Here is a 112879-nt window from a genome sequence, read left to right on the forward strand (position 1 = left end):
CGGAGGCGCTCGCCGCGATCGGCATCGAGCCACGGGCCGGCGGCATGCTCTACGAGATCGGGCCGTACGGCTTCCGCAACGACTGGGGCCGCGTGCTGACCTGGGATCCGCCCCGGCGCCTGGTGTTCACCTGGCAGATCGGCGCGGACCGGGTGCCGGTGCCGGATCCGGCACGGGCCAGCGAGGTGGAGGTCCTGTTCCACGCCGACGGTCCGGAGCGGACCCGGGTGGAGGTCGAGCACCGCTACTTCGACCGGCACGGCAGTGCGGCCGAGGGCTACCGCGAGGCGCTCACCGCGGGCTGGCACGAACTGCTCTGCCGCTACCTGGCGACCGTCGGCAGCACCACCGCCTGACCCGCACCGAGCGGACGCGCCGCGGTCGGCAGCCCGGACACCGAGGATCAGCCGGTGATGCCGGGCGCCGCGCCGGTCCCGGCCACGCCGGTGCCGCCGAGGTCGGCCCGGCGGCCGGCGTCCGCGCCGGAACCGAAGCCACCGCCCGCCAGCCGCCGTCGCGGCGCGGTGCGCAACCGGGGGTACGCCTCGGCGACCCGGCGCTGGACGCGATCGGAGCGGTCGGCGAGCACCAGAGCGGTGGAGGGCCCACCCGACTCCGCCACCGCCTTGCTCTCGGCCGCACGCAGCCGTTCCGCGACGACGTACGCGAACCCGGCCAGCCAGGTACGCCGGAACGCCGCCGGATGCTCCCCGGCCGGTACGGCAGCACCGGCGAGCCCGTGCGCGGCCTGCACCAGCAGTGAGGTGAACAGCAGCTCGACCCGTTCCAGGTCGCTGGCGAAGCCGAACAGGTGCATGACGAAGCCGTCGCCCTCCCGGCGGCGTACGCACCGGCACCGCAGCGGTTCGGCGACCGCCGCGAGCAGGCCGGCCTTGTCCCGGGCGTACGGCGCGACCACCTCGACGGTCCGGTCACCGACCGGGTCGGCGGCCGGGTCGCGGGCGGCGAGCAGCGCCCGGTCGACGCCGTAGCGGGCGATCAGCTCGGTGGCCTTGGCCATGAACGCGGCCGACTCGGCCGACGTGCAGGCCGGGTCCTCGGCCTGGGCGAGCAGCTTGCGCACCTTGCTGAGCATCGCCTCGGACATGCACCCAGAGCTACCACAGCCGGGGCGCGGGGCCGCGCGCCGGGCTCAGTCCGACCGGCTGCGCAGCGTGGCGATGGTCGACCCGGCGAGCGTGAGCAGGCAGTCGGGCAGCAGCCCGTCGGCGGCCGCCGCCCCGAACAGCGCCTCGCCGGTGTCCGCGTCGTCGTTGGCGCACGCGCTGACGAAGCGGGCCACCCAGCGGGTGTCGTAGTCGGCCTGGTCGATGCCGGGGAAGTCGAGGGCGGCGCCGCCGCCCGGGGTGTCGTCGCCGAGCATGGTGGCGGCGAGGCACCACGCCACTCCGTACGCTCCGGCGAGGCCGGAACGGTCCACCACCGCGTCGAACGTGCCCACCACGCCGGCACCGTCACCGGCGAGGGCGGAACGGAGCACGGCGGTCGCGTCGTCGAGCGTCTGCTGTGCTTCGTCGTTCACCCGCGGAACAGTATCGCCGGGGGTCAAGCGGTGACCCGGAAACAGCCCGTCGATCACGCAGAGTGATATCCGCAGTCGGGGTGCCGACGGAGCCGCCTCCACAGTCCCGCCTGCGGCGCGAGCACGCTAAGGTGCGCAGCGGACCTTCGCCGGAGGAAGGACGACCATGCAGAGAACACGCACGTCGCGCGCGGCCCTGTCCATGGCCTGCGCGGCGCTCCTGCTCGCCACGAGCGCCTGCGGGAGCGACGAGCCGGAGGAGACGCCTGCCACCCAGGTGCGCCTCTACGGCACCGACGGCAACATGCTCAACTCGTACGCCGCGGAACTCAAGGACCGGGCGGACCTGGTGAACGGGATGAAGGGCACCACGCCCCTCACTCCGTTGGCCGAGAGCTTCAAGGAGCGACTACTCGCCGTAGACCCGAAGCTGGGTGACTTCCTCTACTCCGCCGAGTCGTACGACGCGGTGGTGATCAGCGCGCTGGCCGCCCAGCTCGCCGGCACCACCGCTCCGGCCGAGATCGCCAAGCAGATCGTCGGGGTGACCACTGGCGGTGAACGCTGCGACGAGGTGACGGCCTGCCTCCAGCTCGCCCGCGCGGGCCGGGACATCGAGTACCGGGGTGTGTCGCTGACCCGAGCCGGGTTCACCGACGCGGGTGAGCCGGCCACCGCGAGCTACGGCACCATGCACTTCGACAACCAGAAGATCGACGACAGCAAGACCGAGTTCGTCGGTGCCGGTGAGGAGTCGGGGGCGAGCACGAAGGCCCCGCCGCGTGGCCGCAAGCTGCGCGACGGGAAGGCGAAGGACGCCCCGCTGGTCCTCGGCGGGCTGCTGCCGAAGACCGGTGACCTGGCGCTGGCGAACCCGCCGCTGGCGGCCGGTGCGGCGCTCGCGATCCGTGAGGTCAACGCCGCCGGTGGTGTGCTCGGCGAGCCGGTGAAGTGGATCGAGGGTGACGACGGCACCAACCCGGAGGTCGCCAAGGCCACCGTCGCCTCGCACGTCGGCAGGGGCGTCCAGGTCATCATCGGCGCGGGTGGCTCCGGCATCTCCCGGGCCGTGCTGCCGGACGTGGTGGCCGCCGGCCGGATCCTGTTCTCCCCGTCGAACACCGACGCGGGGCTGAGCGCGGTGGAGGACAAGGGCCTCTACTTCCGTACCGCCCCGCCGGACAGCCTCCAGGGTCGGGCGCTGGCCGACGTGATGCTCCGGGACGGGCCGCGCAAGATCGCGATCCTGGCCCGTAAGGACTCGTACGGCGAGGGCCTGCAGGAGAACGTCCGCTCGGAGCTGGAGAAGGCCGGGATCGGCGCGGACCGGATCAAGCTGCTGACCTACGAGCCGCCGGCCGATCCGAAGACGCCCGTCGACTTCAGCGGCACCGCCAAGGAGATCAAGGCGTTCGGGCCGGAGGCGCTGCTGCTCATCGGCTTCGCCGAGTCCGCGCCGGCGATCACCGCGCTGGACGACGCGGGAGTCGACATCAAGCGCTGAGCCGTACCGACCCGAAGGGCCGCACCGGAACACCGGTGCGGCCCTCGTCGTCTCTCCCGGGCTCAGCGGGCCCGGCGCCGGTCCAGGAACTCGGTCATCCGTCGATGCTTCTCCTCGTCCTCGAAGAGCACCGCCTGGCTCAGCAGGTCGAGCTGCGGGTGCGCGGCGGCCGGGGCGTCCACCGCCATCTTGGTCAGCCGCAGCGCCAGCGCGGAGCCCTTCGCCATTTCGTCGAGCAGGCCGTGCGCGGTGGGCAGCAGCTCCGCCGGGTCGGTCACCACCCGGTTCACCAGCCCGATCCGCAGCGCCTCCCCGGCGTCGACCCGCCGGCCGGTGAACAGCAACTCCTTGGCCCGGGCCTCGCCGATCAGCGCCGGCAGCCGGTAGGTCGCGCCCGCGCCGGCCAGGATGCCCAGCCGCACCTCGGGCTGGCCGAACACCGCGCGGTCCGTGCACACCCGAAGGTCGCAGGCGTACGCCAGCTCGGCGCCGCCGCCCAGCGCGGGCCCGTCGACCGCGGCCACGGTGGGCATCGGCAACGCCCGGATGCGGGCGAAGACGCCCTGGTTGATGGCGGCCAGCGCGTCCAGCCGGCCACGCTCGCGGAGCTGGGCGATGTCGGCGCCCCCGGCGAAGATGCCCGCCGTCCCGCCGGTGAGCAGCAGCAGCCGGGGACGCGCCTCCAGGTCGGCGCAGACCGCGTGCAGCTCGCCCACCAGGTCGGCGTCGATGGCGTTGCGCTTCTCCGGCCGGTCCAGCGTGACCACGAGCCGGTCCGGCAGTTCCTCGATCCGCAGCCCGGTCACTGTGCCTGCCTTTCGTTCGCGACTGCGGGGCTCGCAAGCTCACTCCTCGCGCTCACCGTGCCTGCCTTTCGTTCGCGACTGCGGGGCTCGCAAGCTCACTCCTCGCGCTCACCGTGCCTGCCTTTCGTTCGCGACTGCGGGGCTCGCAAGCTCACTCCTCGCGCTCACCGTGCCTGCCTTTCGTTCGCGACTGCGGGGCTCGCAAGCTCACTCCTCGCGCTCACTGCTTCACGCCGTCCTTCCAGGTGTAGAAACCCTGACCCGACTTCTTGCCCAGTTTCCCGGCGGCCACCATCTCGACGAGCAGCGGCGGCGGCGCGAACCGGTCGCCGTACGCGGCCTGGAGCGTGCGCGCGATGTCGAGCCGCACGTCCAGCCCGACCAGGTCGGTCAGCTCCAGCGGGCCGATCGGGTGCCGGTAGCCGAGGACCATCGCCTTGTCGATGTCGGCCGGGCTCGCCACCTCGTCGGCGACCATCCGGATCGCCTCCAGGCCGAGCGTGACGCCGAGCCGGGACGTGGCGAAGCCGGGCATGTCGCGTACGACGACGGGGTCCTTGCCCAGCCGGGCGGCGAGCGCGACGGCCGCCTCGGTGGTCTGCGGGGCGGTGGCCGGGCCGACCACGACTTCGAGCAGCGCCATCGCCCACACCGGGTTGAAGAAGTGCAACCCGACGAACTCGGCGGGCCGGTCCAGCCCGGCGGCCAGGTCGGCGATCGGGATGCTGGAGGTGTTGCTGCCCAGCAGCGCCGGCCGGCGGCTCTCCGCCTCGCGCAGGACGGCGCGCTTGAGGTCGAGCCGCTCGGGCACCGCCTCCACGATCACGTCGGCGCCCTCGGCCACCTCGGTGAGCCCGGCCCGGAGCGTGACGCGCTCGCGGTTGGCGGTGGCGGCCTCCTCGGTCAGCTTGCCGCGCCGCACGCCCCGGTCCCACAGCTCGCCGAGCCGGCGCAGGGCCTCGGCGCCCCGGGCGGGGTCGACCTCGACCAGTTCGACCGCGTACCCGGCGCCGGCCGCCACGTACGCGATGCCGAGGCCCATGGTGCCGGCCCCGACGACCACAAAACGACCACTCATCGACGTCCCCTCGCCGCGGCGGGGGCGCGCGGGGTCTCCGCCGCCGGGCCCGTCCGCATCGCTCGTTCCTGGATGCGACCCTATGCATGGCCGGGCCGCGGGGATGCGTGGGGGCGGAGCGGACGGGGTAAAAACGGCCCTCGACGCCGAAGGAAGGAACGAGATGAGCCAGGCACCGGAGAGCGCGGAGAGCACCGAGACGGTCGAGACCCGCGGCGACGAGCGGGTGGACCTGCTCCGTGCGGACACCAACAACGACGGCAAGACCGACGTCTGGGTCGTGGACACCGACGGCGACGGCAAGGCCGACCTGTTCCAGTTCGACACCGACGGTGACGGCAAGGTGGACATCACCATGGTGGACATCGACGAGGACGGCACCCCGGACGAGGTGGTCGACGGCGACGGCGGGCTGCCCCCGGAGCAGACCACCCCCACCGTCCAGGTCTGAGATGTAAGGAAGGGCCCCTTCTTAACGCGTAGGCGCTTGAAAGGGGCCCTTCCTAACGCCGCAGCTCCAGCGTGGCGAGGTAGTAGGGGTGGTCGGTGTCGTCCACGTCGGCCAGTCGCCACGGTGAGCCGTGGACCAGCTCGGCGAATTCGCCGGGCGAGCAGACCAGGTAGTCGAACCACTCGGTCCCGAGCAGCCGGTAGCGCAACCGCAGCCGCAGTTGCCCGCCGAACCGGCCCCGCCGGCGGTTGCGCTCGTGGTAGGCGGTGTGCACCGGGTCGGTGGTGCCGTACGGGTCGGTGCCGTGGGCGATCACCCGGGCGCCGGGGCGGGCCAGCGCGGCGAGCGCCGCGAGCATCGCCGGGGCGCGCTCCCGCCCCTCGAACAGTCCCAGGTTGTTGCCGAGCAGCAGGAAGGTGTCGTACCGGCGGCCGTCGGCGGCGTGCTCGTCGACGGTGCCGTGCACGAGGTCGCGTACGCCCCGGTGGCGGCTGACCCGCAGCGCGCCGAGGGAGGTGTCCAGCCCGGTCACCGGCACACCGCGTTTCTGGAGTTCCAGCGCGATCCGGCCCGCGCCCACGCCGACGTCGAGTACGTGACCGCGTACCCGGTCCACGGCCCGGTGGTCGTGCGGCTGCCACCGCTGCGGCGGGTCCAGGTAGTGCCCGGCGGGCGCGCCGTTGACCAGCCCGTCGTCGCGCTCGATGATCTCGATGACCGGGCGGGGCAGGCGACCGCCGGCCATCGGGCGCGGGCCGATCCCGGTGGCGACCGCGTACGCGTCGCGGATCATCTCGCCGAACACGTCGCCGATCTCGGGTTCCCCGGTCATGTGAGCACGCTATCCGGGGGTCGGCGGTGCCGTCGCCGCCGTATCCTTGGCGGCGTGACCGACCTGGACCGCTTGGCGGCGGAGAAGTACGTCCTGCTCACCACGTTCCGTAAGGACGGCCGGGCGGTGGCGACACCGGTGTGGGCGGTACGCGACGGCGACGGGCTGGCGGTGTGGACGGTGGCCGACTCCGGCAAGGTGAAGCGCATCCGGCGCGACGGCCGGGTGACGGTGGCCCCGTGCGACGTGCGCGGGCGGCCGCACGGCGAGGCGGTGCCGGGCCACGCGACGATCGCCGACCCGGAGAGCACGAACCGGGTCCGGGGGCTGCTCAAGCAGAAGTACCGGCTGATCGGGCGGCTGAGCCTGCTGGGCAGCCGGCTGCGCCGGGGTGAGGGCGGCACGGTGGGGCTGCGGATCGTGCTGGACGGATCGGGCCCCGGACGCGATTAAGGGCGGCGCCGCGACGGCACCGCCCTTGATCGGAACGCCGGAGAACGCCGGTTCGTCAGTCTCCCTGGCGCTGCTGGGGGATCTGCCCCTGCAGCAGGGCCCGAACCTCCGACTCGCGGTAGCGGCGGTGGCCGCCGAGGGTCCGGATGGCACTGAGCTTGCCAGCCTTCGCCCACCGGGTCACCGTCTTCGGGTCGACACGGAACATCGACGCCACCTCGGCCGGTGTGAGCAGCGGCTCAGGTTCGTGCGTTCGCGATGCCATCGGGGTCACTCCTCCACATGTATAGACATCGGCCGGGGTCCCGCCGGCCGACGCGTCTCCCATGGTCCGGCTAGTCCCCGATGTCCGACATGGGCCGAACGGCTGAAGGTCCCTAGACGGACGGATGAACCATGCCCGATTTTTACGACTTTTATGCCGCAGAAAGTACCTTATTAGGACTCATGATCACGGTTCGTGACGCATCAACTACGAGACACTCTCGTGTCCAAGACCACTTAGCGGGTCAAACCGGGCGTCAGTTGCACCGCTCCAGCAGCTGCACCGCGCGCCAGCGAGCGACCAGCTTGTCGTACGCGGCGGACGCCTCCTCGGCCTCGCCCCGGCCCAGTCCGGCCAGTCCGGTGGCCACCAGCTCGGTCGAGTCGTCGGCTTCGAGCGTCTCGTCCGGCAGCAGTTGCACCAGGCCGCCGTAGTCCAGCTCGACCACCGAACGCGGGTGGAACTCCTCCAGCCACCGGGCCGCCTCCTCGACCGCCTCGGTGATCGGCGCCTCGCCGATCGACTTGCGCAGCACCGACAGCGCCCGGGACGCCCGGCGGCGCGCCTTGGAGATCTCGGTGCGGTAGCGCAACGCCCGCCGCTGCGGGTCGGTGACCAGGTGCCGCTCGCCGGCCTCGAACAGCACGAACCAGCGCAACGGCACGCCCCAGGTGGCGATCTGCTCGTGCACCCGGGGCACCCCGTGCTCCAGCACCCGCGCGCCGCTGCGCCAGTCCTCCACCACGGCCTTCGCCTGCCCGGCGAGCACCGGCGGCACGAACGCGTCGGCCAGCACCGACGGCACGCCGTCGCGGGCGCTCAGCGCCGCCTCGGCGACCCGGATACGCAGGTTCCAGGGGCAGACCAGCAGCGCGTCGTCGGACTCCAGGACGTACGCCTCGTCGGGCAGGTCGGGCAGCCGGGTCCAGCCGGCGCCGAGCGCCTCGATCACCGCCGTCCGCTGCCGCACCGGCCCTTCCAGCGGGGCGATCGCGCGGCCCTCGCTGACGTACCGGCGCCAGTACGACTGCCGGTCCCGGTCGAAGGCGGTGAGCGGCTCGTACACGCGCAGGTATGAAGCGAAGAGCGACGGCACTGCGCGATCCTCCCACGAGACGGGACCGCCCGTCGCCGCCCTCGGGCCGGTGGCGTGACATGCGCGACAGTACGGTTCGGGCCGATATTAGGCTCAACGACACCGGCAGCATCCCGCCGGCGTGCCACCCGGGTTCCGCGCCTCACAAGGGCGCACCGACACAGGAGTCAGCCATGGGCGTATTCGCCAGTACCGACGACCCCGTCTCCACGGGGCATGAGCAGGTCGTGTTCTGCCAGGACAAGCAGTCCGGCCTGAAGGCGATCATCGGGATCTACTCGACCGCGCTGGGCCCCGCCCTCGGCGGCACCCGGTTCTACCCGTACGCCAGCGAGGCCGACGCCCTCGCCGACGTGCTCGACCTCTCGCGCGGCATGGCCTACAAGAACGCTCTGGCGAACCTCGACCTCGGTGGCGGCAAGGCGGTCATCTGGGGTGACCCCGAGCAGATCAAGAGCGAGGCGCTGCTGCGCGCGTACGGCCGCTTCGTCGAGTCGCTCAACGGCCGCTACTACACCGCCTGCGACGTGGGCACGTACGTGGCGGACATGGACGTGATCGCCCGGGAGACCCGCTACGTGACCGGCCGCAGCGTGGAGCACGGGGGCGCGGGCGACTCCTCGATCCTCACCGCCTGGGGCGTGTTCCAGGGGATGCGGGCCGCCGCCGAGCACGTCTGGGGCAGCCCGACGCTGTCCGGCCGCCGGGTCGGCGTGTCAGGGCTGGGCAAGGTCGGCAAGTACTTGACCGCCCACCTGCTCGACGACGGCGCCGAGGTCGTGGCGACCGACGTCAACCCGCGCGCCCGGGAGTGGGCGCGCACCACCCACCCGCAGGTCACCCTGGTCGACGACACCGAGGCGCTGGTGGCCTCCGACATCGACGTGTACGCCCCGTGCGCGCTCGGCGGCGCGCTGAACGACGACACCGTGCCGGTGCTGCGGGCGAAGGTGGTCACCGGGGCGGCGAACAACCAGCTCGCCCACCCGGGCATCGAGAAGGTGCTCGCCGACCGGGGCATCCTCTACACGCCGGACTACGTGGTGAACGCCGGTGGCGTGATCCAGGTGGCCGACGAGATCGAGGGCTTCAACTTCGACCGCGCCAAGCTGCGCGCCACCCGGATCTTCGACACCACCCGGCAGATCCTCCGGCTCGCCGACGACGAGGGCGTGCCTCCGGCGGTCGCCGCGGACCGGCTCGCCGAGCGGCGGATGGCCGAGGTCGGCCGGCTGCGCGCCATCCACCTGCGGTGAACCTCACCTCCGGGGGCGGGGCGACGCTCCTCCCCCGGAGGCGGTACGCGTTAAGCTGAGCCTCGGGATTTTTCGTGCCGGTTTGTCCGGTGTCACGGCCAGCCCCGGGCCTCACCCCTTACCCGGTACACTTTGTGACGGCTGGACCACTACGACGCGCAGGTCCGGTCGACGGTGACCCGAGGTGCCGAACGATGGCATCCCCATGTACCGTAAGAGCCACGAGAGATGCCTGACGTCATCGGGGCCCGCCTTCGGGCTGCCCCGCATTCTGTGCGAGGGGGTCGAGCCATGGGGCGCGGCCGTGCTAAGGCCAAGCAGACGAAGGTGGCCCGGGAGTTGAAGTACCACTCCCCGAACACCGACCTAACCGCCTTGCAGCGCGAACTGGCGGGTAGTGGAAAGTCTGAGCACAACTTCGACGACGACTACAAAGAGTATGTCGACGACGATGACGAGGACCACGCGGACGACGACCCGGACACCTGGGCTCGTCCGACCCGCTGACCTCCGGTCACATCCGAGCACGCGGCAACCCCCGCGTGCTCACGCATGTGCTCTGCTGAGCCGGCTTAAGACCGACGATCAAGGGCCTGCCGCGCCGGGGCGTACGCTCCGACGCGCCGGCAGGTCCTTGATCGCGGAACCGTCCCCTCAGCGCGGCCGGTTGTTCCAGTTGTAGAACGTCGGGATGTTCTCGAAGTGGTTCCACGCGCAGACCGCGCCGGCGCCGTCGCCGCCCGACACCTCCGCCCGCAGCAGCCGCGCCGCCTCCGCCTCCCGGAGCAGAGCGGTAAGCCCCGCAGCGGCGTCCCGCACCCGGTCGGCGACCGCCTCCCGGTCGGTGTCACTGATGGTCTCGGGCATGCTCCAACACTCCCTCCAGTAGGCGGATCTTGCTGTTGCGGCAGTGCTCGGTCTCCGTACCGTCGAAACGCCCCAGCTCGAAGTAACGGTTGGCGGCGTGCCCGCCGCCGCAGAACCCGAAGTACGCGCAGGACGCCCGGCACGCCTCCACGCCGGTGAGGAACTCGTCCACCCACGGCGTACCGGCCGCACCGGCGAGAATGTCGCGTAGCGGGGTGGTCAGCACGTTCCCGCTGGCGAAGTCGCCGTACCGGGGATCGGTGAAGCCGGCCAACTCCGGCGAGAGCACCACCACCGAACCGTCGTGCCCGACCGTCGGGATCGGGTCGAGACTCCGGGGCAGCAAATCGTCGGCGGTGCCGGCCAGGACCGCTCCCGCGTACCGCAGCGACCACTCCACCTCACGCAGGTGGATCCGGGGATCCCGGCGCCACGCCGCCACCAGCTCGGCCCAGAACCGGGTGACCGCGCCCTCGTCGCGCGCGTTCGTCCGGGTGTTGACGCCCTCGGTCTCCTCGATGTTGACGCCGAGCACGTCGCAGCCAAGGTCGAGGAAGTAGCCGTACAGCTCGGTCGCCAGGCCCGGCTCCGGCCGCGACACCACCGCGAGCGCCGAGAACGGCAGGCCGTGGCGGCGCAGCGCCGCCACGCCCGCCACGATCCGGTCGTACGCGGGCCGCCCGCCCCGGGTGACCCGCTCGCCGTTGCGCGCCCGCGGCCCGTCCACGCTGACGCTGACCCGTACCCGGTGCTCGGCGAAGAACGCGCACCAGGCGTCGTCGATCAGCGTGGCGTTTGTCTGCACGTGGTGCTCGACGTCGGGACCGAACGGCGCCAGCAGCGCGGCCAGGTGTTCCCGGCCGGCCGCGAGCGGCTCCCCGCCGTGCCAGACCACGGAGAAGCGACCGCCCGCCGCCCACTGGTTCACCGACGCCGCCACCGCCTCGGCGACGGCCACCGGCATCCGCCGGTCCACCGACCGGAAGGGGAGGTAGCAGTAGGCGCAGTCGAGGTTGCACAGCGTGGTCGGCTGCATCACCACGTACGACGGGACGGCGGCGATTCCCCGCATCCCTCCGGGCGTGCGCGCAGCCATCAGCGTCTCCCCCGCCTGCCTGAAAACCGAACCTTCAGGCTAGGCCGCGGCGACCGCTCGGGTGAACCCCCGATCACGTGCCCGGCCGATCGGCGCAGGGTGATCAGCCCCGGGTGTGCTGCCCGACCATCTGCACGTTGCCGGACCCCTCGATGATCTCGCCGGCCTGCCAGGCGTCCACGCCCCGGCCGGTCAGGGTGGCCAGCGCGCGGTCGGCGTCCTCGGCGGAGACGATCGCGAACATGCCGACGCCCATGTTGAACGTCGCCTCCATCTCCGGGTCCTCGATCCGGCCCTTGGACTGGATCAGGTCGAAGATCGGCTGCGGTTTCCAGGTGGAGCGGTTCACCACGGCGTCGACGTGCTCGGGGAGCACCCGGACCAGGTTGCCGGGGATGCCGCCGCCGGTGACGTGGGCCAGCGCCCGCACCTCGGCCTCGGCGATCAGCTTCAGGCAGTCCTGCGCGTAGATCTTGGTCGGGGTGAGCAGTTCCTCGCCGAGCGTCCGCTGGCGGCCGAAGTCGTCGATCACCACGTCCAGCCGCATCCGGCCGGCGCCGAGCAGCACGTGCCGGACCAGCGAGTAGCCGTTGGAGTGCAGGCCGGAGGAGCGCATGGCGATCACCACGTCGCCCACCTCGACCCGCTCCGGGCTGAGGATCTCGCTCTCCTCCACCACGCCGACGCCGGTGGCCGAGATGTCGTACTCGTCCGGGCGCAGCACGCCCGGGTGCTCGGCGGTCTCGCCACCCAGCAGTGCGCAGCCGGCGTACCGGCAGCCGTCCGCGATGCCGGCGCCGATCTCGGCGACCTTGTCCGGCACGACCTCGCCGGTGGCAATGTAGTCGAGCAGGAACAGCGGCTCGGCACCGCAGGCCACCAGGTCGTCGACGACCATGGCGACCAGGTCGATGCCGACCGTGTCGTGGATGTCGAGCTGCTGGGCGATCACCAGCTTGGTGCCCACGCCGTCGGTCGAGGAGGCCAGGATCGGGTTCTTGTATTTCGTGGTGTCCAGCCGGAACAGGCCGGCGAAGCCGCCCAGGTCACCCATGACCTCGGGGCGCCGGGTCTCCTTGACCTTGGACTTGAGCAGCTCGACCGCGCGGTCGCCCGCCTCGATCGACACCCCGGCGTCGGCGTACGAGACCGAGCGTTTGCGCTGCGTCCGGCCGGAACCCGCCGACCAGGGCTGGCGGTCGCCGCCGGCGCCCGTCGGGCTGGATCCTGCGCCGCTGCGCTCGGACACGTGCGTCACGGTTCTCCCCTTTGTGGTTCCCGCGGGCCCGGAGCGGCCGGACCCGCGTCGGTGGTGCTACGGGTGGTGGGTCGGTGTGGCGACGAGCGGACCGGTCGGCCCGGCCGCCTCGGCGGCGACCCGGCGTCCCACTCCTTCGAGCACGTGCTTGCCGATCAGGTTTCCGGCCGGCAGGTCGATCGGGTACTCCCCATCGAAGCACGCCCGGCAGAGCCGGCTCTTCGGCTGCTCGGTCGCCGCGATGAGACCGGGCAGCGATACGTAACCGAGCGAGTCGGCGCCGATGGACCGGCGGACGCCGTCGTTGTCCAGCCCGTTCGCGAGCAGCTCGGCGCGGGTGGCGAAGTCGATGCCGTAGAAGCAGGGCCAGCTCACCGGCGGCGAGGAGATCCGGACGTGGACCTCCAGGGCGCCCGCCTCGCGCAGCAGCCGGACGATCGCCCGCTGGGTCGTGCCCCGCACGATCGAGTCGTCCACCACCACCAGGCGCTTGCCGCGTACGTTCTGCCGCAGCGGGTTCAGCTTCAGCCGGACGCCGAGCGCCCGCAGCGTCTGCGAGGGCTGGATGAACGTGCGCCCGACGTACGGGTTCTTCATCAGGCCCTGGCCGTAGGTGATGCCCGACTCCTCGGCGTAGCCGATGGCGGCCGGCGTGCCGGACTCCGGCACCGGGATCACCAGGTCGGCCTCGACCGGGTGCTCCTTGGCGAGCTGGCGGCCGATCTGCACCCGCGCGGCGTGCACGTTGCGGCCGGCGATGGTGGCGTCCGGCCGGGCGATGTACACGTACTCGAACAGGCAGCCCTTGGGCTCGGGCGAGGCGAACCGGCTGGAGCGCAGGCCGTTCTCGTCGATGGCGATCAGCTCGCCCGGCTCGACCTCGCGCACCACGCTCGCGCCGACGATGTCCAGTGCGGCGGTCTCGCTCGCCACCACCCACCCGCGTTCGAGCCGGCCGAGCACCAGCGGGCGTACGCCGTGCGCGTCGCGCGCCGCGTAGAGCGTCGACTCGTCCATGAAGACGAAGCTGAACGCGCCGCGCAGCTGCGGCAGCACCTCCAGCGCGGCCGCCTCGACCGACAGGTCGGGCCGGCTCGCCAGCAGCATGGTGACCAGCGAGGTGTCGTTCGTCGAGCCGTCGGAGTCGAGCCCTCGCACGGCCGCCTCGCGCTGCAACTCGGCGGTGTTGACCAGGTTGCCGTTGTGCGCCAGCGCGATGGTGGTGCCGGCGCTCGTGGCCCGGATGGTCGGCTGGGCGTTCTCCCAGGTCGAGCCGCCGGTGGTGGAGTAGCGCGCGTGCCCGATCGCGACGTGCCCGCGCAGGCTCGCCAGCGTCGGCTCGTCGAACACCTGGGCGACCAGGCCGAGATCCTTGTAGACCACGACACCGGAGCCGTCGCTCACCGCGATGCCCGCGGCCTCCTGACCGCGATGCTGGAGGGCGTAGAGCCCGAAGTAGGTGAGGTTGGCGACCTCTTCACCCGGAGCCCAGACACCGAAGACGCCGCACGCGTCCTGTGGGCCGGGTCGCTGGGGGTCAAGGTCGTGGCTCAGCCGGCCATCGCCTCGGGGCACCTGCCGCTCCCTCGCAGTGGGGGTCTGGACTGGCCTGGCGGAGTCGGGGGGCAGCTCCGCACGCATGGGCCGGGACCGTCGTCGGCTCTCAGTGTACGCGACCAGCAGCCGACACCGACAGTCACGAGACGCCCACACAGAGTGGGCGGAGTTTGCCCTGCTCGACGCCTAAATCGGGAGGTGCGGGGAGAGGTCAGCCCGGTTTCCGGAGACCCGGATGCGACCCTCAGTGACCGCTTCCGCCCATCCCCGACGTCCGGTGGCGACCGCCAGCCAGGTCGGCGGATCCATCTCCACCACGTTCGGCGGCGTACCACGGGTGTGTCGTGGACCACTCACGCACTGGACCGCACCGTAGGGTGGGACGCGCACCTCCACCGATCGGCCGGGGGCGCGATCCGCGAGGGCAGCCAAGAGGGTCCGGACCGCCGCCCGGAGCACCGGCCGTTCGGGCGAACGCCCCTCGTCCAGCGCCGCCAGTGCGGCGAGTACCGCTTCGGAATAAGCGTGCGGAGAGGACACGACGGGACGATACGACCCGGCAGAACGCCCCCCGACGGCGGCCCTGGGTAGAGATGATCCGGTCAGACAAGGCATAGTTGCCGACGGCGTAATTCGTACCGTGAGTGATCAACCTCGGCCGAGCGGCCGACGCGGGGATCAGACCCGGAAGGCGGTGGACGTGTCAACACACCGACGTGCCTGGAAGCAGCGGGCCGGTGTGGTCGTAGCGCTGGTCTCCGGCGCCCTGCTCACCGTCCCCGCATCTCCCGCCCTCGCCGCCGACGTCAGCGTCTCCCCGGGATCGGCAACGGTCAACGCCGGCAGCGACACCACGATCACCGTCCGGATCACTCCGCAGGACGGCGACCAGAGCGCCGACATCAGCCTGACCGGCCTGCCGTCCGGCGTCAGCTGCGCCTCGGGCTGCGGCCAGGTCAACTTCTCGCCGGGCAACCCGCAGCCCAAGACCCAGCTGCTCACCATCCGCGCCAACGACAACGCGCAGGACGCCAACACGTCGGTCACGGTGCAGGTCCGGCCCGACGACTCCGACCCGGCCACCGGCACCTTCCAGCTGGCGGTCAAGGGCGAGGCCCCGGAGCCGCAGCAGCCGCAGACCGTCAAGACGGTGTCCGGCAAGGTGGTCAACGCCGACGGCCAAGCCATCGAGGGCGCCCTCGTCATGCTCCGCGACAGCGCGGGCAAGGAACGCCGCACCAACACCAGTGGCAACGGCAACTTCAGCTTCAGCGGCTCCGAGTCCAACCCGATCGCGCCCGGCCGGATCGACCTCGGTGCCTCCACCGACGGCGCCTCGCCGGTCGCCCGGTCGATCAACGCGAACGCCGGCCAGTCGGTGACCGGCGTCCGGCTCAGCATCCAGCTGAGGGCGTCGGCGAGCCCGAGCGCCTCCCCGTCGGCGAGTGAGTCCGCCCCGCCGTCCGAGGAGCCGCTCGAGGAGGAGGCGACCGACACCCCGTCGGCCGAGGCGCCCGCCGCGCAGCAGCCGGCCGCGAACGAGGACTCCGGCGGCTTCGGCTCCTGGCTGCTCATCCTGCTCGGCGGCCTCTTCGTCGCCGTCGGCGTGGGCACCATCGTGCTGCTCTACATGCGCCGCAAGAACGAGGGCGACGACGGCGACGGCGACGGTCCGGACGGACCGACCGGTCCGGGTGGCCCCGCTGCGGCCGGTGCGATCCCGGCGGCCCGGGGCGCGTACCACGGGGCTGACGACCAGACCCGGGTGGTGAACGGCATGGGCGCCGGGCCGGCCGCGACGATGGTCGGCGGCCCGTCGATCAGCGACGCCCCCACCATGCTCCAGCGGCCGGTCGTGGACGACGTCCCGCCGGACCCGTACGGCGCCCCGCCCGGCCCGTCCTATGGTGTCGGCGGCGGCCAGGGCGGCTACGGCTACGGCGACGACGCACCGGGCCAGGGCGGCTACGGCGGCGCGGGCGGCTACGGCAACGCGCCGTCCTCGGGCGGCGGCTACGGCAACGGCCCCTCCTCCGGTGCCGGATACGGCAGCCCGGACTACGCCGCCGGTGCCGGTGCCGCGGCCGGAGCGGCCGGCTACGCGGCCCAGGGCGGCGGCTACGGCAACGAGCGCTTCGACGAGCCCACCGGCCGCTACACCGGTGACAGCACGCAGTACGCGCCCGCGGCCGACCCGTACCCGACCAGCACCTACCAGCCCGAGCAGGACCGCGGCTACGACCAGGCCGGCTCGTCCTCGTACGGCCGTGGCCCGGAGCAGGGCGACGGCTATGGCGCAGGCGGTGGCTACGGCGCCGCGTCGGGCGGTTACGACGGCGACCGTCAGCAGGGCGGGTACGGCGATCCCACCGGTGCCTACGGCAACGCAGCGGGTGGTGGCTACGGCGACAACCCGTCCGGCGGGTACGGCGACGCACCGGCATACGGCGGCCGACGTGCGGCGGGCGGCGGCTACGGCGAGGACGCGACCGGCGGCTACGACAACGCCCCTTCGGGTGGCTACCGCGATACCCCGTCCGGCGGCTACGACAGCGGCCGTCAGCAGGGCGGCTACGGCGACGCACCGACCGGCGGCTACGACAACCCCGGTGGCGGCGGCTACGACAGCCGGTCCCAGGGTGGCTACGACAGCGGCGCCGGCGGTTACGACAGTAGTGCGACCGGTGGCTACGACAGCGGCCGTCAGCAGGGCGGATACGGCGACGCACCGACCGGCGGCTACGGCAACGCGGGTGGCGGTTACGACGGCGGTCACCAGTCCGGCGGCTACGGCCAGCAGGCCGGCGGGTACGGCGACGGCTACGGTCAGGCCCCGCAGGGTGGTTACGGCCAGGGCGGTTACGGCCAGGAGCCGCCGCAGCAGCGCGGGGGCGGCTACGACAACGCCTACCCCAACGACCCGGCGCAGGCAGGCCGTGCCCGCCCGGACGGGCAGGCGGACCGTGGCGGACGGCGCCTCGACTGGCTGGACGACTGACAGGCACCGGACGTGGCTGACGACGGCCCGCCGGGATCATCAGGGGCGCGCCCTGCGGGACGGGACCGGAAGCGGTGCTCAGGCGAGGGCGAAGTAGCCCTGGCGGAGTACCGGCACCACGTCGGAGACACCGACCTCGGTCGCGACCGCGACGTCCTCGGCGAAGCCGCCCTCGGCGAGTTCCCGCCCGGAGACGCATCCCCGGACCGCCGCCGGCACGTCCGGCGTGCTCGCCAGCGCGGCGAGCGCCATCGCGGCCTCCACCGAGAGCCCACCCGGCACGTCGGCGAGCGCGTCGAGCACGCAGGCCGCACCGAGCTGGTCCTCCACGCACGGCCGGAGCGACCCGTCGGGCCAGCGCTCCCCGGCCGCCACCACGCCCACCGGGGCGTCCGTCGAGCCGTACCCCTCGGCGCGCAGCCAGCGCCCGACGGCGGGTGCGTTACGCAGGCACGCCGCGACCACCGGCACCCCGGTGGCGCTCGCGGCGGCGCTGATCGCCGAACCGTTCGGTGACGGCAACACCAGGTCGGGGACGACCGGCGCGGCCCGCAGTGCCGCCGGAGACAGCGACCACGGGTGCTCCGCAGTCATCTTCCGGCGGCCCACAGCGGCCACGGCCCCCATCCGGCGGGCGTAGTCGGCGGCCTGCTCACCCCACGGGAACGGGTGCACCCGCATGCCACGGCTCACCGCCACCTCCACGGTGGTGGTGAACGACAACACGTCCACCACCACCAGGGCGGCACAGACCCGGCCGAGTTCCGCCGCCCCGGTCAGTCCCCAGTCGAACCGGGCACCGGCGCCGGGTTGGGCGAAGACGGCCAGGGCCAGCGCCTCAGCGCTGACCCGGCGCCGGCTCACCGGGAGCCGGACGGTCGGATCCGTCGGCGGCCGCCGACTCGTCCGGGGCCGGGGTTTCGTCGACGGCCGGCGTCACGTCGGCCGGCGCGGCCTCGCCCGGCGCCGCCGCAGCGGGCGCGTCGGACTCCGCCGTGGGGGCGGGCGCGGACGCCTCGGCCTCGGCGGGCTGCGTGTCCCGGCCGGCCTTGGCGATCGGCTCGGCGTCGACAGCGGCCGGGTCCACGCCTACCGGCTGCTCCGCCGTGGCCGGAAGCACAGTGGTCGTCCCGGTACGGGTCGCCTCCACCTCCACGTGCGCCGCCTCGGCCACACCGAACAGGCGCGGGAGCGTCCCGGTGTGTACCTCGCGCAGCTCGTCCAGGCCGAACCGGAACTGACCGTGCACCTCCAGCGCACCGGAGGCCGGGTCGGTGACGCCGATGAACTCCCACGGCACGCCGCGCTCGGCGCAGAGGGCGGTGAACGCCTTCTCGTGGCCGCGCGGCACCGACACCAGCACGCGGCCGGCGGACTCGCTGAACAGGAACACGAACGGCATCGAACCACCCGCGAAGTGCTCCGGCACCACGACCCGGGCGCCCACGCCGCGGCGCAGGGCCGACTCGACCAGGCTCTGCGCCAGGCCGCCGTCGGACAGGTCGTGCGCGGAGCTGAGGTGCCCGACCCGGGCCGCCTCGGCCAGCAGCTCGGCGAGCTGCCGCTCGCGGGCCAGGTCGACCTGCGGGGGGATGCCGCCCAGGTGCTCGTGGGTCACCCAGGCCCACTCCGAGCCGGACAACTCGACGTGCGTCTCGCCCAGCAGGAACAGCTGGTCGTGGTCGCCGGCCGGACGCGGCACGAAGCCCATCTGCACCCGGTCGGCGACGTCGTCGAGCACACCGAGCACGCCGACCACCGGGGTCGGGTGGATGGCCGCGGCGCCGGTCTGGTTGTAGAAGCTGACGTTGCCGCCGGTCACCGGGATGCCCAGCTCCAGGCAGCCGTCCGCGAGGCCACGCACGGCCTCGGCGAACTGCCACATCACGCCCGGGTCCTCCGGCGAGCCGAAGTTCAGGCAGTTGGTGACCGCGATCGGCTTCGCGCCGGTCACCGCCACGTTCCGGTACGCCTCGGCCAGCGCCAGCTTCGTCCCGTGGTACGGGTCGAGGCGGGCGTACCGGCCGTTGCCGTCGACGGAGAGCGCGACACCGAGGCCGCTGCGCTCGTCGATCCGGATCACGCCGGAGTCCTCCGGCTGGGCGAGCACGGTGTTGCCGAGCACGTACCTGTCGTACTGCTCGGTGACCCAGGTCTTGTCGGCCAGGTTCGGCGACGCGATCATGCGCAGCACGGTCTCCCGGAGCGCCTCCGGGGTGCTCGGCCGGGGCAGCGTCTCGGCGCGGTCGGCCTGGAGCAGGATCAGGTCGGCCGGCTCGCGCATCGGCCGGGCGTACACCGGGCCGTCGTCGACGAGCGAGCCCGGCGGCACGTCCACCACGAGCTGGTCGCGCCAGGTGACGATCAGCCGGCCCGGCTGGCCGTCCGCCGACGGCGCGGTGACCTCGCCGATGGCAGTGGCCCAGACGCCCCACTTCTCGGCGGTCTTGAGCACCGCGTCGAGCTTGTCCGGCGAGACGACGAGCAGCATCCGCTCCTGGGACTCGCTGGCCAGGATCTCGTGCGGCTCCATCGAGGGCTCGCGCAGCGGCACGCGCTCCAGCCAGACCCGCATGCCGGTGCCGGCGGAGGCGGCGGTCTCGGTGAGGGCGCAGGTCAGGCCGGCGCCGCCGAGGTCCTGGATGCCGACGACCAGTTCGGCGTCGTACAGCTCCAGGCATGCCTCGATGAGCAGCTTCTCCATGAAGGGGTCGCCCACCTGCACGGACGGGCGGCGCTGCTCGCTGCCCTCGTCGAAGGTGGCGCTGGCGAGCACCGACACGCCGCCGATGCCGTCGCGGCCGGTCTTGGCGCCCATCAGCACCACGACGTTGCCGGGGCCGGTGGCGTCCTTCTTCTGGAGCCGGTCGACCGGCAGCACGCCCAGGCAGAGCGCGTTGACCAGCGGGTTGCCCTGGTAGCAGGGGTCGAAGACGACCTCGCCGCCGATGTTGGGCAGGCCCAGGCAGTTGCCGTAGCCGCCGACGCCGGCGACCACGCCGGGCAGTACCCGGGCGGTGTCCGGGTGGTCGGCCGCGCCGAAGCGCAGCGGGTCCATCACGGCGACCGGGCGGGCGCCCATGGCGAGGATGTCGCGGACGATGCCGCCGACGCCGGTCGCCGCGCCCTGGTACGGCTCGACGAAGCTCGGGTGGTTGTGCGACTCGACCTTGAACGTCACCGCCAGCTCGTCGGAGACCCGGACCACGCCGGCGTTCTCCCCGATGCCGGCGAGCAGCCGGTCGCTCGGCGGCGCCTTCTCGCCGAACTGGCGCAGGTGCACCTTGCTCGACTTGTAGGAGCAGTGCTCGCTCCACATGATCGAGTACATGGCCAGCTCGGCCTGGGTGGGCCGGCGGCCGAGGATGTGCCGGATCCGGTCGTACTCGTCGTCGCGGAGGCCCAGCTCGGCGTACGGCTGAAGCTCCTCCGGCGAGTCGGCGGCCCGGGACACGGTGTCCACGCCCGGCGCCCAGTCGTCGGTCGGGCCGGCCTGCGGCACCACGCCCTGTGGCTCGCGCGGGGCCGGGTCCGGATGGGTGGTCATGACGTCTCCTTGCTGCGCTCGCCGCCGGTGCGGCGGGTGGGCCGACCGATGTTCCCGGCCACCATCACGCCGGCGCTCCCACCAGATGCTTGAGCACCGAGGTGAAGAAGCCGAGGCCGTCCAGGGAGGGGCCGGTGAGCGCCTCCACCGCGTGCTCGGGGTGCGGCATGATGCCCACGACGTTGCCGGCCTCGTTGGTGATCGCCGCGATGTCGCGCTGCGATCCGTTGGGGTTGCCGCCGACGTAGCGGGCGACGACGCGGCCCTCGCCCTCCAGCCGGTCGAGCGTCGCGGGGTCGGCGACGTAGCAGCCCTCACCGTTCTTGACCGGGATCAGCACCTCCTGGCCCGGCTGGAACGCGTTCGTCCAGGCGGTGCCGGTGCTCTCGATCCGCAGGACCTGGTCCCGGTTGCGGAAGTGCAGGTGCTGGTTGCGGGTGAGCGCGCCGGGCAGCAGGTGCGCCTCGCAGAGGATCTGGAAGCCGTTGCAGATGCCGAGCACCGGCAGGCCACCGCGCGCGGCCTGGACGATCGTCTCCATCACCGGGGCGAACCGGGCGATGGCGCCGCAGCGCAGGTAGTCGCCGTAGGAGAAGCCGCCGGGCAGGACGACGGCGTCCACCCCGTGCAGGTCCGGGTCGCCGTGCCAGAGCCGGACCGCCTCGGCGCCGGCGATCCGTACGGCCCGGGCCGCGTCCCCGTCGTCGAGCGAGCCGGGGAAGGTGACCACACCGACCCGGGCGGTCACGACTGCGCGCCCGCGGTCTCGTCGGCGGTGACCACCCGGACGGTGAAGTCCTCGATGACCGGGTTGGCAAGCAGCTTGTCGGCGATCTCCCGGGCCCGGTCCAGGTCCGGTTCGCCGGTGAACTCGATCTCGATCCGCCTGCCGATCCGAACCGAGGCGACGTCACTGACGCCGAGCCGGGGCAGCGCGTTTGCGACGGCCTGGCCCTGCGGATCGAGGATCTCGGGCTTGAGCATGACGTCGACGACGACGCGAGGCACTGGGCACTCCTGACTGTGTACGCAGTTGGGTGCCGGCCCAACAATCGGGCGAGCGCAGCCAGCGTACCTGGCAGATACCGCCCGGCCCGCACCGGCCGGGGGCAGTTCCGGCACTGATCTGCCGCACCCGCGGCACCGGACGGGCACCGTTGCCCGTTCGTTGCGGCGTCGATGCGAATTCGTTGCGCTGCGTGCTTGCCGGAGCTTTCCGGCAACGCCTCCCAGCAGGCATTCTGCCGCGAAACACCCCACCTTGGACCGGTATCCGACAGCGCGTCGGCGCGCCACGCGGCGCACGTCACGCCATCGGCCTAATTCGATCCACACCTTGTGACAGAGGGCGTCGCGGCCGTAGCATGCATCGTCAGATGTCGATGACTGGGATCGACGTCCCTCGCCGGCCCACCCCATCCGGCGGGTGTCACCCCCTGCCCGGTAACCCCGGGCGTCCGCGCAGAAGGAGCCCCGACAATGCGTCTCCGTCCCCTGCTCGCCGTGCTGACCACCGCGCTGGCCGGCGTCCTGGTCACCGCCTCCGGCGCCGCCGCCGCACCGGCCGGCCCTCAGCCGATCATCGGCGGCGGCACCGTCTCGTCCGCGCCGTGGGCCGCCGCCGTCTTCAGCAACGGCTCGTTCACCTGCTCCGGCAGCGTCATCGCGCCCCAGTGGGTGCTCACCGCCCGGCACTGCGTCAGCGGCACCATGTCGGTGCGCGTCGGCAGCGTCTACCGCGCCTCGGGCGGCGTGACCCGCACCGTGAGCGCCTCGTACAGCCGCTACGACCTGGCCCTGCTGCGCCTGTCCAGCACGGTCAGCACCTCCGCCGTGTCACTGGCCACCAGCAACCCGCCGGTCGGCTCCACGAACACCATCTACGGCTGGGGCATGACCTGCTACAGCGGGTGCAGCGCGTCGTCGCAGCTCAAGACCGCCAGCGTCCGGGTGACCAGCAACAGCGCCACCGACGCGTACGGCGGCCAGGCGATCCGGAGCACCCGGATCAACGGCAACGCGTGGCGGGGCGACTCGGGCGGTCCGCAGTTCTACAACGGGCGGCAGGTCGGCGTCGCCTCCACCGCCGACGGCCAGAGCATCCAGAACTACGGCAGTGTCGCGTACAACCGGGCCTGGATCACCTCGACGGCCGGTGTCTGACGGTTGATGCCGTTGCGGCGCGGATCGGTCGGGTGCGGCCCGACCGTCCGCGCCGCGCCGTTTTGCAGCATCCGATCAGCTGAACACGGCTCGCGAACCACCCGGCCGGGGACTGACAGCATCGGAAGGGTGCTGGTCGTGACGACGGATCAACTGCCCGGCTACGAGATCCGCCAGATCCTCGGCGAAGTGGTCTCCTCGATGGCGAGGACCCGCAACCCGTACCGCGAGGGGGTCAAGAACCTGCGCGGTGGCGCCTACGACCCGATGGCGCCGGACAACCTGACCCGATGGCGTACCGACTCGGTGGCCCGCCTCGGCGAGGAGGCGCGCCGCCTGGGCGCGAACGCGGTGATCGGCATGCGCTTCGACAGCCGCGACTGCGGCGAGATGTGGATGGAGATCTGCGCGTACGGCACGGCGGTGATCGTCGCGCCGAAGATGCCGGACGTCATGCCGCCGGACCAGCCCGCGATCGCGGCCGAGACCGCCCACGACCCGGAGATCGCCTCCGCCCCCGGCGGCATCGCCGAACCCGCGTCCGCCCCCAACCTGAGTTCCGCGGCCGAAACCCCCACCGGCCCCTGACCCCCTTGCTCTGCCGCGTCGATCATGAAGTTGACGGCAGAAATGACCTCCCTGAGTGCCGCCAACTTCAGTGATCGACCAGAAAGGTCAGAGGATGGGGGGTGGGGAGTAGGCCGCCGCGTGGGGGTGGGCTTCGACGACCCTGGTGATTCTTGCGGTCACCCGGGCGACCTGGTCGGTGGCGGCGCCCACGAAGGCGTTGCGATCGGCGACCAGGGTGTCGATCTCGGGCCGGGTCAGGCCCAGGCGGCCGTCGGCGGCCAGGCGGTCGAACAGGTCGTTCTCGGCCGCGCCCTTCTCCCGCATCGCCAGCGCCACGGCGACCGCGTGCTCCTTGATCACCTCGTGCGCGACCTCCCGGCCCACACCCCGGCGTACGGCCGCCACCAGGATCTTCGTGGTGGCCAGGAACGGCAGGAAGCGCTCCAGCTCCCGGTTGATCACCGCCGGGTACGGGCCGAACTCGTCCAGCACGGTGAGGAACGTCTGGAACAGCCCGTCGGCGGCGAAGAACGCGTCGGGCAGCGCGACCCGGCGCACCACCGAGCAGGAGACGTCACCCTCGTTCCACTGGTCGCCGGCCAGCTCGCCGACCATCGACAGGTAACCCCTGATGATCACCGCGAAGCCGTTCACCCGCTCCGACGAACGCGTGTTCATCTTGTGCGGCATCGCGCTGGAACCGACCTGACCCGGCTTGAAGCCCTCGGTGACCAGCTCCTGGCCCACCATGAGCCGGATCGTGGTGGCCAGCGACGACGGCGCGGCGGCCACCTGGGCCAGCGCCGAGAGCACGTCGAAGTCCAGCGAACGCGGGTAGACCTGGCCGACGCTGTCCAGCACCCGGCTGAACCCCAGGTGCCCGGCCACCCGATGCTCCAGCTCGGCCACCTTGCCGGCGTCGCCGTCGAACAGGTCGAGCTGGTCGGCGGCGGTGCCCACCGGCCCCTTGATCCCCCGCAGCGGGTAGCGGCCGATCAGATCCTCCAGCCGCTCGTACGCGATCAGCAGCTCCTCCGCCGCCGACGCGAACCGCTTGCCGAGCGTGGTGGCCTGCGCGGCGACGTTGTGCGACCGGCCGGTCATCACCAGCGCCGAGTACTCCCCGGCGTGCCAGCCCAGCCGGGCCAGCGTGGCGACCACCCGGTCCCGGATCAGCTCCAGCGAGGCGCGGATCTGGAGCTGCTCGACGTTCTCGGTGAGGTCGCGGGAGGTCATCCCCTTGTGCACGTGCTCGTGCCCGGCGAGCGCGCTGAACTCCTCGATCCGGGCCTTCACGTCGTGCCGGGTGACCCGCTCCCGGGCCGCGATCGAGGCCAGGTCGACCTGGTCGACCACCCGCTCGTACGCCTCGACCACCCCGTCCGGCACCGGCACGCCGAGGTCACGCTGGGCCTTGAGCACCGCCAGCCAGAGCCGGCGCTCCATCCGGACCTTCTCCTCCGGCGACCAGAGGGCGACAAGTTCGGGCGAGGCGTACCGGTTGGCGAGCACGTTCGGGATCGTCGTCACGTACCTCAGTCTTTCATGAGGCCCGGGCCGGCCCCGGCGACGCCGGTACCCGGTCCAGCCGGTAGGCGGGCCGGACCGGGACGCGGCGTCAGCTCAGCCGGATCTCCGGGTCCAGCGCGACCGCGGCCATCTCCTCGGCCGTCAGCAGGTGTGCCAGTCCCGGCAGAGCAGGTACGCCGTCCGGCGCAGCGGCTCCAGCCGGGCGGTCACGTAGTCGCGGAACTCCTCGTCACGCCCGGTCACGGGGTGCCGCTCCTCGTTCGCCTCATGCCCAGGGGACGGAACGGGTTGGCGGGCGGGTTGCCCGCCCGGTGAAGAACCGGGCGGGCGTCGGCGTCAGCGCTCCAGGATCGCTGTCACGCCCTGTCCACCGGCCGCGCAGATGGAGATCAGGCCGCGCCCGCTCCCCTTGGCGTCCAGCAGCTTGGCCAGCGTGGCGACGATCCGGCCGCCGGTGGCGGCGAACGGGTGCCCGGCCGCCAGCGACGAGCCGTTGACGTTCAGCTTGTCCCGGTCGATCGAGCCGAGCGGGCCGTCCAGGCCGAGGCGCTCCTTGCAGAACTCCGGCGACTCCCAGGCGGCAAGGGTGGCCAGCACCTGCGAGGCGAACGCCTCGTGGATTTCGTAGTAGTCGAAGTCCTGCAGGCTCAGCCCGGCCCGGGCCAGCATCCGGGGCACCGCGTACGCGGGCGCCATCAGCAGGCCCTCGTCGCCGTGCACGAAGTCGACGGCGGCGGTCTCGGACCAGGAGAACCAGGCCAGCACCGGCAGGTTGTGCGCCTTGGCCCACTCCTCGGAGGCGAGCAGCACCGTCGACGCGCCGTCGGTGAGCGGCGAGGAGTTACCGGCGGTCATGGTGGCCCGCTCGGCGTCCGCGCCGGAGGCGCCGAAGACCGGCTTGAGCGAGCCGAGCTTCTCCAGGCTGGTGTCCGGCCGCAGGTTCTGGTCCCGGGTCAGCCCGAGGTAGGGGGTCATCAGGTCGTCGAAGAACCCCTTGTCGTACGCGGCGGCGAGCCGCTGGTGCGAGCGCAGTGCCAGTTCGTCCTGCGCGGTCCGGTCCACGTTCCAGCGCAGCGCGGTCCGGGCCGCGTGCTCACCCATCGAGAGCCCGGTACGCGGCTCGGCGTTGCGCGGGATGTCCGGCTTGAACGGCTGGTGCGGGCGCAGCTTCGCCGCGATCTTGAGTCGTTCGCCGAGCGTACGGGCGGAGTTGAGCTGGAGCAGCGTGCGCCGCATGTCCTCGTTGACGGCGAGCGGCGCGTCCGAGGTGGTGTCGGCGCCACCGGCGATGCCGACCTCGATCTGCCCGAGGGCGATCTTGTTGGCGACCAGGATGGCGGCCTCCAGTCCGGTGCCGCAGGCCTGCTGGATGTCGTACGCGGGGGTGTGCGGATCGAGCCGGGAGCCGAGCACCACCTCACGGGTGAGGTTGAAGTCGCGTGAGTGCTTGAGCACCGCACCGGCCACGACCTCGCCGATCCGCTCGCCGGCCAGCCCGAACCGGGCGACCAGCCCGTCGAGCGCCGCACCGAGCATGTCCGCGTTCGACGCGTGCGCGTAGCGCGAGTTGGACCGGGCGAAGGGGATGCGGTTGCCCCCGATGACCGCGACCCGCCGGACACTCTGCACGATCGGCCTCCCTCGAAACTGTTGCCCAAACCCTACTCGCCAGTAGGCTACGCCTATGACCGACAGGTACGCGAGCTTCGTCCAGACAGGGGCCGGTCGCGCGCTGGTCAAGCGCCTCGGGCTGCCCGACCCGCCCCGACTGCGCCGGCACACGCCGGGCGACCCCCTCGTTCCCGGGCCGGTCCTGCTCGGCTCCTCGGCCGGCGGCCGGATCGCCGAGCCGGCCGGGAAGATCCTGACCGCCGCCGGGGTCGAGCTGGCCGATCCGGTCGCCGCCCACGACGCCGACCGCCGCTTCGCGGCCCTGGTGTACGACGCCAGCGGCATCACCGACTCCGCCGGACTGCGTCAGCTCTACGACTTCTTCCACCCGCAGGCCCGCTCGCTGCTGCCCAGCGGCCGGGTGATCGTGCTGGGCACCCCGCCGGCCGAGTGCGGCTCTCCCCGGGAGGCTACCGCCCAGCGCGCGCTGGAGGGCCTGACCCGCAGCATCGGCAAGGAGTTCGGCCGGGGCGTGACCGCCCAGCTCGTCTACGTGACACGCGAGGGTGACGCCGGCACGCCGGTGAGTCTGGAGGCCACGCTCCGGTTCCTGCTCTCCGGCCGTTCCGCGTACGTCTCGGGCCAGGTCGTGCGCGTCGGCGCCGGCACCGCCGTCGCACCGGCCGACTGGGACCGGCCGCTTTCCGGCCAGGTGGTGCTGGTGACCGGCGCGGCCCGGGGCATCGGCGCGGCGCTCGCGAAGGTGCTGGCACGCGACGGCGCCCAGGTGGTGGCGCTGGACATCCCGGCGGCCGGGGACGAGCTGGCCGCCGTCGCCAACGACATCGGCGGCAGCGCGGTGCAGCTCGACCTGACCGCGCCGGACGCGCCGACACGGCTGGCGGAGCATCTGGCGTCCCGCCACGGCCGGGTCGACGCGGTGGTGCACAACGCGGGCATCACCCGGGACAAGACGCTGGGCCGGATGGACGCCGACCGGTGGGACTCGGTGATCGACGTGAACCTGTCCAGCCAGGAGCGCATCAACGACGTGCTGCTGGAACGCGACCTGATCCCGGCCGGTGGCCGGATCGTGTCGGTCTCGTCGATCGCCGGGATCGCCGGCAACCGGGGGCAGACCAACTATGCGACGAGCAAGGCCGGCGTGATCGGCCTCGTCGACTCGCTCTCCCCGGTGCTTCGCGAGCGCGGGATCAGCCTGAACGCGGTGGCGCCGGGCTTCATCGAGACCCGGCTGACCGCGCGTATCCCGCTGGCCATCCGCGAGGTGGGACGGCGGATGAACAGCATGGCCCAGGGCGGCCTGCCGGTGGACGTGGCCGAGACGATCGGCTGGCTCTCCTGGCCGGCGTCCGGCGCGGTGAGCGGCAACGTGGTCCGGGTCTGCGGCCAGAGCCTGCTGGGGGCGTGATGGCGAAGGACCAGAACGACGACCTGAGCCTGCACGACCTGATCGAGGGCCCCACCCGCGACCTGACCGCAGCCCGTGCCGCCGCCCTCGCCCGCACCCAGGCCCGATCCACCTCCGACGATCATGAAGTTGACGGCACTTCTGAAGATCCACGAGGCAGCCAACCTCATGATCGACGGAGTGAGGGGGCGAGTGAGGGGGCGGGGCCGGGCGCGCGGCGGCGGGTCGCGTTGGAGCGGCTGCCCGCCAGTGGGGCGCTGTACCGGCGGGCGCTGCTGGGAGTGGTGCCGGGGGTCGGGGGGCGGCGTGGCGGGGACGTGCCGGAGGTCGAACTCGCCGTCTCCGGGGTCGCCGTGGATCCGGGGCACCTGGCTGACTACGACCGAGTGTGCGGGTTCCGGCTGACCGACCGGCTGCCGGCCACGTACCTGCACGTGCTCGGGTTCCCGCTGTCGCTGCGGCTGATGACGAGCCCGGGCTTCCCGATCCCGCTCACCGGCGTGGTGCACGTGGCCAACCGGATCACCGTGCACCGCCCGGTAGAGGCCGGCGAGACGGTCGACTTCCACACGTACGCGGAGAACCTGCGCCCGCACGAGCGGGGCCGCCAACTCGACGTGGTGCTCATCGGGTCGATCGGTGGCGAGGAGGTCTGGCGCGGCGTGTCCACGTACCTCGGGAAGGAGCGCGCCGCGGGCGGCGGTCCGCGGCGCGACCGGGGTGACCGCCCGGCTCCGCCGGCCGCCTCGGCGCGGTGGCGGGTGACGCCCCGGGTGGGTACGGACTACGCCCGCGTCTCCGGCGACCACAACCCGATCCACACGTCGAAGCTGGGCGCGCGGCTGTTCGGCTTCCCGCGCCCGATCGCGCACGGCATGTGGAGCAAGGCCCGCTGCCTGGCCGCGCTGGAGCCGCGGCTGTCCGAGTCGTACACGGTGGACGTGTCGTTCAAGCTGCCGGTGCCGCTGCCGTCGACCGTGGCGTTCAGCGCCTCGGCGACCGGCGCTGGCTGGGACTTCGCGCTGCACGGCGCCCGGGACGGGAAACCGCATCTGGTCGGTTCCGTGCGCTGAGCGAAAGAGGGGACTTGCCGTCCCCTCATTTCGCGGCTAAGTTGTTCTCAGATTGAGTTGTTCTCAACCTGAGAGAGTAGGTGGCCGTGAACGAGCAGGACTTCCTGGCCGGGTACGACCCCCGGGACTACCCGGCGGTCGCGGTCACCGTCGACGTGGTCGCGCTGACCATCCGCGAGGGCGCGCTGCACCTGCTGCTGATCCGCCGCGGCGCACCGCCCTACGCGGGGCACTGGGCGCTGCCCGGCGGCTTCGTCCACCCGGACGAGGACCTGGCCGCGGGCGCCCGCCGGGAACTGGCCGAGGAGACCGGCCTCGGCGGCGAGCGCCTGCGCCGGGTGCACCTGGAACAGCTCGGCAGCTACGGCGCCCCCGACCGCGACCCCCGCATGCGGGTCGTCTCGGTCGCCCACCTGGCGTTCGCCCCCGACCTGCCCGACCCGGTCGCCGACACCGACGCCGACGAGGCGACCTGGCTGCCGGTGACCGCGCTGAACAGCCGGCAGCTCGCCTTCGACCACGGCCGGATCATCGACGACGGGCTTGAGCGCGCCCGCTCCAAGCTGGAGTACACGCCGCTGGCCACCCGGTTCCTCGCCCCCGAGTTCACAGTCACCGAGCTGCGGGAGGTCTACGAGACGGTGTGGGGCCACCCGCTGCACGCCGGCAACTTCCACCGCAAGGTGCTCTCGGTGCCCGGCTTCGTGGAGAGCACCGGCGCCAGCACCGAACGCGGCGGCGCGCGCGGCGGCCCCCGGGCCAAGCTCTACCGCGCCGGAGACGCCCGGCTGCTGCACCCGGCGCTGCTGCGCCCCGCCCGGGAGGAGACGGTGCGGTGAGTACCGAGGAGGCGATCCGGCTGGTCACGGCCGACCCGCTGGTACGCGCCGCCGCGGCCGACGCGCTCGTCACCGTCACCACCCGGTGGCGCACGCCCGCCCCCGCGTACACCGGCGACGTCGCCACCCTGCACGAACGCAAGGAAGGGCCCCTTGTTAACGCCTCCGGTAGAGGAGGGGCCCCTTCTTATCACCTGGCGAAGGTGACCCGGCACCCCGGCGACAACGACCTGATGGCCCGCGAGGCGCGCGCGTTGCGCCGAATCGCCGAGCACGGCGACGCCCGGCACCTCGCGTACGTGCCCAAGCTTGTCGACTCCTACCCGGCGCGCGACCCGTCGACGGGCGTGCAACGACAGGTGAACGAGCTGGTGACCGTACCCGGGCTGCACAGCCTGGACGACGTGCGCCGCGCGTACCCGGACGGGCTGGACCCGCGCGACGCGGCCTGGATGTGGCGGCGGCTGCTCGTGGCGCTCGGCCTGGCCCACCGGGCCGGCGTGGTGCACGGCGCGGTGCTGCCCCGGCACGTGCTGATCGAGCCGGACGCGCACGGCGTGGTGCTCGTCGACTGGTGCTTCTCTGCCGACCCGGGCGGGCTCGTGCCGGCGCTGGTGCCCGGTCACGAAGACTGGTATCCGCCGGAGGTCGCCGAGAAGCGGCAGTGCGGGCCCGGCACCGACATCGCGATGGCCGCCCGCTGCATGACCTGGCTGATGGGCGACCACGCACCGCGCGAGTTGCGCGCCTTCGCCGACGGCTGCCAGGGCACCGCGCTCGCCACCCGGCCGGACGACGCCTGGCGGCTGCTGCGCGAACTGGACGAGGTGCTGCACCGGCTGTACGGGCCGCGCACCTTCCGACCCTTCACCCTCAACCCGTAGGGAGGCTGCCATGGGCAGTGGAATCTGGTCCACCGACGTGTACGACGCCGCCGACCGGTACCGACGCCGCACCGGCAGGAGCGCGTTCTCGTACAGCGACAGCGGCGCCCGGAAGGTGCACCCGGCGCTCGACCCGCGCGACGCGCTGCGGGAGAGCCGCGACTCCGCCGAGCACCCGCAGTCGACCCCGATCGCCGTGCTGTTCGACGTCACCGGCTCGATGGGCCACGTGCCAAGGGTGCTGCAGAGCAAGCTGCCGCAGCTGCTCGGCCTGCTGCTGCGCCAGGGGTACGCGAAGGACCCGCAGGTCATGTTCGGCGCGATCGGCGACGCCACCTGCGACCGGGTGCCGTTGCAGGTCGGCCAGTTCGAGTCCGACAACCGGATGGACGACGACCTCGGCCGGATCGTGCTGGAGGGCGGCGGTGGCGGCCAGATGACGGAGTCGTACGAGCTGGCGCTGTACTTCATGGCCCGGCACACGGCCACCGACAGCTGGGACAAGCGCGGCCGGCGCGGCTACCTGTTCATCATCGGCGACGAGCTGGCGTACCCGGCGGTGAAGACCGCCGAGGTGGCCCGGCTGATCGGCGACGATCTGCGCGAGGACATCCCGGTCCGGCAGGTGGTGGACGAGGTGACCGCGCGCTGGGACACCTACTACCTGCTGCCCGCCGGCAGCCACTACGCGGGCAACCGCAAGGTGCTGGACTTCTGGCGCGGCCTGCTCGGGCAGAACGCGGTCGAGCTGGACGACCTGGACGCGGTCTGCGAGACGATCGCGCTCACCGTCGGGCTCGGCGAGCAGGCCATCGACCTGGACGCCGGGCTGCGCGACCTGGACCGGGCCGGCTCCACCGCCACCCGTACGGTCTCGAAGGCCCTGGCGCGGCTCGGCTCGGGCCGCCGCACGGTGGCGACGCTGCCGTCCAGCCCGACGCTGCCGTCCAGCCCGACGCTGCCGTCCAGCCCGGCCGACGGCGGGGTCACCCGGCTGTGAACCACGTGACGGTGGTCGACCTCGGCTACGGCGACGCCGGCAAGGGCACCGTGGTGGACCTGCTCTGCGCCACCCGGCAGGTGCACTCGGTGGTCCGGTTCAACGGGGGCGCGCAGGCGGCACACAACGTCGTCCTGCGCGACGGGAGGCACCACACGTTCGCGCAGTTCGGCGCCGGGACGTTCCGTCCCGGGGTGCGCACGCACCTGGCGCGGCACGTGGTGGTGGACCCGCTGGCCCTGGCCGCCGAGGCCGACCACCTCGCGTCGGTCGGCGTGCCCGACGCGCTCGACCGTCTGACGGTGGACGGGGAGGCGCTGCTCGCCACCCCGTACCACCGGGCCGCGAACCGGGCCCGGGAGATCGCCCGGGGAGCCGACCGGCACGGCTCCTGCGGGCTCGGGGTGGGCGAGGCGGTCGCGTACGGCCTCGCCCACCCCGACGAGGCGCCCCGGGTGGCCGACTGCCACCGCCCGGCGGTGCTGCGCCGGCGGCTGACCGCGCTGCGCGACCGGCTCACCGCCGAACTGGGCCCGCTGGACGCGCCGCCGGTGGACGACTGCCTGCCCGCGTACGCGGCCTTCGCACGGCGGGTGGCGATCGTCGACCGGACCTGGCTGGCATCCGCGTTGCGCGCGGGCACCTGCGTGTTCGAGGGCGCGCAGGGGGTGCTGCTGGACGAGTGGCACGGCTTCCACCCGTACACCACGTGGAGCACCACGACGTTCGCCAACGCCGAGACGCTGCTCGCCGAGGCGGGGATGGCCGGCACCGCGCAGCGGCTCGGCGTCCTGCGGACCACCACCACCAGGCACGGTCCCGGGCCGCTGGTCACCGAGGACGCGGCGCTGCCGTTCACCGACCGGCACAACGGGACGAACCCCTGGCAGGGCCGGTTCCGGTTCGGGCACTTCGACGCGGTCGCCCACCGGTACGCGCTGGAGGTGGCCGGTGGCGTGGACGGGCTGGCGCTCACCCACGTCGACCTGGCCGGTCCGGAGCTGCGGATCTGCCGCCGGTACGAGGACATGGGCCGGCTGGTTCCCGGCCCGGCCGGTGACCTGGACCGGCAGGCGGCGCTCACGCAGCGGCTGCTGCGGACCCGGCCGGTGCTGGGCGAGGCGCCCGCCGACTGGCCGGCTGCGGTCTCGGAGGCGCTGGGCGCACCGGTGGTGCTCACCTCGCACGGGCCCACGGCGCGGGAGAAGGAAGGGCCCCTTGTTAACGCCTTTTGCAGAGGAAGGGCCCCTGCTTAACACCGCACCCCCGAGCATGGGTGCATGGGGGACATGATCGACCTGCTGCACCACACGGTGACGTCGCCGTGGGTGTACCTGGTGATCATCGCGGTCACCGCGGTCGACGCGTTCTTCCCGGCCGTACCGGGCGAGACTGTGGTGATCACCGCGGGGGTCTTCGCGGCCGGCGGCGAGCCGAGCCTGGCGCTGGTGATCGTGACCGCCGCGCTCGGCGCGCTCGTCGGCGACCACATCTCGTACGCGATCGGGCGCGGCGGCGGCGCGCACCGGCTGGCCCGCTCCCCGGCGGACAGCAGGCGGCGGGCCGGCTCGGAGTGGGCCCGCCGGGCGGTCGACAGGCGCGGCGGGATGATCCTGACCACCGCCCGGTACGTCCCCGGCGGCCGGACCGCGGTCACGCTGACCATGGGCGCGGTCCGCTACCCGGCGCGCACGTTCCTGCTGTACGACGGCCTGGCGTGTGTCACCTGGGGGACCTACTGCGGGCTGCTCGGCTACTTCGGCGGCCTGGCGTTCGAGCACAACCCGCTGTCCGGGCTGCTCGCCGGCGTCGCCATCTCGCTGGCCGTCACCGGCCTGTTCGAGGCCGTCCGCTGGGGCCGGCGCAGAGCACGGGCCCGGGCCGCCCGCCGCCGACCACCATGCCCGTGAGATGGCCGGGAGCGTCCCGAGCAGGTACGCGGCGAGTTGCCGGCGGTGCCGGCCCGCCAGGGCGTGACCACGACGGCCGCCCAGGCGGCCAGGACCAGCCAGCACACGGCGGCCACGGCGGGCAGCACCCAGCGGCGCGGCGAGAGCACCGAGGCGCCGTGGGCAGCGCGAGGCAGCACCCAGCGGCGCGGCGAGAGCACCGAGGCGCCGTGGGCAGCGCGAGCAGGAGGATCACCGCGGTCGGCAGCGGCGAGCGGACACCGAGCCCGCCGGTCGCCGAGGCCCAGGTGGCGGCGGCCACCGTCGCGGCCAGCAGCACCGGCAGGTACGGTTCGACGCGCCGGACGGCGCCCGCCCAGGCGGTCACCCGGCGAAGCCCGCGACGGCACTGGGCTCGGGGAGGGTTGGGTGCCGACCTCGAGACGCGGGGCCGCCGCACCCCGCAGGTGTTAGGAAGGGGCCCTTCCTCTACCGCAGGCGTTAAGAAGGGGCCCTTCCTTACGCCGTGGGCGGGTGCCAGGTGACGCCGCGCAGCAACTGGTCGGCGCCGAGCCAGGCCACGTTCATCATCCGGGTCGCGGTCTTGCCGGCGTCGGCCTCGGGGTGGTCGGCCAGCCAGTCGGCGAGCGACTCGCTGGCGCCGACCAGCCCGTACGCGACCACCTCCAGGTCGGTGGCGCCGATCTCACGACCGGAGGCGCGCAGCGCGTGGTCGAGCATCCCGGCGACCACCTCGACCAGCCGGCCGCGCATGGCGGCCAGTTCGGCGGCGAACGGCTGGGAGCCGCGGGCCTGCCGGTAGAGCACCGCCCAGCCGTCCCGGTGCGCGCCGACGAAGCCGAAGAACGCGCGCAGCCCGCGCCAGAGCCGCTCGTCGGCGGGCAGGTCGGGGGCGGCGGCGCCGGCGATCGCCTCCATCATCCGGGTGCTCTCCCGGTGCAGGCAGGCGATGAAGAGTTCCTCCTTGGTGCCGAGGTAGGCGTACACCATGGGCTTGGAGATGCCGGCGTCGTCGGCGATCTCGTCCATGCTGGCGGCGTGGAAGCCCTGGCGGGAGAACACCTTCACCGCCGCGTCGAGCATCTGCTGCTCGCGTACGGCCCGGGGGAGGCGCTTGAAGGTCGGCGTGCTGGACACCCTTGCGAGCATACCTACCCGTGCGTAAGGTTACGCCAGAGTAACCAAAGTCGGCCCGCCCGAGAGGTGCAATCCCCCATGACTGACTTCGACCCGGCCAACTTCGCGAACGTCGGCCCGAAGGAGTTCGCGCAGCTGGTCAAGTCCACGCCGGACGCCAAGATCGCCGAGATCATGTCCGGCGAGGCGCGCGGCAAGATCCTCAGCGAGGTCTTCAACCGGATGCCCACGCTGTTCCGCGCCGACCGCGCCGGTGCCACCAACGCGGTCATCCACTGGAACATCACCGGCCGCCCGGACGGTGGCACCGACACCTACGAGATCGTCATCGAGAACGGCACCTGCACCGTCTCGGAGACCGCCACCCGCGACCCGAAGCTGAGCCTCACCATGGGCCCGGTCGAGTTCCTGAAGATCGTCTCCGGTGGCGCCAACCCGGTGATGATGTTCATGACCGGCAAGCTGAAGGCCAAGGGCGACCTGGGTCTGGCCGCCAACATCGCCAACCTGTTCGACATCCCCAAGGCCTGACGTGGCCGAGTTCTCGCTCGACCTGAACGAGGAACAGCGGGACCTTCGCGACTGGGTGCACGGCTTCGCCGCCGAGGTCGTGCGCCCGGCCGCGGCCGAGTGGGACGCCCGGGAGGAAACCCCGTGGCAGATCATCCAGGAGGCCGCGAAGCTCGGCCTGTACGGGTTCGAGTTCCTCGCCACCTGCTGGGCCGACCCCACCGGCCTCTCCCTGCCGATCGCCAGCGAGGAACTCTTCTGGGGTGACGCCGGCATCGGCCTGAGCATCTTCGGCACCTCCCTCGCGGTCGCCGCGATCTACGGCGCCGGCACCCCCGACCAGCTCGTCGAATGGGTGCCGCAATGCTTCGGCGACGTGGACTCCCCGGCCGTCGCCGCGTTCTGCACGAGCGAGCCGGAGGCCGGATCCGACGTCGGCTCGATGCGGACCCGCGCCGTCTACGACGAGGCCACCGACGAGTGGGTGCTCAACGGGCAGAAGGCGTACGCCACGAACGGCGGGATCGCCGGGGTGCACGTGGTCACCGCCTCGATCGAGCCGGAGCTGGGCTCGCGCGGCCAGGCCGCGTTCGTCGTACCGCCTGGCACTCCCGGTCTGACCGCCACCCGCAAGCTGCGCAAGCTCGGGCTGCGCGCCTCGCACACCGCCGACGTCTTCCTCGACGACGTCCGGGTGCCCGGCCGCTGCCTGCTCGGCGGCAAGGACGCGCTCGACGAGCGGCTGGCCCGCGCCCGGTCCGGGCAGCGCGCCTCCGGCCAGGCGGCGATGCGGACGTTCGAGCTGTCCCGCCCGACGGTCGGTGCGCAGGCGCTCGGCGTGGCCCGCGCCGCCTACGAGTACGCCCTTGACTACGCCAAGGAGCGGGTCCAGTTCGGACGCCCGATCATCTCCAACCAGGCGGTCGCGTTCGCGCTCGCCGACATGAAGACGGAGATCGACGCGGCCCGGCTGCTGGTCTGGCGCGCCTCCTGGATGGGCCGCAACAACCGGCCGTTCACCGCCGGCGAAGGGTCGATGTCCAAGCTCAAGGCCGGTGAGGTGGCCGTCTCGGTGACCGACAAGGCGGTCCAGCTCCTCGGCGGCGCCGGCTTCCTGCGCGACCACCCGGTCGAGCGGTGGTACCGCGACGCCAAGATCTACACCATCTTCGAGGGCACCTCCGAGATCCAGCGGCTGGTCATCTCCCGGGCCGTCTCCGGAATGCAGATCCGCTGACCGCCGGCGGGCCGCGGCCCGGCCGCCGACGACGCCCCGTGCCGTCGCGAGCCGGGTCGCCGCCGCCCCGGGGCCGACCCGAGCCGCGATCGGGCACAAGATCACGCCGAAGCGGACGGCCGACCCGTCCGGAACCTGGTCGACGAACACGAACAGCCTGGTCGACGAACCACGAACGCGAAGGAGTTGCGCCGTGGACCTGCCGTTCATCGCCGCCACGCTGACCCGACGTGGACTGCTCACCCCGGGCGGACCGATCCGCGTGGCCTCGCAGCTCAACACGCTGCGCCGGTGGGGCTGGAGCCTCGCCGGGGAACTGCGCCAGGCCGCCGCCCGCGACCCCGGACGCGTCGCCGTGGCCGACGAGCACGGTGCCACCATGACGTACCAGGAACTGCTCGACCGCTCCGAGCGGCTGGCCCGGTCGCTGCGGTCCCACCTGGGCGTGCAGAGCGGCGACCGGGTCGGTGTGCTCTGCCGCAACCACCACGGCCTGATCGAGGCGATAGTGGCGGCCATACTGCTCGGCGCGGACGCCGTCCTGGTCAACACCGGGCTGTCCACCGCCCAACTGGTGACTGTGGCCGAGGAGCAGCGCCTGCGCGTCCTGGTGCACGACGGCGAGTTCACCGAGCGTGTCCTCGGCCTCCCGCCCGAGCTGCCCCGGGTCGACGAACGGCGGCAGGAGGAGCTGATCGCCGCAGCGGTCCCCGGCGAGAAACTCCAGCCGCCGGAGCGCGACGGGCGCACCATAGTGCTCACCTCCGGCACCACCGGCGCGCCCAAGGGCGCTCGCCGGCCCACCCCGCACGGCTTCGGCCCGCTGGTGTCCATCATCGACCGCATCCCGCTGCACGCGAAGAACACCGTGATGATCGCCGCGCCGATCTTCCACACCTGGGGGTACGCCGCGCTCCAGGTGTCGTTCGCGCTGCGCGCCACGGTCGTGCTGCACCGCCGCTTCGACCCGGCCGCCACGCTCGCCGCGCTCGCCGACAAGCGGTGCGACGCGATGTTCGCCGTACCGGTGATGCTGCAACGACTGATGGAGGTGGTGCCGCCGGAGCCGAGGCCACCGCTCAAGGTGGTGGCGGTCAGCGGCTCCGCGCTGCCCGGCAACCTGGCCACCGCGTTCATGGACCGGTACGGCGACGTGCTCTACAACCTCTACGGCTCGACCGAGGTCTCCTGGGCCTCCATCGCCGGCCCGGCCGAACTGCGCGCCGCTCCCACCACGGCGGGTCGCCCCCCGCACGGCACCCGGTTGGCCATCCTGGACGGCACCGGCCGGCCGGTCCGCGACGGCGAGGTCGGGCGCATCTTCGTGGGCAACGAGATGCTGTTCGAGGGCTACACCTCGGGCACCGGCCGGGAGAGCCGCGACGGCCTGCTGGACACCGGCGACCTGGGCCGGCTGAACGCCGACGGACTGCTCTTCGTCGACGGCCGCGCCGACGACATGATCGTCTCGGGCGGCGAGAACGTCTTCCCGTCCGAGGTGGAGGATCTGATCGCCCGGTTGCCGCAGGTCCGCGAGGTCGCCGTGATCGGCGTACCCGACCCCGACTACGGCCAGCGGCTGGCCGCGTTCCTGGCGCTGCGCACCGGCGAGACGCTCGACCCGGAGGCGGTCCGCGAATACGTCCGGCGCTACCTGGCCCGCTTCTCCGTGCCCCGCGACGTGGTGTTCGTGAAGTACCTGCCGCGCAACGCCACCGGCAAGGTCCTCGGCCGGGAGTTGCGCCGCTACTTCGACTGATCCACATCGGTCACCCGGCTGCCGCCGTCCGGTGCTACGGTCTCCCCGATCGAACGGGGAGACGGGGAGCACCACAATGGACGGGCTTCGGCGGCGTACCGCACTCGGCCTCCTCGTCGGTGGCGCGTCCGCCGCCGCCCTCGGCCCGTTCGACCCGGTCCTCGGCGGCCGGCCCGACGACTCACCCACCCGGTGGCCGGTCCCGCCCGTCGAGCGGGAGAACCGCGCCGCCGGCCAGCCGTGGTGGCCCGAGCAGGGCGGCCGGGCCGCCGACGACCGGCGGCGCCAGATCCAGGGGTACGCCTCGACGACGAGCGTCGCGCCCGGCGAGGAAATCGACTTCCACGTCGCGGTAAACCCGGGCGGCCGGTTCCGGATCAGCGTGCACCGCCTCGGCTGGTACGACGGCGCGGGCGCCCGCACGATGCTGACCAGCCCCGAGTTGCGCGGCGTGCCGCAGCCGGTGCCGGTGGCCGACCCGGACACCGGCGTGCTCGACTGCCGGTGGCCGGTGTCGTGGCGCCTGTCCGTCCCGCACGGCTGGGCCTCCGGCCTCTACCAGGCGGTCTTCACCTCGGCCGGCGGCTGGCGGGCCTGCACGCCGTTCGTGGTACGCGACGACCGGCGCCCGGCCGCGCTCTGCGTGGTACTGCCGGTGACCACCTGGCAGGCGTACAACCAGTGGCCGCACGACCGTCGGGTCGGCAAGAGCCTCTACAACGGCTACCGGGCCGACGGCCGGCGCGACCCGGCACTGCGCGCACGAGCGGTGTCCTTCGACCGCCCGTACTCCGGTGCGGGCCTGCCCACCCACTTCGACCGCGACGAGGCCGCGATCCGGTGGCTGGAACGCAACCTCTACGACGTCAGCTACGCCACCAGCCTCGACCTGCACTCCGGGCGAGAAGACCCGGCCCGGTACCGGGGTCTGGTGTTCTGCGGGCACGACGAGTACTGGTCGGCCGAGATGCGCCGCGCCACCGAGGTCGGCCTGGACGGGGGCACCAGCCTCGCGTTCCTCGGCGCGAACAGCGTCTACTGGCATACCCGCGTACGCGCCGCCGCCGACGGCCGCCCCGAACGGGTCGTCGAGTGCGCCAAGACGCTCCCCGACCCGGGTGCCGGCACCGGCGACCCGACGGTGACCTGGCGCGACCTCGACCGGCCCGAACAGGCACTGCTCGGCGTGCAGTACAACGGCATCGTGCTGACCCCGCAGCCGCTCGTGGTGCGCGCCGCCGACCACTGGGTGTGGGCCGGCACCGGCGTCGCCGACGGCGACCGCATCCCGGGCGTGGTCGCGGGCGAGGCGGACGGGCTGCACGCCGCCCTCCCCCGGCCCGCCGGGACCACGCTCAGCTCCTCGCCGTACCCGGCACGGCAGGGCGGGCGGCGGCTGCAGAGCAGCCACGTCCACGAGACGGCACGCGGCGCCGTGGTGTTCGCCAGCGGCACACTCGGCTGGACCCTGGCACTGGACCGGCAGGGGCACCGTGACCCGCGCATCGAGCGGGCCACGGCGAACGTGCTCAACCGGATGGCCGGCCCGTTCAGCCCGGGATCGTGATCCGGCTGTCCACCGCCGCCGCCGCGATGTCGGTGCGGTGGTGGGCACCGGCCAGCTCGACGTCGCGTACCAGCTCGTAGGCGGCGTCGCGCGCGGCGGCCAGGTCCGGCCCCGTCGCCGTACCGCAGAGGACCCGGCCGCCCGCGGACCGCAACGTGCCGTCGGCGTCCCGGCGGGTGCCGGCGTGGATGATCCCGGCGCGGTCCGCGCCGGTGATCACATCACCGGTACGCGGGCCCGCCGGGTAGCCGTCGGCCGCCACCACTACCGTCACCGCCGCGCCGTCGCGCCACCGCAGCGGCGGGTGCCCGCCGAGCGTGCCGGTGGCGGCGGCGTGCAGCAGCCCACCCAGCGGCGTCTCCAGCAGGGCGAGCACCACCTGCGTCTCCGGGTCGCCGAAGCGCGCGTTGAACTCGATCACGCGCGGACCGGACGGGGTGATCGCCAGGCCCACGTAGAGCAGGCCGGCGAACGTGGTGCCCCGGCGGCGCAGCTCCGCCAGCGTCGGGTACACCACGTCGCGCATCACGTCGTCGACCAGGTTCGGCGGGGTCCACGGCAGCGGCGCGTACGCGCCCATGCCGCCCGTGTTCGGCCCGGTGTCGCCGTCGCCGACCCGCTTGAAGTCCTGCGCCGGCAGCAGCGGCACCGCCGCCTCGCCGTCGGTGACCACGAAGAGGGAGACCTCGGGGCCGGACAGGTACTCCTCGATCACCACCCGGCCGCACTCCGCGGCGTGCCGCTCGGCGACCGCCCGGTCGTCGGTGACCACCACACCCTTGCCGGCGGCGAGCCCGTCGTCCTTCACCACGTACGGCGCGCCGAACTCGTCGAGCGCCCGCGCCACGGCCGCCGCGTCCTCGCAGGTGTACGCGCGCGCGGTCGGCACACCGGCGGCCGTCATCACGTCCTTGGCGAACGTCTTCGACCCCTCCAGCCGGGCCGCCTCGGCGCTCGGGCCGAACACCGCGATGCCCTTGGCGCGTACCGCGTCGGCGACGCCCGCCACCAGCGGCGCCTCCGGCCCGATGACCACCAGGTCGGCCGCGACCTCGACGGCGAGGGCTGCCACGGCCGCCGGGTCGGTGGGTGTCACCTCCCGCAGCTGCGCCACCGCCGCGATCCCCGGATTCCCCGGAGCCGCGACGAGCGCCTCGACAGCCGGGTCACCGGCGAGTCCGAGCGCGAGAGCGTGCTCCCGCCCACCACCACCCACAAGAAGTACGCGCACGACCGGCATCCTACTGACCGCCTCACCCCACCCCGTCGATCAAGGAGTTTGCGTCTCAGATTGAGGGGTGATCGTCCGCAAACTCCTTGATCACCGTTGCTTCGGGCTCTGGCGGAGGGCGTGCTTGACCGTCTGGGGAATGTAGTCGGGGCGCATGGTGTCGGACCAGGTGAAGCGGAGGATCCGCCAGCCGGCGTTGACCAGGCGGTTCTGCCGGAAGCGGTCCGCGTAGACGGCCTCGGGCGTCAGGTGCGGGGCTCGACCGTCCGCCTCCGCGATCAGACGCGCCCCGCGCCATGCCAGGTCCCCGATGCCGAGCAGGTAGCCGTCGTCGTCCCGTACCGGCAGTTGCAGGACCTCCGGCGGCACGCCACCGTCGACGCACCGGAGTCGGGCGCGGGTCTCCAGGGGTGACTGTGCCCGGCCGTCCGCCTCGGCCAGGTATTCCCGAGCGGCGACCGCCCCGCGGCGACCGGCGAGGTGCGCAAGCACCAGGGACATGTCTTTCTCGGCCAGGATGCCCTGGTTGAGTGCGGAGTCGAGGACGCACACCGCCGGGTAGCGCCTCGCCCGCAGCAAAACGTCCGCAACGGTGCGCACCGGAGTCGTGACCGGTACGCCGTCGGCCCGGCACACGTCCGCGTCACCGAGCGTCAACTGATGCACCGTCAGGCTGGGCTCCGCCCGACGCTGCACGTGCGGCCGGTGCGGCGGCACCGAGACGTGGATCGCGGCCGTCGTCGGAAGGCCGGCGATGCCGTGCAGCTCGGCGGCGGTGTCGAGTACGGCGACCGCACCCGGCCCGATGCTCGCGATCGCGGCGCGGATCATGACCCGCCGGAATGACACCGGCGCCGGCCCGGCCGGAGACGGCAGGTAGCAACCACGCGAGACGCGCGTCCATCGCCCGGACCGGACGAGGTACCGGATCTGCTCCCGGCCGACGCCCAGGCGCAACGCCTGCCCGGCCGTCACGAACCCGCCCTGTGTTGCGGCCAGCCGCGTCAGTTCGCCGAATTCACCCACACGCGCAGGCTCCCCCGCGCCACCCCACAGCCGACGCCCCTGTGGACAACCTTGTGGATAACCACGCCCCGACCACCCCGTTGATCAAGGAGTTTGTGTCCAGTTCGGCGTCGGATCCGGACACAAACTCCTTGATCAACGGGGTGTGCCTCCGGGAGGGCGGGGGCTGGGGCGGGGTGGGGTGGGGTGGGTTAGGGGAGGAGGGGGTGGCGGAGGACGTTTTCCTCTCGGCCTGGGCCTACGCCCACCACGCTCACGCGGGTGCCGGTCAGCTCCTCGATGCGGGTGATGTACCGCCTCGCGTTCTCCGGCAGCTCGTCCTCGGTCCGCGCCTTGGTGATGTCCTCCCACCAGCCGTCGAGTTCCTCGTAGATCGGCGTGGCGTGGTGGAAGTCGGTCTGCGTCATCGGCATGTCGTCGAAACGCTCGCCGTTGATCTCGTACCCGACGCAGATCGGCACCTTGGCCAGGCCGGTCAGCACGTCGAGCTTGGTGACCACCAGGTCGGTGACGCCGTTGAGGCGGCACGCGTACCGGGCCACCACCGCGTCGAACCAGCCGCAGCGGCGCTCCCGGCCGGTCGTGGTGCCGTACTCGTGGCCGATCTTGCGCAGGTGCTGCCCGTTGTCGTCGAACAGCTCGGTCGGGAACGGGCCGGAACCCACCCGCGTCGTGTACGCCTTGCTCACCGCGATGACCTTGGTGATCGCGGTCGGCGGGATGCCCGCGCCCACGCACGCCCCGCCGGCCGTCGGGTTCGACGAGGTCACGAACGGGTAGGTGCCGTGGTCCATGTCGAGCATGGTGGCCTGGGCGCCCTCCAGCAGCACGGTCTCGCCGCGGTCGAGCGCGTCCCAGAGCATCACCCGGGTCTCGGCGATGTACGGGCGCAGCCGCTCGGCGTACTGGAGGTACTCCTCGACGGTCTCCTCGACGTCGATCGCCTTGCGGTTGTAGGTCTTGAACAGCAGCTGGTTCTTCTCGCGGAGCGCCAGCTCCAGCTTCTTGCGCAGGATGCCCGGGTCGAGCAGGTCCTGCAGGCGGATGCCCATCCGGGCGACCTTGTCGCCGTACGCGGGACCGATGCCCCGGCCGGTGGTGCCGATGCGGGAGCTACCCAGGTAGCGCTCGACCACCCGGTCCAGCGCCCGGTGATGCGGCATGATCAGGTGCGCGTCACCGGAGATGCGCAGGCGGGACACGTCCACGCCGCGCTCGGCGAGCCCGTCGATCTCCTGGAGCAGCACCTTCGGGTCGACCACCACCCCGTTGCCGATCACGATCATCGCGCTCGGTGACAGCGCTCCGGACGGCATGAGGTGCAGCGCGTACTTCTGGCCGTCCGGCGTGATCACCGTGTGGCCCGCGTTGTTGCCGCCCGAGTAGCGCACGACGTAGTCGACCCGCTCACCCAGCAGGTCGGTAACCTTGCCCTTGCCCTCGTCGCCCCACTGGGCGCCGAGCAGCACGATCGCTGGCATCTTCTCGCCTCCAGAAGGCTCGGGTGCCAGGTGGCGACCGGTCAGCGAGCCCGGGGTGTCAGGCTAACAAGTAGTGACGGTGGGACCAGCAGGGGTTGGTCGGAAAGCAGGAGGCTCCTTCGTGTACGACGTGGTGCTGCTCACCCTCGGCTCGGAGCGGGACGCTCCCGGTGGTGGCTGCGGCAGCGGCGGCGCCTGCTGCGGCGGCGCGGACGACACCGCCGCCGACACCGGCGAAGAGCGCTGCGAGACGCCGCGCGTACCGGTGCTGGCCTGCACGGATGAGCTGACCGCCCGGGGCGCCCGGGTGACCACCGTGACCGCCCGGTCGGACGCCGAGATCGACGAGGTGCTGGCCCGCCTCGACGGCCCGCCGCGCGCCGACGGCCTCACCTGGCCGGATTCCGACGGCAAGACCCGGCTGATCGTCGCCGCGGCGAGTGACGGTCAGTTGCGCGCCGTCCTGCGCCGGCTGGTGCGCCGGTACGCTCCGCCGCCGAGTCGCCGCCCCGCGGACCTGGCCGTCAACCGTACGGTGCCCGACCTGCCCCCGGTGGGCGTACTCCCGCTCGATCCGGCCCGGTCCGGGGCGGCGCGGGACCTGGCCGCGCAGCTCGGGCTGCCCCGGGATCCGGCGGGTGTGGCCGCCGCGGTGCTGGACGGCACCGCCCGGCGGCTGGACCTGCTGCGCAACGACGGCGGCTCGGTGACGCTCGACGGTGCGCTGCTCGGCGCCGCCGACGACGCCGGCCGCCCGCTGCACTGGCGGGCCCGGGTCGAGGTCGACGGCACGGTGCTCAGTGACGGTTCCGAACCGATCACCGCATGCGCCATCGGCAACGCGGGCGGGTACGCGCGCCTGGGCGAGGTGGATCTGCTGGGCGGCCCGGATCCGGCCGACGGCCGGGTGACGGTGGGCGTCGCCGTACCAGTGGTGACCCGCTCGGCGTTGGGCCGGAAGAAGGTCCGGCTGGAGGTACGGCGGGCGCGGGGACGCGCGGTGGCGGTGGTGCCCCGCGACGAGAAGGTGCCCTTCCTCGACGACGGCGTCGAGGGCGAGCTGAGCCGCAAGCGCTCCTGGTGGACCGAGCCGGGTGCATGGGCGGTCTGGACGGGCTGACCTCGGTCGATCCCCGCCCGGCTCGCGACGCTGGCCGGACCGCCTATCCTCGGCGGAAGGAATGGGGAGGATCCGTGGTGCACGAGAACGACGACCGGGCCCACGTACCGGGCCGACCACAGGTGCCGCAGCGCGACGTCGAGCCGCTCTGGCCGCCGGAGGAGACCGACGCGACGGCGGCCACGATCCCGCCGTGGGCGTCGGTGCCCTGGCCGCTCCCGCAGGCCGACGCTCCCACGCCGGCGGCGGACGTTCCGGCGTCCCAGGCGCCGGCGGTCGACCTGGACCTGCCGTTCACGCTCGACCAGGCGTCGTCCGGCCCGTCACCGGCGCGACCGGCGGCGTCCGGCTCACCCGTGGTGCCCGGAACACCCGTGCTGCCCGGCACACCGGCGATGGCCGGCTCGTCGGCCACGGCGCCCGTGAGCCCGCCCCCGTCCGCGTCGCACGCGGCTCCCGCCCCGACCACGCCCGCCACCGCCACCGCCACCGCCACCGCCACCGCCACCGGCACCGGCACCGGCACCACCGGACCGGATACTGCTGGCTCGGGTTCGGCCGGCTCGGGTGCCGTGAACGGCCGGGCCACCTCGCCGTGGGCCCAGCCGCCGCAGCGGACCGGGTCGGACCCCGCCGACGCCACGGCTCCGCCGTCCGAGCCGGCGGGGGACGACGGCACCGCGTCCGGCCGCGCCACCGTGGCACCACCCCCGCCGCCTGACGCGCTCCCCACCCACGGCACCGCCGCAGGCCGCGCCACCGTGGCACCACCCCCGCCGTCCGACGCCCTTCCCACCGACGGCACCCCCTCCGGCTGGGCCACTGTCGCCGGCACACCGGCCCAGCCCTCGCCGGCATCCGGCACGGGACCGGCCGGGCCGGGCGCGCCCGAGCAGATGCCCCGCCTCGGGCCGTTCCCGCCGTCGCCGGGCGTACCGGCGCAGCAGTCCCCGTACGGCAACGGCCACCCGCCGCCCGGCTGGACGCCGCAACCCGGCCAGACCGGGTACCAACCGCAGCCCGGTCAGCCCGGCTGGTACCCGCCGCCCGGCTGGACGCCCCAGGCCGGGGCGCCGCAGCCCGGCGGCCCGCTGCCCCCGCAGGCACCGCTGTCCGGCCCGGTGGTGCCCCCGCCGCCGCAGCCCGGAGCGCCCCACCCGGAACAGGGCTGGATGCCGCAGCAGGCGGTGCCCCCGACCGCCGAGGACTTCGCCCGCCGCCGCCAGGCCCGGCCGGTCGACCCGGTGGCCACCATGGGCGTACGCGCGGTGGTCAACAGGATCGGGCTGGTCCGGCTCGCGCCCGGGCGGCACGAGCAGGAGATGAAGCGCGACATCGAAATGGTCCGCCGCAACTTCGGCGGCCTGCGCCAGGTGACGGTGGTCAACCCGAAGGGCGGCGCCGGCAAGACGGTGGCGATCCTGCTGCTCGCCATGACGTTCGGCCAGAAGCGCGGTGGATACGTGCTGGCCTGGGACAACAACGAGACCCAGGGCACCCTCGGCATGCGGGCCCAGCAGGACTTCCACGCCCGTACGGTGCGGGACATGCTGCGCGACCTGGCCCAGTTCCAGGGCCCGCACGGCCGGGTGGGTGACCTGTCGCAGTACGTCCGCTCGCAGGGCGAGGGCATGTTCGACGTGCTGGCCTCGGACGAATCCGCGACCGGCGGCGAGATGCTCACCGCCGCCGCGTTCGCGGAGATCCGTGAGGTGGTCAGCCGCTTCTACAAGCTGATCTTCGTGGACACCGGGAACAACGTCCGGGCGCAGAACTGGCAGGCCGCGATGGACGCCACCGACCAGCTCGTGGTGACCATGTCGGCCCGTAACGACTCGGCCGAGACCGCCGCCCGGATGCTCGACCACCTGGAGCAGAGCGGTCGGCAGCGGCTGGTCCGGCAGGCGGTCACAGTGGTCTCGATGCCGCCGTCGCGCAAGGAGATCGACCTGCCCGCGATCCAGGCCCACTTCGCGGCGCGGACCCGGGCGGTGCTGCTGGCGCCGTACGAGCGGCTCATCGACACCGGCGAGCCGCTGCGGTACGGGCAGCTCTCCTCCGCCACCCGCGACGCCTGGCTGAAGATCGCCGCGTCGGTGGCGGAAGGGCTGTAGGACGGGCGCGACGGCCGGCACCCGGGTCGGGACCGGCCGTCGCGGCAGTGGTCAGTCGCTGGAGAGCGCGTCTCCGGCGGCCGGGTCGCAGTCGCGGAGGAACTGGGCGCACCGGGCCGCCTCGTCCGCCTCGCCGATCTCTCCCGCGGCGCGGGACAGCACGTAGAGGCAGCGGAGGAAGCCCCGGTTCGGCGTGTGCGCCCAGGGCACCGGGCCGTGGCCCTTCCAGCCGCTGCGGCGCAGCTGGTCGAGGCCCCGGTGGTAGCCGGTGCGGGCGTACGCGTACGCCGTGACGACCTGACCCGCGGTGAGCGCGCGGCCGGCCAGCGCGGCCCAGGCCGCACTGTAGGTCGGGAATCGGGCCGCGACCTCGGCGTACGCCTCGTCGGTGCCCTGCTCGGCCGCCGCCGCCAGCGCGGCGTCGGCCTCCTCGTGGACCGGGAGCAGGGTGGCCGGTGGCTCAGGCAACAGGTTCTGCATCGCCCCATTCAACCCGCTTCGCCCTCGGGTACGCGAGGGGCCTCGCCCGAACGGTTGGCTGAACGGCTGAGGGTTTCGTCACGCCTGCGGCGGGAGCACACGTACCCGCGGCCCATGCCGCCGCCGTGGTTCTTGCACTACAAATACAGATCCGGAGCCTCCCCAGGACCCGGTTACGCAGGAGCCCGGCGGCGTGCCCGCCGGGCTCCTGTCGTTCTCGCCCCCGGTTTCGGCACTTGCCGTGCGGGGGCAGGATGACCTGGTGCCGACCCCACCACCCGCGGACGTCATCGAGCCGCACGCCCCCCACGTCAACGAGATCGAGACCCGCACCGCGTTCGAGCAGCGGCTGGCCGGGGGAACCCTGGCCGGTCTGACCGTGCAGGGCCTGCGCCTCGACCTCGACCCGGTTCCCGACCTGCGCGACATCGACGTCACCGGCACCCTCTTCGTGGGCTGCCGCTTCGCCGGTCGTGAGGTGGGCGCGGACCTGGTCCGCCGGGGCGCCAACGTGGTCCCGCCGTTCTCCGGGCTGCCCTACCCGACCCAGCCGTCGCACCTCTACACCGCTGACGAACTGGCCGCCGGGTTCACCGAGGGCGGGTTCACCGAGATGTACGACACCCGGGTGTACGCGCACTTCCGAGCGCACGGCGGCGCGCTGCCGGACGTACGCGAGGCGCTCGGGCAGCGACTGCACGACCACGGCGTGGACAACGCCCTGGCCGACGCCACCCGGGCGTGGCTGGCCACGCACGGGCCGCAGTCGGTGGTGGGCGTGATGGGCGGGCACGCGGTGCCGCGCGGCAGCGTCGCGTACCGGATGGCCGCGGTGCTGGGCTGGGAGCTGGCACGGGCCGACCGCCTGGTGGTGACCGGCGGCGGTCCGGGCGTGATGGAGGCGGCGAACCTCGGCGCGTTCCTCGCGGCCTGGCCGGCCGAGGAGCTGTCCGCCGCGATCGACGTGCTCGCCGTCGCGCCGGACTTCACCGACCACGACCGGTACACGGCGGCGGCGCTGGCGGTGCGCAAGCGGTACGCGGACGGCCCGTCGCTGCCCTCGCCCCGCCCGTCGGCGCCCGGCACCGACTGGGCCCGGTCCGGCGGGCTGGCCATCCCGACCTGGCTGTACGGCCACGAGCCGGCGAACCTGTTCGCGGGCCGGATCGCGAAGTACTTCTCCAACGCCATCCGGGAGGACACGATCCTGCGGCTGGCCCGGGGCGGGATCGTGTTCGCGCCCGGCCGGGCCGGCACCGTGCAGGAGGTGTTCCAGGCGGCCACCAAGACGTTCTACGGCACCGACGGGGCGAGTGGGGCGTACGTCTTCCTGGACCGCACGTACTGGACCACCGAGCTGCCGGTGGAGTCGCTGCTGCGGCCGCTGTTCGCCGCGTCCCCGTTCGGCGACCTGTCGCACACGATCCACCTGACCGACGACGTCCACGAGGCCGTCACGCTCCTGGTGCGGTGAAGGAAGGGCCCCTTATTAACGCCTGCGGTAGAGGACGGGCCCCTTATTAACAGCGAGCTGTTAATAAGGGGCCCTTCCTTACACGCGGGGTGTCACTTCATGGTGGTGCCGGTGGAGCGCAGGTGCTCACAGGCCTCGACCACGCGGGCGGCCATGCCGGCCTCGGCGGCCTTGCCCCAGACGCGCGGGTCGTACATCTTCTTGTTGCCGACCTCGCCGTCGACCTTCAGCACGCCGTCGTAGTTGCGGAACATGTGGTCCGCGACCGGGCGGGTGAAGGTGTACTGGGTGTCGGTGTCGATGTTCATCTTCACCACGCCGTAGTCGAGCGCCTCCCGGATCTCCGAGAGCAGCGAACCGGAGCCGCCGTGGAAGACCAGGCTGAGCGGCTTGTCCTTGCCGTACTTGGCGCCGACCGCGTCCTGGATCTGCTTGAGCACCTCGGGACGGAGCTTGACGTTGCCCGGCTTGTAGACGCCGTGCACGTTGCCGAAGGTCAGCGCCGCCATGTAGCGGCCCTTCTCACCCAGGCCGAGCGCGTCGACCATGGCCAGGCCGTCGTCGACGGTGGTGTAGAGCTTGTCGTTGATGGCGTTCTCGACGCCGTCCTCCTCGCCGCCGACGACGCCGACCTCGATCTCCAGGACGATCTTGCCCTTGGCGGCCTCGGTCAGCAGCTGCTCGGCGATCTCCAGGTTCTCCGCCACCGGCACGGCCGAGCCGTCCCACATGTGCGACTGGAACAGCGGCTCCTGGCCGGCCTTGACGCGCTCCTGCGAGATGGTCATCAGCGGCCGGACGAACTTGTCCAGCTTGTCCTTCGGGCAGTGGTCGGTGTGCAGCGCGATGTTGACCGGGTACTTCTTGGCGACCTCGTGGGCGTACGCGGCGAACGCCACCGCGCCGGTCACCATGTCCTTCACGGACGGGCCGGACAGGTACTCCGCGCCACCGGTGGAGACCTGGATGATGCCGTCGCTCTCCGCGTCGGCGAAGCCCTTGAGCGCCGCGTTCAGCGTCTGCGAGGAGGTCACGTTGATCGCGGGGTACGCGTACCGGCCGGCCTTGGCCCGGTCCAGCATCTCCGCGTAAGCCTCGGGGGAAGCGATGGGCATGTCGAACGCTCCTTACTTACCGCTCTCGGCCGTGCAGGCCGCTGTCTTCCATGGAGGGCGGTCGTTCCGGCCCCGGGTCTTCCCCGGAGCCGACCGTTCCGGCCGCTGACGTCCACGGGTGCGCCGGACCGCGCTGTCCACCGCGGGCAGTATCCCGCAGGAGCGCGAGCGGGGCACAACCGGCCCGGACGCCGCTCACCGATTCTCCAGCCGGTCCGGTACGACGACGCTGATCAGCCAACTCACCACCGCGACCACGATGGCGCCCCAGAATGCGGCCCAGAAGCCGTCCACGTGGAACGGAAGCTTCAGAACCCCGGCGATCCAGTCGGTCAGCAGGAACAGCAGCGCGTTCACCACGAGCGCGAACAGGCCGAGCGTGAGCAGGTAGAACACGCAGCCGAACACCTTGATGAGCGGCTTGAGCACCGCGTTGACCACACCGAAGACCAGAGCCACCACGATCAGGGTGAGCACGGTGCTGCCGGTGTTGCGGCCGCTCACCTCCACCCCGGGCACGATCAGCGTCGCGATCCACAACGCGACCGCGGTGATCCCGAGTCGGATCAGGAAGCCCATGGCAACCATCCTGGCACCGGCCGTGCGCCCGGAGCGGGACAATCGCCGACTCCGCCGTTCCGCCCGCCACCCAGCGGCGGCCGGGAGCAGCCCGTACGGTGGTGGGGACGATGCCCGCACGGAGAACAGGGAGGGACGATGGGTCAGCCCGACGAGGACTTCGCCCCCAGTGACCACCTCGCCCCGGAGGAGCGGGATCTGGAGGCCGAGCCGGCCGACGCGGTCGAGCAGGCCACCACGGTGACCGACGACACCGACGGCGAGCCGCACCGCGGCATGGAGGTCGACGACTGGGACGCCATGGAGCAGGCCCGCGTCGTCACCGCCGACGAGGACGACTACCGCTGACCCGGCGCCCGAAAACCCCCGCGACAGGAACCAGGCGAGCACGAGATCATCGATGAGTGCTGCTGACCCTGACCACGACCCACCGCCCGGCGACCGACCTCGGACACCTCCTGGTGAAGCATCCGGACCGCGTGCAGAGCTTCGACCTGCCCGCCGGTGCCGCGCATGTGTTCTACCCGGAGGCGGACGAGGCGCGCTGCACGGCGGCGCTGCTGGTCGAGGTCGATCCGCTCAAGCTGGGCGGCGGCCGCAGGAACCGGGCGCCGGAGGGCTTCGCGCTCGGGCAGTACGTCAACGACCGCCCGTACGCCGCCTCCAGTCTGCTCTCGTCCGCGCTGGCGAAGGTGTTCCGCTCCGCCCTGCGCGGCGAGTCGCGCGACCGTCCCGAGCTGGCCGCGAGCGCGATCCCGCTGACCGTACGGGTGCCGGTGCTGCGCTGCCGGGGCGGTGCCGAGCTGGCGGTACGGATCTTCGCCCCGCTGGGCTGGGCCGTGACCGCCGACCCGGTCCCGCTCGACGAGACGTACCCGGAGTGGGGTGACAGCCGGTACGTCGATCTGACGCTCACCGGCACGCTGCGGCTCGCGGACGCCCTCAACCACCTGTACGTGCTGCTGCCGGTGCTCGACGACGCCAAGCACTACTGGGTGGCGCCGGACGAGGTGGACAAGCTGCTGCGCGCCGGTGCGGGCTGGCTGGCCGGTCACCCGGAGCGGGGTCTGATCACGCGCCGCTACCTGGCGCACCGCCGGGCGCTCGCGGGCGAGGCGATGGCCCGCCTGACCGAGCTGCGGCTGGCCGACGAGCCGCCCGCCGACGACAGCATCGAGCCGTCCACGGAGGCCGGGGCGGCGGAGGACGTCCGCCGGGCCTCGCTGGCGGTACGGCGCCGGGAGGCGGTGCTCGCCGCGCTGCGGGACAGCGGCGCGAGCCGGGTGCTGGACCTCGGTTGCGGTGGCGGCGCGCTGCTCACCGCGCTCGTCGCCGACCGGCGGTTCACCGAGGTGGTGGGCGTTGACGTGTCCGACCGGTCGCTCGGCATGGCGGCCCGGCGGCTGCGCCTGGACCGCCTTCCGGAGCGGCAGCGGGACCGGATCCGGCTGCGGCAGTCGGCGCTCACCTACCGGGACGACCGGCTCCGGGGGTACGACGCGGCGGTGCTGATGGAGGTCGTCGAGCACGTCGACCCGCCGCGCCTGCCGGCGCTGGAGGACGCGGTGTTCGGTCACGCCCGGCCGGGCACGGTGGTGGTGACGACGCCGAACGTGGAGTACAACGTGCGCTACGAGGGGCTCGGGCCGGGCCGGTTCCGGCACCCGGACCACCGGTTCGAGTGGACCCGGGCCGAGTTCGCCGCCTGGGTGGGCCGGATGGCGGCGGCGCACGGCTACACGGCGGTGCTCGGCGGCGTCGGCGACGACGACCCGGAGGTGGGCACGCCGACCCAGATCGCGGTGCTGACGCGGGACGACCGCAACGACCGGCCCGACCGCAACGACCGGGACGACCGGGACGAGAACACCGGCGACGACCGGAAGGAGGCGACGAACCGATGACCGTCCTGGACATCCCCGAGCTGGCTCTGGTGGCGCTCGTCGGCGTCTCCGGCTCCGGCAAGTCGACGTTCGCCCGGCGGCACTTCGCGCCCAGCCAGGTGCTCTCCTCGGACACGTTCCGCGGCTTGGTGGCCGACGACGAGAACGACCAGTCCGCGTCCGCCGACGCGTTCGACGCGCTGCACCACGTCGCCGCCATCCGGCTGCGGCGGGGACTGCTGACGGTGGTCGACGCGACGAACCTCCAGCCGCATGCCCGCGCCGGGCTGATCCGGGTGGCCCGCGAGCACGACGTGCTGCCGGTGGCGATCGTGCTGGACGTGCCGGAGGCGGTGGCCTGGGAGCGTACGGAGGCGCGCGCCGACCGGACGCACGGCCGTCAGGTGCTGGGCCGGATGCGCCGCGACCTGCGGCAGTCGTACGGGCGGCTGGCCCGCGAGGGCTTCCGCAAGGTGCACGTGCTGCGCGGGGTGGAGGAGATCGACGCCGCGGAGATCCGCTTCGAGAAGCTGTTCAACGACCGGCGGGAGCTGACCGGTCCGTTCGACGTGGTCGGGGACGTGCACGGCTGCCGTACCGAGCTGGAGACGCTGCTGTCCCGGCTCGGCTACGTGCTGCGGCACGACGACGCGGGCCGCCCGGTGGACGCGGCGCACCCGTCGGGGCGTACCGCGGTGTTCGTCGGTGACCTGGTGGACCGCGGCCCGGACTCGCCGGGCGTGCTCCGCCTGGTGATGGGCATGGTGGCGGCCGGCCACGCGATCTGCGTGCCGGGTAACCACGAGCAGAAGCTGCTGCGCAAGCTGCGCGGCCGGGACGTCCGGCTCACCCACGGCCTGGCCGAGACGATGGAGCAGCTCACCGCCGAGCCGCCGGAGTTCGTCGCCGAGGTGGAGACGTTCATCGACGGCCTGGTCAGCCACTTCGTGCTCGACGGCGGCCGGCTCGTGGTGGCGCACGCCGGCTTGAAGGAGGCGTACCACGGACGGGCGTCCGGCCGGGTGCGGTCGTTCGCGCTCTACGGCGAGACCACCGGCGAGACCGACGAGTACGGCCTGCCGGTGCGCTACCCGTGGGCGCGGGACTACCGGGGTTCGGCGACGGTCGTGTACGGGCACACGCCGACGCCCGAGCCGGAGTGGGTGAACAACACCATCTGCCTGGACACCGGTTGCGTGTTCGGCGGGCGGCTCACCGCGCTGCGTTACCCGGAGAGGGAGCTGGTGGCCGTCCCGGCGGTGCAGGAGTGGTACGCCCCGGCCCGCCCGCTGGGCCCGGTCGCGCCGGCGCGGCCGGACACCGTGCTGGACCTGGCCGACGTGACCGGCCGGCGGCACCTCACCCACGCGTACGGGTCGCTGACGGTGCCGGCCGAGAACGCCGCCGCCGCACTGGAGGTGATGAGCCGGTTCGCGGTCGACCCGGGCCGGTTGGTGTGGCTTCCGCCGACCATGGCGCCCTGCTCCACGTCGGCGGTGGACGGGTTCCTGGAGCATCCGGCCGAGGCGTTCGCCGACTACCGGGGGGCCGGTGTCGACCGGGTGGTCTGCGAGGAGAAGCACATGGGCTCGCGGGCGGTGGTGCTCGTGGAGCGGGAGCCGGGCCGCTTCGGCGGCGGGGTGGTGCACACCCGTACCGGGCGGCCGTTCTTCGATCCGCCGCTGCACGACGGGTTGCTGGCCCGGGTGCGCACCGCGGTCACCACCGCCGGCCTCTGGGCCGAGCTGGACACCGACTGGCTGCTGCTCGACACCGAGCTGCTGCCCTGGTCGGCGAAGGCGGGTGGGCTGATCCGCGAGCAGTACGCCGGGGTCGGCGCGGCCGGGCGGGCCGCGTTGCCGCCGGTGCTCGCCGCGCTGGACACCGCCGCCGGGCGCGGGCTGCCGGTGGCCGCGCTGCGCGACCGGATGGCGGGGCGGGCCGCGGAGGTCACCGCCTACTCGGCGGCCTACCGGGCGTACGTCCGGCCGACCGACGGGCTGCGCGGGGTGACCCTGGCGCCGTTCGCGGTGCTGGCCGGCGCCGGGGTGAGCTACGCCGACCGCGATCACGGCTGGCACCTGTCGCTGGCCGACCGGCTCTGCGCCGCCGATCCGGAGTTCTTCACCCAGACCCGGCGGCGGGTGGTGGACCTGGCCGACGAGTCGGCGGTGGCGGACGCCACCGGGTGGTGGCTTGCGCTCACCGCCGCCGGTGGCGAGGGCATGGTGGTCAAGCCGTACGCGGGCCTGGCCGCCCGGTCGCCGAAGGGTTCGCTGCTCCAGCCGGGGATCAAGTGCCGGGGGCGGGAGTACCTGCGGATCATCTACGGTCCCGGGTACACCGATCCGGCGCAGCTCGCCGCGTTGCGCCGCCGGTCGCTGGGCCGCAAGCGCGGGATGGCGCTGCGGGAGCACGGGCTGGGCCTGGCCGCGCTGGACGCGCTGGCCGAGGACGCGCCGCTCTGGCGCCGCCACGAGCTGGTGTTCGCGATCCTCGCCTGCGAGTCCGAACCGGTCGACCCCCGCCTCTGACGACGACGTCCGGTCCGGCCGAAATGCCGGACCGGGCCGGGGTACCGTGTGTGGCCGTGAACACAGCAGAGAAGACCCGGATGTTCTCCGAGAGCGTGGCGCTGAACCCGCTCGATCCGAAGGACCTCATCCACACCTTCGGCATGGTCGGCGTCTGGGTGATCCTCTTCGCCGAGACCGGGCTGCTCGTCGGCTTCTTCTTCCCCGGCGACTCGCTGCTGTTCCTGGCCGGGGTGGCTGCCTCACCGGTGGCGGACGCCATCTTCGGCGACGGCACCCGTGTGTCCCTGATCGGGCTGATGATCGGCGGTCCGCTCTGCGCCATCGTCGGCGCCCAGTTCGGGCACTGGCTCGGCGCCCGGTACGGCCGGCGCATGTTCGACAAGCCCAACTCCCGGCTGTTCAAGCGGGAGTACGTGGAGAAGGCGGAGTACTACTTCCAGAAGTTCGGCCCGGCGAAGGCAGTGGTGCTGGCCCGGTTCATCCCGATCGTGCGGACGTTCCTCAACCCGGTCGCCGGGGTGCTCGGCATGCCGGCGCGCCGGTTCTTCCTGTGGAACGTGGTGGGCGCGGTCCTCTGGGTGGACGGCATCCTGCTGGTCGGCTATCTGCTGGCCCGCCAGATCTACGACGCCATCGGCGACAAGATCGACAGGTACATCCTGCCGGTGGTCGCGCTGATCATCGTGATCTCGGTGATGCCGATCTTCTTCGAGTTCCTGCGCGACCGGCGGGCACGTAAGCGCGGCGAGGCGGTCGCCGTCATCACCGCGGCGACGTTGGCCGGCACCGTGGAGGCGGCCCGGGAGGGCATCGAGGGGCATCGTCCCGGGCACGGCGACGGTGGTCAGCACCGGCACTGAGCACGTACGGACGCCGAAGGCCGGCCCTCGGACGAGGACCGGCCTTCGACAGCACTGCTCCAGCCGGGTCACACGGACGACGACAACCGTCACCGTGCGCTGATGGCGCCACCCCTCGCACGCCACCGGTCACCCGGTCGGGACAACCCTCGGTCGGGTCGGCCCGAAGGTTTCAGCGAGCCTTCTTGGTGGCCCGCTTCCGCGGCGGGGTGAGCAGGTCCGCGATCGTGGCGATCGCGGACGGCACCAGCCGGTAGTACGCCCAGACCCCGCGCTTCTCCCGCTCCAGCAAGCCGGCCTCGGTGAGGATTCGCAGGTGGTGGCTGACCGTCGGCTGCGAGAGGCCGAGCGGCGCGGTGAGGTCACACACGCACGCCTCCCCCTCGGGAGCCGACTGGATCAGGCTGAGCAGCCGCAGCCGGGCGGGGTCCGCGAGGGCCTTGAGGACCCCCGCAAGCCGCTCGGCGTCGGCGCGTTCGATCGGCTCGCCGGCAAGCGGCGAGATCTGAGGCATGGTCATTTCAGCCAACGCAGTTCCCACGTATTCCATCCTTCCACCAGCAGCATCGATCCGCCTGCATATCAGCAGATCCGAATCGGCAAACTTTTACGCCACAAGGCCGAGGTCAGCCAACGTATAGGCCGCCCGATAGGGCAATCCGGCGGCTCGCACCGCGTCGCCGGCACCTCGATCAACAATAACCGCCACACCCACCACCTCGGCCCCCGCCTCACGCAATGCCTCGACCGCCGTCAACACACTTCCACCTGTGGTGGAGGTGTCCTCGACCGCGAGCACCCGTCGCCCGGAGACGTCCGGCCCCTCGATCCGGCGCTGGAGACCGTGGGCTTTGCCCTCCTTGCGGACCACGAAGGCGTCGACCGCGCGGCCGGTGCCCGCCGAGGCGTGCAGCATGGCGGCGGCCACCGGATCGGCGCCCAGGGTCAGCCCACCGACCGCGTCGTACGCCCAGTCGGCGGTGAGGTCCCGCATGACCCGGCCGATCAACGGAGCCGCCTCGTGATGGAGCGTGACGCGGCGCAGATCCACGTACCAGTCCGCCTCGCGGCCCGACGAGAGCACCACCCGGCCGTGCACCACAGCGAGGTCAGTGATGAATTTGCGCAGGTCGTCGTGGTCGCCCATGGCTCAAGAGCGTACTTCGCGAGTCTGAGAGCCGTGTCTCGGGTGTGCCCCGGTCAACCCTGCGGGCGACCGACGGGTGGCGATGAGCGGCTACGCTGTGCGACTGTCCATCCCGGCCGGCCACCGGGCCGGCCCGCGTACGGGCCGCCGCCGGTCAGCCGCGCTGCCGCCCGACCGCACCCCGGGTGTCCCGCCGGAAGCCGCGCAGCAGGCGCTTCGGCGCGTGCCGCAGCCCGGCCACCGCCACCTTGTACTTCCAGTCCGGGACACTGACGAACTTACCTTTATGCAGGTCACGGAGCCCTTCGGCGACCACATCGTCGGCCCGCAGCCAGGCCCAGGCGGGCAGGCGCGACATGTCGATGCCCGCTCGTTCGTGATTACCGGTCCGGGTGTAGCCGGGGCAGAGCGCCATCACGCGTACACCGAGCGGCGCGACGGACTGGCCGATCGATTCACTGAAATTCGTCACCCACGCCTTGCTGGCCGAGTACGTGGATCCCGGCATGGGGACGCCGAAGCCCGCAACGGAAGAGACATTTATCACTGCCCCGTGGCCTCGGTCGATCATCGGGTCGAGGGCGGCGTGGGTCAGACGCAGCACCGCGAGCACGTTGAGCCGGACCAGCCGCGCCTCGTCCGCCACCGGCGAGCGGACGAACGACGTGTTCAGGCTGATGCCGGCGTTGTTGACGAGCAACTCGATCGGCGTACCGGCGATCAGCCGCTGTTCGACCGCCGCACAGCCGTCCTCGGTGGACAGGTCGGCGGCTATCGTCTCCGCGTCGCCGCCGTGCCGGCCGGTCAGCTCGGCAGCCAGCGCGTCGAGCCGGGCGGCGTCCCGGGCCACCAGGACGAGATCCCAGCCGTCGGCGGCGAGCCGGCGGGCGAACGCCTCGCCGATGCCCAGGCTGGCACCGGTGACCAGGGCGCGGCGCCGGGAGAGGTCGGTGTCACCGGTCATCGGCGGTCCTCCGGCGGCGGCGGGAACCCACCCGGCGGCGGCACGGGCGGGACGGACGGGGGCGGGTTCAGGCCGGGTGGCGGTCCCCAGGGCGTCGGCCCGGCGGCGGTCGCGCCGGACACGGTCGAGCCGTAGCCGGACAGCCGCAGCGGCGCGGATCGGCGGCGCAGGAACGCGCCGGACGACGGCAGCGTGAGCAGCACGGCGACCACCAGGTAGCCGAGGATCTGCGCCACCGACAGCGTCGCGTTCACCGGGATCCACCACGACGGGTAGGCGTCGCCGACGAGCCCCAGCAGGTCGGCGGTGATCCGGTCGTCCGCGCCGAGCCGCAGCGGGGCGGCCCGCTGGCCGACCAGCACCGCCAGCCCGCAGCAACCGCAGAGCAGGCCCGTCCCGGCGACCACCCAGGTCGCCGTGCGGGCACCGGACCGGCCGGCGAGCAGACCGAGCGCGAACCCGACGAGCAGCAGCGCGGCGAGCACGCCGAGCACGGCGGCCAGCACTGTGGAGCCGCGCAGCAGACCGGCCACCTGGTCGATGTCGCCGCCGGTCGCGCCGGTCCGCTCGGCCGCCGCATCCCGGAACCGGTCCACCGTGCCACCGCCGACGGCCAGGTTGACCACCGCGTACGCCACGGCGCCGACCGCCATCACCGACAGCAGCGCCGCCGCGGCGAGGACCGTGGCCGGCCGGCGGGGTGCGGCCCGATCGGGGTACGACACGACTGATCCCTCCGGTAGGCGTCGGCTTGCAACCTACTCGGAGGGATCGTCGGCGTCGCTGCAATCCGGACGTCAACTTCCGGATGGCGGCTCCGGATCGCGGCGCTCACCCGGCTGATCGCCGGGCGCGGACGGCGGCTGACCACCCGGCGCGGACGGCGGAGTGCCGGGCGTCGGCGGATACGACGGGTACGCCGGATCCCCCGGCTGGCCCGGGTGCGACGGGTACGCCGGGTAGGCGCCACCGGGCACCGGCGGCTCCCAGCCGGCCTTGGGCTTGCGGAAGAACTCGTTCGACTTCGGCAGCGCCAGCAGGATCAGCGCGGCCAGCAGGGCGAGCAGCGCGACCAGACTCAGCAGCAGGCTGACCGGGGTGTACCAGGACGGCAGCGCGTCCTCCATCCGGCGCTGGATCTCATCGGAGCTGGGCACGTCACCGGTGGTGCCGCCGCCCGTCATGCCGCCGGCGAGACCACTCACCAGCCCACCGCCGGTGCAGCAGAACAGGATGCCGCCCAGCACCCAGGTGGTGATCCGGGCGCCGTTCTTGCCCCGGTTGTTCAGCAGCGCGAGGACGACGAGCCCGGCCGCGATCAACAGCGACACGACCGCCATGACGAGGCTGAACGCGTACGCGATGTCGGCGGCCCCCTCGGCCGAGGTGCCCGCGTACGCCTCGGTGAGAACGTCGCGGATCGTGCCGACGACTGTCAGCGCCACGATCAGGTTCAGCACCTGGATCACGGCGACGAGGATGAGCAGCCAACTGGAGAGCGTCACCGTGCCGGGACGCGTGCGGGGCGGGGTGCCCGAAGCATCGACCATGATTCTCCCTTCCTGGATCAGATGCTCACCGTAGCGATCTTCCACCAGCTCAGCACGCCGGAACGGCTCACCTCCCGGCGGCGCGCCGCAACCGGCGGTGCTCGGCGGTCACCACGCCGAGCAGCACGAGATCGAGCGCGACGGCGGAGACCGCGCCGAACTGGTTCACCGTGAAGGTGAAGACCTGCTAGTAGCCGCGCCATTCCTCGCGGGCGTAGTCCAGCACCCTCGGCCGCAGCAGCGTCGAGGCCGGCACGTCGAGCCGGGCCCGGTCGGCGGGGAACGTGCCGGCGGCGGCCAGCACCTGCGGGGTGAGGAACCGCAGCGGCGGCGGATCGGCCGGCAGCGCCAGCTCCGGTGCGACGTCGCCAGGTGCGGCGAGCACGAACCCCCAGTCGCCGAAGCTCGGCACGTCGACGTGGTACGGCACGGTGGCGAAGCCGGCCTCGCGGACCGACCGTTCGATCGACCAGTACGACCGGGGCGCGAAGTAGGGCGAGCCGGACTGCACGACGAGCCGCCCGCCGGGGGCCAGCACCGGCCGGACCAGTGTGTAGAACTCGATCGTGTAGAGCTTCGCGGTGGCCGTCTCGTCCGGGTCCGGCAGGTCGGCGATCACCACGTCGAAGCGGTCCGCGGCGGTACGCAGCCAGGCGAACGCGTCCAGGTTGAGCACCCGTACCCGGGGGTCGGTGAGCGACTCCCGGTTCAGCTCGCGCAGCTGCGGCTCGCGGCGGGCCAGCTCGACCACGGCCGGGTCGAGGTCGACGAGCGTCACCGAGCGCACGTCCGGGTACTTGAGGATCTCCCGCGCGGCCAGCCCGTCCCCCGCGCCGAGCACCAGCACGTCGCCGTGCGCCCCGCGCATCGCCGGGTGCACGAGCGCCTCGTGGTAGCGGTACTCGTCGATCGAGCTGAACTGGAGGTCGCCGTTGAGGAACAGCCGCAGATCGGCGGCGGAGTGGCCGGGCTCGCGCACCGAACGGGTCAGCACGATCTCCTGGTAGCGGCTGCGCTCGGCGTGCACCACCGGGTCGCGGTAGAGCTGCTGACGCGTGGTCACCTCGAAGTCGTGGGCGGTCACCCACGCGTACCCGAGGAGCAGGCCGACCACGACGGTGGCCGCGCCCAGCGCGGCCACCGCCCGGCGGCTCAGGTCGGCGCGGAACACGGTGAAGACGAGGACGACACCTGCGACCGCGTTCACCGCGCCCACCACGAGCGCGCCCTTGAGCTGGCCGAAGACCGGGATCAGCAGGAACGGGAAGGCCAGCCCGCCGAGCAACGCGCCCACGTAGTCGGCGGCGAACAGGTCGGCCACCGCGCTGCCCGCGGACTGCTCCCGGATGCGTTGCAGCATCACCATGAGCAGCGGAATCTCCGCGCCGATCAGCAGGCCGAGCACGAACGCGGTGCCGACGAGCGCCGGGCCGTACAGGTCGAGCCAGGCGAACGCGGCGTAGAGGCCGAGTACGGACAGACCGCCGAGCAGAGCCAGCGTCAGCTCGATCACCGCGAACGAGACCACCGCCCGGGACTGCAACGGCTTCGCCACCAGCGCGCCGACGCCCATCGCGAAGACCATCACGCCGAGCACGATCGACGCCTGACCGACCGTGTCGCCGATCAGGTAGCTGCCGAGCGCGACCAGCGCCAGCTCGTACACCAGGCCGCAGGCCGCACAGACGAAGACCGCGAGCAGGACCGCCGCGCGGGCCAGGCGCCACCGCGGCCGTGCGGCCACGTCGACGGTCACCGTCTGCTCCGGGTACGTCCGGCGGCTCCCGCCCCGGCGCGCTGCGCGGGCACCCGTCCCCGGTGCCTGCGGCGCTGGCGCACGCCCACGGCGAGGAACAGCGCGGCGAGCAGGAACAGGCCGACCGAGCTGAGGACGTAGACCCAGCGGTCCCGCCAGAAGTCGTTGCCGGCGTCCGGCAGCGGGGCGGCCTCGGCCGACGGCCCGGCGGTGGGCGTCGCGGCCGGCTCGGCGAGCCCGCGCTCGGCGGCGAGCAGCGGCAGGATCGTGGCGGCCCGGGTGACGGCCCAGCCCGGGTCGTCGACGAACGCCTCCTCGTCCAGCCCGAAGCGGCCCAGGCGGGTCTCGATCGCGGCGAGGTCGGTGAACTCGATGTCGTCCGAGCCCTTGATCCGGATCGTGGCGGAGTCCTCCGACTCGCTGCTGGACGGGGTGTACCTGACCGTCGCGGACACCGCGATCCAGCGCGTGCAGCCGGGCGCGTCGATGACGCTGGTGCCGTCGCCGAGGTTGGAGCCCACGCTCACCTCGTCGTACACGTCGAGCAGTTCCCAGCCGTAGCAGACGCCCTGGCTGTCGGCGGCGGTCCGGAGGATCGGCACGGTGCCGGACCGCTCGTCGGCCACCGGGGCGGGGACGGAGGTGTCCGAGTCTCCGCTGTTCACCCCGATGACGACGGCGACGACCAGGATCCCGGCGGTCAGCGTCCAGGCCCACACCTGCTGGCGCTTCTTCTGCTGGGCGGTGGCCTTTCCCGCCATCAGATGATCGCGGCCGCGATGATCGCACCGGTGGCGAGATGCACGGTGGCGGAGACCCACACCGCCGGGTGCGGCTCCGGGTCGACGAGCAGCTCGCCGAGCTTGCCCGGAGTAGCCACGTCGAGCAGCACGAAGGCCGCCGCCATGATCACCAGACCGAGGATGCCGTACGCGCCCGCCCCGATCAGCCCCAGTGTGAAGTCGTCGGCGCTGGCCACGATCGCGGCGACCACGATCGTGCCGACCCCGAGCAGGTTGGACGAGAGCAGCAGCGCCGCGTTGCGGTTGCGCTCGGTCCAGATCAGCTCGTGGAGTTTGCCCGGGGTGGCCACATCGACAAGGACGTAGCCGATCGCCATCAGGACGACGCCGACCGCGCCGTACGCGAGGGTGACCAGCAGGTCGGTGACGAGATTCTGCACAGGTGACTCCAGAATGAGGGACGGGAGGGGCTACTTGCCGGAACCGGGGCCGCCGCCCCGGACCGTGCTGCCTCGGCCCCAGCCCCAGCTGTTGCCGACGACGCTGTGGTACCGGGGGTAGGCGGTGGTCATCTTCTCCAGCAGGATCACCGAGCCGACGGCGAGCGGGAGGATCACCACCGAGTCGTCGTCGTAGCGCAGGTACACGCCGCTGCCGTCGACGTACTGGTCGGCCGGCTTCCAGGCGTCGGTGATCTGCTTGGACACCTCACTCGGCGCCTTGTTCGAGGTGTACGCGACCGCGTTCGAGCCGATGTCCCGCGTGGAGGCGCGAGAGAAGGTGTCCTCCACGTAGCCCCGGGGCGAGAAGTTGCCGTAGAAGATCGTGAAGGCGGCGATGAGCGCGCCGATGAGAGCGACCGCCACGCCCACCACGAACCACCGTCGGTACGTCACAGCTCCTCCACCACGGTCTCGGTCAGGACCAGCTCGTTCGTCTGCGGGTAGGCGTGCCAGGTGCGCCAGGCGAGCGCGCCGTCCGGTGGACCGGGCCGGACGGAGAGCGCGGTGACCGCGTCCTCGTCGCCGGGGAAGACCCCGATCAGCGCGTACGGGTCGTCCGCCAGTTCGGCGCGCAGCGCCGCGACCCGGGCGCGCAGGCCGTCGCCGTCGGGCCGGAGCACAGTCGCGAGGAACCGGTAGCCGGCTCTCTCGTCGTGCAGCGTGCCCGGCAGGTGCGGCGGGCGGCCGGGCAGGCAGGCGACCGTCTCGGTGAGCGTGCCGAGCACCACCTGGTGGGAGGCGCCGAGCAGGCGCAGCCGCAGCCGCGGCAGCCCGGGCAGGTCGATGTCGCGTACGGCCAGTGCCGGCATCTCCGGGCCGCCCAGGGCCAGGCTCAGGTCGGCGGCGCTGGTGTCGACGTAGGGCGCGTGCAGGGAGACGAGCACCTCAGCGCACCGTCTCCGGGCCGCCCTGCGGGTAGATCATCACCTCGGCGCGGCGTAGCTCCTCGCCGACGTTGACCTCCCAGCCGGCCTCCCCGTACGCCTCGAACGACAGCCGTGCGCCGCCGGGCGCCTGGTAGTCGTGGTAGCGCATGGTGCCGTTCGGGTCGAGGCCGGTGCCCTCGGTGGCGGTGTAGCGGGCCTGGCCCGACTCGTCCCAGTTGTAGCGGCGGCCGGCCATCTCCAGCGTCGGGGCGCCCGGCGTCACGGTGGCCCCCGGCTCGCTGGTCCAGAGCACCATCTCCAGGTCCGGGTCGGTCTCGACGGAGAGCCAGCGCTTCACCCCGCCCGCGTCGTCGAGCAGGTGCTCCGCCCAGCTCCATCCGCCCTCGACCAGGTGCACCGAGCCGCGCACGGTGTACGGCACCGTGCGGATCTCGACGATGTCACCGGGCTTGAGCGCGCGCGGGTCACCGCGCAGCGAGTCGGTGTCCCGGTCCCGGAACGGGTCACCCGGTGCCGCCTTCGTCTTGGAACTGGACGCCGTCCGCGACTTCCGCACCGCGATGACGGCGATCACCACACCCGCCACCCCGACCAGACAGCCCAGCGTGGTCACCACGTACGCCAACGAACCGTTCACGACCGCCTCCCCAACGTGCTCGGCGGGAACGGTAACAACCGCACGCACCCCTGATGAAGACCTGTTCGCTGAGTGTGCGCTCAGCTACTTTGGGCACCGGCGAGCCGGTCGGCGGCGTATTCGCCCAGCGTGGTGCGCCCCATCAGGCAACCGGAGAACGTGGTGAACTCGCCGTCGTCGCCGCGCAGCCGGGCCCAGGCGTCCCGCCCGGCCGCCGGGTCGACGGCCTCCAGCAACGTCGCCGCGTACGCCCGGCCGGCCGGTGAACCCCTGCGGAGCAACCTGTCGATCCGCTTGCGGGCCGCCTCCGGGTGCTCCCGCAACCCCTGTTCCAACGTCCGGTACGCCTCGGTCACGGGCAGGATCTGCCCCGCCAGCCCCACCCCGCCGAAGGCGAGGGTGTCCGCGCCGTCGAGTTTCCGCGCCGCCTCGTCGAGTTCCCGTTCCCAGCTCCCGCTCATGCCCCACTATGTGCCCACCCCACCACCCCCGCACTCCCCGTAAGGAAGGGCCCCCTATTAACGCCTCCGGTAGAGGAAGGGCCCCTTGTTAACAACCCGCGAGGCGCACGCACCGGCGGCACGCGGCCAGCGGTGGGGACGGCGAAGGCCCGACCAGGACGGCCGGGCCTTCACACGGGTGGCGGGTCAGGCGGCGGTGACCGCCAGGGACTCCTTGGAGTCGGACAGGTCGACGCGGACCGTGTCGCCGTCGCGGATCACCCCGGCCAGCAGCGCCTTGGCGAGCTGGTCGCCGATCGCCGACTGCACCAGCCGGCGCAGCGGGCGGGCACCGTAGATCGGGTCGTACCCGTGCTCGGCGATCCAGGTGCGTGCGGCGTCGCTGACGTCCAGTGCCAACCGGCGGTCCGCAAGACGGGTTCGCATCCGGTCGAGCTGGATGTCCACGATCGACCGCAGGTCCTCGCCCCGGAGCGCGGCGAACACCACGATGTCGTCGAGTCGGTTGAGGAACTCCGGCTTGAAGTGCGACCGGACCACCGCGAGCACACCCTCCCGGCGCTCGTTCTCGGTGAGCGTCAGGTCGCTGATCACCGACGAACCGAGGTTCGAGGTGAGGATCAGGATCGCGTTGCGGAAGTCGACGGTACGGCCCTGCCCGTCGGTGAGCCGACCGTCGTCGAGCACCTGGAGCAGCACGTCGAAGACGTCCGGGTGGGCCTTCTCCACCTCGTCCAGCAGGATCACCGAGTACGGCCGGCGGCGTACCGCCTCGGTGAGCTGGCCGCCCTCGGAGTAGCCGACGTACCCGGGCGGGGCACCGACCAGGCGGGCCACCGAGTGCTTCTCGCCGTACTCGCTCATGTCGATGCGGACCATGGCCCGCTCGTCGTCGAAGAGGAACTCGGCGAGCGCCTTGGCCAGCTCGGTCTTGCCGACGCCGGTCGGGCCGAGGAACAGGAAGCTGCCGGTCGGGCGGTCCGGATCGGCGATGCCGGCGCGGGCGCGCCGGACCGCATCGGAGACCGAGGTGACCGCCTCGGACTGGCCGACCACCCGGGAACCCAGCGTCTCCTCCATCCGGAGCAGCTTGGCGGTCTCGCCTTCGAGCAGCCGCCCGGCGGGAATGCCGGTCCAGGAGGCGACCACGGCGGCGATGTCGTCCGCGCCGACCTCCTCCTTGAGCATCGCGCCGTCGGCCTGGAGCCGGGCCAGTTCCTCCTCGGCCTGCTTCAGCTCGGTCCGCAGCGCGGGGATCCGGCCGTACCGCAGCTCGGCGGCTCGTTCCAGCTCGCCGTCGCGCTCGGCCCGCTCGGCCTCGCCGCCGAGGCGCTCCAGCTCCTCCTTGGCGGTGGAGAGCTTGGTGATGTGGCTCTTCTCGGTCTGCCAGCGCTCGGAGAGCGCGGTGAGCTGCTCACGCTTGTCGGCCAGCTCCTTGCGCAGCCGTTCCAGACGCTCGGCGGACGCGGCGTCCGGCTCCTTGGCGAGCGCCATCTCCTCGATCTCCAGCCGGCGTACCGCCCGCTCGATCTCGTCCACCTCGACCGGCCGCGAGTCGATCTCCATGCGCAGCCGGGACGCGGACTCGTCGACCAGGTCGATGGCCTTGTCCGGCAGGAACCGGTCGGTGATGTACCGGTCGGAGAGCGCCGCGGCGGCCACCAGTGCGGCGTCGGTGATCCGTACGCCGTGGTGCACCTCGTAGCGCTCCTTGAGGCCGCGCAGGATGCCGATGGTGTCCTCGATCGTCGGCTCGCCGACCAGCACCGGCTGGAAGCGGCGCTCCAGGGCTGGGTCCTTCTCGATGTGCTCGCGGTACTCGTCGAGCGTGGTCGCGCCGACCATTCGCAGCTCGCCGCGCGCCAGCATCGGCTTGAGCATGTTGCCGGCGTCCATCGAGCCCTCGCCCTTGCCCGCGCCGACCACCGTGTGCAGCTCGTCGAGGAACGTGATGACCTGGCCGTCGGAGTTCTTGATCTCCTCCAGCACGGACTTCAGCCGCTCCTCGAACTGGCCGCGGTAGGACGCGCCGGCCACCATCGCGCCGAGGTCGAGCGAGACCAGCTTCTTGTCCCGCAGCGACTCCGGCACGTCGCCGGCCACGATCCGCTGGGCCAGGCCCTCCACGATCGCCGTCTTGCCGACGCCCGGCTCGCCGATCAGCACCGGGTTGTTCTTCGTACGCCGGGACAGCACCTGGATCACCCGGCGGATTTCCGAGTCCCGGCCGATCACCGGGTCGATCTTGCCGTCGCGGGCGCTGGCGGTGAGGTCGACGCCGTACTTGGTCAGGGCCTGGTAGGTCTGCTCCGGGTCGGCCGTGGTGACCCGGCGGTCCCCGCCCCGGACGGTCGGGAACGCGGCGACCAGGTTCTCCTCGGTGGCGCCGGAGTTCTTCAGCGCGACCGAGACCGCGCCGCCGACCCGGGCCAGCCCGGCCAGCAGGTGCTCGGTCGAGGTGTACTCGTCGCCCAGCGGCCGCGCGATCTGCTCGGCGGCGCCGATGGCGTTGACGAATTCGCGGGCCAGCGTCGGCTCGGCGATGCTCGACCCACGGGCGGCGGGCAGGGCGTCGACCGAGCGCTGGGCGGCGCGGCGCAGCTCGGCGGGGTCGGCCCCGACGGCGCGCAGCAGGCCCGCGGCGGTCGAGCCCTCGGTGTCCAGCAGTGACAGCAGCAGGTGCCAGGGCTCCACGGTGGCGTGACCGCGCTGGTTCGCCAGCGCGACGGCACCGGTGATGGCTTCGCGGCTCTTGGTGGTGAGACGTTCCGTGTTCATGGGCTCCCCCGGATCGGCGTGTCCACTGGACATGACACAACCAGGGTTGAGTCTATTCCGCTCAACTCCACCCCTGTGACCTGAGTCACAGGGCCCATTCGTACCAAGATCTCAGCGCCGTGGAAGGCGCGCGAGGCAAGGGGTCTCGTGGTCGGCGCGCAGCACGCAACGCCGACCGCCGTCCAGCTTGCGGTCGCAGAACACCCAATGGCGTACGGCCTGGTCGTCCTCGGCCGAGACGGTGATCCCGCCCAGCTCCACCACCGCGAGGAACGCCAACGAGCGCCCGGCCGTGCGACCGAGCATCTTCGCCCGGGCCAGGTCGGCCGCGCGCACCGGCAGATGGATCACGTACCGCACGGTCACGACCGACCGGCCAGGTCGCGCATCGACGGCGCCTGACGCGACTGCCACTCGCGCAACGCGTGCTTGATCCGGGCCGTCTCGTCCCGGCTTCGAGCGATTTCGGCGTACGCGGCGGCGAGGTCCCCGGCGACGCGATCGAGGAACGCGGCGACCTCGGCCGGGTCCAGCCCTCGACGGCGCGTCGCGAAACGGTGGCCCCGCACCTGCCAGGGCCGGAGCGGGAGGTACGAGGTGGCGCGGTAGGCGCCGCCCGGCGCGGAGTTGGGCGGTTCCGCGTTCCGCTGCTTCGGACGTATTCGCAGGAGATTGCGCACGGCACTGCCCCTTCTCGTCGAGGACGGAGGTCGGGACGAGCCACGGGGGTGCCCGCCCCGACCCCGGGAAGCTCCAGGTGCCATCCGGGAGCGTTCGTCAGCAACCTACAATCGGTACCGGTTGTAGGTCAACGACCAACCCACAATTGCTTGAGGTTGGAGGTGGATGCATGGTCGAATGGGCGTGCCATCCGGGGAGTGTGTATGCCCAAACAGCAGTACCAAGTGCTCGCAGACGAACTGAAGAGCAAGATCGATTCGGGAGAGTGGCCACCCGGCACCAAGCTGCCGAGCCGCGCCCAACTGTGCAAGGACTACGGCGTCTCCGACACCGTAGTGGGCAAGGCGATGATGATCCTGCGTGCGACCGGCCTCACCGAGACGCTCGAAGGCGTCGGCGTGTTCGTGGCCGAAAGGACCTAGAAGGCCGTCCGAGCTGCACGATCAACCTTTCCTTCAGCCCTGGAGGCAGTACGTGCAGCGCCGGAGTAGCCTCACCGGCGTGCGAGTACGTGTCGAACAGACCGCCCTGCCCGGGATCGGCGTACGTCATGATCTGATGACGGAGTCCGGCCGCCGGCTCGGCGTGGTCTCCCACCGCAACGGCCGTCGCGACCTGGTTCTCTACGACCCGGACGATCCCGACTCCTGCCAGGCCGACATCCCCCTGACCGACGACGAGGCGGAGGCGCTCGCCGACATCCTCGGCGCGTCGCTGATGCTCAGCCAGCTTTCCGGCCTGCGTGAGCAGGCCGCCGGGCTGCTGACCGAGCAGATCGCCATCCCGGCCGGCACGAAGTACGTGAACAGGCGGCTGGGCGACACCGGGGCACGCACCCGCACCGGGGCCTCCATCGTGGCCGTGCTGCGGCGGGGCGAGGTGAATGTCTCACCCGGTCCCAGCTTCCGCTTCGCCGCCGGTGACGTGGTGGTCGTGGTCGGCACCCGCCAGGGACTCGACGGGGTGAGCGCCATCCTGGCCGAGACCGATCCGGACGGCTGAGGCGCATGCACGAAACCACGACTCTGCTCGTCGAGGTCGGAGCACTGCTGCTCCTGCTGGGGCTGCTCGGCCGACTCAGCCGGCGGTTCGGCATCTCACCCATCCCGCTCTACCTGCTCGCCGGCCTCGCCTTCGGGCACGGCGGCCTGCTGCCGCTCAACGCCAGCGAGGAGTTCTTCGCCGTCGGTGCCGAGATCGGCGTGATCCTGCTGCTGGTCATGCTCGGCCTCGAATACAGCGCGAACGAGTTGGTGGGCAACCTCCGTTCGGCCGCGCCGGCCGGCCTGATCGATGCCGTGTTCAACGCGCTGCCCGGCTTCGCCTTCGCGCTGCTGCTGGGTTGGGGCTGGGTGGCGGCCGTGGTGCTCGCGGGTGTCACCTGGGTGTCGTCGTCCGGTGTGATCGCCAAGGTGCTCAACGATCTGGGCCGGGTCGGTAACCGGGAGACCCCGGTGATCCTCTCCGTCCTGGTGATCGAGGACCTGGCGATGGCCCTCTACCTGCCGCTGGTCACCGCACTGCTCGCCGGCGCCGGCCTGCTCAAGGGTGGGATCTCGCTGGCCGCCGCGGTGCTCACCGTGGTCGTCGTGCTGGCGGTGGCGATCCGGTACGGGCACCTGATCTCGACGGCGCTCTCCGCCAAGGACCCGGAGGCGCTCCTGCTCGGGGTGCTCGGCCTGACCCTGCTGATCGCCGGAATCGCGGCCAAGCTCCAGGTCTCCGCCGCGGTCGGCGCGTTCCTGGTCGGCATCGCGCTGTCCGGGCCGGTGGCGCACCACGCCACCGAACTGCTCTCCCCGCTGCGGGATCTCTTCGCCGCGGTCTTCTTCGTGTTCTTCGGGCTGGTGACCAATCCGATGGACATGCCGCCGGTGCTGCTGCCCGCGCTCCTGCTCGCCGTGTTCTCCATGACGACGAAGGTGGCCACCGGCTACCTGGCCGCCCGTCGGGCCGGGATCGCCGAGCCTGGTCGCTGGCGGGCCGGCCTGGCGCTGACCCCGCGCGGCGAGTTCTCCATCGTCATCGCCGGACTGGCCGTGGCAGCCACCTATCCGGTGAACCCGAAGCTGGCGGCGCTCGCCACGGCGTACGTGTTGATCACGGTGGTGACCGGGCCGCTGCTCGCCCGCCTGCCCGACACCCCGTGGTTCAAGCAGTGGCTACGCACCCGCGCCGCCGCCGCCCGTGCGGTCTCGCCGTTGCCCGCGCCGACCGGCGACTGACCGGGCGCCGGGCCGGATCCGCCGCAGGGCAGATCCGGCCCGGCGTTGTCAAATTGATCCCGGGAAGGTCTACCACTGCTCCGTCCAACCGCGTTAACGTTTCGGCCCAGCAGCCAGGGTCCGCGGGTGGCCTGCGCCCCCGCCAGCGCAAGCGGAAGGTCGGCCGGTGAGCGTGCAGGAAGAGACGTTCCACGGCTTCGCCAACCCCGTCGACCCCTCGCCCGCCGAGCTTCGGGCGTGGGCCTATCAGCCGGATTCCGTGCCGCTGACCTCGATGCCACCGGACTGGGATCTGCTGGTCGCCGGTGACCACCTGGTGCAGACGTTGTTCGACCTGGCCATGGATCAGGGTTGCCCGGCGCGGCGGTTCACGCTGCACTGCCTCTACATCTATGCCGCCGACGGCATCCGGACGAACTTCCGCGCCCATCCCAAGCGCCGGTTCCGCAAACTGGTCGAACAGGCCGAGAAGTCCGGCGACGAACTGATGCGCAACTGGGCGCACAACAGCCGGGTACTGCTCGCCCGGCCGGATCTGTTCGTCTACCGGGACTGGTGCGAGGGCGGCCTGGTCCGGGAGAACCGCCGCCTCTGACGCCTCGACCGCCTCGCCACCCCGGATGGCGAACGGGCCGGGATCCCCCGTGGATCCCGGCCCGCACGTCGGCGGATCGTCAGGTCGACCCGCCCTGCTTCCGGCGCCGTTCGTCGTCCCGTGCCCGGTCCACACCGTGGTCCGTCTGGTCGGCGAAGCGCCCTTCCTTGACCTTGTCGCTGAAGCGTCCCTCGGTGACCCGGTCGAACCGCTCGCGCACGTTCTCAGCCACTTTCTCCAGCCGTTCCTCCGCGCGCTCAGCCACCTTCTTCGCCGGTTCCGTCATGACTCCCCCCGCCAGCCCGGAATCCGCTTTGGGGGCTTTTGCCCCTACGTAAGAGCCTAGTTGACAGCGCTCTGCCGTACGCCGCTTTCCCCTGACCCGGCCCGCGAACCGGCGAAGGCCGGCGCGGCCCCGGGGGAGCGGGGCGCGCGCCGGCCTTCAGGCACCAGGTCAGCGGTCGGGCGTACGGCGTGGACGCCAGACGACGAGCGCGGTGGACGTGCGGTTGGTGGGCACGAGGTCGCCGCGGGGGAAGCCGCCGAGCGACTCCAGCTCGGCGATCCGCCGGTACGCGGCATCCAGCTCCGCCTCCAGCCGGGCGACGCGCTGCTGCGCCTCTTCGAGCAGCCGCTCCAACCCGATGATCCGCTTCACCCCGGCCAGGTTGATCCCGTCGTCCTGGCTGAGCCGCTGCACCTCGCGGAGCAGCACCACGTCCCGGACGCTGTAGCGGCGACCTCCGCCGGACGCCCGGCCGGCCTGCACCAGGCCCAGCCGGTCGTACTGGCGCAGCGTCTGCGGGTGCATCCCCGCCATCCGCGCGGCCACCGAGATCATCAAAACCTTGGCCTCGTAGGCCGGGTCACCCGAGCTGACGTACTCCTCCGACATGCCCGCTCACCTCCGCTGCCGCCGTCAACTGAATCGACGTACCCGCGCGTCGAGATGTTCCCGCGCGGCGGGCGGAGTCTGCGCCGCGAAGGTCTCCAGCGCCGCCCGCGCCTCGTCCGAGACCTTCGCCGGGACCACCACGTCGAGCGTGACCAGCAGGTCACCGGCGCGGCCGTCCTTGCGTACGACGCCCTTGCCGCGGGCGCGCAGCACCCGCCCACTGGGCGTACCCGGTGGCACCCGCAGGGTCACCGTCCCGTCCAGGGTCGGTACACGCAGGTCCGTGCCGAGAACCGCCTCGGCGTACGTGACCGGGACGCTCAGGGTCAGGTCGTCCCCGGTGCGCCCGAACAGCTCGTCCGGGCGGACCTTCACCTGCACGAACAGGTCGCCCGCCGGGCCGCCCCGCTCGCCGGGCTCACCCCGGCCGGCCAGGCGGATCCGCTGCCCGTCGGCCACCCCGGCCGGGAAGCGGACGTGCAGGGTGCGGGTCTTGGTGACCCCGCCGGTGCCGTGGCACTCCGGGCACTTCTCCTCGACGACCGTGCCGACGCCCTGACAGTTGCGGCACGGCTCGGAGAAGCTGAACGACCCCTGGTTACGGGTGGTCACCCCGGCGCCGTGGCAGACCGGGCAGGCCACCGGCTGGGTGCCGGGCTTCGCGCCGTTGCCGTGGCAGGTGTCGCAGACCCCGGGCGCGCGCAGCGTCAGCGGCAGCGTGACGCCGTGAACCGCGTCGGTGAAGTCGAGCGCCACCTCGGTCTCGACGTCCCGGCCGCGGGCCGGGCCGCGCGGACGCGCCGGACCGCCGCCGCCACCGCCGCCGGAGAAGATCGAGCTGAACAGGTCGGTGAAACCGCCGCCGCCGCTGAACCGGCTGTCGCCGCCGCCGGCACCGCCGCCGAACAGGTCGGAGACGTCGAACGGCATGCCGCCCGGCTGGCCCGCGCCGCGGGCGTTGCGCCGGAAGGCGCCGGAGCCGAACAGCGAGCGCATCTCGTCGTACTCGCGGCGCTTCTTCTCGTCACCGAGCACCGCGTACGCCTCGGAGACGGTCTTGAACCGCTCCTCGGCACCGGTGTCGCCGGGGTTGTGGTCCGGGTGCGACTCCCGGGCCAACCTGCGATACGCCTTCTTGATCTCGTCCGAGGAGGCGGACTTGTCCACGCCCAACGCGGCGTAGTAGTCCTTCTCGATCCAGTCCTTGGAACTCACCGGTCCACCCCCTTCCACGGGTCGAACCCCGGTCGTCCCGCCCGCCCGGTGCGGGCGGGCGGGACGTCACGGGTCGGCACTACTCCGGGTCCGCGACCGCGACCATGGCGGGCCGCAGCAGCCGCTCGCCGAGCTGGTAACCGCGGCGCATGACCTGGACGCAGGTCGGTTCCGTCACGTCGGCGGAGGTCTGGTGCGCCACCGCCTCGTGCCGGGTCGGGTCGAACGGGTCGCCCGTCTCGCCGAACGCGGTCAGGCCGAACTTGGCGAGCGCGCCGGTGAGCTGCTCGGCCACGCTGCCGAACGGACCCACCAGGTCGCCGTGCTCGCGGGCCCGGTCCAGGTCGTCGAGGATCGGCAGCAGCGCGGTGAGCACCGCCCCGGTGGCCTGCTCCTGCACCAGGTTGCGGTCCCGGTCGACGCGCTTGCGGTAGTTGGCGTACTCCGCGGTCACCCGCTGGAGGTCGCGGGTGCGCTCCTCCAGGTCGGTGCGGAGCGACTCCGTCTCGGCGCCGGCCGGCGCGTCCGTACCGTTCGGCTCGGCGGGCGAGTCGACCACGGCCGGACCGCTGACCTCGGCCTCGCCGCCGATCTCGTCGACCACGACCTCGGCCTCCTCGACCAGCCCTTCGGCGGGCGCGTCGGCGGCCGCGTCGGCCGCCGAGGCGTCGTTCGCCGGCTGCTCGGTCACCTTGCCGAGCTTGCGCTTGTCGCGGATGACGACCCGGGGTTCGTCGCCGGTGTCCTTGCCGGCGCCCGGCGCCGACCCGGTGGCACCCGGGTCGGCCGCTCGTGGCTTGTCCGTCATGCGGTTACCTCATCCCTCTGCCGTGCGAGTCGTGTCCGGGACCGGATGTCACTTCTTCTTGTCCTCGTCCACGATCTCCGCGTCGACCACGTCGTCGTCGCCACCGGCCTTCGGGCCACCGGCCGCACCCGCACCGGCACCCGGCCCGGCCGCACCCGGTGCGGTCTGCTCGCCCTCCTGCTGCTGGGCGTAGAGCAGCGAGCCCGCCTGCTGGGAGACCTGCGCCAGCTTCTCGTGCGCGGACTTGATCTTCTCGATGTCCTGCCCGCCGAGGGCGCTGCGCAGCTCGCCGAGCGCCTCGTTGAGCTGGTCGCGGTTCTCGCCGGGCAGCTTGTCGCCGCTCTCGGCGAGGAACTTCTCGGTCTGCCACTGGAGCGCCTCGGCCACGTTGCGGGTCTCGGCCTCCTCACGGCGGCGCTTGTCCTCGTCGGCGTGCTCCTCGGCGTCCCGGCGCATCCGCTCGATGTCGTCCTTCGGCAGCGAGGAGCCGCCGGTGATCGTCATCTTCTGCTCCTTGCCGGTGCCCAGGTCCTTGGCGTGCACGTTCACGATGCCGTTGGCGTCGATGTCGAACGTGACCTCGATCTGCGGCACGCCGCGCGGGGCCGGCGGGAGACCGGTCAGCTCGAAGGTGCCGAGCTTCTTGTTGTAGGCGGCGATGTCCCGCTCGCCCTGGAACACCTGGATCAGCACCGACGGCTGGTTGTCGTCGGCGGTGGTGAACACCTCGGAGCGCTTGGTCGGGATGGTGGTGTTGCGCTCGATGAGCTTGGTGAAGATGCCGCCCTTGGTCTCGATGCCCAGGCTCAGCGGGGTCACGTCGAGCAGCAGGACGTCCTTGACCTCGCCCTTGAGCACACCGGCCTGGAGCGCGGCACCGACGGCGACGACCTCGTCCGGGTTGACGCCCTTGTTCGGGTCGCGGCCGGTGAGCTGCTTGACCAGGTCGGTCACGGCCGGCATCCGGGTCGAGCCGCCGACCAGGATGACGTGGTCGACGTCGGAGATCTTGATGCCGGCGTCCTTGACGGCCTGCTCGAACGGGCCCTTGCAGCGGTCCAGCAGGTCCTGCGTCATGCGCTGGAACTCGGCCCGGCTGAGCGTCACGTCCAGGTGCAGCGGACCGGCCGAGCCGGCGGTGATGTAGGGCAGGTTGATGTTGCTGGTGGTGGCGGCGGACAGCTCGATCTTCGCCTTCTCGGCCGCTTCCTTGAGCCGCTGCATTGCCATCTTGTCCTGCGAGAGGTCGATGCCGTGCTCGCCGCGGAACGTCTTCACCAGGTGGTCGATGATGCGCTGGTCCCAGTCGTCACCACCGAGCTGGTTGTCACCGCTGGTGGACTTGACCTCCACCACGCCCTCGGCCAGCTCAAGCAGCGACACGTCGAAGGTGCCGCCACCGAGGTCGAAGACCAGGACGGTCTGCTCCTTGGAGCCCTTGTCCAGGCCGTACGCCAGGGCCGCCGCGGTCGGCTCGTTCACGATCCGCAGCACGTTGAAGCCGGCGATCTCACCGGCCTCCTTGGTGGCCTGGCGCTGCCCGTCGTTGAAGTAGGCCGGGACGGTGATCACCGCGTCGGTGATCTGCTCGCCCAGGTACGCCTCGGCGTCCCGCTTGAGCTTCATCAGCGTGCGCGCCGAGATCTCCTGCGGGGTGTACTTCTTGCCGTCGATGTCGACGGTCCAGTTGGTGCCGACCTCACGCTTGACCGACCGGATGGTCCGGTCGGGGTTGGTCACCGCCTGGCGCTTGGCGACCTCACCGACGAGCACCTCGCCGTTGCGGGCGAACGCGACGATCGAGGGAGTCGTACGCGAGCCCTCGGCGTTGGCGATGACGGTGGGCTCACCGCCCTCGAGAACGCTGACGCAGGAGTTCGTCGTGCCGAGGTCGATGCCGACCGCACGTGCCATGTTCGCTTCCTCGCTTCGTAACGGGTGAGCAGGTCAGACGGCCTGCCCGGCGGGCCGCCCGGAAGCGACCGCACCACAAGTTGAGTGAACTTGACTCAATAGTGCCACGCGATCGCCAATCCGCAAGTCGGGGTTGAGCCGACCCGGCGCAACCCGACCGTTACTGCCGTCCGGTTGTCTTACCTTGCGTCGGTCGGGCACGCTTTAGCGGTGACGACGCATGGCGATTCCGCCACCCGTGCCGGCGCGCCCGCCGTCGCAGCCCGCACCGGAGCCACCACGGGCGACGACCAGCCTGCTCACGCCGCCGACGGCCTGCCCGCCGCGCTCACCGCCCTGCGCGCGGCGATCGAAGCGGCCCGCTTCCCGCTCGCCCTGCCCTCGACCGAGCCGGCCCGGCACGCCGCCACGAGCCTCACCGACCAGCTCGACGACTACCTGCTGCCCCGGCTGGCCCGGCTCGACGCCCCGCTCCTGGTGGTCGTCGGCGGCTCCACCGGCGCCGGCAAGTCGACGCTCGTCAACAGCCTGGTCCAGGCGCGGGTCAGCGCGGCGGGCGTGCTCCGCCCCACCACCCGATCCCCGGTGCTGGTGTGCAGCCCGGCCGACGCGGCCTGGTTCCGGCAGGGCGAGCTGCTGCCCGGCCTGACCCGGACCACCGAGCCCAGCGAGCAGCCGGGCACCCTGCACCTGGTCACCGCGCCGGCACTGCCGCCCGGCCTGGCCTTCCTCGACGCGCCCGACATCGACTCGGTGGTCGACGCGAACCGGGCGCTCGCCGGTCAGCTGCTCGCCGCCGCCGACCTCTGGCTGTTCGTCACCACCGCCGCCCGCTACGCCGACGCCGTCCCCTGGGAGCTGCTGCGCAGCGCCCGCGCCCGCGGCACCGCCGTGGCGATGGTGCTGGACCGGGTACCCCCGGAAGCGGCCGACGAGGTCGCCGCCCACCTGTCCGAGATGCTCGCCGAGCAGGAGCTGGGCGCCTCGCCGCTGTTCGTGCTGCCGGAGACCTGGGTGGACGGGCAGGGGCTGCTGCCGGACCGGATCACCGCGCCGCTGAGCGACTGGTTCGCCCGGCTCGCCGCCGACGCCGAGGCCCGCGCCGCCGTGGTCCGGCAGACGCTCGACGGCGCGCTGGCCGCGCTGCACCCGGTCGTGGAGGAGCTGGCCGAGGCCGCCGACGAGCAGGTCACCGCCGCCGACGCGCTGGACGAGCGGGTCCAGGCCGCGTACCGGAGCGCGGAGCGCAGCGTCGACCAGGGGCTCCGCGACGGCCGGCTGCTGCGCGGCGAGGTGCTGGCCCGCTGGCAGGAGTTCATCGGCACCGGCGACTTCTTCCGCGGGCTGGAGGCCCGCATCGGGCGGCTGCGCGACCGGGTGGTCGCGGCGGTCACCGGGCGGCCCGCCCCCGCCGCGGAACTGCGTACCGCGATCGAGTCCCAGCTCGTCACGCTGCTGCGCGGGGTGGCCGCCGAGGCGGCGGAGAACGCGTACACCGGCTGGAAGGCGCACCCGGCGGGCGCGGCGCTGCTGGAGCCGGACCTGGCCCATCCCTCGGCCGACCTGCCGCAGCGGGCCGAGCAGCTGGTCCGCGACTGGCAGCGCGGCGTGCTGGAGCTGGTCCGGGTCGAGGGCGGCGACAGGCGGTTCGTGGCCCGCACGGCCGCGTACGCGGTGAACGCCACCGGCCTCGCCGTCATGATCGGCGTGTTCGCCTCCACCGCGTTCATCCCGACCGGGCTGGAGGTAGCCGCGGGCACCGGCACGGCGGTGGCCGGGCAGACAGTGCTCCAGGCGATCTTCGGCGACCAGGCGGTCCGCAACCTGGCCCGCAAGGCCCGCGCCGACCTGCTCGACCGGGTCGGCAAGCTGCTGGCCGAGGAGGCCGCCCGCTTCCTGAGCCGCACCGAGGCCGAGCGCCCGGCCGCCAACTCCGGTGCGGCGCTGCGCTGGGCCGCCGTCGAGGTCGAGCGGGCCCGGCACCGCAGCGGCCTGTTCCCGCCGGCCACCGAGCAGGAAATTCGCCCGTGAACGCGAGGACGGCACCGTGAGCAACATCGTGGGACGGATGCGCGAGGCGATACGGGGTGAGCAGCGGGTCGACCCGGACGCCCTGATCGAACGGCTCACCGCGATCCAGCGGTTCCTGGGCGCGGTGGACGGCCACGTGCCGGACGCCCAGCTCGTCGCCGCGCACACAGTGGTCGAGCGCGCCGGTGACCGGCTGGCGCTCTCCGGCCGGCACACGGTGGTCGCGCTCGCCGGTGCGACCGGCAGCGGCAAGTCGAGCCTGTTCAACTCGCTGGCGCGGCTCGACCTCTCCCCGGTGGGCGTACGCCGGCCCACCACGGGTGTCGCGCACGCCTGCGTGTGGGGCCCGCTGGACGGTGCGGTCCGGCTGCTCGACTGGGTCGGGGTGCTGCCCCGGCACCGGTTCGTCCGGGAGAGCCCGCTCGACGGCGACGACGAGTCGAACCTGCACGGCCTGGTCCTGCTCGACCTGCCGGACTTCGACTCGGTGCAGCACGGGCACCGGCTGGAGGTCGACCGCCTGCTCGGCCTGGTCGACCTGGTGGTCTGGGTGGTCGACCCGCAGAAGTACGCCGACCGCGTGATCCACACCAGCTACCTGCGTGAGTTCCACAGGCACAAGGACGTCACAGTCGTGGTGCTCAACCAGGCCGACCGGCTGCACCCGACCGAGTTGCCGAAGGTCCTCGACGACCTGCGCCGGCTGCTCGACGCCGACGGGCTGGGCGGGGTGCCGCTGCTGCCGACCGTCGCAGTGGACCCGAACGGGCTGGACGGGCTGCGGGCCGAGCTGGAGCGTACGGTCGCCGAACGGCAGGCCGCCCTGCGCCGGCTCTCCGGCGACGTGGACGCCGTGGTGGCCGATCTCGAACCGCTCGTGGGGCCGGAGCCGCCGCGCACCCGGCCCGGTGACGCCTCGGCGCAGGAGCTGACCCGGGCCCTGGCCGGGGCGGCCGGGGTGCCGACCGTGGCGCAGGCGGTCGAGGGCGCGTACCGGCACCGGGCGGTCGGCAACACCGGCTGGCCGCTGCTGCGGAGCTGGCGGAAGCTGCGGCCGGATCCGCTGCGCCGGTTGCACCTGCCCGGACAGGATCCGGACGCACCGGCGGAGAGCCTGGTCGCGGCCACCTCCGTACCCGATCCGACAGCCGCACAGCGCTCGGCGCTGACGCTGGCGATCCGCGCGGTGGCCGACCGGTCCGGCGCCGGTCTGCCGGCGCCGTGGCCGACGGCGGTGACCGCCGCGGCGCGGGCCCGGCAGGCCGACCTGCCGGGTGCGCTCGACCACGCGGTCGCCGCGACCGACCTCGGCATGGACCGGCGGCCTGCCTGGTGGCGGGTGGTCGGCGTGCTCCAGTGGGTGGTCACCCTGGCCGCGCTGGCCGGCCTGGCGTGGCTGCTCCTCGGGTACGCGCTGCGCCTGCTCGGCCTGCCGGAGCTGGAGCACCCGACGCTCGGCGTGGTGCCCTGGCCCACCGTCCTGCTGCTCGGTGGCCTGCTGGCCGGGCTGGTCGTCGCGGCGGTCACCCGGCCGGTGGTGGGGTGGGCCGCCCGGCGGGCCCGGCGGCGGGCCGAGGAGCGCCTGCTCACCTCGGTGGGCAGCATCGGGGAGAAGTACGTGCTGGACCCGGTCTGGGCGGTGCTGGCGCGCTACGGCACGGCCCGGGACGCGCTACGTGAGGCGGAACGGCGCTGAACCCGGCGTGCTGACCGGTGTGGCGGCGGCCGGTGCGGCGTAGGGTCGATGCATGGCCACGCCACAGACCCCCTACGACGCGGTGCTGCACGCCGCGCGCGACGTGACGAGGCTCGACTCGGCCCTGGACGCGGAGATGCTCGGCGCCGCGTTGCTGGGCAGCGTCTACGCCGTCGCGGAGCACGACCGGGAGCAGTCCGTCCGCGAGTTCGTCTCCGGCTTCCTCGCCGCCACGTCCCGGCGCCGCAGCGCCTCCGCGACCACACTGCGGGCCGTCTTCGCCGCCCTGGTGCCCGACGCCGAGGGCGCCGCCCGGGTCCGGCCCGGCGCGCACGCCCCGTCGTGGGCCGGCCAGCTCGGCCGGGTACGCGTCACCGGCGCCTGGGCCTACGGCGACGTGTACGGCGACCAGACCTCCTACCTCGCCACGTTCGCGTACGACGACGAGGAGGAGGGCGGCCCGGAGCACGCGCTGGTGGCCCTCGTCGACCACAACATCGGCATCACCAAGGACGTCTTCGTCGGCGGCCCGGCCGGACGGATCGTCGAGCAGGCCCGGGAGATCTGCACCGAGGACGAGTTCACCTGGTTCCGCGCCGAGGACCCGGCCCGGATGCACGCCGAGGTGAGCCGTCACCTGGCGGTCACCGACGACCTCACCGAGCTGCCCGCACAGGGCTCGCTGGCCACCGACCGGGCGCTCGTGGGCGCGCGGCTGGCCGTACTCCCGGGGCCGACCCCGCCGGCCGATCCGGCGGTCGTGCCGCCGCTCACCGACGAGGAGCGCACCCGCATGGTCCGTGCCTTCCTCGACTCGCCCGAGGCGGCCCGGTTCGGGCTGCCCGAGGTGGCCGACGGCGAGCTGGCCTCGCTGCACTTCTGCCTCGGCCTGCTGCTCGACCACGCGGCCGGCTTTCCCGACGCCGACCCGATGCGGTGGAGCCCGATGGTCGCCGAGCTGTTCCTGCTCGACTGGGTGCACCGCCGGGCCGTGCTGGACATGGACGACGCGGCGATGCTGCCCCGGGTGCTGCGCGCCTGGGCGGCGTACGCGGCCCGGCAGCGTGGGCTGTCGCAGGCGGCCGCCGCCCGGACGGACGAGGCGATCACGGAGATGGTGCCGGAGTTCGCCCGGCTCTACAGCACCGGCGAGCGGCGCAGCCCGGCCACCGCGGCGGTGGCCCAGCTCATGGCGGACGGGGTGGACCCGGACGACCCGGAGGCGCTCGACGCCTGGATCGAGGCGAACCGTCACCGCCTGACCGACGACCCGGCCTAGGCGGCCGCGCCTCGCCTGATCGGCATCATGTGGATCATGAGGTGTGGGAGACCGCCGGGCCGGACGGGACAGACGTGGCGGACGGATCGGCGGGACCGGACGGATCGGCGGGGCCGGACGGATCCGATGGGCTGGACGGATCCGATGGGCTGGACGGGCCGGACGAGCCTCCCGAGGGCGTCGGCTCGGCGGTCGTGACCGACGGCTCGGGGCTCGGGCTCGGGCTCGGCTCGGGCGTCGGCGAGGGCGGGTCCGACGGGGAGGATGACGGCGACGGCGACGGCGACGGCGAGGGCGACGGCGAGGGCATCGGCGACGGGCTCGGCGGACGGACCGGTGTGGGCCGGACCGGCGCGGACGGCGGCGGGGGCGCGGCGACCGGGCGGGACCGGTGCCGGGAGCCGAGGTCGCTGTCGTCGGGCAGGGCCGGTGCCGCCGGGAGCACCGGCCGCGCCGGGGGCACCGCTGTCACGTCGACGGCGGGCGTGGGCGTGGGCGTGGACGGCACCGGGGCCTGGGTGCCCCGGGGCATCGGGATGACCACCGGGCCGACCGAGGGGGTCGGCAGGAACGGCGTGCTGGTGTCGGGGAGGGCACTGCTGCCGACGGTGGCCGAGCCGGTGCTGATCGCGGCGAGGATCGGCATCGACGCGGTGCCGGCGAGCAGTGCCACGGTGAGCAGGTAGCCACGGCTGGGACCGCCGGTGCCGGGGGCGCGGTGCGCACCCACGACTCGGCGGTACGGGGAGGCGGGCAGTGCCCGGTGCCGGCCGAGGAAGGGCGTACCGGGCGGACCCTCTGGTTCGGACACCGGCACACTCCTCACGTACGGACGGGACGGGGAGAGCACGCGCGGATATTCGGACAAATGCCGCGCGAGGGCTCATCGCCAGCTTGACCCAGTGACACTCAGTTCACCAGCCGCAACCGCGTGTCGACACACAATTTGTGCGTCGACCGCTCCCGTCACCGCGGACAAAAGCGGTTATCCGTCATGAACCTGATGGAACCTCACCGGCGGGGGAGGCCATACTGTGGGCCCGCTCACCTCCTCTGCAATCATTCAGACACGACGGCAACGCAGCCGCCACCTCCGCGTACCCCGCGGCTGGTGCGGAACGGCGCCGGCGCTCCCGGGCCTGGGTCTGTCCCCGACCGACTCCGGCTCACGCCGCGCGGCAACCCCTACCGGGGTCAGGCGCGGTCGCCAGGGACCGACCCGGCACCAGCCGGGCGGGCGCACGAGGTGCTCGGCTCGGGTAACCCCCGGCGCCGGCGCAGACAGACAGGGAGAGACGGATGGCAAAGGGCGACCCCGGGGCCGCCACCCGCAGCAAGCGGGCCGCACCCCGCACCAGACGCGCCGCCGCGACCGGTGAACCGGAACTCGTACAGCTGCTCACCCCCGAGGGTGAGCGGATCGAGAGCGCGCTCGGCCCGGACGGGACCGAGTACCGCGTCGACTTCACCGACGAGGAATACTGCGGGCTGTACCGCGACCTCGTCCTGGTCCGCAAGCTGGACGCCGAGGCCACCGCCCTGCAGCGCCAGGGCGAGCTGGGACTGTGGGCCAGCCTGCTGGGCCAGGAGGCCGCGCAGGTCGGCTCCGGCCGGGCGCTGCGCACGCAGGACATGGCGTTCCCGACCTACCGCGAGCACGGCGTGCTCTACTGCCGCGGCATCGACCCGATCATGCCGCTGGGCCTGTTCCGCGGCGTCGACCAGGGCGGCTGGGACCCGAACGAGTTCAAGTTCAACATGTACACGATCGTCATCGGGGCGCAGACCCTGCACGCGACCGGGTACGCCATGGGTGTCGCAATGGACGGCAAGACCGGCGGCGAGGACGGCGAGGCGGTCATCGCCTACTTCGGCGACGGCGCCACCAGCCAGGGCGACGTCAACGAGTCGTTCGTCTGGGCCAGCGTCTTCAACGCCCCGCTGGTGTTCTTCTGCCAGAACAACCAGTACGCCATCTCCGAGCCGCTGGAGCGGCAGACCCGCGTGCCGCTGTACCGGCGGGCCGGCGGGTTCGGCTTCCCCGGCGTCCGGGTGGACGGCAACGACGTGCTCGCGTCGTACGCGGTGACCCGGCACGCGCTGGACAACGCGCGCAACGGCCAGGGCCCGAGCCTGATCGAGGCGTACACCTACCGGATGGGCGCGCACACCACCTCCGACGACCCGACCCGCTACCGCATCGCCAGCGAGGTCGAGGCGTGGCAGGCCAAGGACCCGATCGCCCGGATGAAGGCGTTCCTGACCAAGCAGAAGATCGCCGACGAGTCGTTCTTCACCGCTGTCGACGAGCAGGCCCGCACCGAGTCGGTGCACCTGCGCGAGCGCGTGCTCGCCATGCCCGACCCGCAGCCGGTGACCATGTTCGACCACGTCTACCCCAACGGCTCTCCCGAGCTGGACGAGCAGCGGGCCCGGTTCACGCAGTACATGGAGTCCTTCGAGGGGAGCGCGCACTGATGGCCACGGAGACGCTCACCCTCGGCAAGGCGCTCAACACCGGCCTGCGGCGGGCCCTGGAGAACGACCCCAAGGTCGTCATCATGGGCGAGGACGTCGGCAAGCTCGGCGGCGTGTTCCGGATCACCGACGGTCTCCAGAAGGACTTCGGCGACCAGCGCGTGATCGACACCCCGCTGGCCGAGTCCGGCATCATCGGCACCGCTGTCGGCCTCGCCATCCGCGGCTTCCGGCCGGTCTGCGAGATCCAGTTCGACGGCTTCGTCTACCCCGCGTACGACCAGATCGTGTCGCAGGTGGCGAAGATGCACTACCGCTCGCAGGGCAAGGTGCGGATCCCGATGGTCATCCGCATCCCGTTCGGCGGCGGCATCGGCGCTGTCGAGCACCACTCCGAGTCGCCCGAGGCGTACTTCGCGCACACCGCCGGTCTGAAGGTGGTGAGCTGCGCGAACCCGCAGGACGCGTACGTGATGATCCAGCAGGCGATCGCGTCGGACGACCCGATCGTGTTCCTGGAGCCGAAGCGGCGCTACTGGGAGAAGGGTCCGGTGGACCTGGACGCGCCGATCGTCGACGCGTACCCGCTGCACGCGGCCCGGGTCGCGCGGCCCGGCACGGACGCGACGGTGCTGGCGTACGGCCCGATGGTCCGCACCGCGCTCGACGCGGCCACCGCCGCCGCCGAGGACGGCCGCGAGCTGGAGGTCATCGACCTGCGCACGATCTCGCCGCTGGACCTGACCGCCGCGTACGAGTCGGTGCGGCGCACCGGCCGCTGCGTGGTGGTGCACGAGGCCCCGGGCAACCTGGGTCTCGGGTCGGAGATCGCGGCCCGGATCACCGAGGAGTGCTTCTACTCCCTGGAGTCCCCGGTGCTGCGGGTGACCGGCTTCGACACCCCCTACCCGGCCGCCCGGGTGGAGGAGGAGTACCTGCCCGACCTGGACCGGGTGCTCGACGCCGTCGACCGCACGTTCGGCTGGTGAGCGGCATGTCCCGGATCAAGGAGTTCAACCTTCCCGACCTGGGCGAGGGCCTGACCGAGGGCGAGATCCTCGCCTGGCTGGTCAAGGTCGGCGACGACATCGAGCTCAACCAGCCGATCGTCGAGGTCGAGACCGCCAAGGCGGCGGTCGAGATCCCGGCGAAGTGGGCCGGACGGGTGCAGGCGATCTTCCACCCGGAGGGGTCCACTGTCGAGGTCGGCGTGCCGATCATCGCGATCGACACCGACCCGAACGCCGGGCCGATCGAGGAGTCGACCACCGCCGCCCCGGCGTCGGACCTGCCCGCACCGTCGGCCGCGGCGCTCGCCGCGGTCGAGGTCGCGCCGGCCGAGGGCATGGTCGAGCCGGGCCTGATCGGCGGTGTCGCCCCGGGTGGGCGTACCGCCGTGCTGGTCGGCTACGGCCCGCGCAACGCCCCGGCGAAGCGCCGCCCGCGCAAGGGCGACGTACCGGCTCAGCCGGCGGCACCGGTTCAGGCCGCCGCCCCGGCGGCACCCGCGCCGGCCGCGCCCGCGCCGGTGGCGCCTGTTCCCGCGACGGCGGTGAACGGCAACGGCCGGGTCTCCGGTCCGGTGCTGGCCAAGCCGCCGGTCCGCAAGCTGGCGAAGGATCTCGGCATCGACCTGGCCACGCTCACCGGCTCGGGTCCGCTGGGCTCGATCACCCGTGAGGACGTACAGCGGGCGGCGAGCGCGACAGCGACGGCGGCCGAACCGCAGCCGGTCGCGGCACCGGCCGCGTCGGCCGCGAGCTTCGGCGCGGACCGCGAGCAGCGCATCCCGGTCAAGGGGGTACGCAAGCTCACCGCGGAGAACACGGCCCGCTCGGCGTTCACCGCCCCGCACGTGACGGAGTTCCTGACCGTCGACGTGACCCGGGCGATGAAGGCGCTGGACCGGCTCCGCGACCGGCGCGAGTGGCGCGACGTCCGGGTGTCGCCGCTGCTGCTGGTCGCCAAGGCGGTGCTGCTGGCGGTCAAGCGGTACCCGATGGTCAACTCGACCTGGGCCGGCGACGAGATCGTGGTGAAGGAGTACGTCAACCTCGGCATCGCGGCGGCCACCGAGCGCGGCCTGATCGTGCCGAACATCAAGGACGCCGGGCGACTCTCGCTGCGCGAGCTGGCGGACGCGATGACGGAACTGGTGCAGACCGCGAAGTCGGGCAAGACGTCCCCGGCGGACATGTCCGGCGGCACGCTCACCATCACCAACGTCGGCGTCTTCGGCGTCGACACCGGTACGCCGATCCTGCCCCCGGGCGAGTCGGCGATCCTCGCCTTCGGCGCGGTACGGGAACAGCCGTGGGTGCACAAGGGCAAGGTGAAGCCGCGCCTGGTGACCACGCTGGGTCTGTCCTTCGACCACCGGATCATCGACGGTGAACTGGGTTCGAAGTTCCTCCGCGACATCGGGGACTTCCTGGCCGACCCGGAGGCGGCGCTGCTCGCCTGGACCTGACGCACCACCGCTCCGGTCACGGCCGGTGTGCCACGGGTGAACGCCCGGCACACCGGCCGTGACCTTTTGGGAAAGGAATCATCGGATCATGGGGCATGAGTGCCTACGATCCTTCGGCACGTGGCTCAGCTCACCTAATAATCGATGGCGCTCGGCGGTCCGGTGCGCTTGAATAGAGGCATCAAGGGGCTGACAACCGAATAGCCAGGAGGAGAGACCCAAGATGAGCATGATCGAGCGAATCCGCACCCGCCGCGACGCCAACCGCCGCGCCCGCGCCATCGAGCACGCGCTGCGTTCCGCCAACTCGCCCGCGGTCCGCGAGGAGCTTCTCGCCATCGCCCAGCGTCACATGAGCTGACGCCACCGACCTTTCTCACCTCCTCCAGTTCGGAGACCCGCCCGGCACCGGGCGGGTCTTCGGCGTATCGGCATCGGTCGGCACCGGGATTCCACCTCGCTTCACCGCCCGGTACGGTTGGCACGGTCGCCAACCGGCTGACTCCGGACGGATGCGGGGCAACGAAACCCGTCGACGTCGTCCGGTGACTTTCGGTGACCGCTGATGCTCCCCCGGGCGGTCCCGGGCGACCACCGGATACGGTGCGGGGAGCGCGCACGGCCGGTACCCGCCGGCGACGCCGGCAGCTGTGCCGACGGTTCCCCGACCGGCATCGGCGGCCGACCTGTGATGGAGGAGGCGCACCCATGACGTCCGAGGCTCCGCACCGCCCCGGCCAGGAGCCGGGCGAGGTGTCGCCGGGCACCGGCGGACCGGTGCCGTACGGCGAACAGCCGGCGCAGCAGGACAACGGGTACAACGGCGCACCCGACCTCGGCTGGGCACCGCCCCCGCCGGCCGGTCGGCCCGCGCAGCCGGCCCCGGCCTGGGCCGCGAACGACGACCAGCCGCCCGCGTGGGCCCCGCCCGCGGGTCAGCCGGTGACCGGGCGGGCGACCGCCCAGGTTCCGCAGCCCGCCTGGGGCGGCAACGACCAGGGCAACCCCGCCTGGGCCGGTTCCGGTGACCCCGCCTGGGGCAACCAGGAGCAGTCCGGCCCGGACCGCGGCGCCGAGCAGGCGCCGCCCGCCTGGGCCGCCACGCCGCCGGGCAGCCCGGCCGAGCCGTCGCAGGCCCCCTGGGCCGCCGACCGGAACCGCCCCGGATGGGGCTCCGGCGAGCAGCCGGGCTGGTCGCCGTCCGGTGACCCGGCCGCCCGCGGCACCGGTTACGTGCCCGCACCGGCCACCGTGCCGAACGAGACCTGGGTGACGCCCGCCTCCGCGGACGACCCGAACCGCTCCGGCGGCTTCGCGCCCACCGGGGGGCAGCACGACGACGGCGCCGGTCGAGCCGGTGGCTGGGCCGCCGCCGGGCAGCCGGACGACCCGAACCGCTCCGGCGGCTGGACCCCGCGCGACGAGCAGCCCGCCGCGTCCGACGACCCGAACCGCTCGGGCGGCTGGAGCCCGCGGGAAAGCCAGCCGGCCTGGGCGCCGGGTCAGCAGACCGGCGCCACCTGGCCGCCGGCCGACCCGCCCGCACGTGCCGCCGCCGCGGTCTCCGTGCCGGGCGCCGCCCGGCCGGACAACACCTGGTCCACTCCGGAGCAGTCCGACCAGGACGGCCGGTCGGCCGAGGACAGTGGCGGCTGGCGGGCAACCGCTGGATCGCAGCACGACGAGGGACAGCGTTCCGGCGGCTGGCCCGCCGAGAACCGGTCCGGTGGCTGGGACGAGCCGGCCCGCACCGAGGACCCGGACCGCTCCGGTGGCTGGGCCGCCGGGCGCGCCGTGAACCCCGCCGAGACTTCGCAGCCGGGCGGCTGGGAGCCGAACCAGGGCCGGCAGACCGGCGGCTGGGGTGACGGCGGCGCCGTACCGCAGCAGCGTGACGCCGGTGAGCAGGCCGGCGCCTGGAGCGGCGCGGCCTCCGTACCGCAGCAGCACGAGTCCGGGCGGCCGGCGGACGAGCCGGCGCAGCCCGCCCGGGGCGCCGCCGCCCCGGCGGAGGCCCGCGCGAGCGTGTCCGTGCCGGCGCCCGACGCACCCGCCGGCTGGAGCGGCAACCAGGACGAGCGCCCGGCGCCCGAGCCGTGGCCGCAGGCCGAGGCGTGGGGCCGGTCCGAGGACTCCGCCCCGGCCTATCAGCCCGCCCCCGCGCCGGGCATCTCCCCCGGCAACGCCGTGCCGCTTCCGGCACAGCAGCAGCGGGTGCCGGGCGCCGCCCTCGCCGCGTCGCCGCCCACCGACCGCCCGGGGACCGAACCCCAGGGGTACGAGCCGGAGCGCGGCGACGGCGGCTGGGCCGCGTCCCGACCCGAGGAGCCGCAGCCGCCTGCCGTTCCCGGACCGCGTACCTCCCCGGAGGGCGGCCCGGTCTCGGCGAGCGCGTCGGTCCCGGTGGCCAGCCGGGTCACCCCACCGTCCGACCAGCCGCTGCCGACCGGCGGCCCCACGCCGCAGCCCCGGGTGTACGGCCGGCCCGCCCGCCCGGAGCCCGAGGACGCCCTCGAGCGGGACGAGCCCGGGTTCCCCGGCCAGGACGGGCCGCCCTTCCCCGGCCCGCAGTCGCGGCCCGAGGACGCCGACGGCCCGCACGGGTACGCCGGCACCCCCTCCGCGCCGGCCGCGCCGCCGTCGTTCCCCGTCGGTGTGCCGTCCTTCATGGACCAGCCCGGTAACACCCGCCCCGCCAACGGCGTGCACCCGGGCGGCGGGCAGCCCGACGCCGCCCGTGACCCGTTCGGCGGCCCGCAGAGCCCGTACGGCGCTCCCGGCGGCCAGGACGCGTTCAGCGGACCGGGCGGCCGGCCGGAACCGTTCGGCGCACCGGGCGGCCGGCCGGAACCGTACGGCGCGCCGGGCAGCCAGCCGGAACCGTTCGGTGGCCCCGGCGGCCAGCCGGAACCGTACGGCGGACCGGGCGGCCCCGGCGGGCAGCAGGATCCGTTCGGCGGGCCGGGCGGGCAGCAGGCACCGTTCGGCGGCCCGGCCGGCCGGGCCGAGTCGTTCGGCGAGCCGGAACGGTTCGGCCCGCCCGCCGGGGGACGCGCCTCGGTCGCGGTACCCGGCCAGGGCCCGGCCGGTGGTGCGAACGCCTTCCCGCCGCCGCCCCAGCAGGCACCGCCGGCCTGGTCGCAGGACGGTCCCGGTGCCGAGCCGGAGCAGGGCCGCTTCGACGCGTTCAAGCCGGACACCGACGAGTCGCAGACCGAGGCGCCCCCGCCGAAGGTACGCAACGGCCGGGTGCTCGCCGCCGTGCTGATCGCAGCGGTGCTGATCCTCGCCGTACCGCTCGGCCTCCTGATGCTGCTCGGCAAGGTCGGCGACAAGTCGGCCGGATTCGACCCGGCGGTCGGCTCCTGCGTGAAGCAGTCCGGCACGACCGCCGTGGACGCCGACTGCGGCGAACCGGGTGCGTTCAGCGTGGTGTCGAAGGTGGACAACAAGGACAAGTGCGCCGACCTGACGCAGCCCTCAATCTCGGTCGAGGGCGGCGGGACCACCCGGGTGCTCTGCCTGAAGCCCGCCGGCCAGTAGACGCACGTACGCGGAGCGCTCATCCCTCGCGGGGTGGGCGCTCCGCGCCGTTGCGGTGTGCGTCTGTTCACCAGGGGATCGCCGGAAGCCCGCCGGGCCGGTGCGGCACGATGGGGGCATGAGCGCACGTGTACGGGCACCGGAACTACGGGGTCGGGCCTGGCTGAACACCGGCGGCAGGGCCGTCACGCTGGCCGACCTGCGAGGCAGGATCCTACTGCTCGACTTCTGGACGTTCTGCTGTATCAACTGCCTGCACGTGCTCGACGAGCTGCGCCCGCTCGAAGACAAGTACGGCGACGTCCTGGTCGTGATCGGCGTGCACTCGCCGAAGTTCGAGCACGAGAAGGACCCGGCGGCGCTGGCCGCTGCCGTCGAGCGGTACGGCGTGCACCACCCGGTGCTCGACGACGCCGAGATGGACATGTGGCAGCAGTACGCGGCCAAGGCATGGCCGACGCTCGCCGTGGTCGACCCCGAGGGGTACGTGGTCGCCACCATGGCCGGCGAGGGGCACGCCGAAGGGCTGTCGCGGCTGATCGACGAGTTGATCGCCACCCACGAGGCGAAGGGCACGCTGCACCGGGGCGAGGGCCCGTACGTGCCGCCGTCCGAGCCGGACACCGCCCTGCGGTTCCCCGGCAAGGCCGTCCCGCTCGACGGCGGGAACCTGCTGGTCAGCGACTCGGCCCGGCATTCCCTGGTCGAGCTGGCCGCCGACGGCGAGACGGTGGTCCGCCGCATCGGCGCCGGTTCCCGGGGCCGCACCGACGGCCCGGCCTCGGCCGCCACGTTCGCCGAGCCGCAGGGGCTCTGCCTGCTGCCGCCGCACGTGGCGGAGGTGGCCGGTTACGACGTGGTCGTCGCGGACACGGTCAACCACCTGCTGCGCGGCGTACGGCTGTCCTCCGGCGAGGTGGTCACCGTGGCCGGCACCGGGCGGCAGTGGCGCTCGGCCGTCGACGACCACGCGCACGACGCCCGCGCCGTCGACATCTCCTCCCCGTGGGACGTGGCCTGGTACGACGACCGGGTGGTCGTGGCGATGGCCGGTATCCACCAGCTCTGGTGGTTCGACCCGATCAAGCGGACCGCTGGCATGTACGCCGGGACCACCGTCGAGGCGCTGCGCGACGGCCCGCTGCCGGACGTGTGGATGGCCCAGCCGTCCGGGTTGTCGGTCTCGGCCGACGGTGCCCGCCTCTGGGTGGCCGACAGCGAGACCAGCGCGATCCGGTGGGTCGAGAGCGGTGAGATGCACACCGCCGTCGGTCAGGGCCTGTTCGACTTCGGGCACGTCGACGGCCCGGCCGACCAGGCGTTGCTCCAGCACCCGCTGGGGGTGTGCGCGCTGCCCGACGGCTCGGTGCTGATCGCTGACACGTACAACGGGGCGGTGCGCCGCTTCGATCCGGAGACCGGACAGGTCGGCACCGTGGCGGACGGGCTGGCCGAGCCGAGCGACCTGGTGCTCACCGGCGAGGGCGATGTCCTCGTGGTGGAGTCGGCCGCGCACCGGCTGACCCGGCTGGCGCCGGGCGCGCTGACGTCGGCCGGCGCGAACACGGTGGACGGCCCGCGGCACCGGTTGGAACGCAAGCCGACCGATGTGGCGGCCGGGGAGCTGACGCTCGACGTGATCTTCACGCCGGCGCCGGGGCAGAAGCTCGACGAGACGTACGGGCCGTCGACCCGGCTCGTGGTCTCGGCGTCCCCGCCGGAGCTGCTGGTCGAGGGCGCCGGCACGACCACCGACCTGTCCCGCAGGCTGGTGGTCAGCGGCGACGTGGCGCAGGGGGTGCTCCAGGTGACCGCCCAGGCGGCGACCTGCGACGCCGACGTGGAGCACGCGGCCTGCCACCTGACCCGGCAGGACTGGGGCGTGCCGGTCCGGGTGGTCACCGGCGGCGCGACCCGCGTACCGCTGGTCCTGCGCGGGATGGACGCCTGACGGTGCGTGTTAAGAAGGGCCCCTTCCTCTACCGGAGGCGTTAAGAGGGGGCCCTTCCTTCACGCGAACGGAGTGGGTGTGACCCCCGCGTCGATGAGCGCGGCCCGCACGAGCTCCGCGCACCGCACCGCGCCCGGGGTGTCACCGTGCAGGCAGATCGACTCGACCGGGGCGGGGATCACCGTCCCGTCCACGGCGACCAGCGTCCGCTCGACGGCCATCCGTACCGCCCGGACGGCCACCTGTTCCGGGTCGGTCACCAACGCGTCCGGTGAGCTGCGCGGCACCAGCGTGCCGTTGGGGAGGTAGTTGCGGTCGGCGAACCCCTCGGCCACCACCCGCAGGCCGGCACCGGCCGCGAGCTGGGCCAGCACGGTGCCGGGCTGGCAGAGCACCGGCAGCTCGTGGTCGTATCCGCTGATCGCCGCCACCAGCGCGGCGGCCTGCGATTCGTCGCGGGCCGCCGCGTGGTAGAGCGCACCGTGCGGTTTGAGGTAGCGGACCCGGGTGCGGTACAGGCGGCAGAACGCGTCGAGCGCCCCGAGCTGGTAGATCGTCTCGTCGCGCAGCTCGGCGAAGTCGTACGCGATGTGCCGCCGGCCGAAGCCGGCGAGGTCCCGGTAGCCGACCTGCGCGCCCACGGCCACGCCGCGTTCGGCGGCGCCGGCGCAGACCCGGTGCATGGTGGCCGCGTCGCCGGCGTGGAAGCCGCAGGCGACGTTCGCGGAGCTGATCAGGTCGAGCAGGGCGTGGTCGTCGCCCAGCCGCCAGCTTCCGAATCCCTCGCCCAGGTCAGCGTTGAGGTCCATGGAACGTCACCGTAGTGCCTGGCCGGGCCTGGGCGAGCGCTGTCACGTCGTCCACCACCCCGATGACCGGGTACCCGCCGGTGGTGGGGTGGTCGGCCAGGAACACCAGCGGCCGGCCGTCCGGCGGCACCTGCACCGCGCCGAGCACCAGGCCCTCGCTGGGCAGTTCGCCGGCCACCGCGCGGGTCACCGCCGCGCCGGCCAGCCGCGCGCCGACCCGGTTGCTGGCCGGGCTCACCGTGTACGCGCCGCGGCACAGCAGGTCCAGTGCCTCGGGGGTGAACCAGTCCTGCCGAGGGCCGGGGCGCACGGTGAGCCGAAGTTCGTCCGGGAGCGGTCGCATGACGGCGAGGTCGACCGGGGCGGGTGGGCCGGCCGGGGTGCCGAGGGGCAGCCGGTCGCCGTCGCGCAGTGGCGGCGGTCCGAGGCCGGAGAGCGTGTCGGTGGCGCGGCTGCCGAGCACCGGCTCGACGGCGATCCCGCCGCTGACCGCGAGCCAGGTCCGCACCCCGGCGCGGGCCGGTCCGACGCGCAGCACCGCCCCGGCGGGCAGCGCCAGCGGCCGTCCCACGTCCCCCGGGCGGCTCTGCGCGGTCCCGGCCCGCCAGAGCACGTCGGCCGGGGCGCCGGTGAGGGCGACAGCCACCGCCCGGGTGACGCGCAGTACGCAGCCGGTCATGGTGATCTCCAGCCCGGCGGCGCGCTCGTCGTTGCCGACGAGCCGGTTGGCCAGGCGCAGGGCGGCCGGGTCGAGGGCGCCGGAGCGGGGTACGCCGAGGTGCGCCCACCCGGGCCGGCCCTGGTCCTGCACGGTGGTGAGCGCCCCGGCCCGCAGCACCTCGATCACGGCGCGTCGACCAGCCGGACGCGGGTGCCGGGGGTGAGCCGGGCGGGCGGGTCGGCGTGCACGTCGAACAGTGGCAGGTCGGTTCGGCCGACGAGCAGCCAGCCACCGGGTGACGCGGTGGGGTAGATGCCCGCGTACGGGCCGGCGAGCGCGACCGAGCCGGCCGGCACCCGGGTACGCGGCGTGGCGAGCCGGGGCACCGACAGCTCGGGCGGCAGCCCGGTCAGGTACGCGAACCCGGGCGCGAACCCGCAGAACGCGACCCGGAACTCGGTGCGCCGCAGCCGGTCGACGACTGCGGGAACGTCGACGTGCCAGTGGTCGGCGACCAGCGGAAGGTCGGCACCGTCGTACACGACGGGTACCCGGGTCTCGCCGCCGGTCGTGCCGGACGTGGTGGTCCGGGGGCGCCAGCGGGCCAGCCGCGCGGCGGCCGCGTCGGGGTCCGGTACGCCGTCGAGCAGCACGGTGACCGCGCCGGGGACGATCTCGGTGGCGGTCAGCTCGCCCGCCTCGCGCCGGTGCCACAGTTCGGCCCGCCACGCCTGTGCCTGCTCCGGGTCGTCGCAGTCGAGCAGCAGGGCGTGTGCCCCGACCGGCCGGATCCGCATCCGGTCATCCTTTCGCCGGCTGACGTGACGGTCCACACTACTTGCAAGTAACCTACGGCGTCGTAACCTATTGAGGTGACGACCTCCGCACCGTTCCGGCTCCGGCCGGCCGACATCGGGAAGCCGCGCATGCGCGGCTGGCTACACGCGTACGCGTTCTTCGCCGCTCTCGTCTGCGGCATCGTGCTGTGTTCGATCGCCGCCAGTCGTCCCGGCTGGGCTCCGCTGGTGAGCTGCCTGATCTACAGCTTCACCGTGTGCGGGCTGTTCGGCACCAGCGCGCTCTACCACCGGCGGGTCTGGTCCGAACGCGGCTATCAGATCATGCGCCGGATGGACCACTCGATGATCTTCGTGTTCATCGCCGGTACCTACACACCGTTCTGCGCCCTCCTGCTGGACGACCGGCAGGCCACGATCATGCTGAGCCTGGTCTGGGGCGGCGCGATCGCGGGCGTGGCGGTCAAGTTGATCTGGCCGCACGCGCCACGCTGGGTCTCCGCCCCGCTCTACCTGGCGCTCGGCTGGGTCGCGGTGGCCATGCTGCCGCAGATCCTGCACGCCGGTGGCGTCACCGCGCTGGTGCTGCTGAGTGTGGGCGGCGCGATCTACAGCGTGGGCGCGGTGTTCTACGCGCTGCGCCGGCCGAACCCGTGGCCCACCGTCTTCGGGCACCACGAGTTCTTCCACGCCTGCACGCTCGTCGCCGCGATCTGCCACCACATCGCGATCTACTTCGCGTTGTTCGCCTGAGCCGCGACGGCCGCACCGGCCGCGCCGCACCTCGGACCGCGTCGCGCCGGACCGCGGACATGCGCGAGGGCCCCGCGCCGTTGCGGGGCCCTCGGGTCCTCGGGGGTCAGGCCGGGTAGCCCGAGCCCGGGCGGCGCACCTCGCGGTACTCCTCGCGCACGACGCGGTCGTCGCGCACCGGCACCACCGGCTCGGCAACCACCTGCTCGCGCACCGGGGCGGCCACGACCCGGCGACGGCTGTTCCAGAAGTAGAGCGTGGTGAGCAGGCCGGCGACACCGGCGAGCATGAGCACCCAGCCCACCACGTCGAGGTTCAGCCATCCCAGGTTGGCGTCGACGGCGAACGCGAAGATCGCGCCGAGCGCGATGAGGAAAATGCTGGCACCGATGCCCATGACGTCGCCTCCTTGGCGTCCTGCTGGCGTTTCCTGCCCGCCGCGGCCATGGATGAGGTAGCGGCACCCATCGACATACCCAGGCGCTTTGATCGCCAATCAGGCAAGCTGGGCGGTATGACGGACGGCAGGAACGGGCAGCGGACGCTGGTGCTGCTGCGGCACGCCAAGGCCGAGCAGCCCGCGGGCGGCCGGGACGCGGAGCGGTCGCTCACCGCGCGGGGTCACGCCGACGCGGCGTCGGCCGGCGCCTGGCTGGCCCGGCGGGGGCTGCTCCCCGACGTGGTGCTCTGCTCGCCGGCCCGGCGCACCCGGCAGACCTGGCACGACGTGGCGATGGGCATGACCGGCTCGCCGCCGGAGGGCGGCCCGGCGGGTCCGGTCCCGGCCGTGCGCTACGAGGCAGCCGCGTACGACGCACACCCGGACCAGTTGCTGGACCTCGTGCGAACGGTCGAGCCGACCGCCGGCACCGTGCTGCTCGTGGCGCACAACCCGGGGGTCTCGCTGCTCTCGACGCTGCTCGACCCGCAGCGGGCCGACCCGGACGGGCTACGTACCACCGATCTCGTGGTGCACCGGCCGACGACCCGGTGGGCCGAGCTGGCCCCCGGCGGCGCGCCGCTCACCGCCCGCCACACCGCCCGCGCCTGACCGGTACGACTCAGACCCGGCTGTCGTAGGCCGCCCGGCTGGTGAGCACCTCGTCCATGTGCGTCTCGGCCCAGTCCTTCAAGCCCTGGATCGTCTTGAGCAGCGAGAGCCCGAGTGCGGTCAGCTCGTAGGTGACGGTCACGGGCACTGTCGGCTCGACGGTGCGGGTGACCAGGCCGTCGCGTTCCAGGGCGCGCAGCGTCTGGGTGAGCATCTTCTGGCTGACGCCCGCGAGCGTGCGGGACAGCTCCGAATATCGCATCGGGCGCGGGACGCCTGCGCAGTCGGCGCCGAACCGGTGCGAGCCGTCTGTGCGCAGCGCGGCCAGCACCAGTGTGACCCACTTGTCGGCGATCCGGTCGAGCAGTTGCCGGCTGGGGCACCGGGCCAGGAACGCGTCGTACTCCGCCTTGCTCATTGCCTGCTCCTGTCGCCCGGTGAGTTACGCACTTTCAGGTGCCTACTTCCCGACAAAAAGCTACACCCCGATAGTGGAGGTCGGCACCGCGACCCGGCGGTGCCACGAACGACGACGAGAGCCAAGAGGTACACACATGGCCCGCACCACCCTTCCCGGCGGCACCTGGACGCTTGGCGACCTGACCGTCACCCGGTTCGGCTACGGCGCGATGCAACTCGCGGGCCCCTGGGTCATGGGAGCGCCCGCCGACCACGACGGCGCCCTGGCGGTGCTACGCGAGACGGTCGCGCTCGGCATCACCCACATCGACACCAGCGCGGCGTACGGGCCGTACGTCACCAACCGGCTGATCCGGGAGGCGCTGCACCCGTACCCGGAGTCGCTGCACGTCGTCACGAAGGTCGGCGCGGACCGGGACGAGCAGGGCGGCTGGCCCACGGCCCGGGATGCCCAGAGCCTGCGCCGGCAGGTCCGGGAGAACCTGGAGACGCTCGGCGTGGACGCGCTCGGCCTGGTCAACCTACGGCTCGGTGACGCCACGGGCCCGCAGCCCGGGTCGCTCGCCGAGGCGCTGGAAACGCTCGCCGCGCTCCAGCAGGAGGGTATGATCCGCCACCTGGGCCTGAGCAACGTGACGCCGGAGCAGGTGGCCGAGGCGCGGAGGATCGCGCCGATCGTCTGCGTCCAGAACCGGTACAACCTGGCCTACCGCGGTGACGACGACCTGATCGACGAGCTGGCCGGGCAGGGTGTCGCCTACGTGCCGTTCTTCCCGCTCGGCGGCTTCACGCCGTTGCAGTCCTCGGCGTTGTCGGCGGTGGCCGAACGCCTGAGGGCGACGCCGATGGGCGTCGCCCTGGCCTGGCTGCTGCGGCGCTCGCCGAACATCCTGCTGATCCCCGGCACGAAGTCCGTCGCGCACCTGCACGAGAACGTCGCCGGAGCGGGGCTGGCCCTCTCCGGCGACGACCTCGCCGAGCTGGACCGGATCGGGCGCTGAGCCTCGGCGTCAGGACGGCGGAGCCGTCGGCGGAGGCGGGTCGGGCGGCGGCGGCATCATCGCGGTCGGATGCGAGAGCCGGTTCTCCTCCACGATGAGTGTGCGGGCCCGCTTGCGGCGGTCCTGCCAGAACCACAGCGTGGTCAGCAGGACGCCCAGCCCGGCCAGGATGAACACCCAGCCGACCGCGCGCAGGTCGATCCACCAGACGTTGGCCCGGATGGCGAAGGTCATGATCGCGCCGAGCGCGATGAGAAAGATGGCGCTACCAATGCCCATGTGCGCTGCACTCCCCCGTGCGATGGCCGTGGGCGTACTCCGGTCGTGGTCCGCGACGGTTACCCGCCACCGGGCCGCCTATCCACCCCGGGGCGTACGCACGACGACGGCCGGCGGGCTGGTGCCCGCCGGCCGTCGTCATGAGGGGGAGAGTGACGTTTCAGGGGTGAAAGCCCCCGGAAGGGCTCAGAAAGCCTCCTCCGGGAGGTCCATGATCTCCAGGTCGGCGCCCTCGATGATCCGCCGGTCGGCGCCGATGCGGGGCAGCACCTCGCGGGCGAAGAACCGGGCGGCGGCGACCTTGCCGGTGTAGAAGGACCTGTCGGCCGCGGAGACCTCGCCGGCCAGCGCCTTCAGCGCCACGTCCGCCTGCTTCTGCAGGAGCCAGCCGACCACCAGGTCGCCGATCGCCAGCAGGAAGCGGCGGCTGCCCAGGCCGACCTTGTAGAGCGCGCGGGTGTCGCCGCCCTGGGCCTCGCCCAGCCAGCCGGTCATCACGCCGAGGATGTTCTGGATCTCGGCGAGCGCCTTGCCGAGCGCCTGACGCTCCTCCTTGAGCTGGCCGTTGCCGGCCTCGGAGGCGATGTGCTCCTGGATCTCGGCGGCGACCGCCATCAGGGCCTTGCCGTTGTCCCGGACGATCTTCCGGAAGATCAGGTCGAGGCTCTGGATCGCGGTGGTGCCCTCGTACAGGGTGTCGATCTTGGCGTCCCGGACGTACTGCTCCAGCGGGTAGTCCTGGAGGAAGCCGGAGCCGCCGTAGGTCTGGAGCGACTCGTGGCCGAGCAGCTCGTACGCCCGCTCCGAGCCGACACCCTTGACCAGCGGCAGGAGCAGGTCGTTGACGCGCTTGGCCAGCTTGGTGGCCTTCTCGTCACCGGCCGCCTCGGCGACCGCGACCTTGTCCTGCCAGCTCGCGGTGTAGCAGACCAGCGCGCGCAGGCCCTCGGCGTACGACTTCTGCAGCAGCAGCGAGCGACGCACGTCCGGGTGGTGGGTGACGGTCACCCGCGGGGCGGTCTTGTCCGCCATCTGGGTCAGGTCGGCGCCCTGCACCCGGTTCTTGGCGTACTCCAGCGCGTTCAGGTAGCCGGTGGAGAGCGTGGCGATCGCCTTGGTGCCGACCATCATCCGGGCGTACTCGATGATCATGAACATCTGGCGGATGCCGTCGTGCTTCTCGCCCAGCAGCCAGCCCTTGGCCGGTACGCCGTGCTCGCCGAAGGTCACCTCGCAGGTGTTCGAGACCTTCAGGCCCATCTTGTGCTCGACGTTCGTGGCGTAGACGCCGTTGCGCTCGCCCAGCTCGCCGGTCTCGGCGTCGAAGTGGTACTTCGGCACGACGAACAGCGACAGGCCCTTGGTGCCCGGGCCGCCCACACCCTCGACGCCGACCGGGCGGGCCAGCACGTAGTGCACGATGTTGTCGCTCAGATCGTGCTCACCGGAGGTGATGAAGCGCTTCACGCCCTCGATGTGCCACGAGCCGTCCGGCTGCTGGATCGCCCGGGTACGGCCGGCGCCCACGTCGGAGCCGGCGTCCGGCTCGGTGAGGACCATGGTCGAGCCCCACTGCTTCTCGATGAACAGCCGGGCCCACTTCTTCTGCTCCTCGGTGCCCTCGACGTGCAGCACGTGCGCGAAGGACGGGCCGGAGGCGTACATCCAGACCGGGGCGTTGGCGCCGAGCACCAGCTCGGCGAGCGACCACCACAGGGCGCGCGGGGCGTTGGTGCCGCCCAGGGCCTCCGGCAGGTCCAGGCGCCAGAACTCGGAGTCCATGAACGCCTTGTACGACTTCTTGAACGACTCCGGCAGCGGCGCGGTGTGCGTCGCCGGGTCGAAGACCGGCGGGTTGCGGTCGCTGTCCGAGTAGCTGGCAGCCAGGTCCTCGCGAGCGAGGCGGTCGACCTCGGAGAGGAAACTGCGGGCGGTGTCGACGTCCAGGTCGGTGTACGGCGCCTGGCCGAACGTCCGGTCCGCCCCGAAGACCTCGAACAGGTTGAACTCGAGGTCCCGCACGTTGCTCTTGTAGTGGGTCATGCTCGCTGGCCCCGCTTCCCGGACAGGTGTTACCGATCAGTAACTCCAGACTGTATTACTCACCGGTAGGCAACGACAAGCCGATCTCGGAAGTGACAGCGATTACACACTTCCCGTTCATCAGTCGGCGGCGCCGACCTCCCAGCTCGGAACCGGGGAGGCGGTGGTGCTGCGCGGGCCGACGTACTCCATCAGGACCAGCGCGATGTCGTCGTCGAGCCGGCCGTGCACCCACTCGACAAGGGCCGTCTCCAACGAGGCCAGCCCGTCCGCGACGGTGCCGTGGCCGAGCAGCCGCCAGGCCCGGTCCGCGGTGGGGAAGAACTCGCCGTCCCGGCGCGCCTCGCCCAGCCCGTCGGTGAACAGCAGCAGCCGGTCGCCCGGTTCCAGCCGTTCCACCCGGGGCCGGACGACGGGCATGAAACCGAGCGGCGGCGCGGGCGCGGGCGGCTCCAGCGGGATCACCGCGCCCCGGCGTAGCAGCAACGGCGGCGGGTGCCCGCAGTTGACGATGGTGAGCGTGCCGCCGCGCTCCTCGACCAACGCCGCGGTGACGAAGTCCTCGTCGCCGACGTTGCGGGCCACCGCGCGGTCCAGGTCGGTCACCACCGCGCGCAGGTCGGCCCGCTCGTACGCGACGTGCCGGTAGGAGCCGAGCACGATGCTGGCCAGGCGGACCGCGTCCAGCCCCTTGCCCCGCACGTCACCGATGATCATCCGCACGCCGTACGGGGTGTCCATCACCTCGTACAGGTCGCCGCCGATCTCGGCCGTGGCGGTGGAGGAGATGTACCGCGCGGCCACCGCGAGCGTGCCGACCTGCGGGCCGAGCGGTCGCAACACCGCCTGCTGAGCGACCGAGGCGAGCCGGGACAGTTCCGCGATCCGGTCCGCCTGACGCTGGCGGATCGCCGCCGTGGCACCCGCGATCGCGGTCGCCGCCCCGACGGCTGTCACGTTGACCACAGTCACCAGCGGACTGCCCCGCTCGGCGACGGCGAAGCCGACACCGATGGCGGTGGCCAGGCCGCCGACCGCGAGCACCACCCGCCAGGACGCCAGCGCCGCCGCGAGGAACGGCGCGACCACCATCAGCGCGATGTAGTGCGCCGGGCGGCCGTCCGCCAGCTCCACCGCGACCACGATCGCGAGCAGCGCGAGGGCCGCGCCGAGACCGGCGCGGGATCCGGGACTCAGCGGGCCTCGGCCCGGCTGGAAGGGTTGCGTGCGTACATCGGACAGCATGCCTGATGGACGGGAACGGGAGAATGAACCTGGCCCGTCGGTCGTGGAAGTTCTGCCCGAGTGGCCGGTCAGCCGAGCACCTCGTACCGGACGTTCACGTGGCCGAGGCCGGTCGCGGCGATGGTCGCGAACGCGGCGCGGGACAGGTCCAGGCACCGGCCCTCGATGAACGGGCCACGGTCGTTGATCCGCACCACCACCGACTTGCCGTTGTCCGGGTTGGTGACCCGGACCTTGGTGTTGAACGGCAGCGTCTTGTGCGCCGCGGTGAGCGCGTTCGGGTCGAACGTCTCGCCGTTCGCCGTCATCTGGCCCTCGGCGTAGAAGGAGGCGCCGCAGGAGCCGCTGTCCACGACCTTCGGGCTGCTCGTCTTCTTCGCCGTCGGGGAGGGAAAGGCGGTCCGCGCCTTGCTCCGCGAGGCCGCCTGGGTGCGGCTCGCCTTCGGGCTCGCAGTGGCCTTCGGCGACGGGATGAGGCTCGCGCTCGGCGAGGCCGACGCGGTCGGCGAGGGGGCGGCCGACGTGGCGGCGGGCGTGCTGGGCGGCGTCTGGACCGCGACCGGCCCGGCGGGCGGCTCGGCGGAGGTGAGCCGCACGGCGCCGACGGTACCGCCGACCGCGAGCGCCACACCGACCGCCGCGGTCGCGGCGATGGCGGCGGGCGAGGAGAACCTGCGGGTACGAAGGTGCCTAGCAGCCACCGGCCCGGTCCTTTCGTCAACTGAACAAACCGGCCCGGACCGTAACGAGAGAAGCACTTCCGAAGTCAACGTGATCATGGTGCTATGGCCGCATTTACCCTGGTACGTGTAGCCGATCACGCCACACTCGATCGGCCGAACGGCCCACCGATCCGTCAGGATGGAAACCGTGCTGAGTCGTCGCCTGGTCGAGCTGTTCGGGTGGATCGACCCCGGCCCGGGCAGCACCCACCTGGTCAGCGACATCTCCGGCTGGTGGCGTGACCCCCAGGTGCTGGCCCAGGTCGGACCGGCGGTGGCCGGGCTGTTCCCCGAGGATCACCCGAGTGTCGTGATCGCTCCCGAGGTGACCGGGCTGCTGCTCGGCCCGCTGGTCGCGGTCGCCGCCGGGGCCGGCTTCCTGCCCGCGTACAAGGACGGTGGCGAACGACGCCGGGTCGGGCCGACGCGCTGGGCGCAGACACCCCCCGACCACCGGGGACAGCGGCTGCGGATCGGCGTGGACGGCCGGCGGCTGCGCCCCGGCGACCGGGTGCTGCTGGTCGACGACTGGGTCGACACCGGCGCGCAGCTCGACGCGCTGTGCCGGGTCGTCCGGGACGCCGGGGCCGACCTGATCGGCACCGCCGCGCTCGTCGCGACCTGCCCGCCCGAGGTCGCCGAGCGGCTGAGGCTGCGCGCCCTGGTCACCGGCGCCGACCTGCCGTGAGGCCGCCGGCGGGAGCGGAGCGTGCCGTAGCGTCGGCGGCATGTGGCCCCGCATCGGTGGATTGCGCGCACTCGCCCTCGGCACGCCCGGCGAGCTGCGTACCCGGCTCAACACCCTCGTCCTCTCCGGTCTGAAGACCGCCACCGCCGGTCTCGTGCAGGAGTACGACCAGGAGGGCGAGGAACTGGAGTACGTCGGCGAGCGGCTGGTGCTGGTCGACGACAACGACGGGTTCGTCGGCGTCGTCGAGGTGACAGGCGTCGAGGTGGTGCGCTTCGCCGACGTGCCGTGGGACTTCGCCCGCGCCGAGGGCGAGGGCGACCGCTCGATCGAGGAGTGGCGCGAGGGCCACGACGCCTACTGGGCCCGGCAGGGCACGCCGGTCACCGACGACACCCGGATCGTCTGCCTCCGGTTCCGGCTGGTCTCCACCGAGGGCAGCGTCGGCACCTAACCCGCCCGGCGCAGCTCCGGCAGCAGCGCCGCCGCCTCCACCAGCACCGCCTCGTCGCCCGCGTACCAGCTGCTGGCCCGGGGCCAGTGCGTCACCACGTCGGTGAAGCCCAGCCGGGCCGCCCGGGCCACCTGCTCGGCGAGGAAATCGGCGCTGGTCAACGAGAACACCGGCGCCGAGTCCAGCGACAGGTAGCGGTCGAGCGTCACCGGGTCACGGCCGGCCTCCTCCAGCGTCCGCGTCATCCGGTCCGACAGCTCCGCCACCGTGCCCCACCACGCCTCGACGTCGTCGCCACCGAGCCCGGTGGTGACCCAGCCCTGCCCGAACCGGGCGACCAGCCGCATCGAGCGCGGACCGTTCGCGGCCATCACGAACGGCACCCGCGGCTGCTGGACGCACCCCGGGTTGTTGCGCGCGTCCACGGCGGTGAACCACTCCCCGCGCCAGGTCGTGCCGTCCTCCCGCAGGATCGCGTCGAGCAGCTCGGTGAACTCGGCGAACCGGTCCACGCGCCGCCGGGGCGGCAGCGTCTCGCCGCCGAGCACCGCCGAGTCGAAGCCGATGCCGCCCGCGCCGAGACCGAGCAGCACCCGGCCCTCCGACACGTCGTCCAGCGCGGTCACCTGCCGGGCGAACGCCGCCGGGTGCCGGAAGTTCGGCGAGGCCACGAGCGTCCCGAGCTGCACCCGGGACGTCACGCCGGCCGCCGCGGTGAGCGTCGTCCACGAGTCGAACCACGGCCCGTCGACCAGGTCACGCCAGCCCAGGTGGTCGTAGGTCCAGGCGTGGTCGAAGCCCCACTCGTCCACCTGGGCCCACCGCCGACGTGCTTCCGACCAGCGCTGGTCGGGCAGGATCACGATGCCGATTCGCATGATCGCCAGGGTACGACCCGGGCCGGACATGCCGGCCCGGGTCGCGAGGATCACGCCGCCACGTCGGCGACCACGCACGCGATGTTGTCCGGCGCGCCGGCCGCGTACGCCAGCTCGACCAGGCGCCCGACGGCGTTCTCCGGATCGTCCGCCTCCGCCAGCGCGGCGTGCAGCGCGCCCGGCTCCACCACTGCGGAGAGACCGTCGGAGCAGAGCAGGTAGCGGTCGCCGGGCAGCGCGGTCCGCAGCGCCAGATCCGCCTCCACCTCCGCACCCGCGCCGAGCGCCCGGGCCAGCAGTGCCCGCTGCGGATGCGCCCCGGCCTCGGCCGGTGTGAGCCGCCCCTGGTCGACGAGCGTCTGCACGTACGTGTGGTCCCGGGTGAGCCGGGACAGCTCGCCGCCGCGCAGCAGGTACGCCCGGCTGTCCCCGACGTGCACCAGGGCGAGCCGGCTGCCGCGCCGCACCAGCGCGGTGAGCGTGGTGGCCGGCTGGTCCGCGTCGGTGGCGTGCGCGCGTACCGCCCGGTCGGCCCGGGTCACCGCGTCGGCCAGCGCGGCGAGCAGGTCGCCCCGCGACCCGTCCCCCTGTTCCAGCGGCCGCAGCGCCTCCACCGCCGCAGCGCTCGCCGTGGACCCGGCCGGACCGCGTACGCCGTCGGCGACCGCGAGCAGCGCCGCGCTCGCGTACGCGGTGTCCTCGTTGGAAGCACGGACCGTCCCGGTCTCGCAGCGCGTCGCGTACCGGAAGGTGGTCTCGGACATGGTGGTGCCCCTCTCGCTGAGCCTGTCGACGAGGAGCGCGACGGCCCGGCCGCGCGCCGCGGTGTCCGCGCTGACCTGCCGCCACCAGGCGTCGAGCGCCTCGGCGGCGGCAGCGGGCGGCAGGCCGCAGACGGTACGGATCTCGGCCAGCGGCATCCCGGCCCGGCGCAGCCCGGCGATCAACCGCGCCCGGTCCCGCTGCTCCGGCGCGTAGTAGCGGTAACCCGAGTGCGGGTCCACCGCGGCCGGGGGCAGCACCGACCACGCTGGGCCTTGCCGCAGGGGACGGGTCAAGGCGTCGTCGCCGCCAGTTTGGTAAGCATCCGCCCCAGATGCGGCTCTACCGTGCCGGCCGGGGCGTCGTCCACCTCACCCGGCGTCCACCAGCGGATGCCGGCGAACTCCACCGGATCGGGCGTGAACCGCTGGTCACGGCGGCCGGACAGCACGTACCAGAGACTCACGTCGGTGTGCCGCTGCTCCGGCGGGCCGACCGTCTCGGTGACGGTGAGGAGCGCCGGGCGCTCGCCGAACGGCGGCGCGAAGACCGCCGTCACGCCCAACTCCTCCCGCAGCTCGCGCCGCACCGTGTCGGCCGGGTGCTCACCCGGCTCGACGTGACCGCCGCTGGGCAGCCACATACCCGCGAGGCGGTGGTCGACGAGCAGCACCGCGCCGTCGGCCGGATCGCGGAGCAGGAAGTACGCGACCAGATGCGGCGACGGCGTACGCGGCTTGGCCCGGCGGAAGATGTCCTCCGTGCCGGCCAGCCAGGCCAGTGCGGCCTCCCGGTGCCGCGCCTCCAGATCGTCCCCCGGTGGCAGTTCCTCGACCAGCGCCCGAACCTCGTCCCGCATCCCGCCGATGCTGCCATCCGGGTACGACGGGATCAGTCCTCCGGCAGCGGGTTGGCGTCGGCCGCCGCGCGGACGAACTCACGTACCCGGGACGTGGTGTTCCCGGCCGGCCACACCGGACCGCGACAGATCGGCGGCGCGTCGTGGATCGGCACGTAGGCCACGTCCGGGCGGGCGTAGAACCGGCGGGTCTGCTCGCCCACCGGCAGCACCCCGCGCCGCAGCGCGACCAGTGCCAGCATCTCGGAGAAACTGCCGCCCACCGGGCCCAGCGGCACCGGGCGGCCGGACGGGGTGCGGTCAGGCGTGCGGTCCTGCTTGAACGCGGTCGAGGTCACCGCCGGATACTGCACCACCGGATGGTCGCCGAGCACCTCCAGCGACACCGACTCCTCCGCCGCGAGCGGATGGCCCGCGGCCACCGCGAGCACCCGGCGCTCGCGCATCAGCACCGGGCCGTTCGCCATGCCGTCGAAGGGGTACGAGGCGATCAGCACGTCGATCGTGCCGTCCCGCAGGCTCGACCGGGTGCCGGCCAGCGGCGCCTCGTGCACGTGCACCTCGCAGTCCGGGTGGCGCTCGGTGAACAGGGAGACCGCCCGCAGCAGCAACGGCGCTGTCGACTCACCGACGTACGCCACCCGCAGCTCGCCGGTGAGCCCGCGCCCGGCGTCCACGGCCCGCTGGACCGCCGCCTCGATGCCGGCCACCAGCGGGCGCATCTCCTCGGCCAGGCGGGCACCGATCGGGGTGAGCCGGACGACCCTGCTGGTGCGCTCGAACAGCGGCGCACCGATGCGACGTTCCAGCTTGCGAACCACGTGGCTGACCCGGCCGGTGCTCACCCGCAGCCGCTCGGCGGTCCGCCCGAAGTGCAGCTCCTCGGCCAGGGTCAGGAACGTCTCGATCTCGTACCGCTCCAGCACCGGGCACCTCCGTCGTTGCCTGCGGGTCAACGATCGTAGTCCGGTCCGGGCTTGGTCCGGACGGCGTGCCGGACCAGGGTTGACGGCATGCAGAACGATCTCGTGACGGTGACCGGTTTCGACCACCTCGTCCTCTCGGTGAGCGACGTCGAGCGCTCCCTCGACTTCTACTGCGGCACGCTCGGGCTGGCCCCGGTGCGGGTCGACAGGTGGCAGGCCGAAGAGGTGCCGTTCCCGTCCGTACGCGTCGACGCCGGCACCATCATCGACCTGGTACGGGGCGAGGCGGGCGGCTCCAACGTGGACCACTTCTGCCTGGTGGTGGAGCCGGTCGACTGGCAGCGGGTGGTCGACTCCGGCGCGTTCACCGTGCTGACCGGCCCGGTACCGCGCTTCGGCGCACGGGGCACCGCCACCTCGATCTACGTCAGCGACCCGGACGGCAACACAATCGAACTGCGCTGCTATCCGGCCGACGCCTAACCTGGCCCGATGCCGGAGCTGGAGCGACTCGCCGCCCACCACGCACCCGCCCTGTTGCGGTTCGAACGGGAGAACCGGGCGTACTTCGCCCGGTACGTCCCCGACCGGGGCGACGACTTCTTCACCGGGTACGCCGCCCGGCACGCCGCCCTGCTGGACGAGCAGGAGCGCGGCACCTGCCACTTCCACGTGCTGGTCGGCGACCACGGCGCCGTGCTCGGGCGGTTCAACCTGGTCGACGTGGCGAACGGTAGCGCCGAGCTGGGCTACCGGGTGGCCGAACGCGCCGCCGGGCGCGGGCTCGCTCAAGAAGGCGTACGGCGCGTCTGCGAACTGGCCCGCACCGAGTACGGGCTGCGCCGGCTGGTGGCCTCGGCGGCGCTGGCGAACCCGGCCTCACTGGCCGTGCTCCGGCGTACCGGTTTCGTGCTCGACGGCGCGGTGCCCGGCGGATCGGTGCCCGGCGGATCGGTGCCCGGCGGCTTGGTGGATCTGGACGGGGAGCCCGGCCTGCGGCACGTGCTCGACCTCCGCGCACCCTACGCGGCAGCGTCCCCGTAGGCGGGCGCGCCGGCCGGCTCGTACGTCAGTTGCAGCGTGCCGTGGGCGTGGGTGACCGACTCGGTGAGCCGCAGCGCGCTCGGCACCGTCCCCTCGCCGAACAGACGCTTGCCGGTACCGAGCCCGCGTCCTTCGACCGGCTGCCCGAGACGTTGGACCCGGCGGCCAAGCAGGCGATAGCTGACCACCTCGACACGCGAACCTGCCCGCTCCGGCGCAGTGGGCGAGCCGGAACCCCTGATCCGCCGGTGCGGCCCTGCCCGAGGGCCGCCCGGCTTCACGGCGCCGGATGAAGGTGGCTGCGGAGGAAGGCGACTGTCTCGCGGCGCGCCGGCCGGGCGGCAGGCACCAGACCAGGAGTGCTCAGGAACGTGTGAGTGGCCCTCGGGTAGCAGGTCAGGCGAACGTCGGTGCCGTCCTCGCGAAGCCGTTCGACATAGCGGCTTCCCTGATCGGCCAGCGGATCCAGTGCGGCGATGACGACCAGTGTCGGTGGCAGTCCGGCGAGGTTGTCGAACTTGACCGGTGACACACTGCGCGGGTCGAGAGTGGGCGGCACGGCCAACTTGCGGGTCGCGCGTAGCCGGGACACCGGCAGGGTGGGGTTGTCGGCGTTCTCCGTGATCGAGGGGTACTCGGTCATGCTCTCCGTCCAGTCCGTGCCCGGGTAGATCAGAGCCTGTGCACGCAGCGGCGGGCCGTCCTTGCGGGCACGCAAGGCGATGAGTCCGGCGATCGTGCCACCGGCGCTCTCGCCCACGACCGCGACGGCTGCCGGATCGATGTTCCACTGCGCGGCGTCGTCGACGAGCCGGACGACCGTGTCGTAGCCGTCGTCGACCGGCCGGGGCAGCGGGTGCTCCGGGGCGAGGCGGTACTCCACCGAGACGACCACCGCCGGGCACCGGGCCGCGAGGTGGCTGTTGAGCCAGTCGTTCTGCGCAGCGGTCCCTGCGAAGAAACCTCCGCCGTGGAACGAGACGACCAGCGGCAGCCTCCGGCCGGTGTCCTTGGGGCGGTGCACCCGCAGCGTCAGACGGCGACCCGGAAGATCGATGAAGGTTTCCTCGATGCGTACGCCGCGGTCCGGGAAACCGGTGATGATCCGTGCGGCACGAGACGACACAACGCGGTTGGCCTCCTCGCGCGCGGCGATCACCTGATCGTCGGTCAGAGCCTCCCAGTCCAGCGAATCCTTCAGGATCCGGGTGCCCAGTGGAGCTTTGCCTCTCATGGTGTCCTCCGGCATGCAGACGCTGTGGACTCACTGTCACAGCCGGTGCGTGCCGGTGGATTGAACGAATGTCAAGGGCTCCCTCGGTCCGGCGTCAGGGTCGGCCGGGCCAGGCGACGTCGTCGACGGCGAGGAACGGTGCGCTCGCCACTGTCGCGGGCGTCGCTCCGGTGAACGCCATGACGTCTCGGTGAAGGTGGGACTGGTCGGCGTAACCGCTGTCCGCCGCCACCGTGGCGGCGCTGTGACCCGCGGCGAGACGATGGGCCGCCCGATCGAACCGGATGAGCTGGGCGGCCCGCTTGGGGGTGAGACCGATCTGGGACCGGAACCGGGCCCACAGCCGCTTACGACTCCATCCGACCTCGGTCGCCAACCGCTCGACCCGCACCTGTCCCCCGCCGGCCACCATCCGCCTCCAGCAGAAGGCGACCTCCGCATCGACCGCGCGCCCCGCGTCGTGACGTCGGGCCAGCGCCGCCTCGGCTATCACGAACCGGGCGTCCCAGGAGCGGGCGGCGCGCAGCCGCTCCTGGATTCGCGCGGCGTCCCGCCCCCAGAGGTCGTCGAGGGTTGTCACGGCTCCGCTCAGCTCCCCCGTGGCGCCCAGGACCGCGTGCGCGATCACGGGCGACAGCCGCACCTGGAGGCAGGCGAAGCTTCCGGCCTGACCCCGTCCGCGCGCACCAGGGGGCGGCGCGAGTCCCGCGGTGACACAGCCTCGCTGTTGCCGTCCAGCGCCGTCGTCGACGACGAGCGGCTGATCGCCGAAGTCGAAGAGCATCATGATTGCGGGGTGCGGCACGACCTCGACCTCGACCGGGGCGTCAGCCCGGTCGCTGAAACCCGCCATGGTGACTCCCGCCAGCCGGCTTGGTCGTGCGGGGACCGCGATGTCCCAGGCGGGCGAACCGACGCGCACCGGGTCGGTAGGTCGCACGTCACGATGGTACGTGTCGCTCTCCAGCGGGTCGGTCAGTCATCGTCCCGAGGCGTCCGGGGCTGGCCGCCTCGGTCGTTCACTTTCGATTTTCTCGGAGGGCCGCCGGCCGCAGGGGTCAGGCCGGATGCGCGGCGGAGGCTACGTCCACAGCGTGGACCGCATCTGGATCGGCTGGTAGGCCAGGGCTCGGTCGACCACCTCAGCAGCCGTCAACGCAGCGTCGCTCCGGTAGATCAGGTCGGAGACACAGCCGCCTGGGCAGACCAAGTCCCGCTCAAGGGATGGCTTCTTCGCGGGTCAACTTCGCAGGCAGGGTGCCCTCCTCCGACCGGCGCTGGCACGCCAATGGCACGCCGCTCGAGCGCCAGCCCTGCAACATCGAAGGCCCTGACCGGGACTGACGTCCTGATCAGGGCCTTCGTGGTGGAGCGGGTGACGGGAATCGAACCCGCACTGTCAGCTTGGGAAGCTGATGTTCTGCCATTGAACTACACCCGCAGGCGGCACCACTCTACCCGAAGGTCACACCCCCGCGCACTCAGGTGCTCACGCGCAACTTCGGCGAGGTGGTGGCATCGACGCGCGGTTGATCCCGCCACCTCCCCGAGCTGGAGTGGATCAAGCGCCCGGCCGACGCGGGCGGGCACATGTTGCACGTCGGCAACATATGGCCATTCTCAAATATGTCGATGGGATGTAACGTCTGCCCCACGTTTCCGCACCGGCGTGACACACCCCCTGCCACGCCGCCAGAAAGAGGTGGGCCCATGGGACTCCGTCCCAACCTGCTGACCCGGCGTACCGCCGGTGTCGCGACGTCGACCCTCGCACTGCTGCTCAGCACCGCCGCCGTCGGCGTCGTCCCCGCCGCTTCGGCCCTCTCGGCCGCCCCGGCCGGCGTCTGCGCCGAGCCGGCCGACGCCCACGCCGACGAGCACGAGCACTCGAACGCTCGCGTGGCGAAGGGCGGCAACGCCAAGCTGGACCCGAACCACCTGACCGCCGAGCAGGTCCGTGAGCGTGAGGCCGACCTCGCCGCCGCGCAGCGCGAGCGGGCCGGCTTCCGGACCGGCGCCGTCGCCCCGCTGGCCGCCGTGACGATCCCGGTCGTCGTGCACGTCATCCAGGAGAACAGCACCCGGGCCGGCGGCAACATCACCGACTCGATGATCAATCAGCAGATCACCGTGCTGAACCAGTCGTACGCGGGCTCGACCGGCGGTGCCGCCACCGCCTTCGGGTTCCAGCTCACGAAGATCAACCGGGTGACCAACCCGTCGTGGTACCCGATCGTGCAGGGCTCCTCGGCGGAGCGCTCGATGAAGACCTCGCTGCGCGTGGGCGGCAAGAACACGCTCAACATCTACCTGGGCGAGCTGAGCAACGGCCTGCTCGGCTGGGCGACGTTCCCGAAGCGTTCGCTGGACAAGATGGACGGCGTGGTGGTGCTCAACGAGTCGCTGCCCGGCGGCACGGCGACCAACTACAACCAGGGTGACACCGGCACCCACGAGGTCGGCCACTGGCTGAACCTCTACCACACCTTCCAGGGCGGTTGCTCCGGCTCGGGCGACAGCGTCTCCGACACCCCGGCCGAGGCGTCCCCGGCGTACCAGTGCCCGACCGGGCGGGACACCTGCTCGACCGCGGGCATGGACCCGATCACCAACTTCATGGACTACACGTACGACTCCTGCATGCACCAGTTCACCGCCGGCCAGGCGAGCCGCATGCTCACCGCGTGGAACGCCTACCGCGCAGCCTGACCGTCGTACCGCGTACCACGTACCGCGTACCGGTGCCGGCCCTGTCTTCGGACGGGGCCGGCACCGCTCGTTCCGGGTCGGGTCAGGCGGCCGGGCGGCGCGTGTCGAAGCCGTGCCGGCCGCGGCGGCCCTCGGCGACGAGCGGGTCAGGCCGGGCCGACGCGCCCCCGTGCGGGTCGAGCCACACCCGCACCTGCGGCGGGGCGGCGCCGGGCTGGGCGACCGGATCGCGCCGGGTCAGCATCGCCACCTCGACGGTGAACTCGAACAGCCGCCAGTCGCCCTGCGGCGACGCGCGGCCGATCCGGGCCAGCCGGGCCACCGTGGCGGGGTCGGTCACCGCCCGGGCGCGGCCCGCGACGTACGCCTCGTCGTCGCTCTCCTCCGGCGGGAACGAGTGCAGGGCGTAGCGGCCGTCGCGTTCGAGGTCACGGCGCTTCGGCGAGTCGATGACGAAGCACCAGAGCCCGTCGGCGGTGAACACCGGGGAGACCGGGTGGACCCGGGGGCCGCCGTCGGCGCGGACCGTGGCGAGGTAGCCGAAGCCCGGCCCGTACTGCTGCATCAGGAGGCGGATCTCGTCGGCGAGGCGGGGCTCGTCGGCGGCGAATTCGGACCAGGAAGCCATGTGGACACTCTATCGAACACATGTACGAAGATGCAGTGCGACACGCTGGTCACCCGTACCGGTCGCTATGGTGTTCCGATGCTGCTCTCCGACCGCGACCTGGTCTCCGAGATCAAGGCCGGCACGCTCGCGCTGGAGCCCTTCGAGCCCACGCTGGTGCAGCCGTCGAGCATCGACGTACGCCTGGACCGGCTGTTCCGGGTCTTCAACAACCACCTCTACACGCACATCGACCCGTCGATCCAGCAGGACGACCTGACGTCGGCGATCGACGTGGCCGACGGGCACCCGTTCGTGCTGCATCCGGGCGAGTTTGTCCTCGCCTCCACACTAGAAGTCATCACGTTGGGCAACCAACTTGCTGGACGCTTGGAGGGAAAGGCGCTCGCGCTCGACACGCCGGTGCCGACACCATCCGGCTGGACCAGCATGGGCGACCTCAAGGTCGGTGACCACGTCTTCGATGATCGCGGCCGCCCGGTACTGGTTCGTTCTGCCACTGAGGTCCTGTCTGGTCGCCCATGCTTTCGCGTCACATTCTCCGACGGAGAGTCGATCGTCGCCGACGCCGACCACCGCTGGATGACGACCACGCGGGTGGAGCGGAAGCGAATCGACCGCGGAACGATGACCGGCGGGACGATCCGGACGACCGCGGAGATCGCCTCGGACCTTCACTACGGCGACGGCGAGGTCGAACACCAAGTCGCACTTGCCGAGCCAGTTCAATATCCCACCCGCGAGTTGCCCATCGATCCGTACGTGCTGGGCGCGTGGCTCGGCGACGGGACATCCGCCAACGCCGAGTTCGCCTGCGCCGACGAGCCGATCCTCGAGGAGATCCGACGGGCTGGCTACCCAGCGCGGAAGACCGGCGCCCCATCCGGCTACCGGATCGGTGGAACGGGCCATACCCGCGACGACAGCACCGGCAGGTTCATGCCTGACGACTCTCTCTCCAGCCGCCTCAGACGCCTCGGAGTGCTGGGGAACAAGCATGTGCCGCAGCTGTACCTGACCGCGGACACAAGTCAGCGCGTAGCCCTGCTACAGGGAATGATGGACGTCGATGGTTACGTCGATGACCGTGGTCGGTGTGAGTTCGTCAGCACCAGGGAACACCTGACGGACGCAGTGGTCGAACTGGCCGCCAGCCTCGGCCTTCGACCGGTCAAACGAAAGAAGCGGGCGATCCTCGACGGCGTCGACGAGGGCCCGGCGTACCAGGTGAAGTTCACGCCACATGTTCCAGTCTTCCGGCTTCCTCGGAAACTGGCCAGGCAGAAACTCGATCGCTTCCACCGATCTCGATCGATCGTCGCCGTGCAGCCGATGGAATCCGTACCTGTTCGCTGCATCGAGGTGAACGATCCGCGCGGCATGTTCCTCGCCGGGCGATCGTTCATTCCCACACACAACTCGAGCCTCGGACGGCTGGGCCTGCTGACCCACTCGACCGCCGGCTTCATCGACCCGGGCTTCTCCGGTCACGTCACGCTGGAGCTGTCGAACGTGGCGAATCTGCCGATCACGCTCTGGCCGGGCATGAAGATCGGCCAGCTCTGCATCTTCCGGCTCTCCTCGCCGGCCGAGCATCCGTACGGTTCGGCCGTCTACGGCTCGCGGTACCAGGGGCAGCGCGGACCGACGCCGAGCCGGTCCTGGCAGAGCTGGCGCACCTGGCCGACGCGCTGACGGCACCCACCGTTGTTAATAGGGGCCCCCTCCTATACCGGAGGCGTTAAGAGGGGGCCCTTCCTTACACGCGGCCGTAGCTGTTGATGTCGCCGTCGTCGACCCGCTTCATCGTGATGGGCTTGCCGGACTGCGAGGCGTGCACCACCCAGCCGTCGCCCACGTACATCGCCACGTAGTGCAGGTCGCCGTAGTAGAAGACGAGGTCACCGGCGCGTAGTTCGGCCCGGCTGACCCGCTTCGTCACGCCGTGCTGCTGGCGCGCGCTGTGCGGCAGTGAGACGC

General features: G+C 72.7%; 112 protein-coding genes, 1 tRNA gene and 2 pseudogenes (2 of these 115 cut by a window edge). 51 read left to right on the forward strand and 64 right to left on the reverse strand.

What is annotated here, in order from left to right; genetic code table 11:
- On the forward strand, positions 1-356 hold the 3' portion of the coding sequence (locus C569_RS0108970) for an SRPBCC family protein (RefSeq protein WP_018785456.1). The gene continues 160 nt to the left of window position 1, outside the view; 356 of the gene's 516 nt are visible here — the last part of the coding sequence; the start codon falls outside the window, past its left edge; the stop codon is at positions 354-356.
- Between the two features lie 47 nt (positions 357-403).
- Here the strand turns inward: C569_RS0108970 and C569_RS0108975 are convergent, their stop codons facing one another.
- Both C569_RS0108975 and C569_RS0108980 read right to left on the reverse strand, forming a co-directional pair.
- Positions 404-1108 (reverse strand): DUF2786 domain-containing protein, encoded by a 705-nt coding sequence (locus C569_RS0108975; RefSeq protein WP_018785457.1) that lies wholly within the window; start codon positions 1106-1108, stop codon positions 404-406.
- 45 nt (positions 1109-1153) lie between these two features.
- Positions 1154-1543 carry a hypothetical protein gene (locus C569_RS0108980; protein WP_013283438.1) on the reverse strand — a complete coding sequence of 130 codons (390 nt, stop codon included), beginning with the start codon at positions 1541-1543 and terminating at the stop codon, positions 1154-1156.
- Between the two features lie 166 nt (positions 1544-1709).
- Here C569_RS0108980 and C569_RS0108985 point away from each other — a divergent pair, with 166 nt between their 5' ends.
- Positions 1710-3047, forward strand: a complete 1338-nt coding sequence (locus tag C569_RS0108985) for an ABC transporter substrate-binding protein (protein WP_026267889.1) — start codon at positions 1710-1712, stop codon at positions 3045-3047.
- 62 nt (positions 3048-3109) lie between these two features.
- Here C569_RS0108985 and C569_RS0108990 read toward each other — a convergent pair whose 3' ends face one another.
- Together C569_RS0108990 and C569_RS0108995 are read right to left on the reverse strand one after the other, a co-directional pair.
- Entirely contained in the window at positions 3110-3853 is a 744-nt protein-coding gene (locus tag C569_RS0108990; RefSeq protein ID WP_018785459.1) for an enoyl-CoA hydratase/isomerase family protein, read from the reverse strand.
- 220 nt (positions 3854-4073) lie between these two features.
- Positions 4074-4931 carry a 3-hydroxyacyl-CoA dehydrogenase family protein gene (locus C569_RS0108995; protein WP_026267890.1) on the reverse strand — a complete coding sequence of 286 codons (858 nt, stop codon included), beginning with the start codon at positions 4929-4931 and terminating at the stop codon, positions 4074-4076.
- Between the two features lie 163 nt (positions 4932-5094).
- Between C569_RS0108995 and C569_RS0109000 the strand changes: the two genes are divergently transcribed.
- Entirely contained in the window at positions 5095-5382 is a 288-nt protein-coding gene (locus C569_RS0109000; RefSeq protein ID WP_013283434.1) for a hypothetical protein, read from the forward strand.
- 52 nt (positions 5383-5434) lie between these two features.
- Here C569_RS0109000 and C569_RS0109005 read toward each other — a convergent pair whose 3' ends face one another.
- On the reverse strand, positions 5435-6214 hold the full coding sequence (locus tag C569_RS0109005) for a bifunctional 2-polyprenyl-6-hydroxyphenol methylase/3-demethylubiquinol 3-O-methyltransferase UbiG (RefSeq protein ID WP_018785461.1): 780 nt from the start codon (positions 6212-6214) through the stop codon (positions 5435-5437).
- A gap of 54 nt (positions 6215-6268) precedes the next feature.
- Here C569_RS0109005 and C569_RS0109010 point away from each other — a divergent pair, with 54 nt between their 5' ends.
- Positions 6269-6667 carry a PPOX class F420-dependent oxidoreductase gene (locus tag C569_RS0109010; protein ID WP_018785462.1) on the forward strand — a complete coding sequence of 133 codons (399 nt, stop codon included), beginning with the start codon at positions 6269-6271 and terminating at the stop codon, positions 6665-6667.
- A gap of 55 nt (positions 6668-6722) precedes the next feature.
- Here the strand turns inward: C569_RS0109010 and C569_RS0109015 are convergent, their stop codons facing one another.
- Both C569_RS0109015 and C569_RS0109020 read right to left on the reverse strand, forming a co-directional pair.
- Positions 6723-6932, reverse strand: coding sequence for a BldC family transcriptional regulator (locus C569_RS0109015; RefSeq protein WP_007073996.1), 210 nt, complete (start codon positions 6930-6932; stop codon positions 6723-6725).
- Positions 6933-7188: 256 nt separating this feature from the next.
- On the reverse strand, positions 7189-8028 hold the full coding sequence (locus C569_RS0109020; RefSeq protein ID WP_018785463.1) for a hypothetical protein: 840 nt from the start codon (positions 8026-8028) through the stop codon (positions 7189-7191).
- A gap of 173 nt (positions 8029-8201) precedes the next feature.
- Here C569_RS0109020 and C569_RS0109025 point away from each other — a divergent pair, with 173 nt between their 5' ends.
- Together C569_RS0109025 and C569_RS0109030 are read left to right on the forward strand one after the other, a co-directional pair.
- Positions 8202-9284, forward strand: coding sequence for a Glu/Leu/Phe/Val dehydrogenase (locus tag C569_RS0109025; RefSeq protein ID WP_018785464.1), 1083 nt, complete (start codon positions 8202-8204; stop codon positions 9282-9284).
- Positions 9285-9575: 291 nt separating this feature from the next.
- Entirely contained in the window at positions 9576-9791 is a 216-nt protein-coding gene (locus C569_RS0109030) for a DUF3073 domain-containing protein (protein WP_013283429.1), read from the forward strand.
- Between the two features lie 147 nt (positions 9792-9938).
- Here C569_RS0109030 and amcA read toward each other — a convergent pair whose 3' ends face one another.
- The 5 genes from amcA to C569_RS32170 form a co-directional block, all read right to left on the reverse strand.
- The gene (amcA, locus tag C569_RS0109035; protein ID WP_018785465.1) at positions 9939-10151 is read right to left on the reverse strand and encodes a multiple cyclophane-containing RiPP AmcA; all 213 of its coding nucleotides are present in this window, start codon (positions 10149-10151) and stop codon (positions 9939-9941) included.
- Complete coding sequence (gene amcB, locus C569_RS0109040) at positions 10132-11223, reverse strand: cyclophane-forming radical SAM peptide maturase AmcB (RefSeq protein ID WP_018785466.1); 1092 nt, start codon at positions 11221-11223, stop codon at positions 10132-10134. Before amcB ends, amcA begins: the two co-directional genes overlap by 20 nt.
- 127 nt (positions 11224-11350) lie before the next feature.
- A complete protein-coding gene (gene purM, locus C569_RS0109045) occupies positions 11351-12505 on the reverse strand; it encodes a phosphoribosylformylglycinamidine cyclo-ligase (protein ID WP_018785467.1) in 1155 nt (384 codons plus the stop codon).
- Between the two features lie 57 nt (positions 12506-12562).
- Positions 12563-14080 (reverse strand): amidophosphoribosyltransferase, encoded by a 1518-nt coding sequence (gene purF, locus C569_RS0109050; RefSeq protein WP_018785468.1) that lies wholly within the window; start codon positions 14078-14080, stop codon positions 12563-12565.
- A gap of 168 nt (positions 14081-14248) precedes the next feature.
- Positions 14249-14602 (reverse strand): sterol carrier family protein, encoded by a 354-nt coding sequence (locus tag C569_RS32170; protein WP_081635923.1) that lies wholly within the window; start codon positions 14600-14602, stop codon positions 14249-14251.
- A 160-nt stretch (positions 14603-14762) separates the two neighbouring features.
- Between C569_RS32170 and C569_RS0109055 the strand changes: the two genes are divergently transcribed.
- Positions 14763-17060, forward strand: a complete 2298-nt coding sequence (locus C569_RS0109055; RefSeq protein ID WP_026267892.1) for a carboxypeptidase-like regulatory domain-containing protein — start codon at positions 14763-14765, stop codon at positions 17058-17060.
- A 78-nt stretch (positions 17061-17138) separates the two neighbouring features.
- Here C569_RS0109055 and C569_RS0109060 read toward each other — a convergent pair whose 3' ends face one another.
- The 4 genes from C569_RS0109060 to purS all read right to left on the reverse strand — a co-directional run bounded on the left by C569_RS0109060 (position 17139) and on the right by purS (position 21615).
- Positions 17139-17888 (reverse strand): 2-phosphosulfolactate phosphatase, encoded by a 750-nt coding sequence (locus tag C569_RS0109060; RefSeq protein WP_026267893.1) that lies wholly within the window; start codon positions 17886-17888, stop codon positions 17139-17141.
- 10 nt (positions 17889-17898) lie between these two features.
- Positions 17899-20607, reverse strand: coding sequence for a phosphoribosylformylglycinamidine synthase subunit PurL (purL, locus tag C569_RS0109065; protein ID WP_018785471.1), 2709 nt, complete (start codon positions 20605-20607; stop codon positions 17899-17901).
- Positions 20608-20671: 64 nt separating this feature from the next.
- Positions 20672-21355, reverse strand: coding sequence for a phosphoribosylformylglycinamidine synthase subunit PurQ (gene purQ, locus C569_RS0109070; RefSeq protein ID WP_018785472.1), 684 nt, complete (start codon positions 21353-21355; stop codon positions 20672-20674).
- Positions 21352-21615 carry a phosphoribosylformylglycinamidine synthase subunit PurS gene (purS, locus tag C569_RS0109075; RefSeq protein ID WP_013473439.1) on the reverse strand — a complete coding sequence of 88 codons (264 nt, stop codon included), beginning with the start codon at positions 21613-21615 and terminating at the stop codon, positions 21352-21354. Before purS ends, purQ begins: the two co-directional genes overlap by 4 nt.
- 471 nt (positions 21616-22086) lie before the next feature.
- On the opposite strand from purS, the gene C569_RS0109080 reads away from it, so the two are divergent.
- Entirely contained in the window at positions 22087-22770 is a 684-nt protein-coding gene (locus tag C569_RS0109080) for a trypsin-like serine protease (RefSeq protein ID WP_018785474.1), read from the forward strand.
- A gap of 6 nt (positions 22771-22776) precedes the next feature.
- Positions 22777-23358 (forward strand): YbjQ family protein, encoded by a 582-nt coding sequence (locus C569_RS0109085; protein ID WP_196806701.1) that lies wholly within the window; start codon positions 22777-22779, stop codon positions 23356-23358.
- Positions 23359-23445: 87 nt separating this feature from the next.
- Here C569_RS0109085 and purB read toward each other — a convergent pair whose 3' ends face one another.
- Both purB and C569_RS0109100 read right to left on the reverse strand, forming a co-directional pair.
- A complete protein-coding gene (gene purB / locus C569_RS0109090) occupies positions 23446-24870 on the reverse strand; it encodes an adenylosuccinate lyase (RefSeq protein WP_018785476.1) in 1425 nt (474 codons plus the stop codon).
- Between the two features lie 336 nt (positions 24871-25206).
- Complete coding sequence (locus C569_RS0109100) at positions 25207-26499, reverse strand: acetyl-CoA C-acetyltransferase (protein ID WP_018785478.1); 1293 nt, start codon at positions 26497-26499, stop codon at positions 25207-25209.
- A gap of 55 nt (positions 26500-26554) precedes the next feature.
- On the opposite strand from C569_RS0109100, the gene C569_RS0109105 reads away from it, so the two are divergent.
- The 7 genes from C569_RS0109105 (at position 26555) to C569_RS0109135 (ending at position 33619) form a co-directional block, all read left to right on the forward strand.
- Positions 26555-27913, forward strand: coding sequence for a 3-oxoacyl-ACP reductase (locus tag C569_RS0109105; RefSeq protein WP_018785479.1), 1359 nt, complete (start codon positions 26555-26557; stop codon positions 27911-27913).
- Positions 27913-28986 (forward strand): MaoC/PaaZ C-terminal domain-containing protein, encoded by a 1074-nt coding sequence (locus C569_RS0109110; RefSeq protein ID WP_026267894.1) that lies wholly within the window; start codon positions 27913-27915, stop codon positions 28984-28986. The genes C569_RS0109105 and C569_RS0109110 overlap by 1 nt, the downstream gene beginning before the upstream one ends.
- Positions 28987-29066: 80 nt before the next feature.
- The gene (locus tag C569_RS0109115; RefSeq protein WP_018785481.1) at positions 29067-29825 is read left to right on the forward strand and encodes an NUDIX domain-containing protein; all 759 of its coding nucleotides are present in this window, start codon (positions 29067-29069) and stop codon (positions 29823-29825) included.
- Positions 29822-30709: a serine/threonine protein kinase gene (locus C569_RS0109120; protein ID WP_018785482.1), complete on the forward strand. Its 888-nt coding sequence runs from the start codon at positions 29822-29824 to the stop codon at positions 30707-30709. Before C569_RS0109115 ends, C569_RS0109120 begins: the two co-directional genes overlap by 4 nt.
- A 10-nt stretch (positions 30710-30719) precedes the next feature.
- The gene (locus C569_RS0109125; RefSeq protein ID WP_018785483.1) at positions 30720-31709 is read left to right on the forward strand and encodes a hypothetical protein; all 990 of its coding nucleotides are present in this window, start codon (positions 30720-30722) and stop codon (positions 31707-31709) included.
- Positions 31706-32965 (forward strand): adenylosuccinate synthetase, encoded by a 1260-nt coding sequence (locus C569_RS0109130; RefSeq protein ID WP_018785484.1) that lies wholly within the window; start codon positions 31706-31708, stop codon positions 32963-32965. The genes C569_RS0109125 and C569_RS0109130 overlap by 4 nt, the downstream gene beginning before the upstream one ends.
- Positions 32966-32989: 24 nt before the next feature.
- Positions 32990-33619, forward strand: coding sequence for a DedA family protein (locus C569_RS0109135; protein ID WP_026267895.1), 630 nt, complete (start codon positions 32990-32992; stop codon positions 33617-33619).
- A 498-nt stretch (positions 33620-34117) separates the two neighbouring features.
- Here the strand turns inward: C569_RS0109135 and C569_RS0109140 are convergent, their stop codons facing one another.
- Entirely contained in the window at positions 34118-34756 is a 639-nt protein-coding gene (locus C569_RS0109140) for a TetR/AcrR family transcriptional regulator (RefSeq protein ID WP_018785486.1), read from the reverse strand.
- Positions 34757-34834: 78 nt separating this feature from the next.
- On the opposite strand from C569_RS0109140, the gene C569_RS0109145 reads away from it, so the two are divergent.
- The 4 genes from C569_RS0109145 (at position 34835) to C569_RS0109160 (ending at position 39829) form a co-directional block, all read left to right on the forward strand.
- Complete coding sequence (locus C569_RS0109145) at positions 34835-35287, forward strand: SCP2 sterol-binding domain-containing protein (RefSeq protein WP_018785487.1); 453 nt, start codon at positions 34835-34837, stop codon at positions 35285-35287.
- Position 35288: 1 nt separating this feature from the next.
- Positions 35289-36503 (forward strand): acyl-CoA dehydrogenase family protein, encoded by a 1215-nt coding sequence (locus C569_RS0109150; protein WP_018785488.1) that lies wholly within the window; start codon positions 35289-35291, stop codon positions 36501-36503.
- Positions 36504-36696: 193 nt separating this feature from the next.
- Positions 36697-38262 carry an AMP-binding protein gene (locus C569_RS0109155; protein ID WP_018785489.1) on the forward strand — a complete coding sequence of 522 codons (1566 nt, stop codon included), beginning with the start codon at positions 36697-36699 and terminating at the stop codon, positions 38260-38262.
- Positions 38263-38338: 76 nt separating this feature from the next.
- The gene (locus tag C569_RS0109160) at positions 38339-39829 is read left to right on the forward strand and encodes a N,N-dimethylformamidase beta subunit family domain-containing protein (RefSeq protein ID WP_026267896.1); all 1491 of its coding nucleotides are present in this window, start codon (positions 38339-38341) and stop codon (positions 39827-39829) included.
- Here the strand turns inward: C569_RS0109160 and purD are convergent.
- The 3 genes from purD to C569_RS0109175 form a co-directional block, all read right to left on the reverse strand.
- Complete coding sequence (gene purD, locus C569_RS0109165; protein WP_026267897.1) at positions 39813-41060, reverse strand: phosphoribosylamine--glycine ligase; 1248 nt, start codon at positions 41058-41060, stop codon at positions 39813-39815. The genes C569_RS0109160 and purD overlap by 17 nt on opposite strands.
- 90 nt (positions 41061-41150) lie before the next feature.
- Positions 41151-42086 (reverse strand): type IV toxin-antitoxin system AbiEi family antitoxin domain-containing protein, encoded by a 936-nt coding sequence (locus C569_RS0109170; RefSeq protein ID WP_018785491.1) that lies wholly within the window; start codon positions 42084-42086, stop codon positions 41151-41153.
- A 191-nt stretch (positions 42087-42277) separates the two neighbouring features.
- Entirely contained in the window at positions 42278-43567 is a 1290-nt protein-coding gene (locus tag C569_RS0109175; protein ID WP_018785492.1) for an adenylosuccinate synthase, read from the reverse strand.
- 121 nt (positions 43568-43688) lie between these two features.
- Here C569_RS0109175 and C569_RS0109180 point away from each other — a divergent pair, with 121 nt between their 5' ends.
- Together C569_RS0109180 and C569_RS0109185 are read left to right on the forward strand one after the other, a co-directional pair.
- Positions 43689-44687, forward strand: coding sequence for a diacylglycerol kinase family protein (locus C569_RS0109180; protein WP_018785493.1), 999 nt, complete (start codon positions 43689-43691; stop codon positions 44685-44687).
- Positions 44688-44761: 74 nt separating this feature from the next.
- Positions 44762-46801: a chromosome partitioning protein gene (locus tag C569_RS0109185; RefSeq protein WP_018785494.1), complete on the forward strand. Its 2040-nt coding sequence runs from the start codon at positions 44762-44764 to the stop codon at positions 46799-46801.
- Between the two features lie 51 nt (positions 46802-46852).
- Here the strand turns inward: C569_RS0109185 and C569_RS0109190 are convergent, their stop codons facing one another.
- Positions 46853-47281 carry a DUF3151 domain-containing protein gene (locus C569_RS0109190; protein ID WP_018785495.1) on the reverse strand — a complete coding sequence of 143 codons (429 nt, stop codon included), beginning with the start codon at positions 47279-47281 and terminating at the stop codon, positions 46853-46855.
- Positions 47282-47543: 262 nt separating this feature from the next.
- Between C569_RS0109190 and C569_RS0109195 the strand changes: the two genes are divergently transcribed.
- Positions 47544-48755: a hypothetical protein gene (locus C569_RS0109195; RefSeq protein ID WP_018785496.1), complete on the forward strand. Its 1212-nt coding sequence runs from the start codon at positions 47544-47546 to the stop codon at positions 48753-48755.
- Positions 48756-48847: 92 nt separating this feature from the next.
- On the opposite strand, the gene fbaA is transcribed toward C569_RS0109195, so the two are convergent.
- Positions 48848-49870 (reverse strand): class II fructose-bisphosphate aldolase, encoded by a 1023-nt coding sequence (gene fbaA, locus C569_RS0109200; RefSeq protein ID WP_026267898.1) that lies wholly within the window; start codon positions 49868-49870, stop codon positions 48848-48850.
- Positions 49871-50065: 195 nt separating this feature from the next.
- Positions 50066-50449, reverse strand: coding sequence for a phage holin family protein (locus C569_RS0109205; protein ID WP_018785498.1), 384 nt, complete (start codon positions 50447-50449; stop codon positions 50066-50068).
- A gap of 138 nt (positions 50450-50587) precedes the next feature.
- On the opposite strand from C569_RS0109205, the gene C569_RS0109210 reads away from it, so the two are divergent.
- From C569_RS0109210 to C569_RS0109225, 4 genes are all read left to right on the forward strand, one after another.
- Complete coding sequence (locus tag C569_RS0109210) at positions 50588-50797, forward strand: hypothetical protein (protein ID WP_018785499.1); 210 nt, start codon at positions 50588-50590, stop codon at positions 50795-50797.
- Between the two features lie 56 nt (positions 50798-50853).
- Positions 50854-52353: a 3' terminal RNA ribose 2'-O-methyltransferase Hen1 gene (locus C569_RS0109215; protein ID WP_018785500.1), complete on the forward strand. Its 1500-nt coding sequence runs from the start codon at positions 50854-50856 to the stop codon at positions 52351-52353.
- Entirely contained in the window at positions 52350-54866 is a 2517-nt protein-coding gene (locus C569_RS0109220; RefSeq protein ID WP_018785501.1) for a polynucleotide kinase-phosphatase, read from the forward strand. Before C569_RS0109215 ends, C569_RS0109220 begins: the two co-directional genes overlap by 4 nt.
- A gap of 80 nt (positions 54867-54946) precedes the next feature.
- Positions 54947-55729, forward strand: a complete 783-nt coding sequence (locus C569_RS0109225; protein ID WP_369753263.1) for a DedA family protein — start codon at positions 54947-54949, stop codon at positions 55727-55729.
- A 172-nt stretch (positions 55730-55901) separates the two neighbouring features.
- On the opposite strand, the gene C569_RS0109230 is transcribed toward C569_RS0109225, so the two are convergent.
- The 15 genes from C569_RS0109230 to C569_RS0109305 form a co-directional block, all read right to left on the reverse strand.
- On the reverse strand, positions 55902-56279 hold the full coding sequence (locus tag C569_RS0109230) for a helix-turn-helix transcriptional regulator (protein ID WP_007454255.1): 378 nt from the start codon (positions 56277-56279) through the stop codon (positions 55902-55904).
- A gap of 57 nt (positions 56280-56336) precedes the next feature.
- On the reverse strand, positions 56337-56876 hold the full coding sequence (gene pyrE, locus C569_RS0109235; RefSeq protein WP_018785504.1) for an orotate phosphoribosyltransferase: 540 nt from the start codon (positions 56874-56876) through the stop codon (positions 56337-56339).
- Between the two features lie 154 nt (positions 56877-57030).
- Positions 57031-57840: an SDR family oxidoreductase gene (locus tag C569_RS0109240; RefSeq protein ID WP_018785505.1), complete on the reverse strand. Its 810-nt coding sequence runs from the start codon at positions 57838-57840 to the stop codon at positions 57031-57033.
- The gene (locus C569_RS0109245) at positions 57837-58565 is read right to left on the reverse strand and encodes a hypothetical protein (protein ID WP_018785506.1); all 729 of its coding nucleotides are present in this window, start codon (positions 58563-58565) and stop codon (positions 57837-57839) included. Before C569_RS0109245 ends, C569_RS0109240 begins: the two co-directional genes overlap by 4 nt.
- Positions 58566-58637: 72 nt before the next feature.
- Positions 58638-59390 carry a hypothetical protein gene (locus C569_RS0109250; RefSeq protein WP_026267899.1) on the reverse strand — a complete coding sequence of 251 codons (753 nt, stop codon included), beginning with the start codon at positions 59388-59390 and terminating at the stop codon, positions 58638-58640.
- Positions 59391-59577: 187 nt separating this feature from the next.
- On the reverse strand, positions 59578-61146 hold the full coding sequence (locus tag C569_RS0109260) for a polyamine aminopropyltransferase (protein ID WP_018785509.1): 1569 nt from the start codon (positions 61144-61146) through the stop codon (positions 59578-59580).
- Entirely contained in the window at positions 61143-61907 is a 765-nt protein-coding gene (locus tag C569_RS0109265; RefSeq protein WP_018785510.1) for a hypothetical protein, read from the reverse strand. The genes C569_RS0109260 and C569_RS0109265 overlap by 4 nt, the downstream gene beginning before the upstream one ends.
- Complete coding sequence (locus C569_RS0109270; RefSeq protein ID WP_018785511.1) at positions 61907-62329, reverse strand: DUF350 domain-containing protein; 423 nt, start codon at positions 62327-62329, stop codon at positions 61907-61909. The genes C569_RS0109265 and C569_RS0109270 overlap by 1 nt, the downstream gene beginning before the upstream one ends.
- Before the next feature lie 30 nt (positions 62330-62359).
- On the reverse strand, positions 62360-62785 hold the full coding sequence (locus C569_RS0109275; RefSeq protein ID WP_018785512.1) for a DUF4247 domain-containing protein: 426 nt from the start codon (positions 62783-62785) through the stop codon (positions 62360-62362).
- Positions 62782-63276 carry a DUF2617 family protein gene (locus C569_RS0109280; RefSeq protein WP_018785513.1) on the reverse strand — a complete coding sequence of 165 codons (495 nt, stop codon included), beginning with the start codon at positions 63274-63276 and terminating at the stop codon, positions 62782-62784. Before C569_RS0109280 ends, C569_RS0109275 begins: the two co-directional genes overlap by 4 nt.
- Before the next feature lies 1 nt (position 63277).
- A complete protein-coding gene (locus C569_RS0109285) occupies positions 63278-63916 on the reverse strand; it encodes a DUF4178 domain-containing protein (protein ID WP_018785514.1) in 639 nt (212 codons plus the stop codon).
- Between the two features lie 80 nt (positions 63917-63996).
- Positions 63997-64377, reverse strand: coding sequence for a hypothetical protein (locus tag C569_RS0109290; protein ID WP_018785515.1), 381 nt, complete (start codon positions 64375-64377; stop codon positions 63997-63999).
- Between the two features lie 186 nt (positions 64378-64563).
- Positions 64564-67155, reverse strand: a complete 2592-nt coding sequence (clpB, locus tag C569_RS0109295) for an ATP-dependent chaperone ClpB (protein ID WP_018785516.1) — start codon at positions 67153-67155, stop codon at positions 64564-64566.
- A 111-nt stretch (positions 67156-67266) separates the two neighbouring features.
- The gene (locus C569_RS0109300) at positions 67267-67521 is read right to left on the reverse strand and encodes a hypothetical protein (protein ID WP_018785517.1); all 255 of its coding nucleotides are present in this window, start codon (positions 67519-67521) and stop codon (positions 67267-67269) included.
- Positions 67518-67835, reverse strand: coding sequence for a DivIVA domain-containing protein (locus C569_RS0109305; RefSeq protein WP_018785518.1), 318 nt, complete (start codon positions 67833-67835; stop codon positions 67518-67520). Before C569_RS0109305 ends, C569_RS0109300 begins: the two co-directional genes overlap by 4 nt.
- 204 nt (positions 67836-68039) lie before the next feature.
- Here C569_RS0109305 and C569_RS0109310 point away from each other — a divergent pair, with 204 nt between their 5' ends.
- From C569_RS0109310 to C569_RS0109325, 4 genes are all read left to right on the forward strand, one after another.
- Positions 68040-68258, forward strand: a complete 219-nt coding sequence (locus tag C569_RS0109310) for a winged helix-turn-helix domain-containing protein (RefSeq protein ID WP_018785519.1) — start codon at positions 68040-68042, stop codon at positions 68256-68258.
- A gap of 79 nt (positions 68259-68337) precedes the next feature.
- Positions 68338-68838, forward strand: a complete 501-nt coding sequence (locus C569_RS0109315) for a cation:proton antiporter regulatory subunit (protein ID WP_026267902.1) — start codon at positions 68338-68340, stop codon at positions 68836-68838.
- A 5-nt stretch (positions 68839-68843) separates the two neighbouring features.
- Positions 68844-70061 carry a cation:proton antiporter gene (locus C569_RS0109320; protein WP_018785521.1) on the forward strand — a complete coding sequence of 406 codons (1218 nt, stop codon included), beginning with the start codon at positions 68844-68846 and terminating at the stop codon, positions 70059-70061.
- A gap of 166 nt (positions 70062-70227) precedes the next feature.
- Complete coding sequence (locus tag C569_RS0109325; protein WP_018785522.1) at positions 70228-70656, forward strand: hypothetical protein; 429 nt, start codon at positions 70228-70230, stop codon at positions 70654-70656.
- Between the two features lie 79 nt (positions 70657-70735).
- Here C569_RS0109325 and C569_RS0109330 read toward each other — a convergent pair whose 3' ends face one another.
- From C569_RS0109330 to dnaK, 5 genes are all read right to left on the reverse strand, one after another.
- A complete protein-coding gene (locus tag C569_RS0109330) occupies positions 70736-70942 on the reverse strand; it encodes a hypothetical protein (RefSeq protein ID WP_018785523.1) in 207 nt (68 codons plus the stop codon).
- Between the two features lie 168 nt (positions 70943-71110).
- Positions 71111-71551 (reverse strand): heat shock protein transcriptional repressor HspR, encoded by a 441-nt coding sequence (locus tag C569_RS0109340; RefSeq protein WP_018785524.1) that lies wholly within the window; start codon positions 71549-71551, stop codon positions 71111-71113.
- 24 nt (positions 71552-71575) lie between these two features.
- Positions 71576-72766, reverse strand: a complete 1191-nt coding sequence (gene dnaJ / locus C569_RS0109345; protein WP_018785525.1) for a molecular chaperone DnaJ — start codon at positions 72764-72766, stop codon at positions 71576-71578.
- 79 nt (positions 72767-72845) lie between these two features.
- Positions 72846-73574: a nucleotide exchange factor GrpE gene (grpE, locus tag C569_RS0109350; protein ID WP_018785526.1), complete on the reverse strand. Its 729-nt coding sequence runs from the start codon at positions 73572-73574 to the stop codon at positions 72846-72848.
- A gap of 48 nt (positions 73575-73622) precedes the next feature.
- Entirely contained in the window at positions 73623-75488 is a 1866-nt protein-coding gene (gene dnaK / locus C569_RS0109355; RefSeq protein WP_018785527.1) for a molecular chaperone DnaK, read from the reverse strand.
- A 210-nt stretch (positions 75489-75698) separates the two neighbouring features.
- On the opposite strand from dnaK, the gene C569_RS0109360 reads away from it, so the two are divergent.
- From C569_RS0109360 to C569_RS0109405, 10 genes are all read left to right on the forward strand, one after another.
- Positions 75699-77519 carry an ABC transporter gene (locus tag C569_RS0109360; protein WP_018785528.1) on the forward strand — a complete coding sequence of 607 codons (1821 nt, stop codon included), beginning with the start codon at positions 75699-75701 and terminating at the stop codon, positions 77517-77519.
- A 37-nt stretch (positions 77520-77556) separates the two neighbouring features.
- Entirely contained in the window at positions 77557-79215 is a 1659-nt protein-coding gene (locus tag C569_RS0109365; RefSeq protein ID WP_051090467.1) for a GTPase, read from the forward strand.
- 52 nt (positions 79216-79267) lie between these two features.
- Positions 79268-80494, forward strand: a complete 1227-nt coding sequence (locus C569_RS0109370; RefSeq protein WP_018785530.1) for a hypothetical protein — start codon at positions 79268-79270, stop codon at positions 80492-80494.
- A 194-nt stretch (positions 80495-80688) separates the two neighbouring features.
- Entirely contained in the window at positions 80689-81180 is a 492-nt protein-coding gene (locus tag C569_RS0109375; protein WP_231394748.1) for a hypothetical protein, read from the forward strand.
- Positions 81181-81793: 613 nt separating this feature from the next.
- Positions 81794-82972: a pyruvate dehydrogenase (acetyl-transferring) E1 component subunit alpha gene (gene pdhA / locus C569_RS0109380; protein ID WP_018785532.1), complete on the forward strand. Its 1179-nt coding sequence runs from the start codon at positions 81794-81796 to the stop codon at positions 82970-82972.
- Positions 82972-83961 carry an alpha-ketoacid dehydrogenase subunit beta gene (locus C569_RS0109385; protein ID WP_018785533.1) on the forward strand — a complete coding sequence of 330 codons (990 nt, stop codon included), beginning with the start codon at positions 82972-82974 and terminating at the stop codon, positions 83959-83961. The genes pdhA and C569_RS0109385 overlap by 1 nt, the downstream gene beginning before the upstream one ends.
- 5 nt (positions 83962-83966) lie before the next feature.
- Positions 83967-85442 carry a dihydrolipoamide acetyltransferase family protein gene (locus C569_RS0109390; protein ID WP_036345441.1) on the forward strand — a complete coding sequence of 492 codons (1476 nt, stop codon included), beginning with the start codon at positions 83967-83969 and terminating at the stop codon, positions 85440-85442.
- A gap of 223 nt (positions 85443-85665) precedes the next feature.
- Positions 85666-85803 (forward strand): hypothetical protein, encoded by a 138-nt coding sequence (locus C569_RS33645; RefSeq protein WP_013283356.1) that lies wholly within the window; start codon positions 85666-85668, stop codon positions 85801-85803.
- Positions 85804-86150: 347 nt separating this feature from the next.
- The gene (locus C569_RS0109400; RefSeq protein WP_026267903.1) at positions 86151-88985 is read left to right on the forward strand and encodes a hypothetical protein; all 2835 of its coding nucleotides are present in this window, start codon (positions 86151-86153) and stop codon (positions 88983-88985) included.
- A 118-nt stretch (positions 88986-89103) separates the two neighbouring features.
- On the forward strand, positions 89104-90936 hold the full coding sequence (locus C569_RS0109405; protein WP_018785535.1) for an NHL domain-containing thioredoxin family protein: 1833 nt from the start codon (positions 89104-89106) through the stop codon (positions 90934-90936).
- A gap of 59 nt (positions 90937-90995) precedes the next feature.
- On the opposite strand, the gene C569_RS0109410 is transcribed toward C569_RS0109405, so the two are convergent.
- The 3 genes from C569_RS0109410 to C569_RS0109420 are packed head-to-tail and all read right to left on the reverse strand — an operon-like array spanning position 90996 to position 93203.
- The gene (locus C569_RS0109410; RefSeq protein WP_018785536.1) at positions 90996-91745 is read right to left on the reverse strand and encodes a LamB/YcsF family protein; all 750 of its coding nucleotides are present in this window, start codon (positions 91743-91745) and stop codon (positions 90996-90998) included.
- Complete coding sequence (locus C569_RS0109415) at positions 91729-92592, reverse strand: biotin-dependent carboxyltransferase family protein (protein ID WP_018785537.1); 864 nt, start codon at positions 92590-92592, stop codon at positions 91729-91731. The genes C569_RS0109410 and C569_RS0109415 overlap by 17 nt, the downstream gene beginning before the upstream one ends.
- Positions 92589-93203 (reverse strand): allophanate hydrolase subunit 1, encoded by a 615-nt coding sequence (locus C569_RS0109420; RefSeq protein WP_018785538.1) that lies wholly within the window; start codon positions 93201-93203, stop codon positions 92589-92591. The genes C569_RS0109415 and C569_RS0109420 overlap by 4 nt, the downstream gene beginning before the upstream one ends.
- A gap of 75 nt (positions 93204-93278) precedes the next feature.
- Here C569_RS0109420 and C569_RS0109425 point away from each other — a divergent pair, with 75 nt between their 5' ends.
- Entirely contained in the window at positions 93279-93956 is a 678-nt protein-coding gene (locus tag C569_RS0109425) for a hemolysin III family protein (protein ID WP_018785539.1), read from the forward strand.
- 106 nt (positions 93957-94062) lie between these two features.
- Here the strand turns inward: C569_RS0109425 and C569_RS0109430 are convergent, their stop codons facing one another.
- Positions 94063-94353: a DUF6458 family protein gene (locus C569_RS0109430; RefSeq protein WP_018785540.1), complete on the reverse strand. Its 291-nt coding sequence runs from the start codon at positions 94351-94353 to the stop codon at positions 94063-94065.
- Positions 94354-94470: 117 nt separating this feature from the next.
- Here C569_RS0109430 and C569_RS0109435 point away from each other — a divergent pair, with 117 nt between their 5' ends.
- Positions 94471-95007, forward strand: coding sequence for a histidine phosphatase family protein (locus C569_RS0109435; protein ID WP_018785541.1), 537 nt, complete (start codon positions 94471-94473; stop codon positions 95005-95007).
- Between the two features lie 10 nt (positions 95008-95017).
- Here the strand turns inward: C569_RS0109435 and C569_RS0109440 are convergent, their stop codons facing one another.
- A complete protein-coding gene (locus C569_RS0109440) occupies positions 95018-95425 on the reverse strand; it encodes a helix-turn-helix domain-containing protein (protein ID WP_018785542.1) in 408 nt (135 codons plus the stop codon).
- 136 nt (positions 95426-95561) lie between these two features.
- Between C569_RS0109440 and C569_RS0109445 the strand changes: the two genes are divergently transcribed.
- Complete coding sequence (locus C569_RS0109445) at positions 95562-96428, forward strand: aldo/keto reductase family oxidoreductase (protein ID WP_018785543.1); 867 nt, start codon at positions 95562-95564, stop codon at positions 96426-96428.
- Positions 96429-96437: 9 nt separating this feature from the next.
- Here C569_RS0109445 and C569_RS0109450 read toward each other — a convergent pair whose 3' ends face one another.
- The 4 genes from C569_RS0109450 to C569_RS0109465 all read right to left on the reverse strand — a co-directional run bounded on the left by C569_RS0109450 (position 96438) and on the right by C569_RS0109465 (position 100696).
- The gene (locus tag C569_RS0109450; protein ID WP_013283345.1) at positions 96438-96707 is read right to left on the reverse strand and encodes a DUF6458 family protein; all 270 of its coding nucleotides are present in this window, start codon (positions 96705-96707) and stop codon (positions 96438-96440) included.
- 186 nt (positions 96708-96893) lie between these two features.
- A complete protein-coding gene (locus C569_RS0109455) occupies positions 96894-98750 on the reverse strand; it encodes an acyl-CoA dehydrogenase (protein ID WP_018785544.1) in 1857 nt (618 codons plus the stop codon).
- 120 nt (positions 98751-98870) lie between these two features.
- Positions 98871-99995, reverse strand: a complete 1125-nt coding sequence (locus C569_RS0109460; RefSeq protein WP_018785545.1) for a PP2C family protein-serine/threonine phosphatase — start codon at positions 99993-99995, stop codon at positions 98871-98873.
- Positions 99996-100063: 68 nt separating this feature from the next.
- Positions 100064-100696: a septal ring lytic transglycosylase RlpA family protein gene (locus C569_RS0109465; protein WP_026267904.1), complete on the reverse strand. Its 633-nt coding sequence runs from the start codon at positions 100694-100696 to the stop codon at positions 100064-100066.
- 160 nt (positions 100697-100856) lie between these two features.
- Between C569_RS0109465 and C569_RS0109470 the strand changes: the two genes are divergently transcribed.
- Both C569_RS0109470 and C569_RS0109475 read left to right on the forward strand, forming a co-directional pair.
- On the forward strand, positions 100857-101405 hold the full coding sequence (locus C569_RS0109470) for a phosphoribosyltransferase family protein (protein ID WP_018785547.1): 549 nt from the start codon (positions 100857-100859) through the stop codon (positions 101403-101405).
- A gap of 40 nt (positions 101406-101445) precedes the next feature.
- A complete protein-coding gene (locus tag C569_RS0109475; RefSeq protein WP_018785548.1) occupies positions 101446-101859 on the forward strand; it encodes an ASCH domain-containing protein in 414 nt (137 codons plus the stop codon).
- Here C569_RS0109475 and C569_RS0109480 read toward each other — a convergent pair.
- The 4 genes from C569_RS0109480 to C569_RS0109495 are packed head-to-tail and all read right to left on the reverse strand — an operon-like array spanning position 101856 to position 105284.
- Positions 101856-102767, reverse strand: coding sequence for an LLM class flavin-dependent oxidoreductase (locus C569_RS0109480; RefSeq protein ID WP_026267905.1), 912 nt, complete (start codon positions 102765-102767; stop codon positions 101856-101858). The genes C569_RS0109475 and C569_RS0109480 overlap by 4 nt on opposite strands.
- Positions 102768-102787: 20 nt before the next feature.
- Complete coding sequence (locus C569_RS29965) at positions 102788-103795, reverse strand: protein phosphatase 2C domain-containing protein (protein WP_051090463.1); 1008 nt, start codon at positions 103793-103795, stop codon at positions 102788-102790.
- Positions 103792-104358: an NUDIX hydrolase gene (locus C569_RS0109490; protein WP_018785551.1), complete on the reverse strand. Its 567-nt coding sequence runs from the start codon at positions 104356-104358 to the stop codon at positions 103792-103794. Before C569_RS0109490 ends, C569_RS29965 begins: the two co-directional genes overlap by 4 nt.
- 32 nt (positions 104359-104390) lie before the next feature.
- The gene (locus tag C569_RS0109495) at positions 104391-105284 is read right to left on the reverse strand and encodes a LysR substrate-binding domain-containing protein (protein ID WP_018785552.1); all 894 of its coding nucleotides are present in this window, start codon (positions 105282-105284) and stop codon (positions 104391-104393) included.
- An 87-nt stretch (positions 105285-105371) separates the two neighbouring features.
- Here C569_RS0109495 and C569_RS0109500 point away from each other — a divergent pair, with 87 nt between their 5' ends.
- Positions 105372-105767, forward strand: a complete 396-nt coding sequence (locus tag C569_RS0109500) for a VOC family protein (protein WP_018785553.1) — start codon at positions 105372-105374, stop codon at positions 105765-105767.
- A gap of 9 nt (positions 105768-105776) precedes the next feature.
- Positions 105777-106328 carry a GNAT family N-acetyltransferase gene (locus C569_RS0109505; RefSeq protein ID WP_018785554.1) on the forward strand — a complete coding sequence of 184 codons (552 nt, stop codon included), beginning with the start codon at positions 105777-105779 and terminating at the stop codon, positions 106326-106328.
- Here C569_RS0109505 and C569_RS0109510 read toward each other — a convergent pair.
- The 4 genes from C569_RS0109510 to C569_RS0109530 form a co-directional block, all read right to left on the reverse strand.
- The gene (locus tag C569_RS0109510; RefSeq protein ID WP_018785555.1) at positions 106307-106516 is read right to left on the reverse strand and encodes a hypothetical protein; all 210 of its coding nucleotides are present in this window, start codon (positions 106514-106516) and stop codon (positions 106307-106309) included. The two genes, C569_RS0109505 and C569_RS0109510, sit on opposite strands and share 22 nt — an antisense overlap.
- 89 nt (positions 106517-106605) lie before the next feature.
- A complete protein-coding gene (locus C569_RS0109515) occupies positions 106606-107562 on the reverse strand; it encodes an alpha/beta hydrolase (protein ID WP_051090468.1) in 957 nt (318 codons plus the stop codon).
- A gap of 94 nt (positions 107563-107656) precedes the next feature.
- On the reverse strand, positions 107657-108502 hold the full coding sequence (locus C569_RS0109520) for a helix-turn-helix domain-containing protein (protein ID WP_026267908.1): 846 nt from the start codon (positions 108500-108502) through the stop codon (positions 107657-107659).
- 427 nt (positions 108503-108929) lie between these two features.
- Positions 108930-109003: transfer RNA gene (locus C569_RS0109530), tRNA-Gly, on the reverse strand.
- 269 nt (positions 109004-109272) lie between these two features.
- On the opposite strand from C569_RS0109530, the gene C569_RS0109535 reads away from it, so the two are divergent.
- Entirely contained in the window at positions 109273-110271 is a 999-nt protein-coding gene (locus C569_RS0109535) for a zinc metalloprotease (protein WP_018785559.1), read from the forward strand.
- 82 nt (positions 110272-110353) lie between these two features.
- Here C569_RS0109535 and C569_RS0109540 read toward each other — a convergent pair whose 3' ends face one another.
- On the reverse strand, positions 110354-110899 hold the full coding sequence (locus C569_RS0109540) for a pyridoxamine 5'-phosphate oxidase family protein (protein WP_018785560.1): 546 nt from the start codon (positions 110897-110899) through the stop codon (positions 110354-110356).
- Between the two features lie 78 nt (positions 110900-110977).
- Here C569_RS0109540 and C569_RS32180 point away from each other — a divergent pair.
- Positions 110978-111283, forward strand: a pseudogene (locus tag C569_RS32180) (dCTP deaminase); the annotation flags it as partial.
- 993 nt (positions 111284-112276) lie between these two features.
- Positions 112277-112594: pseudogene (dcd, locus tag C569_RS32185) on the forward strand (dCTP deaminase); the annotation flags it as partial.
- 64 nt (positions 112595-112658) lie between these two features.
- On the opposite strand, the gene C569_RS29985 reads toward dcd, so the two are convergent.
- Positions 112659-112879, reverse strand: the end of a protein-coding gene (locus C569_RS29985) for a C40 family peptidase (RefSeq protein WP_018785561.1). The gene runs 262 nt beyond the window's last position; 221 of the gene's 483 nt are visible here — the last part of the coding sequence; the start codon falls outside the window, past its right edge; its stop codon occupies positions 112659-112661.

Source organism: Micromonospora sp. CNB394 (assembly GCF_000374985.1).
GTDB classification, from domain to species: domain Bacteria; phylum Actinomycetota; class Actinomycetes; order Mycobacteriales; family Micromonosporaceae; genus Micromonospora; species Micromonospora marina.

What these genes read in the sequence shown, in the direction of transcription:
- C569_RS0108975 (WP_018785457.1), bottom strand. Translation starts at nt 1,108, where the DNA reads ATGTCCGAGGCGATGCTCAGCAAGGTGCGCAAGCTGCTCGCCCAGGCC.
- C569_RS0108985 (WP_026267889.1), top strand. Translation starts at nt 1,710, where the DNA reads ATGCAGAGAACACGCACGTCGCGCGCGGCCCTGTCCATGGCCTGCGCG.
- C569_RS0108995 (WP_026267890.1), bottom strand. Translation starts at nt 4,931, where the DNA reads ATGAGTGGTCGTTTTGTGGTCGTCGGGGCCGGCACCATGGGCCTCGGC.
- C569_RS0109000 (WP_013283434.1), top strand. Translation starts at nt 5,095, where the DNA reads ATGAGCCAGGCACCGGAGAGCGCGGAGAGCACCGAGACGGTCGAGACC.
- C569_RS0109005 (WP_018785461.1), bottom strand. Translation starts at nt 6,214, where the DNA reads ATGACCGGGGAACCCGAGATCGGCGACGTGTTCGGCGAGATGATCCGC.
- C569_RS0109015 (WP_007073996.1), bottom strand. Translation starts at nt 6,932, where the DNA reads ATGGCATCGCGAACGCACGAACCTGAGCCGCTGCTCACACCGGCCGAG.
- C569_RS0109025 (WP_018785464.1), top strand. Translation starts at nt 8,202, where the DNA reads ATGGGCGTATTCGCCAGTACCGACGACCCCGTCTCCACGGGGCATGAG.
- C569_RS0109030 (WP_013283429.1), top strand. Translation starts at nt 9,576, where the DNA reads ATGGGGCGCGGCCGTGCTAAGGCCAAGCAGACGAAGGTGGCCCGGGAG.
- amcA (WP_018785465.1), bottom strand. Translation starts at nt 10,151, where the DNA reads ATGCCCGAGACCATCAGTGACACCGACCGGGAGGCGGTCGCCGACCGG.
- amcB (WP_018785466.1), bottom strand. Translation starts at nt 11,223, where the DNA reads ATGCGGGGAATCGCCGCCGTCCCGTCGTACGTGGTGATGCAGCCGACC.
- purL (WP_018785471.1), bottom strand. Translation starts at nt 20,607, where the DNA reads ATGACCACCCATCCGGACCCGGCCCCGCGCGAGCCACAGGGCGTGGTG.
- C569_RS0109080 (WP_018785474.1), top strand. Translation starts at nt 22,087, where the DNA reads ATGCGTCTCCGTCCCCTGCTCGCCGTGCTGACCACCGCGCTGGCCGGC.
- C569_RS0109085 (WP_196806701.1), top strand. Translation starts at nt 22,777, where the DNA reads ATGCCGTTGCGGCGCGGATCGGTCGGGTGCGGCCCGACCGTCCGCGCC.
- C569_RS0109105 (WP_018785479.1), top strand. Translation starts at nt 26,555, where the DNA reads ATGACCGACAGGTACGCGAGCTTCGTCCAGACAGGGGCCGGTCGCGCG.
- C569_RS0109110 (WP_026267894.1), top strand. Translation starts at nt 27,913, where the DNA reads ATGGCGAAGGACCAGAACGACGACCTGAGCCTGCACGACCTGATCGAG.
- C569_RS0109125 (WP_018785483.1), top strand. Translation starts at nt 30,720, where the DNA reads ATGGGCAGTGGAATCTGGTCCACCGACGTGTACGACGCCGCCGACCGG.
- C569_RS0109135 (WP_026267895.1), top strand. Translation starts at nt 32,990, where the DNA reads ATGGGGGACATGATCGACCTGCTGCACCACACGGTGACGTCGCCGTGG.
- C569_RS0109145 (WP_018785487.1), top strand. Translation starts at nt 34,835, where the DNA reads ATGACTGACTTCGACCCGGCCAACTTCGCGAACGTCGGCCCGAAGGAG.
- C569_RS0109160 (WP_026267896.1), top strand. Translation starts at nt 38,339, where the DNA reads ATGGACGGGCTTCGGCGGCGTACCGCACTCGGCCTCCTCGTCGGTGGC.
- C569_RS0109175 (WP_018785492.1), bottom strand. Translation starts at nt 43,567, where the DNA reads ATGCCAGCGATCGTGCTGCTCGGCGCCCAGTGGGGCGACGAGGGCAAG.
- C569_RS0109190 (WP_018785495.1), bottom strand. Translation starts at nt 47,281, where the DNA reads ATGCAGAACCTGTTGCCTGAGCCACCGGCCACCCTGCTCCCGGTCCAC.
- fbaA (WP_026267898.1), bottom strand. Translation starts at nt 49,870, where the DNA reads ATGCCCATCGCTTCCCCCGAGGCTTACGCGGAGATGCTGGACCGGGCC.
- C569_RS0109205 (WP_018785498.1), bottom strand. Translation starts at nt 50,449, where the DNA reads ATGGGCTTCCTGATCCGACTCGGGATCACCGCGGTCGCGTTGTGGATC.
- C569_RS0109210 (WP_018785499.1), top strand. Translation starts at nt 50,588, where the DNA reads ATGGGTCAGCCCGACGAGGACTTCGCCCCCAGTGACCACCTCGCCCCG.
- C569_RS0109220 (WP_018785501.1), top strand. Translation starts at nt 52,350, where the DNA reads ATGACCGTCCTGGACATCCCCGAGCTGGCTCTGGTGGCGCTCGTCGGC.
- C569_RS0109225 (WP_369753263.1), top strand. Translation starts at nt 54,947, where the DNA reads ATGTTCTCCGAGAGCGTGGCGCTGAACCCGCTCGATCCGAAGGACCTC.
- C569_RS0109230 (WP_007454255.1), bottom strand. Translation starts at nt 56,279, where the DNA reads ATGGAATACGTGGGAACTGCGTTGGCTGAAATGACCATGCCTCAGATC.
- pyrE (WP_018785504.1), bottom strand. Translation starts at nt 56,876, where the DNA reads ATGGGCGACCACGACGACCTGCGCAAATTCATCACTGACCTCGCTGTG.
- C569_RS0109240 (WP_018785505.1), bottom strand. Translation starts at nt 57,840, where the DNA reads ATGACCGGTGACACCGACCTCTCCCGGCGCCGCGCCCTGGTCACCGGT.
- C569_RS0109250 (WP_026267899.1), bottom strand. Translation starts at nt 59,390, where the DNA reads ATGGTCGATGCTTCGGGCACCCCGCCCCGCACGCGTCCCGGCACGGTG.
- C569_RS0109265 (WP_018785510.1), bottom strand. Translation starts at nt 61,907, where the DNA reads ATGGCGGGAAAGGCCACCGCCCAGCAGAAGAAGCGCCAGCAGGTGTGG.
- C569_RS0109290 (WP_018785515.1), bottom strand. Translation starts at nt 64,377, where the DNA reads ATGAGCGGGAGCTGGGAACGGGAACTCGACGAGGCGGCGCGGAAACTC.
- clpB (WP_018785516.1), bottom strand. Translation starts at nt 67,155, where the DNA reads ATGAACACGGAACGTCTCACCACCAAGAGCCGCGAAGCCATCACCGGT.
- C569_RS0109310 (WP_018785519.1), top strand. Translation starts at nt 68,040, where the DNA reads ATGCCCAAACAGCAGTACCAAGTGCTCGCAGACGAACTGAAGAGCAAG.
- C569_RS0109320 (WP_018785521.1), top strand. Translation starts at nt 68,844, where the DNA reads ATGCACGAAACCACGACTCTGCTCGTCGAGGTCGGAGCACTGCTGCTC.
- C569_RS0109330 (WP_018785523.1), bottom strand. Translation starts at nt 70,942, where the DNA reads ATGACGGAACCGGCGAAGAAGGTGGCTGAGCGCGCGGAGGAACGGCTG.
- C569_RS0109340 (WP_018785524.1), bottom strand. Translation starts at nt 71,551, where the DNA reads ATGTCGGAGGAGTACGTCAGCTCGGGTGACCCGGCCTACGAGGCCAAG.
- grpE (WP_018785526.1), bottom strand. Translation starts at nt 73,574, where the DNA reads ATGACGGACAAGCCACGAGCGGCCGACCCGGGTGCCACCGGGTCGGCG.
- dnaK (WP_018785527.1), bottom strand. Translation starts at nt 75,488, where the DNA reads ATGGCACGTGCGGTCGGCATCGACCTCGGCACGACGAACTCCTGCGTC.
- C569_RS0109365 (WP_051090467.1), top strand. Translation starts at nt 77,557, where the DNA reads ATGCGCGAGGCGATACGGGGTGAGCAGCGGGTCGACCCGGACGCCCTG.
- C569_RS0109370 (WP_018785530.1), top strand. Translation starts at nt 79,268, where the DNA reads ATGGCCACGCCACAGACCCCCTACGACGCGGTGCTGCACGCCGCGCGC.
- pdhA (WP_018785532.1), top strand. Translation starts at nt 81,794, where the DNA reads ATGGCAAAGGGCGACCCCGGGGCCGCCACCCGCAGCAAGCGGGCCGCA.
- C569_RS0109385 (WP_018785533.1), top strand. Translation starts at nt 82,972, where the DNA reads ATGGCCACGGAGACGCTCACCCTCGGCAAGGCGCTCAACACCGGCCTG.
- C569_RS0109390 (WP_036345441.1), top strand. Translation starts at nt 83,967, where the DNA reads ATGTCCCGGATCAAGGAGTTCAACCTTCCCGACCTGGGCGAGGGCCTG.
- C569_RS33645 (WP_013283356.1), top strand. Translation starts at nt 85,666, where the DNA reads ATGAGCATGATCGAGCGAATCCGCACCCGCCGCGACGCCAACCGCCGC.
- C569_RS0109400 (WP_026267903.1), top strand. Translation starts at nt 86,151, where the DNA reads ATGACGTCCGAGGCTCCGCACCGCCCCGGCCAGGAGCCGGGCGAGGTG.
- C569_RS0109405 (WP_018785535.1), top strand. Translation starts at nt 89,104, where the DNA reads ATGAGCGCACGTGTACGGGCACCGGAACTACGGGGTCGGGCCTGGCTG.
- C569_RS0109410 (WP_018785536.1), bottom strand. Translation starts at nt 91,745, where the DNA reads ATGGACCTCAACGCTGACCTGGGCGAGGGATTCGGAAGCTGGCGGCTG.
- C569_RS0109420 (WP_018785538.1), bottom strand. Translation starts at nt 93,203, where the DNA reads ATGCGGATCCGGCCGGTCGGGGCACACGCCCTGCTGCTCGACTGCGAC.
- C569_RS0109430 (WP_018785540.1), bottom strand. Translation starts at nt 94,353, where the DNA reads ATGGGCATCGGTGCCAGCATTTTCCTCATCGCGCTCGGCGCGATCTTC.
- C569_RS0109435 (WP_018785541.1), top strand. Translation starts at nt 94,471, where the DNA reads ATGACGGACGGCAGGAACGGGCAGCGGACGCTGGTGCTGCTGCGGCAC.
- C569_RS0109440 (WP_018785542.1), bottom strand. Translation starts at nt 95,425, where the DNA reads ATGAGCAAGGCGGAGTACGACGCGTTCCTGGCCCGGTGCCCCAGCCGG.
- C569_RS0109445 (WP_018785543.1), top strand. Translation starts at nt 95,562, where the DNA reads ATGGCCCGCACCACCCTTCCCGGCGGCACCTGGACGCTTGGCGACCTG.
- C569_RS0109450 (WP_013283345.1), bottom strand. Translation starts at nt 96,707, where the DNA reads ATGGGCATTGGTAGCGCCATCTTTCTCATCGCGCTCGGCGCGATCATG.
- C569_RS0109455 (WP_018785544.1), bottom strand. Translation starts at nt 98,750, where the DNA reads ATGACCCACTACAAGAGCAACGTGCGGGACCTCGAGTTCAACCTGTTC.
- C569_RS0109460 (WP_018785545.1), bottom strand. Translation starts at nt 99,995, where the DNA reads ATGCTGTCCGATGTACGCACGCAACCCTTCCAGCCGGGCCGAGGCCCG.
- C569_RS0109470 (WP_018785547.1), top strand. Translation starts at nt 100,857, where the DNA reads ATGGAAACCGTGCTGAGTCGTCGCCTGGTCGAGCTGTTCGGGTGGATC.
- C569_RS0109475 (WP_018785548.1), top strand. Translation starts at nt 101,446, where the DNA reads ATGTGGCCCCGCATCGGTGGATTGCGCGCACTCGCCCTCGGCACGCCC.
- C569_RS0109480 (WP_026267905.1), bottom strand. Translation starts at nt 102,767, where the DNA reads ATGTCCGGCCCGGGTCGTACCCTGGCGATCATGCGAATCGGCATCGTG.
- C569_RS0109490 (WP_018785551.1), bottom strand. Translation starts at nt 104,358, where the DNA reads ATGCGGGACGAGGTTCGGGCGCTGGTCGAGGAACTGCCACCGGGGGAC.
- C569_RS0109500 (WP_018785553.1), top strand. Translation starts at nt 105,372, where the DNA reads ATGCAGAACGATCTCGTGACGGTGACCGGTTTCGACCACCTCGTCCTC.
- C569_RS0109505 (WP_018785554.1), top strand. Translation starts at nt 105,777, where the DNA reads ATGCCGGAGCTGGAGCGACTCGCCGCCCACCACGCACCCGCCCTGTTG.
- C569_RS0109515 (WP_051090468.1), bottom strand. Translation starts at nt 107,562, where the DNA reads ATGAGAGGCAAAGCTCCACTGGGCACCCGGATCCTGAAGGATTCGCTG.
- C569_RS0109535 (WP_018785559.1), top strand. Translation starts at nt 109,273, where the DNA reads ATGGGACTCCGTCCCAACCTGCTGACCCGGCGTACCGCCGGTGTCGCG.
- C569_RS0109540 (WP_018785560.1), bottom strand. Translation starts at nt 110,899, where the DNA reads ATGGCTTCCTGGTCCGAATTCGCCGCCGACGAGCCCCGCCTCGCCGAC.